Below are 114,644 nucleotides of genomic sequence, written 5' to 3' on the forward strand. Positions count from 1 at the left end.
CGTCCTTGGCCCCCTCCCGGCCACCGGCCGCATAGCCATCGGCCAGCACGGCGGCGTTCATGGCACCGGCGGAGGTGCCGGAAACGCCCTCGATCTCGAGCCAGGTTTCCTCCAGGAGGCGGTCGAGCACGCCCCAGGTGAACGCTCCGTGAGAGCCGCCGCCCTGCAAGGCAAAGTCGACCAGAACCGGTTCCCGTTCCATTTGCGATCCCCTCTTCGCAATCGGCGCGCCACCATCCCGGTCGGCGCGCGCTGGCTCTTCATTGCAGGGGCCGGCGTCCGGCCCCGTCCCTCCCCGTTTTCATTATCGTGGGCGAACGGCCCGAAGGCAGCCCGCTTGCATTGTTCTCAGGCCGCCAAGGTGTGGCCTGCTTCGGCGGGCCCATCCTCGGCCGGCGCGTGCTCGGGCGGCGTGTCAGGACCGAACCACAGCACATAGAGCGCCGGCAGGAAAATGAGGGTGAGCACCGTGCCCACCAGCAGCCCGCCCATGATGGCGAACGCCATGGGCCCCCAGAACACGGTGGGCGCGATGGGGATCATGCCCAGCACGGTGGACACCGCCGTGAGCATGATGGGCCGGAAGCGCGCCGAGGAGGCCGCAACCACCGCATCCCACACCTTTTTGCCCGCAGCGCGGTCCGCCTCGATCTGGCCGATGAGAATGACCGCGTTCTTGGTGATCATGCCGATGAGCGCCAGCACGCCCAGGATGGCCACGAAGCCCAGCGGCCGGCCGGAAACCAGCAGCGCCGCCACCACGCCGATGAGGCCGAGCGGCGCCACCGACAGCACGATGACGAGACGCTGGAAGCTCTTCAGCTCGAACATGAGCACGGTGAACATGATGAGCAGCATCACCGGCACCACCGCCATGACCGAGGCGAGGGAGGCCGCGCTTTCCTCCACCGTGCCGCCCACCGCGATGTCGTAGCCCGCCGGCAGGGTCTTGCGCAGGGCCTCAATCTTCGGCCCCAGCTCATCCACCACCGTTTCCGGCAGCACGCCCGCCTTCACATCGGCCTGGACGGTGAGCGTGGGCACCCGGTCGCGCCGCCAGATGACCGGGTATTCCTGGTCGAACTGGAAGGTGGCGATCTGGCTCAGGGGCACCGTGCGGCCATTGGGCAGCGGCACCTGGAGATTGGCCAGGGTGTCGAGGGAGACGCGCTCCTCGTCGGTGGCGCGAGCCACCACGTTGACGAGGTAGATGTCGTCGCGCACCTGGGTGATCGGTGCGCCGGAGAGCACGGTATTGAGCACCCCGGCCAGTTGCTGGGTGGAGAGGCCGAGAAGGCGCGCCTCGTCCTGGTCCACCTCGATGCGCACCTGTCGGGCCGGCTCGATCCAGTCGTAATTGACCTTCACCGCGTCCGGATTGGAAGCGACCGTCGCCGCCAGATCGAACGCGATGGCGCGCACCTTCTCGATGTTCGGTCCCGACACGCGATACTGCACCGGCCAGCCCACGGGCGGGCCCAGTTCCAGCGGCGAGATCCGGGAGACGAGCTGCGGGAAGTCTTCCGCCAGCGCCTTTTCCAGCTTCTTGCGCAGCCGGTCGCGGGCGGCCACGTTTTGGGCCACGATGACGGTCTGGGCGAAGAAGTCGTTGGGCAGCTGCACGTCCAGGGGCAGGTAGAAGCGGATGGCGCCACGGCCCACATAAGTGGACCAGCGCTTCACGTCCGGATCACCGGTGAGGATCTTGTCGAACGCCTCGGCCACCGTTTCGCTGGCATAGATGGAGGCATTCTGCGGCGAGGCGAGATCCACCAGCAGCTCGGGCCGGTCCGACGAGGGGAAGAACTGGCGCGGGATCAAAGGCAGCGCCAGCACCGAGAGCACGAACAGGCCGATGGTCACCGCCACCGTCACCCAGCGCATCTTCAGGCACAGGGTGAGGAAGCGGTGATACATGCCGAGCACGCCCTTCGGCGGCGCGTCCGGGTCGGGAATGCTCTCCTTCGGCGGCGCCTTCAGGATCAGCACCTGCATCAGCGGCGTGAACAGCACCGCCACGATCCACGACACCAGCAGCGCGATGGTGACCACCGCGAACAGGGTGAAGGTGTATTCACCCGCCGAGGAGGCGGCGAAGCCCACCGGCACGAAGCCCGCGACCGTCACGAAAGTGCCCGCCAGCATGGCCGCCGCATAGGCCTTGAAGGCGTAGGACGCGGCCGTCACCTTGTCATCGCCGGCGGCGAGGCGCGTCAGCGTCGCGTCGGTGGTGGTCATGGCGTCGTCCACCATCAGCGCCAGCGCGATGATGAGGGCGCCCAGCGAGATGCGCTGCATGTCAATGTGCGCCATCTGCATGAGCGCGAACACGATGGCGAGGGTCAGCGGAATGGCGAGCGCCACGATGGCCCCCGCCCGCACGCCCAGCGCGATGAACGACACCACGAGGATGATGGCCACCGCCTGCCACAGGCTTTCCATGAACTCGGCGATGGCGATGTTCACCGTCACCGCCTGGTCGGCCACCAGATGCGCCTCGATGCCGATGGGCAGGTTGGCGATGAGCCGGTTCATGGTGGCGTCGATGGCCTTGCCCATGGCCAGGATGTCGCCGCCATCCTGCATGGCGATGGCAAGGCCGATGGCGGGCTGGCCATTCACCCGGAACATGGGCTGGGGCGGGTCCGCATAGGCGCGGCGGATGGTGGCGATGTCCGCGAGGCGGATCAGCCGGCCATTCACCACGAAGTTCACATTGGCGATGTCTGCTTCCGAGTTGAACGCGCCGGAGACGCGCACCGACATATTCTCCGCACTGGTGCGGATCTCGCCCGCCGGCTGCACGATGTTCTGCCGCTGCAGCGCCGCCAGCACCGCCGTGCGGTCGATGCCCAGGCTCGCCAGCTCGCGCATGGAGAATTCGAGGAAGATGCGCTCATCCTGCGCGCCCAGGATCTCGATCTTCGAGACATCCTGCACATGCAGCAGCTCGGAGCGAATGTCCTCCACATAGTCGCGCAGTTCGCGCTGGGTGAAGCCGTCCGATGTAAAGCCGTAGATGATGCCGAAGGTGTCGCCGAACTCGTCATTGAAGAACGGCCCCACAATGCCCTGCGGCAGGGTGTGGCGAATGTCGCCCACACTCTTGCGCACGTGGTACCAGATGTCCGGCACCTCGGCGGCGGTGGCCGAGCCCTTCAGATGCACGAAAATGGTGGTGGAGCCCGCCTTCGTGTAGCTCTCCAGATAATCGAGCTTGGGCACTTCCTGCAGCTTGCGCTCCAGCCGCTCGGCCACCTGCTTGAAGGTTTCCTCGATGGTGGCGCCGGGCCAGTTGGCCTGCACCACCATGGTCTTGATAACGAAGGTGGGATCCTCGGCGCGGCCGAGATTCCTGAAGGCCATCACCCCCGCCACCACCGCGATGGCCATGAGGTAGATGATGACCGAGCGATGCTTCAGCGCCCAGGCGGAGAGATTGAAGCCCTTCACAGCCCCGCCCCCGAGCCGGCGGCACCCAGCAGGCGCACCTTCTGCCCGGGATGCAGGGCCTGCACGCCGGCGGTGACCACGATCTCGTCCGGCTTCAGCCCCTCGGCCACGGCCACGGCGGCGGGCGTGAAGCGCAGCACTTCCACATTGCGCAGGCTCACCGTGTGGGCCTTGGGGTCCACCACCCACACCGCCGGCTTGTCGTTCACCCGGGTGAGGGCGCTGGCCGGCACCTCGATCACCGGGCCCGTATCAGCCACCACCCGTCCGGTGACGGTGGTGCCGAGCCGCATGGCCGCGGGCGGATTGATGAGGCCCACGCGCACGCGGAAGGTGCGCGTCACCGGGTCCGCCTGGGGCGCGATCTCACGCACGCGACCCAAGGTGGTCACCGCCGGGTCGCTGGTGAGGCTCACCTCAACCTCGCGGTCGCCGGACGCCGAACCCAGGAACTGCGCCGGCACCTCGAACACCGCATCGCGGCCATCCTGGCGCGCCACCTGGATCACCACCTGGCCCGCCTGCACCACCTCGCCCGGCTCGGCCCGGCGCTGGGTGACGACGCCCGCGCTGTCGGCCTTCAGTTCGGTATAGCTGAGGCGGTCCTCGGCGATCTTGAGCTGGGCTTCCGCGTCATCCACCTGGGAACGGGCGGCGAGGAAGGCCTGCTCAGCCTGCTCATACTGGGCGCGCGGGGTGAAGCCGCGGGCCAGCAGCTGGCGCTGGCGCTCATATTGGTTGCGGGTCTGCGACAGGCTGGCATTGGCCGCCGCCAGCGCGGCCTGGGCCGAGCGCACCGCATTCTGCTCATTCTGCGGGTCGAGCCGCGCCATCACCTGGCCCGGCTGCACCTGATCGCCCACATTCACCAGGCGGTCGATGACGCGCCCCCCGATGCGGAAGCCGTAGGAGGCCTCGTTCTCCGCCTCCACATGGCCGGTGAGGGACAGGGACTCGCTCGCAATGCGATTGGTGGTGACGATGGTGCGCACCGGCCGGACCTCGGTCGCGGCCTCCTTCTTCTCCTCGCCGCAAGCGGACAAGGCGAGCGCCACCACGCCGAGCGCGGCCACGCGCGCGAGCCACGGCGCAAGAACGCTCCCCCCGCCCGAAGACATCGACAGCCCGCCATCGCGCGCGCCCACCATCCGCCGTCTCGTCATCAGCGCAGCCACGAACGTTTCCTTTCCGAGCGCACGCGCCGCTACCCCGAAAGCCCGGAGCCGGATACCCGCGCAGCGCACACACCAACCATATTCAATGCTGACCAGGAACAGGTCTGCGAAGTGAAATTCGCCCCATCAATAGCCGCGTTCCCGCGACGCAGCAAGGCATTCACCCGGAACCGCGGAGTTGACGACAATCAAAACGGCGGTCAAAATTGATGTACTTGCGAAATAATGCTAACAATACATTGAACTATTCAGATGGACTTGAGTGGTTTATCAGAACACCACCAAACCGAGGGCAAAATAAGAGGACCCCATCGCCACCATCAAGCCACGCGGCATCAAGCTTAAGCTCGCGCGCCCGCTGAACCGATGGCATCTTCCGAGCCGCCTATGGGTGGGCAAGTGTGCGCCCGAGCCACCATCACGCGGCTGCACACTTTATTCAGATGATTACGGTGCAGGCCCGTGCGCCCATTGGGCGCATCAATACAGAACGCCCTTCACAGAGCTGCACTTTCTACGTCACCACCTCTTCGCCTGCTGAAGCCCAGTGGCGGAAAGAACTTCCCGCGATCCTGCAAGGCAGGCCGACCACGACACGCCTCAGGGATGCTCAAGGCGTCCTTCCACCCGCCAGCGATGGCGGGAACAACGGAATTCGCCATGGTCATGATACCGATCCGGCAGCCAGAGGCTAGACAGTACCTCCACCCGCTTTATAACCTGAAGATGCCACAAATGGCGGCCTCAACACGGCCGCGTGCTTGCGGTTAAGATTGCCGGCCGGTACCGCTCGACACGTCCCTCGCCGTCGAAGCACCTTTACACAAAGCGGATACCGGTCCGCATGGAGCGAGACGTCAGCCTCGAAATCTCGACCGCTTGGCGCGTCCCAGTGGCGCGCGTTGCAACCGCGGGCCCGAATGCAGCTTGCGGCCGGACGCCGGGTGGAAACGAAAGGGCAGGAGAATGGATCGGATCAAGGTCGGGGATGTCGAGCTTGCCTGGAGACAATGGGGAGAAGGCGATGTCACGGTCCTGTTCATCCACGGCAATCTCGCCAGCAAGGAGTGGATCGAGCTGGCGGCGCCGCATTTCCCGCGCGGCGTACGCACCATCGGCATCGACTGGCGCGGCTGCGGCGACAGCGACAAGCCCACGCCCCTGCCCTGCTTCTCAAATTACTCGGTCAGCCAGCATGCGGACGACATGCTGGGCGCGCTCGACGCGCTGGGCGTCTCCTTCTGCCACCTGGCCACCCATTCGGCAGGCGGCATCATCGCCACGCGCATGCTGCTGAAGCAGCCGGACCGCTTCGGCCGCATCTTTTCCCTCTCCCCCGTGGGTCCGCAGAGTGTCGACTTCCCGCCGGAAAAGGCGGCCTATTTCGACCAGATGAAGAAGAGCAAGCCGCTCACCCGGCAGATCATGGCCGCCACCTGCATGACGCTGTTCGAGCCGGACAGCTTCGCCAAGGGTCCGGTGCGCTTCAAGCCGGATGTGGGCGCCCGCGGCGACCTGTTCGACCGCATCGTGGACCAGACCTTCGCCGTTTCGGACGGCATCTGGTACGGCACGCCCGTCACCCTCACCAAGGAGGCCCAGAGCGGCGAGCTGAAGGCGCAGATGAACGCCATCAGCCACCCCCATCTGGTGGCCTGGGGCACGCTGGATACGGTGATCCGGGAAGCGGACCTGAAGCTGATGGCCGATGCCATGCCCGATTGCCGCTTCGTGGCGGTGCCGGGCGTCAGCCATTCCATGAATGTGGAAGCGCCCGAGCTTTATGCCGGCTTCTTCGGTGCCTGGTTCGGCGGCCTGTCCTGCTGAGCGAGCCTATGGCGTGATGGGCGGGGAGAAGGCCGCCCCGGCCATCACATAGGCCAGCACGAACGCCAGCATCACCACCGCCAGCGCCGCCGTGGACCAGCGGCGCAGCACCATGTCCAGCAGCACGGCGCTGTCGCGCACGCGGGCATAGAGCGCGCCCAAGGGCGCCGCCGCCGCCAGGATGTCGCCCGGCGGCACCTCCGAGAATCTGGGGGGCTTCTGGTAGATCAGCGCGCCCACTGCAAGGCCCAGCGCCACCGGCCACAGCCCCTTGATGAGCGTATCGAGGCTGAAGAGCGTGCCGAGGGAGAGCCCCGTCACCGGCGTGAACAGGCCGAACGGCAGCAGCACCGCCACCAGGCTGAGCGCGGCCCAGGGCACCAGCAGCCCGCGGGGAGCGAGCGCCTCGCCCCCCTCCTGCGCCACATCCAGCAGCAACAGCACGTAGCGCGCCATGAGCAGCGTGGTGCCGCCGGCGGACAAAGCGAGCAGGAAGGCGGCAAGCCCATCGCCCATGGGCGCCTTCACCGCATATTTCGCCAGCGCGCCCCCGGTGAAGGGCAGCCCGGCGAGGCTGAGGCCCAGCAGCGCCGCCACCGCCAGCACCGGCAGCAGCCGCCCGCGCGGGGTTGACGCCACGACGCCGACCGTGAGGAACATGGCGCCCTTCAGCAGCATGTGGTTGACCGCATAGAAGGCGGCCAGGGCGGGCACCGCACCGTCGCCCGCCTTCAGCCCCATGCCGAGCACCGCCGCCACCACGCCCATCTGGCTGACGGTGGAATAGGCCAGAGCGCGCTTGGGATGGCGCTGGGTGAGACCGATGGCGACGCCATAGAAGGCCGTGAACAGGCCCACCGCCAGCAGGCCCGCGCCCCAATCGGGCCAGCCCTCCCCCCAGGGCAGGAAGCGGATGAGGCCGATCACCCCCGCCTTCACCACGATGCCGGACAGCACCGCCGAGCCCGGCACCGGGGCCACCGCATGGGCCAGCGGCATCCACACATGGAGCGGGAACAGGCCCATCTTCATGGTGAAGCCCACCAGCAGCAACAGCAGGATCGCCTCCTTCCAGGGCGAGGCGGAAAGGCCGGCCACCGCGTCGCGGATCAGCGGATTGGCGTCGGTGACGCTGGAGGCAAGCATCACGAAGGCGGCGATCAGCAGCGCCTCGCCCAGCACAGTCAGGGCGAGATAGACCCGGCCGGCCCGCCGGGCCTCGGGCGTGTCGTCATGGGTGGCGAGGCCGTAGGCGGAAAAGCTCACCAGCGCATAGGCGAGATAGAAACTCGCCACGTCCGCCACCAGGAACACCGCGAACGAGCCCGCCAGCGTCAGCAGCCACCACACGCAGAAGGTGCCGCGCGCCGGATCGTCCTTCAGGTAGAAGACGGCATAAAGACCCGCCGCGAGCCACAGCAGCGCGGCGCCGCCCAGCAGCACCGCGCCCGGCATGTCCAGCGCGAAGGTCAGGCGGAAGGGCGGCGGCACCACCAGCAGAGACTGGCCCACCGGCACCGCCAGCGCCGCCACCAGCCCCGGCAGCGGGGCCAGCAACAGCAGCACATCGGCCCGCCGCCGAACCCACGGCTTGATGGCGGCAAGCGCCAGCAGCAGCGGCAGAGCCACGGCGGCGAGAAGCAGCAGGTCGCTCGTGCTCATGTTCCCCATCACGGCACCAACCCGGCCCAGCTCGCCGGCCGGCCGATGAACAGGAAGGACGAGGGCTCCAGCGGCACGAAGCCGAAGCCCACCGCCACCAAGGCCAGCGCAAGCGCCACCCATTCGCGCCAGCGCGCCACCGGGCGAACCGCCAGCGGCTCCGCCGGCCGCTGCAGCGCCAGCCCCACCACCTTCAGCACATAGCCGCCCGCCAGCAGGCCGCCCGCCAGGATCACCGCCGCGATCCACCACGCATCGAGGTGGATGGCCGCGCTCAGCAGCATCACCTTGGCGATGAAGCCGCCCGCCGGCGGCAGGCCCATGAGGGAGAGGCCCCCGAGCCCGAAGGCGACGAGCGCCACCGGCACCGCCCGCCCGACGCCGGAAAGGCCCGAAATGCGGTCATGCCCCAGCGCTTCCGCCATCAGCCCCGCCGCCATGAACATGGCCGCCTTCGAGAAAGCATGGGAGGCCAGATGCAGCGCCCCGCCGGTCCAGGCGAGCGCGCTCCAGGGGCTCGCCACCACCGCCAGGGGGAACATGAGGAAGAGGTAGCCGATCTGCGCCGCCGTGGAATAGGCGATCAGCAGCTTCAGCCGCGGTTGAGCGAGGGCGACGAGGCTGCCCACCAGGATGGCCGCCGCCCCGAGCCCGGCCAGAACCGGCGCCACCGCCACCGCGAGCCCGGTCGGGGCCAGATCCAGCCAGAACCGCACCAGCAGGAAGATGGGCGCCTTGATGACCACCGCCGAGAGCATGGCGCTCGCCGCCGGTGGGGCGCCGGAATGGGCCGGCGGCAGCCACAGATGCAGGGGAAACAGCGCCGCCTTCGCCATCATGCCCACGCTCATGGCCGCCAGCGCCAGCACGAAGCCGGGGCTCGCGCTCGCCGCCCGCGCCACCAGGATGATGTCCAGCGTGCCATAGAGGCCGTAGATGATGACCGCGCCCAGCAGGTAGAGCACCGAGCCGAACAGCGCGAACAGCAGGTAGCGCAGCGCCGCTTCCACCTGAGCCAGCTTGCCGTCCAGGCACACCAGCGGCACCGCCGCGAAGGTGAGCAGCTCCAGCGCCACGTAAAGGGTGAAGAGGTCTTCCGCCAGGAATACTAGGTTCAGGGCGCTGAACACGCTTGCCAGCAGCATCCAAAAGGCCGGCGGCATGCGCCCGCGCGCGACCCGCCCCGGCGCGGCCCCCGGGGTCGTCATGGCGAACAGGCCGGTGGCGAACAGCACCACCGCCGTCATCACCAGCATGAAGGCGGAAAAGCCATCGGCCCGCAGCCCCACGCCCAAAGGCGGACGCCAGCCGCCGATGAAGGTGGCGAGCGCTGCCCCATCCGCCCCCACCCGCGCCGCGAGCGCGAGCGCCACCAAAAGGCTCGCCAGCAGAACCAGCACCGAGAGCCGCTCCGCCAGCCGTGGCGGCGCCAGCAGCAGCGGCGGCAGCGCGAACAGGGGCAGGATGACCGCCCCGACCAGCAGCATGTCGCCCGCCAGGGCCGACCCGAGAATGCCGCTCACGCCTCGCCCTCCGGAGCCGGACGGGGCGCGCGCGCCTTCTCCCGCAGCTCGGCGAGGCGCCGCAGCAGGGCCACAGCCAGCGCCGTGGCGGAAAAGGCCACCACGATGCCGGTGATGACGAGGGCCTGCGGCACCGGATCCGCGCCGAAGCCGGCCCCCGCCCCGCGCCGCGCCACCACGCCGAACACCAGGAACACGCCGCCCCCCAGCAGGTTGAAGGCGAGCAGACGCGCCAGCGCATCACGCCCCACCATCAGCCCATAGATGCCGATGGCGGACAGGGCGGCGCCGAGAAGGCCCATGACGGTGGGCGTGCTCATGCCTTCCTCCCGGCCGGCGGCCCCAGCACCAAAAGCGCCAGGGCGACCGCGATGGATGCCGTGATGGCCACCTCGACGGCGATGATGAGCGGCTTGGTGATCCCGTCGGGATAGTCGAGGAAGGCATCGGCCACGAACCAGCCGGCGATGCCAACGCCCAGGAAGGCGAACGGCCCAGCGAGCAAGGCCAGCCGCAGGCGGCGCCCGCCAAGGGCCGGCGCGGGCATCAGCCCCGCCATGATGGCCAGCAGCGCCATGGCGGCCAGCACCGCCCCGCCCTGAAAGGCCCCGCCGGGCACATCCGCCCCCGCCCAGAACAGATAGATGCCCACCAGAACACCCACCGGCACCACCACCCGCGCGAGGAAATCCAGCGCGCCGGACGGCGGCGCCGGCCATAGGGGCGCCGGCCGACCGCGCCACAGCGGATCAGGCGAGAGCGACCACACGCCGATGAGCGCCACCAGCAGCACCACCGTTTCCAGCAGGGTATCGAGCGCGCGGAACACGATGAGCACGCCGGTGACGGGATTGCCGAGATCGGTGGCCGGCAGGTTGGTGGCCACCTGGGGCGCCAGGCTCGGCGCCGGTTCCGGCAGCAGCAGCACCACGGCCGCCAGCGCCGCGAACACGCCCAGCGCCAGGATGGCGGCGCACACATGATAGAGCAGCCCGACGCCCCGCTCGCGGCTGAAGCGCGCATCGCCTGCGGCCTGCAGCAGGACCAGCCCGGTGATGCCGCCGCCGACCGCGATTTCCGTCAGCGCCACATCCGGTGCCGCCAGCCGCACCCAGATGAACCCCAGCACCAGCCCGTAGGCCATGAAGGCGGCCACGCGGGCGAACGCATCGCCCCCCGCCACGGCGCGGATGGCGACAGCGATGGCGACGAGGGCCAGGGGGGCATCCAGCAGCAGGCTCACGGCGCCGCGCCCCCCTCGCTGTCCTTCCGCTGCGCGGCCCGGTAGGCCACCTCCGCCATCAATTGCGAAACCGCCCCGGACGACACCTGCAGCAGCAGCCAGATGCCCACCATCTTGGCCGCGGCCAGGACGCCCCACAGCGCGACCGCCTGCGGCAGCAGGCCCAACACCACCAGGCCAAGGCCGATATTGTCAGCCTTGGTGAGGGCATGCAGCCGCGCCAGCGCGTCCGGCAGGCGCAGCAACCCCACCGTGCCGACGATGAAGAAGAGAAGGCCCGCCGCAACCACCAGCAGGGTGAAGATGTTGAGCGCCAGGGTCACGGCGCCCCCCCGGGTCCGGGGCCGCCGCCGGCATGCTCGCGCAGCGACACGGCGCGAAAGGCGGCGATGGCGCACGCGGCCAGCAGCGCCAGCAGCAGCGCCGCATCCAGCACCGCCGCATCCTCCTGCGCCACGGCGAGGAGAAGCAGCACCGCGATGCCGCAGGTGCCGAACAATTGCAGCGCCATCATCCGGCCCGCGCCGCCGCTGCGCCACACGCCCAGAAGACCGGTCGCGCCGATGAGCACCAGCAGGCCGGCGGCCGCGACGAGAAAATCAACCACGCGGCTCCTCCTGTTCCGGCGCCACGCCGGGCCCGAGGACATTCAGGAACACGGTGAGATCGGTCTCCAGCTCTTCAAGGACCGGGCCGTCCATGTCGAGCACATGGAACAGCAGCGCATCCGGCTCCTCCCCCAAGGGCAGCGTCCCGGGTTGAAGGCTGGCGGTGGCGGCGAACGCCTGGCGGGCAAGCCCCGGCGCGAGGCCGCAATCCGCCGCCAGCACCCCAGGGGCGATGGGCAGCGAGGGCCGCAGCACCCTGAGCCCGACATCAACGCCCGCAGCCACCGACCGGCCCAGGAAATGAAGCATGAACACGGCGAGAGCCCGAGGGTCGGTCCAGCGCGCTGCCGGCGGCAGAAGCCGCAGGCTCAGTTCGCCACACAGCACGCTCACCATCGCGCCGGCCATGAGATCGGCGATGCCCACCCGGCCAAGAGCGACCCAGGCCAGGAAAAACCAAAGGCTGCGCACGGCACGCTGCGTTGGCGTGGCGCGGGCCGTCTCGCCTTCCACGGGATTGCGGATGAAGCTCATGCCCCACGCCCGCCGATGGCCGGGCTGAGGGCGGAAGGATTGCGCCCGTGCGCCATCATGCCAGCCCGCACATGCTGGCGGCACGGCCGCTCGCACCCGATGGAGCGCCGGCCCCCAGGCTTCGCAGTGTTCACCATCCGCCGGCTCCGCAAGGTCAGCACCGTCCGATCGACCCCTTCGTGTGCCCGGTGGCCGTCAGGCGGCCAGCGCGGCAGCTCGCCACGCATATTCCGAGCACATCTGCGGGGCGAGAGCCACCCCATCTTCGATGAAGACGCCTGTGATACCTCCCGCAAGCGTGGACAACGCCGCGACGATATCTCCAGCTGGCAATCGCTCCCGACCGGCCGTTTCACGCGACCCACAGTCCAGCAAACTCAGCGCCGAACGGGGTCCTGTAGCCGTCAGGTGGTACGCACCGTGATTTCCTCCTTTACCGCCATCGATTGACGGTGGCAACGTGTGCACGTCACCACCCACCGCGCATTGGCGGGCCTTCCAACCCGCTGCCAAGCCACGGGTCCGCGGCGGCGGGCCATGGCGGGCAACACCGGCCGTCCCGTCTTGCCAGCGTCGCGAATTCAGACGAAGGTCCGCGCTGCCCCATGGTGGAACTCCCGGGCAGGCCAAGCGAATCAGGCCATTCCACCCAACCCAAGAGGCGTTTCATGAGCGATCTCGTCGTTTTCGGCTTCAGCGGTCTCCACCAGGCGGACGAAGTGCTCAACAAGCTGCGCTCCCTGCAGAAGGCGCACCTGATCGATCTTGAGGACGCCTGCGTCGTGGAGCGCGAGAGCGACGGCAAGGTGCATGTGAAGCAGGCCGTGAACCTCACCGCTCTGGGCGCGGCGCAGGGCGGCACCATGGGCGCGCTGTGGGGCGGGCTCGTCGGCCTTTTGTTCCTCAATCCGCTGGCGGGCATGGCCCTGGGTGCGGCCGCCGGCGCGGGCGCGGGCGCGCTTTCCGGCTCGCTGTCCGACTACGGCATCAACGACGACTTCGTGAAGCAGCTGGGCGAGACCATTCCCGCCAGTTCCTCCGCCTTGTTCGTGCTGGTGAAGAGCGTGACCTTCGACAAGGTGCTGCCGGAGATCGAGCCCTACAATCCCCGCGTGCTGAAGACCTCCCTCTCCAATGAGGACGAGGCCAAGCTGAAGTCCGCCATCGCCGCCGGCTCCGCGCCCGCGGCCTGAGCGTCCGCGCCGCCCCTCACCTGCGCTCGCCGCCGGCCCGCCGCCGGCGGCGCAGCTTCGCGCGGCGGCCACCATCCCATGGATCAATGCTATAGGTGGTGCCTCGCGTATTGCGGCTCCCAGCCGCCGATCCGCCACCCGGGGCCGACATGACCGACATCGCCACGCGCGTCTACAACCACACCTGGAAGATCGACCCCATCGTTCGCTCGGTGCTCGACACCGACTTCTACAAGCTGCTGATGGGGCAGACCATTTTCCACCGCCACCGGGATACGCGCGTCACTTTCGGCATCCATAACCGCTCGTCCCACATCCGCATCGCCGACATCATCGACATCGGCGCCCTGCGCGAGCAGCTCGACCATGTGCGCGGCCTCTCCCTCACCCGGGGCGAAAGCACCTGGCTGCGCGGCAACATGTTCTATGGCAAGCGGCAGATGTTCTCGCCCGATTACATTGCCTGGCTCGAGGCCTTCCGCTTTCCCGCCTATCACCTGGAAAAATGGGACGGGCAATACGAGCTGACCTTCGAGGGGCCCTGGGTGGAAACCACCATGTGGGAGATCCCCGCCCTCGCCATCATCAACGAGCTGCGCTCGCGCGCCGTGCTGAAGGACATGGGCAAATTCGAGCTGCAGATCCTCTATGCCCGCGCCATGGCCCGCGTGTGGGAAAAAGTGGAGTTCCTGCGCACCCTCGGCCCCATCAACATCGCCGATTTCGGCACCCGCCGCCGCCACGGCTTCCTGTGGCAGGACTGGTGCGTGCAGGCGCTGATCGAAGGTCTCGGCGAAGGCTTCCTCGGCACCTCCAACTGCCTCATCGCCATGCGCCGGGAAGTGGAAGCCACGGGCACCAACGCCCATGAGCTGCCCATGGTCTATGCCGCCCTCGCCACCACCGACGAGGAGCTCGCCTGGTCGCCCTACCAGGTCCTCGCCGATTGGCAGGACGACTACGACGGCAATCTCCGGATCATCCTGCCGGACACCTACGGCACCTCCGGCTTCCTGGCGCACGCGCCCGACTGGGTGGCCCGCTGGACCGGCATCCGCATCGACAGCAAGGACCCGGTGCAGGGTGGCGAGGAGGCCATCCGCTGGTGGATCGAGCGCGGGCAGGCCCCCACCGAGAAGCTCGCCATCTTCTCCGACGCTCTCGACGTGGCCGAGGTGGCGCGCATCCACAACGCCTTCAAGGGCCGCCTGCGCATGGGCTTCGGCTGGGGCACCCTGCTCACCAACGACTTCCGGGGGCTCGTGCCCGACGGCGCATTGGACCCCATCTCCGTCGTCTGCAAGGTGGTCTCGGCCAATGGCCGACCCGCAGTGAAGCTCTCCGACAATCCCACCAAGGCCATGGGCCCCGCCGGCGAGCTGGAGCGCTATCGCCGCGTCTTCGAGGTGGGCGCCCAACAGGCGCGGCCGGTCCTGGTCTGAACCAGCGCCGGCGCCGCTATCCGCAACGCCGCGCTCGTCCGCGAGGAGGGCGGACAGGGAACTCCCCTTGGGCCCAGCCGGACCGGAGCCGCTGGGGAGCTGACACTTCAGCGTCGGCCCGCCGGCACGTTTTCCGTCCGCATCGGTTCGCGGCTATGGCTTCTGGCTTTCGTGGTCTCGCGTGTCTTGGTGCGGGCGCCATCTCCTGCATTCCGAAGCGCTCCGGATGCCGCGCCGTGCTACACGCTCAAAGCGCCCTGGGCAGAGCCGGCGGCGCGCACGGTCGCCGGGTTGGGACGGGCGACAAACATCGACGCCACCGGGAATGACCCAGCGGTCGCATGCCCGCCCGCGCCTGCTGGGTCAATGACCCGGGAAAGAGACGAGCGAGCGCACCGGCACGCCCAGCGCTTCCAGCTTGGCGACGCCGCCAAGGTCCGGCAGGTCGACCACGAAGCAGGCGGCCACCACCTCCGCGCCGCACTCGCGCAGCAGGTGCACCGCGCCGACCGCCGTTCCGCCGGTGGCCACGAGATCGTCCACGAGCAGCACCTGCTGTCCCGGCTCCACCGCATCCACATGCATCTCGATTTCGTCCTGGCCGTATTCCAGGGCATAGGCCATGCGCACGGTCTGGTGCGGCAGCTTGCCCTTCTTGCGGATCGGCACAAAGCCCGCGGACAGCTGATGGGCCACGGCGCCACCGAGAATGAAGCCGCGCGCCTCGATGCCGGCGACCTTCGCGACCTTGCCGCCAGCGAAGGGCTGCACCAGCTCATCCACCGCGCGGCGGAAGGCCCGCGGATTGCCCAGGAGCGTGGTGATGTCGCGAAACAGGATGCCCGGCTTGGGATAATCCGGGATCGTGCGGATCGAGGCGGCGAATTCGTTCAGCGTCATGGAAGGCTCCTGATGCCGCGGACGCGGGCGCCCGGTGGGCAAACCAGCGACCTAGCGCAAGCCGCGGCGGGCACACAGAATGAAGGGGGCGCGCAAAAAGAAAAAGGGCCCTTGCGGGCCCTTTCTCGGTGCGATTCCTGCGCTCAGTGCGCGACGTTCTTCCACACCTTCTTCTTCGTGAAGTAGAGCAGCCCGCTCAGCACGATGAGGAAGATGACGACCTGGAAGCCGATGCGCTTGCGCGCATCGAGGTGCGGCTCCGCCACCCACATCAGGAAGGCCGCCACGTCCGAGGCATACTGGTCCACGGTCTGCGGAGAGCCGTCCGTGTATTCCACCAGACCATCGCTCAGCGGGTTGGGCATGGCGATCTGGTTGCCGGGGAAATACTTGTTGTAGTGCAGGCCGGACTGGACGTGGACGTCCTCGGGCGCTTCCCCGTAACCGGTGAGGACGGCGTGGATGTAGTCGACGCCATGCTCCTGGTACTGGATGAAGGCATCCGTGATGAAGCCCGGGAAGCCCACATGGTAGGAGCGGGCCTTGGCCAGCACCGACATGTCCGGCGGCAGGGCGCCGCCATTGGAGGCGCGGGCGGCCTGCTCGTTCGGGAACGGCGCCGGCCAGTGATCGGACGGACGGCCGGGACGCTCGAACATGTCGCCGGAGTCATTCGGCCCGTCGGTGATCTGGTAGCCGCTCGCGATCTGCTTGACCTGCGCCTCGCTGAAGCTCGGGCCACCCGGCTGCCCCAGGTTGCGGAAGTACAGGAAGTTCGCGGAGTGGCAGGAGCTGCACACTTCCTTGAACACCTTGAAACCGCGCTGAAGCTGCGCCGTGTCATAGGTGCCGAAGGGACCCGCGAACGACCAGGACAGGCGCGGGGGACGGCCATCATGGCCGCCACCCTCGGAAGCCGTGGCGGGCGCCACGAACAGGAGCGCCGCAGCGGCAGCGCCGAAGAGAATGCTACGGATGGTCATGGCTGTTCTCTCCGCGCCCCGTCACTTGGTCTCGGGGGCGGACGCGCCGGCCATGACCGTCGCGCCACCCGCCGCATGCTTGGCGAGCACGGCATCCGCGATGGAGGCCGGCAGGGGCTTCGGCTTCTCGATGAAGCCGAGCAGGGGCAGGATGATGAGGAAGTGGACGAAGTAATAGACCGTGAAGATGCGCGACACGATCACGTACCAGCCCTCGGACGGCTGCGAGCCGAGATAGCCCAGGCCCACCGCCACCACCACGAAGATCCAGAAGAAGATCCGGAACAGCGGGCGGTACCGGGCCGAACGCACCTTGGAGGTGTCGAGCCAGGGCAGGAAGGCCAGCACCGCGATGGCCGCGAACATGGCCAGGACGCCGCCGAGCTTGTCCGGGATGGACCGCAGGATGGCGTAGAAGGGCAGGAAGTACCACTCAGGCACGATATGGGCCGGCGTCGACATGGGATTGGCCGGAATATAGTTGTCCGAGTGCCCGAGATAGTTCGGGGTGTAGAAGATGAACCACGAGAAGAAGATCATGAACACCGCGATGGCGAACACGTCCTTCAGGGTCGCGTAGGGGGTGAAGGGCACCGTGTCCTTGCTCACGCTCTTCACATCGATGCCGTCGGGGTTGTTCTGGCCCACATGGTGCAGAGCCCAAATGTGGAGACCGACCACGCCGGCGATCATGAACGGCAGCAGGTAATGCAGCGCGAAGAAGCGGTTGAGGGTGGGGTCACCCACCGAGTAGCCGCCCCACAGCCACTGCACGATCACCTCGCCCACCACCGGGATGGCAGAGAAGAGGTTGGTGATGACGGTGGCGCCCCAGTAGGACATCTGGCCCCAGGGCAGCACGTAACCCATGAAGGCGGTGGCCATCATGAGGAGGTAGATGATGACGCCAAGGATCCACAGCACCTCGCGCGGCGCCTTGTAGGAGCCGTAATAGAGGCCGCGGAAAATATGGATGTACACGGCAATGAAGAACATCGACGCGCCGTTGGCGTGGATGTAGCGCAGGAGCCAGCCGAAGCTCACATCCCGCATGATGTGCTCGACCCGGGCGAAGGCCACCGGAGCGTAAGCCACATAATGCATGGCCAGCACGATGCCGGAGACGATCTGCACCACGAGCATGAAGCTCAGGATCGCGCCGAAAGTCCAAAAGTAATTGAGGTTCTTCGGCACCGGATAGGCGATGGCCGAAGAATGCACCAGCCCCACGATGGGCAGACGGCTTTCAAACCACTGCGCCACCTTGTTCTTGGGCTGATAGGTGGAATGTCCTTCCATGGCGTCCAACCTTTATTGCGCCGGCGACGAACCAGCGTCAGCCGATCACGATCTTCGTATCGGAAGTGAAAGCATAGGGCGGAAGGGCAAGGTTGAGCGGCGCCGGTCCCTGCCGGATGCGGCCGGAGGTGTCGTACACCGAACCGTGGCACGGGCAGAACCAGCCGTCATAGGCCCCCTGATGACCCAGCGGCACGCAACCGAGATGGGTGCAGATGCCGATCACCACCAGCCACTGGTCCTTGCCGGCCTTCACGCGGTCTGCGTCGGGCTGGGGGTCGCGCATGGAGGCGAGGTCGGCCTTCTGCGCCTCTTCGATCTCCTTCTTGGTGCGATGGGAGATGAAGATGGGCTTGCCGCGCCACTGCACGGTCACGATCTGCCCCTCGGCGATGGGGGAGAGGTCCACCTCGGTGGTGGAAAGCGCCAGCACGGAAGCGTCGGGCTGGAGCTGCGACACGAACGGCCACACCATGCCGGCAACGCCCACCGCGCCCACGGCGCCGGTTGCGATATAGAGAAAGTCTCGACGCGTCGCCTTCTGCGACGTCTCCGCATGTGCCACGGCGCTGATCCCCCTTCTGTCGTCCGCCGCTGTCCGCATGGGGGGCTGGACCTTCCCGGTCAGGCCCCTGCGCACGAATATGGCAGAGCGATGAAGCCACAATTATCCATCTTCGAGCGCCTCTAATTGCACCCTCGCCTCATCTTGTCCAGATCATGGCCATGCGGCACGCGGTCTTTTCCCGCGGTGCGACAACGGGGCAATGGCAGCGGGCGTAAGGTCAACACCGCCGCGCAGAGCCCCCGTCATGTATGCAATCGCCGGCTAAGCACACGAAAGCAAAGAATTGCAACCGTATAGGGCGGTTAATCCCTTGTGCGCGCGGGATTCGCCACGGTAACATGCTCATGTAACCTTCCGCCGGTGCAGGCGCCCTGCATTGAACTACCTCATTCCCTATAGGCAGCGTCACATGCGCGCGTGGTGTATCCCAGCAATCGCTTCCCTTGCCGTGGCGATCTCAGGCTTCAGTACCCCGAAGGCCGAGGCCGCCTCCACGCTTCCGGTCACCATCACCAACCTCACCGGCTATACGGGCAAGATCTACGTGACCGTGTACGGGTCCACGAACCCGAACAAGAACGACACTTGGTATTATGTCGCCCAGAGCGGCAAGGCCACCAAGTTCAAGGCATCCACTGCGGCGAAGAATTACGGCTTCTCGTTCTCCGGAAAAAGCACCACCCTGCGCGTGCCCATGCTGCAGTCGGCCCGGGTCTATTTCTCCTTCTGCGAGCCGATCACCCTCAGCGTCAACAGCAAGGGCAACCCCTCCACGCCCGACGGCTGGACCCCGGGTGAGGGGAATTTCGAGACCCCGTTTGACTTCATGGAATATACCTGGGTGACGAATTCCGGCGTGGGCGGCGGCACGCAGATCTGGGCAGACACCACCCAGGTGGATGCCTTCGGCCTTCCCATTCGAATGACCCTTTCCGGCAAGCCCGGCGGCGTTGCCACCACCCTGGTCGGCGGTTTTGACAGCGCCACCGCCGGCACCAACATCATCACCGCCATGACCAAGGCGGGCGCGCCCTGGTCGAACCTCATCGTCAAGGACGCACAGAAACGGCCGATCCGCATCATCTCGCCGGTCCATGCGATGGCGCTGAGCACGAAGGATCCGAACTACTTCGATAATACCCACTGGAACAAATATATCGATCAGGTCTTCACCTATTACGCCAACGCAAAGAATACCTTTTCGATCGATACCGGCGCCACCACCTATACCGGCACGGTGACCAATAACCAGATGGTGCTCACCCCCAAGGGCGGCGGCACGCCCACGATCTTCGGCAAGCCTGACACCCCATATCTTTGGGCCAATGGCGCGCCACCGGTCAGCGGCGGCAACGTGGCGCTGTTGCAGACCTATATCCAGGCGGCCTTCCTGCGCTCCACCTTCCTGACCAACAAGACCCTGTCGAACTGCAGCGGCGCTGCGCCCTACACGGCTTCGCCGGTGAATCAGTATTCCAAGCTCATTCACCAGTATGCCTACAACAAGGGGGCCTATACCTTCCCCTATGACGATGTCTGCTCGCAGAGCAGCACCATCTCACTGCTTCAGCCGACGGCGCTCAACCTGACGCTGTACCCGCTGAACGGATCCATGGCGAAGGTCACCTGCCCCGCCTCCAGGAACTGATGATGGCCCGAAGGTGCCCGCCAGCGCCGGCGGGCACCCTCCCAGGGCTCCCATGATGCTTCTCGCCCTTTATTGTCCTGACATCGCACAAAACGCCGGCACCTGCCTGCGCACCGGGGCCTGCTTCGGTGTTCCGGTCCACATCATTGAGCCGGCGGGCTTTCCCGTGGGCTCGGTCGCCTTCCGGCGGGCCGGCATGGACTATATCGACGCCGTGGACTGGCACCGCCACGCCAGCTTCGACGTCTTCCGCGACATGGTGCGGACACAGGGCCGCCGCCTGGTGCTGTTCACCACCGGAGCCGAACATGCGTTCACGGATTTCCGCTTTGCACCCACGGACGCGCTGCTGTTCGGGCGCGAGTCGGCCGGCGTGCCGGAGGCCGTCCATCACGCAGCCGATGCGCGCGTCACCATCCCCATGCGCGCGGGGCTGCGCTCCCTCAATGTCGCGGTGAGCGCGGGCATCGGGCTTGCCGAGGCCCTGCGCCAGACATCGGGCTTTCCCCGGTCCTGAAGCCTGTCCGGGCGAAGCGGGAGTGGCTCACGTAAGGGAAGTGTGTCACATCAGTCCCGGACGAAGGCGGAGGATCAGTGCCGCAAGCGGACCCGAGCGCGGGCCTGCGGGGGAAGGCGGGCCCCAATGTCCGCCGTGGCGGTTTGTCCAAACGCCCATGAGGCACACGCGCGCGCCTTTGGTATAAGAACTCCTTTTCCGCCGACAGCAACGAAAGCCCCATGTCCGCCGCTCCTCCAACATCCGCCCCGCCCCCAAATCCCATCCTGAGCGAGCGTCAGGCGCGCGCCCGTGCCTGGTTCGAGGAGCTGCAGGGCCGCATCATCGCGGCGTTCGAGACATTGGAGCAGGAAGCGGCGGCGGAGCTCTACGGTCCCACGGCGGGCCGCTTCGAACGCACGCCATGGGCGCGGACGGACCACAGCGGCGCGCCCGGCGGCGGCGGCACCATGGCACTCATGCGCGGGCGGCTGTTCGAGAAGGTGGGCGTGCACACCTCCACCGTGTTCGGCGAGTTCGCGCCCGAGTTCCGCGCGCAGATTCCCGGCGCCGCAGAAGATCCGCGCTTCTGGGCCTCCGGCATCTCCCTCATCGCCCACATGGCGAGCCCGCACGTGCCCGCCGTGCACATGAACACGCGCTTCGTGGTGACGACCAAGGCATGGTTCGGCGGCGGCGCGGACCTCACCCCGGTCCTGGCGCGCCGGCGCACGCAGGACGACCCGGACACCATGGCCTTTCACGCGGCCATGCAAGCGGCCTGCACGCCCCACAAGGTGGCCGACTATGGCCGCTACAAAGCGTGGTGCGACGAGTATTTCTTCCTGAAGCACCGGAGCGAAATGCGCGGCGTTGGCGGCATCTTCTATGATTATCTCGACAGCGCGGCCAAGGGCACCGGCAGCTTCGAGGAGGACTTCGCCTTCACCCGCGATGTGGGCCTGTCCTTCCTCGACATCTACCCCAGGCTGGTGCGCGCCAACATGGCCGCGCCCTGGACCGCCGAGGAGCGCGAGGAACAGCTGATCCGCCGCGGACGCTATGTGGAATTCAACCTGCTCTACGACCGCGGCACCATCTTCGGCCTGAAGACCGGAGGCAATGTGGATTCCATCCTCTCGTCCATGCCACCAGTTGTAAAGTGGCCGTGATAGGCCTGTCATGATGCCCCGATAATGATGCAGGCGGCGCGCATCGCGCCGCAATCGGGGAGAGGGACATGGCGTTCGAGCCGGGAGAGATCGTTCAGCTCAAGTCGGGAAGCCCGGCCTTGACCGTGGTCGAGGTGCAGGAGCAGGACGTCAAGGTGGTGTGGTATGCCGAGGAAGTGGGCGAGTTCCGCTCCCAGAGCCTGCCGGCCGTGTCCCTCGAGACCCTTGATCTGACTGAGTTCGAGATCGAGGAAGACGGGGACGAAGGGGAAGAGGACGAGGACTGATCCTCACCCCACACGCATTCGCCCTACACCATCGGCGCCGGTCTTCGACCGGTGCCAACGGGGTGCGCCCATGAACCCGCTGGCGCGACCGAGGGCCGATGAGCCAGGCTCGCGGGCCCTTGGCGTGCAGCTCCGGCCGCCCAGCCCGGCCTTTGGCGGGGCTTTGGGCGCTGGGATCTTTGGCGACGCGTTACGCAACATCCTCAGCGGAAAAATGTCGTGGCGCGCGAGCCCCGGGCGGCACCAAGCCGCTCCCCCCGCACAGACGCGCCGAGAGCGCCGCAGGGCGAGGCGGAATGGCGTGAGCGCGAACAATTCAGCTCAGCACCGGCGGGAGAAGCGCTCTTCTTCGTCATCGACGGGCGAAGGTTCACGCCAGCTCAGCCGCCGACTCCCTCCGTGCCCAGCGCGGCCTGGATGAGCGCGTCGCGGGCCTCATTCCCCCCCGGAAAATCGGCATCCACCCAGGCATTCTCCGCATAGGCCAAAGCGCGGCCCAGTCCCGGGCCCGGCTTCAGGCCGCCGGCCAGCAGATCGGCGGCGGCCACCGGCAGGCGCGGCGGCGCCCAACTGGTGGCCAGCGCCACGAGGGGCGCCATGTCCGCACGCCCGCGTGCGGCCGCCAGCAGCGCCCGATCCAGAGCCGCCTCGGCACCCGCGCGGTAAACAAAGGCGCGCTGCGCCTGGAACGGGGCGCCCTGCGCCGGCAGGGCCGGGCGCGACGAGGCCATGGCGAAGAGGCGCTGCATTTCCACGTTCGACAGGCGCAATTTCTCGCGCAGGCGCGGCACATCATCCGCCACGCGCAGCGCCAAGGCGGCGAGCCGGCGGATGGCGTCCGGCGCCACGCCGAAGTCCGCCTCGCGCGCGACCAGCCGGCTGAAAGCCCCCACGTCGGCCAGCCCCGCCAGAAGCGGCTGGATGAGCCCACAATCGCTCATCACGTGCAGCGTATGCGCCGCCCCCGGCGCCAGCAGCAGCTTGAGAAGCTCGGCCCGCACCCGCTCGTGGGAAAGACCGCGCAGCCCCTCGCGGCAGCGGATCGCGGCGTGCAGGGCCAGCACGTCCACCGGTCCCTCGCCATAGGCGGCATGGAAGCGGAACAGGCGCAGAATGCGCAGATAATCCTCGCGGATGCGGTTCTCCGCGTCGCCGATGAAGCGCACGCGCCGGGCCGCGAGATCGGCCAGCCCGCCCACCAGATCCACCACCATGCCATCGGGCGAGGCGTAAAGGGCGTTGATGGTGAAGTCGCGCCGGGCGGCGTCATGCGCCCAGCTGCGGCCGAAGCGCACCACGGCGCGGCGGCCGTCGGTCTCCATGTCCTCGCGCAGGGTGGTGACCTCATAGGCCTCGTGGTCCACCACCACGGTCACCGTGCCATGGTCGATACCGGTGGGCACGGGCTTCATGCCGGCGCCGCGCACCCGTTCGCTCACCACCTGGGGCAAGGCGGTTGTGGCAATGTCCACGTCGGTCACCGGCCGGCCCAGCAATGTATTTCGCACCGCGCCGCCCACCACGCGCGCTTCCTCGCCGCCGCCATTGAGCACGGCCAGCAGGTCGCGCAGGCCATGGCGGCTCCAGAAATCGGCCCCTGCGAGAGATGTTCCGCTCATTCGTAATGCCCCGGCACGAAGTGGCCATCGCGGGTTTCAGCCGGAATGTAATGGCTGCCCGGCGGCGCGCTGCGTCCGCCCTCGAACAGCAGCAGCCCCACGATCATCAGCGCCAAGGCGGCCACCACGAGGCCGGCCAGAGCGCGCGGCGACCAATGCTCCGGCACCACCGAGCCCTTGGTGGCAATGAGCAGCGCGCCATAGAGCACGAAGGGGGTGAGGAACAGGGCCAGTTCCACCAGCACGGTGCGCAGCATCAGGCATAGACCCGTTCATAAAGGTTCCGCAGCATGCCGGCGGTGGCGCCCCAGATGAAGCGCCCCTCATACGGCATCGCATAATAATGGCGCAGGGTGCCCTTCCAGTTCCGCGACTGGCGCTGGTGGTTGGCCGGTGTCATGAGGAATTTCAGCGGCACCTCGAAGGCCTCGTCCACCTCGGCGGGGTTGAGGGTCAGGCCATAGGCCGGATCCACCAGGCCCACCACCGGCACAATCCAGAATCCGGTGCCGGAGAGATAGCCGTCGAGATAGCCCAGATGCCGCACCAGGGCGCCATTCAGCCCCACTTCCTCCCACGCCTCGCGCAAAGCGGCGGCCTGCTCATCGGCATCCTCCGGATCCACGCGACCGCCGGGAAAGGCGATCTGGCCCGCATGGTTGGAGAGCTGCGCCGACCTCTGGGTCAGCAGCACGCCGGGCTCGGGACGGGCGATGATGGGCACCAGCACCGCCGCGTGCCGGGGCGGGGCGGTGGGCGCAAGGCCCTCAAGGCTGGGCTGCAAGGCGTGGTCGCCATTCACCCGGCCGAAGGCGGTGTCCGTATAGAAAGGCGGCGGCTCCCGGGAGAGGCCGCGGGCCGCCCGGTCCAGGAAATCGGCAAGGCCGGAGCCCGGCGCGGCGGTTATGGCAGGCGCGTCGCTCATGAGGTGAGCCGCTCCAGGTCGGCCGCCGGCATGATGGGGAAGAACGCCCCGCCGGAGGCGATGCCGAACATCTCCCGCCCGTCCACCACGCGCACCTCGCCCGCCGCGACGAGATCGAAATAGACCGCCCGGGTGAGCCGTGCCTCAAGCCCGTTGCGCACATGCACATAGGGCACGAACTCGCCGGGCGCGGCCCCGGGCGCGAAGCGCAAAGCGTGGCCGGGACCGCAGCGCACGAGATCATCAAGATTGGTGCGGAACACCAGGATGCGGCCGCTCGCGCCCTCCTCCTCCGCCATCTCCACCGCCAGGAACGGGGCGTCGTCCACCTTGATGCCGATCTTCTCCACCGGCGTCTTCAACACATAGCGCGCGCCCTCGCGGGTGAGCACGGAGGCGAACAGGCGCACCAAAGCCGGCCGGCCGATGGGCGTGCCCATGTAGAACCAGGTGCCGTCGGCGGCGATTCGCATATCCATGTCGCCGCAATCGGGCGGATTCCACTTATCCACCGGCGCCGGGCCCGAGCCGCCGGCCGCGCGCGCGGCTGCCAGCAGCGCCTCCAGCCGGCCGCCCCGATCGGCTGCCGCGCCTGCTGGCGCCTCGGTCTGCGCGAGGGTTTGCGTGCCCTGCCCGCCCGCCATGATCTCGTCCTCGCGGTGAGTTGAGAAGATCCCGCCCTCTCCCGGGGAAGAGGGATTAGACGGAACACAATCTTATCGTAAGCTCTCTATCCGGGTGGCGCGACCTTTGCACGGCGAAATCCGGTCGAAGCCCGCAGCGCGGGCGGAACGGGAGCCGTCGCCGGGCGTTTTGTTGCCGCTTTTTGCGGCAAGCCTCGTGCGATGCAGGCCCGATGTTTTGGTGCACGGAGAGTGGTGATGGCGGCTGCCGGCGAGACCTTCGACCTCGATCAGATGATCGTCCGCAATGCGGAAACCGCCGCCGGCCACGTGAAGGCGGCCAAGACCGCCATTTCCGGCGTCATTTTCGGCCAGGACGCGGTGGTGGAGCGGGCGCTCATCACTATTCTCGCCGGCGGCCATGCGCTGCTGGTGGGCGTGCCGGGCCTCGCCAAGACCAAGCTGGTGGAGACGCTGGGCACCGTGCTCGGCCTTGACGCCCGGCGCGTGCAGTTCACGCCCGACCTCATGCCCTCCGACATCCTCGGCGCCGAGGTGCTGGAAGAGACGCCCGGCGGCCAGCGCGCCTTCCGCTTCATCCGCGGGCCCATCTTCGCCCAGCTGCTGATGGCGGACGAGATCAACCGCGCCTCGCCGCGCACCCAATCGGCCCTGCTCCAGGCCATGCAGGAATATCACGTGACGGTGGCCGGCGAGCGCCATGACCTGCCCAAGCCCTTCCACGTGCTCGCCACCCAGAATCCACTGGAGCAGGAGGGCACCTATCCCCTGCCCGAGGCGCAGCTCGACCGCTTCCTGATGCAGATCGACGTGGACTATCCCGACCGGGAGGCCGAGCGGCGCATTCTGTTCGAGACCACCGGCGCCGAGGAAACCAAGCCCCGCGCCGCCATGAGCGTGGAGGACCTCGTTTCGGCCCAGCATCTGGTGCGGCGCCTGCCGGTGGGGGAATCCGTGGTCGAGGCCATCCTCACCCTGGTGCGTTCCGCCCGCCCCGGCTCCGAGGGCGCGGAGCAGCGCTTCATTGCCTGGGGCCCCGGCCCGCGCGCCTCCCAGGCGCTGATGCTGGCGGTACGCGCCCGTGCCCTGCTGGACGGTCGCTTCGCGCCCTCCGTGGACGATGTGGTGGCCCTGGCCGAACCGGTATTGAAGCACCGCATGGCACTCACCTTCGCCGCGCGGGCGGAAGGCGAGAGCGTGCCCCACATCATCCGCCGGCTGGTGGAGCGGCTCGGCTGACGCGGGCAGGATCGAACGCAGTGGAAGAGACCTCCCCCGCCTCCCGCACCGTGGCCGAGGCCGCCCTTCAGGCCGCCGGTCTGGTTGCGGCCATGCCGCGCCTGGTGCTGGAGGCGCGCCGCATCGCCTCTTCCGTCGCCCATGGCCTGCACGGGCGGCGGCGCGCGGGCGCGGGCGAGAACTTCTGGCAGTATCGCCGCTTCCTGGGCGGGGAGCCGGCCGCGCGGGTGGACTGGCGCCGCTCGGCCCGGGACGACCATCTTTACGTGCGCGAACGCGAATGGGAGGCCGCCCACACCGTCTGGCTCTGGCCCGACCTTTCCGCTTCCATGGACTATGCCACCGCGAACCACCCGCGAAAGCGGGAACGGGCGCTGGTGATCGCCTTCGCCTTGGCGGACCTGCTGGTGCGCGGCGGCGAGCGGGTGGGCATGCCCGGCCTGATGCCGCCCAGCGCCAACCGCAACATCGTGGAGCGCATGGCGGAAAACCTGGTGCTCGCCCCCGCGCTGCCGGCGAGCCTGCCGCCCCTCTTCACCCCCGCGCCCACCTCCGAGCTGGTGCTTTTGGGCGATTTCTGGAGCCCGGCGGACGAGGTGGCGGCGCGCATCGCCGCCCTCGGCTCCAGCGGCGCCCATGGCCACGTGGTGCAGATCGTGGACCCGGCGGAGGAGACCTTTCCCTTCTCCGGCCGCATCGAATTCGCCGATCCGGAAGGGGGCGAAAAGCTCACCGTGGGCCGCGCGGAAAGCTGGCGATCGGATTATGAGATGAAGCTCGAGGCCCATCGCGCCCGCCTGCGCGCCGCTGCCGAGCGGCATGGCTGGAGCTTCATCGTGCACCGCACCGACCAGCCCGCCAGCGCGCTTCTGCTGAACCTGCACATGCGCATGGGTGTCGGCGGCCCGGCACTGGCGATGGGGGGACGTGCCTGATGTTCGGCCTGCCCCTCGCTTTCTCCGCGCCGCTGCTGCTGTCCGCCTTCCTGGCCCTGCCGCTGCTCTGGTACGTGCTGCGGGTGGTGCCGCCCAAGCCGCGCACCCTCGCCTTTCCGCCCACGCGGCTGCTGTTCGACATCAAGCCCAAGGAGGAGAGCGCGGCGCGCACGCCCTGGTGGCTCACCGCCTTGCGCATGCTGCTGGCGGCCCTTGTGATCCTGGCCGCCGCCGGCCCCATCTGGAACCCGCCGGCGGCGGGCCCGGCAAGCGAGGGGCCGCTGCTTCTGGTCATCGACCAGGGCTGGCCCGCGGCGGGCCAGTGGGAGGCGCGCATGTCCGCTGCCGGCGCGCTCATCGACGAGGCGGCCAATGCCGGGCGCGGCATCGCCCTCATCCCCACCGGCGACGTGCCGCGCGACGCCACCCTTCTCACCCCCGCAGCCGCCCGCGACCGGCTGCGCTCGCTGCAGCCGGTGCCCTATGCGCCGGCCCGCGCCGAGGCTTTCGCCCTGGCGGCGAAGATGCGCGCCGGAGAGCCCCAGGCCGGCATCGTCTTCCTCTCCGACGGCGTGGACATGGCTGCCGATGGCGACCTTGCCGCCGCCCTCGCGCCCCTGAAGGAGGGCTCTTCGCTGGTGGTGAGCGGCGGCGCCGCCGCGCCGCTCGCCCTCGCCAACCCGGAAAATGGCGCCGACGCCCTCACCGTGAAGGTGCTGCGTCCCGCCGGCGGGGCACCCCGCGCCGGGCGGGTGGAAGCCAAGGACATGCGCGGCCTCACCTTGGCCGACGCCCCCTTCACCCTGCCCGAGGGCGCCAACGCCAGCGAGGCCCGGTTCACGCTGCCGGTGGAAATCCGCAACGAGATCGCCCGGCTCGACATCGTGGGCGAGACCTCGGCCGGCGCGGTGCAGCTCATCGACAAGAGCTGGCGGCGGCGCACCGTCGGCATCGTCTCCGGCACCAGCACGGACACCGGGCAGCCGCTGCTTGCCCCCACCTATTACCTCACCCGCGCCCTCGCCCCCTATGCGGACCTGCGCGTGGCGGAGACCGGCTCGGCCATCGAGAACATCAACCACTTCCTGGAGCAGCGCGTGCCCGTTCTGCTGCTGCCGGACGTGGGCACCATTCCCCCCGCCACGCGGGCGCGGCTGGCCCAGTTCGTGGAGAATGGCGGCGTGCTGGTGCGCTTCGCCGGCCCCCGCCTCGCCAATGCGCAGGACGATCTTTTGCCGGTGAAGCTGCGGCGCGGCGGGCGCGTGCTGGGCGGCTCCCTCTCCTGGGAAACGCCCCAGCCGCTGGGCGCGCTGACCCCGGAAGGCCCGTTCCGCGACATGAAGGTGCCCACCGACGTGAGCGTGAACCGGCAAGTGCTGGCCGAGCCCGACAGCGCCCTGGGCGAGCACACCTGGGCGGCGCTGAGCGACGGCACGCCCCTCGTCACCGGCACCCGCATGGGCAAGGGGGCACTGGTGCTGTTCCATGTCACCGCCGACACGTCCTGGTCCAATTTGCCCCTTTCCGGCACCTTCGTGGACATGCTGCGCCGCGTGATCGCCCTTTCCGATGCCCCGCCCGCTCTCGAGGCCGGCGCTGCCGACGCGCCGCGCGGCCTGGAACGGCCGGAGATCGCCACCCTCGCGCCCTCCCGCGTGCTGGATGGCTTCGGCGCCTTCCACCCGCCCGGCCCCATGGCGCGGGCCATTCCCGCCGATTTCACCGGCCGCGCCGGGGCCGACCATCCCCCCGGCTTCTATGGCCCGCCCGACGGGCTGGTGGCCGTAAACGTGCTTCTGCCCTCCGATGCGCCCAAGGCCATCGACTTTTCCGCCCTCGGCCTGCGCACCGAGCCGCTGCAGGAGAGCACGCCGCGAGACCTTGCGGGCCTCGCCCTCATCGCCGCCATGGTGCTCCTGCTGCTGGACACGCTGGCGGTGTTCTATCTGGCGGGCGGCCTCACCCGTCTCGGCGGGAAGCGGGCCACAGCCGCCGCGCTGATGGCCCTTGCCCTGCTGGCGGCCGCGGCACCGCCCACACCGGCCAGGGCCAGCGACGATGCCTTCGCGCTCCAGGCCACGGGGCAGACGCGCTTCGCCTTCGTCGTGACCGGTGACCCCGAGGTGGACGACATTTCCCGCGCGGGGCTCAGCGGGCTTGCCACCTTCGTGGGCCAGCGCACCGCCCTGCAGGCAGGGGAGGCCATGGGGGTGGATCTGGCGAAGGACGAGCTCACCTTCTTCCCCTTTATCTATTGGCCCATCCTGCCGAACACGCCGGTGCCCCCGCCCGCCGTGCTCGCCAAGCTCGATGCCTATATGAAGCAGGGCGGCACCGTGATCTTCGACACCCGCGACGCCATCGAGGCGTCCAACGTGCCCGGCGCGCCGCTGACGCCCGCCGCCGCGAAGCTGCGCCAGATCCTCTCCGGCCTCGACATTCCCGAGCTCGCCCCGGTGCCGCGCGACCATGTGCTGACCAAGGCCTTCTATCTCCTGAAGGACTTCCCCGGCCGCTATACCGGCGGCACCACCTGGGTGGAGGCCCTGCCCCCCGGCGACGACACCGACCGGCCGGCCCGCGCTGGCGACGGCGTCTCGCCCGTCATCATCACATCCAACGATCTGGCGGGAGCCTGGGCGGTGACGCGATCGGGCGAGCCCATGCTGCCCCTCACCCCCGGGGAGCCGCGCCAGCGCGAGCTCGCCTTCCGCGCCGGGGCCAACATGGCCATGTATGTGCTGACCGGAAACTACAAGGCCGACCAGGTGCACGTGCCCGCCCTCCTGGAAAGGCTCGGCCAATGATCCGCGCCGCATACAAGGGGGCCTGACATGAGCTACGGCCTTTCCTTCGCCCCCTTCGTCTCCTGGCAGGTGCTGATCGCCTTCGCGGCGGCGGCGGCCGTGCTGGCGCTGCTGCTCCTGGCCACCCGCACGCGCGGCGCTGCCTTTCGCGCCCTGGCCCTGCTGGTGGGCCTGGCCGCCCTCGCCAACCCCTCGCTCACCCGGGAGGAGCGCGAGCCCCTGCCCTCCGTGGTGGCCGTGGTGGTGGACAAGAGCGCGAGCCAGTCCTTCGGCGAGCGCACCGCCCAGACCGAGGCCGCCCGCGCCACCCTGGAAGGCCGCCTCAAGGCCCTGCCGGGGGTGGAGGTGCGCACCATCACCGCCGATGCCAATGCCAGCGATGGCGACGGCACCCGCCTGTTCTCCGCCCTATCCGCCGGCCTTGCGGACGTGCCGCCGGAACGGGTGGCGGGCGCCGTGCTCATCACCGACGGGCGGGTGCATGACGTGCCGTCCAATGCCCAGTCCCTGGGCTTCTCGGCGCCCATCCACGCCCTCGTTTCCGGCCAGGACGGCGAGCGCGACCGGCGCATCGCGCTGGAAAAGACGCCGCGCTTCGGCATCGTGGGGCAGAAGCAGTCCATCACCTTCCGCGTGACCGACGAGGGCGTGCCCCCCGGCGCGCGCGTGGGCGTGACCGTGCGGCGCGACGGCGAGGTGATCGCCCGCCCCATCGTCACCGCCGGGCGGAGCGAGAGCATCGACGTGGACATCACCCACGCCGGCCCCAACATCGTCGAGTTCGAGGTGCCCCCCCTCGAAAACGAGCTGACCACGGTGAACAACCGCACCGCCGTGGCCATTGACGGCGTGCGCGACAAATTGAAGGTGCTGCTGGTTTCCGGCGAGCCCAACGCCGGCGAGCGCACCTGGCGTAACCTCTTGAAGAGCGACGCGAATGTGGACCTCGTCCACTTCACCATCCTGCGCCCGCCGGAGAAGCAGGACGGAACGCCCATCAACGAACTTTCGCTGATCGCGTTCCCCACGCGCGAGCTGTTCCAGACCAAGATCAAGGATTTCGACCTGATCATCTTCGACCGCTACGCCCAGCAAGGCGTGCTGCCGCAGGTGTATCTGGACAATATCGTGCGCTATGTGCGCGGCGGCGGCGCCGTGCTGGTAGCCTCGGGCCTCGATTATGTGGAGCCCGGCTCGCTCTACAACACGCCGCTGGACGAAATCCTGCCGGCCGTGCCCACCGGCGCGGTGACCGAAGCGCCCTTCCACCCCCGCCTCACCGACAAGGGCAAGCGCCACCCGGTGACCCGCGATCTGCCCGGCGCCAATGCCGAGCCGCCCAATTGGAGCCGCTTCTTCCGCGTGATCGACACCGTTCCGCGCTCAGGCACGGAGCTGATGGCGGCTCCCGGCGACAAGCCCATTCTGCTGGTGGACAAGGCCGGCGAGGGGCGCGTGGCCCAGCTGCTGTCCGACCATATCTGGCTGTGGGCGCGCGGCTATGAGGGTGGCGGGCCGCACATCGACCTGCTGCGGCGCCTCTCCCACTGGCTCATGAAGGAGCCGGACCTGGAAGAGGAGCGCCTGAAGCTCACCGTCGCCGGGCGCGAGCTGACGGTGGAACGCCAAACCATGGGCGACAGTGTTCCGCCGGCCGTGGTCACCACCCCATCCGGCGCCACCCGCACGCTGACCCTCAAGGAAGCCAAGCCCGGCCTGTGGCGCGCCACCACCCCCGCCGACGAGCTGGGCCTGTGGCGGGCCACCAATGGCGAGCTGACGGCGCTGGCCAATATCGGCCCGCTCAACCCCAAGGAATTCGCCGAGGTCACCAGCACCCGCGAGGTTCTTGCCCCCATCGCCGCCGCCACTGGCGGGCGGGTGTGGCGGATCGCCGATCTCCCCGGCGGAGTGCCACGGGTGGTGCAGGTTTCCTCCGCGGACCGGCTGGCGGGCGACGACTGGATGGGCCTGCGCACCCGCGACGTGTCGGTGGTACGCGGCATCGGCCTGTTCCCGGTGTTCGCGGGGCTCAGCGGCCTTCTGCTGCTGCTCGGCATGCTCACCGCCACCTGGGTGCGGGAGGGACGCTGACGGCCCGATCCGCGCCGCGCCCGGGATTGCCGCACTGTCCGGGGAACCGGAGGCGCTCGCCGCGCGCGTCGCCTTTCGCGCCGGGAACGCGCCCTTCGCACCCCGGCGAGCCGGTCTCCTGCACTGTGTGGGACTGCTGGGCTGAGCAGGACCCCTTTCACGCGGGGCGAGCGCGCAGCGAAGGTCTCAAGCCCGGCGGATGCGCGCGCACGTCGAGTGACACGAGCCAGCCAGCATCTCGTCCATCGACAAAAGAGGGGCCGCGGCAGTCGCTCAGCGGCAAGGCGGGGCCCCGGAATCGTGGCTTCGCGCTCACCTCGTCCATGATTGGCGTCGAGATCACCGGGATCACCGGCTTGCGCGCCAGGCTCTCCGCCTCCGGGCGTCCGTTGAATGGACGGGCGGAAGATAGCAGTGGGCAGGCCAAGGCCGCACCGGCACGCCCGCGAACGCGGTGCAAGCTCCGGCGTGGCCGCGACAAACGCGCTCGCAACACCATCGCGGCGGGTCTGGCGTGCCGTTGGCCGGCCGCGTGCGCTCCTCCCCGCGTTCAGTCGCCCGTCATTCCGCGCCTGAACCGTTGCCGTGACACCAGTCCTTCACACCAACCGGGGGTCGCTTCATTGGGAAATGGCTTCGTCACACGTGTCGCGCACGGCGACACCGCTGCCGCGATCTCCCCCGACAGGCCGACGGAAACGACCACCGCATCCTACGCGCGGTCACAAAAGCTCTTCGGCCGGCAACCAAAGGGAAGCGAGTCGTATGAGGGAGGTGTATTGCGCAGCAGAAAATGCAGGCGGCTCAACTGCGGGAACGCAGGAGCATGGGCGGATGGAATGAGGGCGTTCGCCGGGGGTCGACGAACGCCCTTTATCCAGACCGATGACGCTGACACCTGACGATCGGCCTACACCCTCCAAAGCAAGACGCAGGCCAACTTCAGAAAATCCAGATATATGATGCGCTCTCGGCGCATACACTAGATATAGATATGCGCCAATGGCGGAGACGCGCGCGCTGCAATTTGGTTTTGCATTTTGCGAAACCTGCATAAGCATTTTGCAAAATGCAAAACAGTTCCCGCCGGCGATGCCCTACCAAAGCACCGGGAGGCCGCGCCGTCTACGGCGCGCCCCCTCGAACGCTCACTCGTGCCATCCGGCAGAGGCCCCGCGACTGTGGCCTGGGCTTGTTGTGCCATGCCGAGCTTGCGCGGAGGTGGCGGGTCACCACACTTCGCAGGCTGCCCTCAGCCGCGAGGCTTCGCGCGCCCGCTTTCGGCCACCAGCCACATGTCGAGGAAGCCATCGAGCCAGCGGCACACGGCGGCGTCATAGCGGCTCCAGCCGGCCAGATGCGCCTCGCCCGGCTGGGCGCCACGCTTGGTGAGGTTGTGCGCCCCCCGGACGGTCCACAGGCACATCATTTCCCGCGTCACTTCGGGGTGGAACTGAAGGGCGTACGCACTCTCGCCATAGCGAAACGCCTGATTGGGAAAAACCTCCCCCGTGGCCAGCAATTCCGCCCCGGGCGGCAGCTCGAAACCTTCCGAATGCCAGTGGTAGACGTGGCTCGGCCAGTTCAGCAGCGCGGCTCCAGTATCGGTGGCGGCGAGGGGATAATAGCCGATCTCGCAAGCCCCCTCCTGATGGGGGGACACCTGGGCCCCCAGGGCCTTGGCCATCATCTGTGCACCCAGGCAGATGCCCAGAAGCGGCGTTTCCGCCTCCAGCGCCTTGGCGATGAAATCGATCTCGGCACGCACGAAGGGCAGATCGTCATTGGCGCTCATGGGCCCGCCGAACACCACCGCCCCCGCATAGGATGACAGCGTATCGGGCAGCGGATCACCCAGAGCGGGACGCCGCACATCCAGCCGATAGCCGCGCCGCTCCAGCCGCTCGCCCACGCGGCCGGGCGTGGAATGAGCCTGATGCACGATGATCAGAATGTCGGTGCAATCCACGCTCTCGCGCTCAGGCGCATCGGCGCGCGCGCACGGCGGGCGGGTCCCGTTCTCCTGAAGCGCATCAATGCCGCCGGCAGATGCGGCGGACCGCGGCGCTGCCATGGCCCCAGCCGCGGGACCGGCTCCGCGCGTTTCATCGCGCGCGCCTTGTTCCCGCGCCGCGCCGCAAAACCCACCTGTCCAAGCGCTAGTCCTGTCGTTCACCGCCGTTTTCCGCCTCCTCACGGATCTCGCGACGGATCTCGACCCGGTCGCGCGTGTCCACATTCAGCAGCTCCGCCGCGCGCCACACGAGATTGTCCTCAAACTCGGTCAAGGTGCCGTCCGCGAAGGCCACCTGGAACATCATCTCCACGATGCGCCGGCGCCCCTCATCGTCCAGCGCCCGGTTCAGCACGCTGGTGAAAGCATAAAGATCAACGGCTTCCGCATCCTTGGCAATGGCCAATTCCACCAGGGCGTCACTTTCGGTGCCGCTCAGCGCGAAACGATCCTCCAGGACACGCTTCAGCACCGCGCGTTCCGAATCGGTGACCACGCCGTCGACGGTGATGACATGCACCAGCAAGGCGGCGGCAGCGAGGCGGTAATCATCGGCGCCGAACGCCGTCAGCTCCCGGCGGCCACCGGTGATGTCCGAGATGAAGTCTGCAAGGCTGCGGAACATGCTTTGGGGCATCCTGTGGCTCGAAACGGCGTCGCGGAACCCTGAGGGCCCGTCGTCGCACCGGTGAACAAAACGGAACTCGATGCTACATGGGCGCGAGGCGCCGGCACGCAAGGGCCGTGGCCCTTCACCCTGCCCCGCCCCTTGCCATGATGCCGCCACCGAGGCAACCGCCGCAACCGGGAACCGCGGGCCGGCCCACCCCTGCGGCGAAGCCCGCGATGTGCCATGATGGGCGATCGGGAATCGAACCGCGCCGGGCCGGAGCCGGCAGAGCAGGAGGCCATCCAGTGCTCGATCAGCCCGCCGGCCGCGGCACCATCCTGCTGGTGGAGGACGAGCCGTTCGTGGCGCTCGTGGCCCAGCAGGTGCTGGAGGACCACGGCTTCACGGTGACAGTGGCCGCCCATGGCCGCGCTGCCCTGGAGCATGCGGGCAATTCCGCCGGCCAAGCGCTGCTGCTCGCCGTGGTGGACATGGGCCTTCCAGACATGAGCGGGGGCGATGTGGTGCGCGCACTGCGCGGGCTCCTCCCCCATCTGCCCGTCATCGTCGCCACGGGCTATGCCGCGGAGGAGGTCGAGGGCGAGCTCGCGGGGTTGGACAAGGTGGTGGTGATCCGCAAGCCCTATGACGTGCGAACCCTGCGAGCCACCCTGCGCGGCTTCGACATCGACATGCCCGAGGACTAGAAGCACCACCGCCGCCGCGTCGACATCAGCCAGGATGATCTGCCACCACGCGGAAGGCGCGATGGAAGGCTGGCGCGCGGACATGGCTGGCGCGGCCTGCCCGCACGCAAGCCTTGCCCCGCCCCGCCGGGCCTGCGAAAAGGCGCGGCCATGATCGTTCTCGACGATATTTCCCTGCGCCTCGCCGGCCGCCTGCTCATCGACCACGCCTCTGTCGCCATTCCGGAGAATGCGCGGGTGGGCGTGGTGGGTGGCAACGGCTCGGGCAAGACCACTTTGTTCAAGGCCCTGGTGGGCGAGTTGGAGCTGGAGAGCGGCGCCATCCGCCTGCCCAACCGCACCCGCATCGGCCGCGTCGCCCAGGAGGCCCCCGCCGGCCCCGACAGCCTCATTGAGCGCGTGCTCGCCGCCGATACCGAGCGCGCGGCCCTGCTGAAGGAGCGCGAGACCACCGCCGATCCCATGCGCATGGGCGAGATCGAGGCGCGGCTGATCGACATCAACGCCCATTCGGCTCCGGCGCGGGCGGCCACCATCCTGGCCGGCCTCGGCTTCGACGAAAGCGCCCAGAGCCGGCCCTGTTCGGAGTTCTCCGGCGGCTGGCGCATGCGCGTGGCGCTCGCGGCCCTGCTCTTCACCGAGCCGGACCTGCTGCTGCTGGACGAACCCACCAATTATCTCGACCTCGAAGGCACGCTGTGGCTCCAGGATTACCTGGCCCATTATCCGCGCACGGTCATCCTCATCAGCCATGACCGCGATTTGCTTGATTCGTCGGTGGACCACATCCTGCACCTCACCGGGCAGAAGCTGACCCTCTACAAAGGCGGCTTCACCTCCTTCGACCGTCAGCGCCGGGAGCGGCTGCTTCTGGACCAGAAGGCCCGCAAGAAGCAGGAAGCGCAGCGGGCGCACATGGAGTCCTTCGTGGCCCGCTTCCGCGCCAAGGCCACCAAGGCGAAGCAGGCCCAATCGCGCCTGAAGGCCCTGGCGCGACTGGAGCCGCTGGCCGCGCAGGTGAGCGAGGAGGCGGCGTCCATCTCCATCCGCCATCCCGAGCGGCTGCTGTCCCCGCCCATCGTGGTGCTGGAGAAGGCGGCGGTGGGCTATGTTCCCGGCAAGCCCATCCTGCGCAATCTCGACCTGCGCATCGACGAGGATGACCGCATCGCTTTGCTCGGCCCCAACGGCAACGGCAAGTCCACCTTCGCCAAGCTGCTGGCGGGCCGGCTTTCCACCGATAGCGGGCGCATGGTGCGCGCCGACAAGCTGGAAGTGGCCTATCTCGCCCAACACCAGCTCGACGAACTGCGCCCCAATGACAGCCCAGCCGAGCATGTGCGCCGCCTGATGCCCGACGCCCCGGAAGCGCGGGTGCGCGCGCGGGCGGCCGAAATGGGCTTTTCCGGCGGCGCGGCCGACACCAAGGTGTCGTCCCTCTCGGGCGGCGAGAAGGCCCGCCTGCTCCTGGGGCTGGCCACCTTCCACGGGCCGCACCTGCTCATCCTCGACGAGCCGACCAACCATCTGGACATTGAGGCGCGCGCCGCGTTGATCGAGGCGCTGAACGATTTTCCCGGTGCGGTCATCCTCATTTCCCATGATCGCTATTTGCTGGAAGCCTGCGCCGAGCGGCTGTGGCGCGTCTCCGGCGGCACCGTGAAGCCCTATGAGGGCGATCTCGACCAGTATCGCACCGAGGTGCTCTCCAAGGCCGACGGCGACCGCATGACCAGCGAGGGCCGCAAGGAGAAGGCCGCCACCAAGGAGGAGAGCGCGCCGGAGCCCAAGCGCCGCATCGCCACGGGTCCGCTCAAGAAGCGCATCCGCGAGCTGGAAAGCCAGGTGGAGAAGCTGGAGCGGCTCATTTCCCTGCTCGACACCCGGCTGGCGGACCCAGCCTTGCACGCCAAGGCGCCGCTGGACGCCGCCCGCTATGGCCAGGAGCGCACCACCGCGGCGGCGGCCCTCGCCAAGGTGGAAGAGGAGTGGCTCACGGTGAGCGCGGAGCTGGAGGAAGCGGGGGGCTGACAGCCCATTGCCGCGGAAACGCACGGCCGGAATGCGGCCAAGGGAGCGACGTTCCCCTCGACATTCGCCGCGACACCGCCGCGCGGCCTGTCCGAGCGCGCGGGGGCGCTCAGCTTGTGGGCACGCGCCCCAAAGCGGGTTCCAGGCCCGGTTCCATCACCGGCGCGAGGCGGGTGCGGCGGATCATGACCGGCCGATAGAGCTGCTTGGTGGCTTCCACCACCAGCACGCCGGAAAAGGGCAGCGACAGGCGCGAGCCCACCCGCTCAAAGGCGACCGCCGTGCGCAAAAACCAGCGGCTGGGCGGGGCGTAGAGCGCCTCGCTCCACCCCACGGGCGTGAACAGCGCCTCGCGCAGCAGTCCCACCACCTGGCCACGCGAGAAGGGCCGGCCATTGCCGAAGGGCGTGGTATCGAGCCGCGCCCACACGCCGCGCCGGTTGGGCACCACCGCCAGCAGACGCCCGCCGGGGGCCAGCACGCGCCACACCTCGCGCAGCATTTCGGCGGGGTTGCTGGTCATTTCCAAAGCGTGCACCGCCACCACCCGGTCCATGCTGGCGGTGGGCAAGGGCAATAGCAGCTCATCGGAAAGGGCGGCGAGGGCGGGGCCGGTGGACGGCCAGCGCACCACGCCCTGAGCCGCGGGCATCACCGCGATGCAGCGCTCCGCCTCCTCCCGGAACACGCCGAGAAAGGGGATGGCATAGCCCAGGCCGAGCACGGAAAGGCCGGTGACGTCCTCGAAGCGGGCGCGGATGGCGCGTCCGAGCAGCCGCCGGGTAATGACGCCCAGCGGCTGGGCATAGAAGTTGCGCAGGTCGACCACGTCGAGATTCATGCCGCTGCCCGCGATCCCCTGGCTGCCGAGATCCCACATGCTGCGAAAGTCCGGATCCACGCGCGCGCCCGCGCCCGTTGTTCAAAGGCCATGAATAGAGCATCGTCGCGGCCGGGTCGCCAGGCTTCTCGCGGCGACGGTGCAAAAGGCGGGACAGGCGCAAGCGCCACGCCTCTGCTATCATCGCCGCGGGCCACTGCCCCGGAGGACCCTTTCGTGCCGGCGGAGATCCGTCTCGTTCCCTGCCTCAGCGACAATTATGCGGTGCTGCTGCATGATTGCGTGACCGAAGCCACCGCCGTCGTGGACGCACCCGACGGGGAAGCCATCATCGCCGCCGCCGATGCAGCCGGCTGGGCCATCACCGAGGTGCTGGTCACCCACCATCACGCCGACCATGTGCAGGGCATCCCCGCGCTCAAGGCGCGCTATGGCGCCACCGTCGTTGGCCCGCGCAAGGAGGCGGATGCCATTCCCGACATCGACGTGGTGGTGGAGGATGGAGACCCCGTCGCCGTCGGCGGCCTGGTCGGCCGGGTGCTGGAAACGCCCGGGCACACGCTCGGCCATGTGGTCTATCTGTTCGAGGGGGAGCGGCTGCTGTTCAGCGGCGACACCCTGTTCTCCCTGGGCTGCGGGCGCGCGTTCGAGTGCGAGCCGGCCGTGCTGTGGCACTCCCTGGCCCGCCTGCGCGCTTTGCCGGGCGACCTTTCCGTCTATTGCGGGCACGAATACACCCTGGCCAATGCCCGCTTCGCCCTCTCGGTGGATCCGGATAATGGGGACCTGAAGGCGTTGGCCGCGCAGGTGGAACAGGCCCGCGCCGAAGGCCGCCCCACCGTGCCCTCGCGCCTCCAGGACGAGTTGAAGGCCAACCCCTTCCTGCGGGCGGACGATCCCGCCCTGGCCGAGCGGCTGGGGCTCGCCGGGGCGGAGCCGGCGGCGGTGTTCACCGAACTGCGCGCCCGCAAGAACGACTTCAAGGGCTGAGCCATGGACCGTGCCGATACCCTGGACCCCAGCCTTGCCGCGGCGGACATCATCGCGCTGCTTGGCCTCCAGCCCCACCCGGAAGGCGGCCATTTTCGCGAAACCTTCCGCGACGTGGCACCGGACGGCGGGCGCGGAAGCTCCACCGCCATCTATTTCCTGCTGGCGGCGGGAGAGCGCTCCCACTGGCATCGTGTGGATGCGGTGGAGATCTGGCATTGGCATGCCGGCGCGCCGCTCACCCTTTCGGTGGCCGATGACAAAGGCCGCAGCGACCTGCTGCTGGGGCCGAAGCTCCATCTGGGGGAACGCCCGCAAGGCATCGTGCCCGCCTTCGCGTGGCAGGCGGCCGTGAGCACTGGGGCCTGGACCCTCGTCGGCTGCACCGTCGCCCCCGCCTTCGACTTCGCCGGCTTCGAGCTGGCCCCACCCGGCTGGTCGCCGGGCTGAGGGTTTCTGGCGTTTTTCGAAATCGGCCAAGGGCTTCAGCTTTTTGAGCCGGGCTGTCTCTCCGCGAGACGCGGCCCCGTCCGTTGCCCCTCATGGGGCAAGCGGAGCGTCCCTGAGCGCACGCGTGGAAATCAGCGAAGGCCTGCTGCCCGCAGCCAGAGACCAAATGGCCGGCCGATACGGGTGTGCCGGGTGAGAACAGCGGAGAGGCCAGCCCGGGGCGCCTTTGCCCCTCGGACCCATGACAAACCTCATGGCCCGCACACCGGACCATTTCCGCGTGCCGCGAAGCTGGAGGGCATTCAACAATTCCTTGATTTATTTTATTTATCGGCGCCCCGGTATCCACTTCACTCGATACCGTTCCACACGGTCGAGGCGAGCACCGGACGCTCTCCGGCCACGGCTGGAAGGACGCACGCCGAGTTCCGGACAGGCCTGCAGGCCGCCGACGTCGGCGCGCCCCAGGCTCCGGTCACCCGGCCCCGCACCGGGCGGCGCCGTCAGCTCTCGCCGCCCCGGCCGCCATGGGCGGCGGACAGGGCGATGGCGTCGCCCTCCACCACGTCGGCGGTATCGCTGGCGCCCATCAGCACCAGCAGCTTGGCGCGGGCCCGGTTGACGCGGCTCTTGATGGTGCCGAGGGCGCAGCCGCACACCTCCGCCGCCTCCTCATAGGAGAGGCCCGCGGCACCCACCAGCACCAGCGCCTCGCGCTGGTCGTCGGGCAGGTGGGTCAGCGCCTCTTCCAGGGATTGCAGGGTCATGGACCAGTCCTGGCTGGGGCCCACATTGCTGTCCTGCTGGGCCAGCACCGACAGGCCCTCATTCTCGCGCCGTCGCTTGCGCATGTCGGTGTAGTAGGTGTTGCGCAGGATCGTGAACAGCCAAGCCCGCAGATTGGTGCCCGGATCGAACCGATCGATATTGGCGAGCGCCTTCAGCAGCGTTTCCTGAACCAGATCGTCCGCCTCGGTGCGGTTGCGGGTCAGGGAACGCGCGAAGGCACGCAGCGCCGGCAGGAACTCCAGCACCTGCATGCGCAGGGGCGGTTCACTGTCGGGGCTGCTCGCGTGCGGGCGTGGCGTCACGTCCATGGCGAACCCTCGCATACGAAAATGCCGGGTGCGCCTGCGATCCGCCAATGGCGGGCCTTCGGCGCGATCCGCACGCGCCTTGCTTCACCACGAAGGGGGTGATGGCACTTTCGCCATCGGTTGAAACGCCCACCCTCGCGGCCTGCGCTGCGCATCTGCCTCATCTTAAGCCAGTGTGGACGTTTGCGGAAGGCGCACGCTGAACGCGCGTGCGGCTTCACATTCGCGTGAAGCGACATGGTCCCACGCGGCGGGGGCCGCGCCGCGCCCATGCTCTCATGCGCTGCGGCTGCCGGAGCCCTGGCCGCCGTGCTTCTGGCCGCCCTTCTGCCCCGCCTGCGAGGCGAGCGTGCGGTTACGCGAGAAACTGCGCTGGTCATCCGAAACGCTCTGCCCACCCTTACGGCCGGCGGCGGCGGCCAGCGCCCGGTTCTGGAAGAAGCTGCGCTTCTCGGCGGGCACGCTCTCCCCACCCTTGCGGGCAATGGCGCGCTGCTTTTCCGCATCCATGGCCGCGAAGCCACGGTGGGATGGGGCCTTTGATTGAACCTTTTCCATCACTGCTGCTCCTGGTCCCTTGCTGCTGGCGTCCGGCCTGAGGCCGGCTTGGCGACCGGGGGCCGGCTCCCCTGAATGGCCTTGGGCCGGGTTTGGAGAGGGCCTGAACGATCCGGAATGGGCGTCGGCTCAAAATCCGGTCGCATAACCATGAACGTTGCAGAACGGCAGAGGTTCCCGGCCCATCGTCCGGGAATGAGCAAGACGGCTCAGCGGCAGGGAAAGGCGCCGGTGACGACCATGCGTGCCCCATCGGCCACATGCACCAGGCTGCCGCCCAGCTGCGCGGCAAAGCCGTGGGCGAGGTCGCCGGTGGTTGCCGCCTCCGGCACATTCGCGCTCACGCGGATGGAGAGCATGCCATCCGCCAGGCCGCCGGTCAGCGTCAACGCGGCGGGCTTGTCGGCCCGCAGCGTGCTCTCGCTGCCACCGGTCAGGCCGAGCACGATCTCCACCACCATCAGCGCGAGCGGCACCGCCATGTCGGTGGGCAGCGCGGCATCCTGGGCTTCCACGGTGATCCGCGCCGGCCGCTCGCAGGCGCCCTCGAGCAACGCCGCCAGCTCCCCCAGCAGCTCCCGCAGGCGCACCTGCGAGCCGTCGGCCGCCTCGTAGAGGATGCGATGCACCAAAGCCAGCGTGTTGACGCGGGTGCGCAGCTGGTCGAACCGGCGCCGGTCATCACCGCGCATTCCCGCGCCATAGAGGCTGATGAGGCTGACCACGATCTGCAGGCTGTTCTTGATGCGGTGGTGGATCTCGCGCACCAGCGCGGTCTTTTCCGCCAGCGCCTGGCGCAGCTGGCCATCACGCTCGCGCACCGCCAGCGCCATGTTCTCCACCGCATGGCCGAGGGCGCGGAACTCGCTGGGCGCGGCATCGATGCGGGTGGGGCGGAAGGCGTAGTGGCCCTGGGCATAGACCGCCGTCACCCGCCGCAGATACAGCAGCCATTGCAGCACGATGCGGTCCACCGCCAGCCACAGGCCGATAATGCTCGCCACCACGATCACCGTGGGCAAAGCGAAGCTGGCGGCGACCGTGAGCAGGGTCCAGCGGAACAGTCGGCTGGTGGGCATGGCGAAGGCGGCCACCAGCCCGTCGCGGCCCAGGGGGGCGGTGGCGAAGGTGTAGTCGCGGCCATCGGCGGTGCCCACGTCGCGCAGGCCACCCGCATCGGCGGTCATCTCCTTGCCGGCGAACAGAACGGCGGAGACCTGCCGGGCGTTGGAGAGCAGTTCCTTGCCCTCGGCGGAGAACAGCGCCACCACCCCCTGGCTGGCGGGAGTCTCGCGGCGCAGCCGGGCTTCCAGCCAGGACACGTCGATGGACAGGCCGATGGCGCCGGAAAAGGTGCCGTCCCGCTCGCGAAGGGGCAGCACCCCCACCAGGACCTCGGTCTGGGCGGCCCGGCTGAACACCCGCTCCGACAGCAGGAATCGCGTCTCGCGCGTCGCCTGTCGCCACCAGCCTTGGCCCGATACATCGCGCGCCTCCAGCGGCAGGGCCGAGCATTCCACCGCGCCGTTGCGGTTCATCACGCCGATATTGCTGGCGAAAGGCAGGCTCAGCACCGCGCCGTGCAGAATGGCCTGGCAGGAGGGGCCAGCCTCGCGCACATCGGCGACATTCTGCAGGGCCCGCAGCACGTTCTCCGCGGAGGCGAACACTTTTTCCAGGGTCGAGGCATCGGTCAGCACATGCTGGAGCAGGCGCTGGCGGGCCTCCTGCTGGGCTGCCTGGAGCTGGAGGGCGCCCTGGACAAAATTGAGCCCCGCAATGGGGGCGAGGGCGAACAGCACCATGACGATGAGACGGCGGCGGACGCTGTCCAGAAGGCTGCGCGGATGGCCGGCCGCCGCCTCGAAGATCGCGCCGCGCTCCTTATGGCGCGCGCGCACCGCCTGCGCCTTCACCCACTCCATCGACAGCTCCGACGTGACCTGCCATCGTTCCCTGCCCGCATCCGCGCGACGCGGCGGGTGAAGCCAGATTTCATCCGGTTTACAATGCAAGGGGTTGCCAGCAGGTTCCGATCACGCGGGAACTTTCCGACGGAGGGGCGTCGATCACGTCCCTTTTATTGCCCGGTTCGTGGTCAAGACTGCTGCTTCGGCGAACACGACACGCCCAAAAAACGATGCACGAGAACGATGCACGAGACATCTGGGGGAGGGGCCATGTCCATGAAGGGGTCATCCATCAGGGGGGCGAGTATCAGGGAGCAGCGAATGCCGCATTCCTCGATCATGAAGCAGCTTCCCGCGCTTCGGCGCTATGCCCGCGCGCTGCTGGGCTCCCAGCAAGCCGGCGACGGCGCCGTCAGGGACACACTCCAGGCCCTGGTCGAAGGCCGGGTGGCTCTGGATGAAGGGATTTCGCCCCGCGTCGCCTATTATCGGGCCTTCCACCGGGTGTGGAACCGCAAGGCCGCCGGGGCACCGGACCTGCGCGCCGATCAGCGGCTACAGTCCATGGACCTGTCTTCCCGGGTGGCGTTCCTCCTGACCGCCATGGAAGGCTTCTCCTATACCGAGGCCGCGAGCATTCTCGGCATCTCCATCGAGGAGGTGGAAGCCCAGGTGATCGCCGCCCAGCGGGACATCGACCGCCAGACCGCCACCCGCGTGCTCATCATCGAGGACGAATGGGTGATCGCCCTCGACCTCCGGAGCATGGTGAGCGACCTCGGGCATGAGGTGATCGGCGTCGCGCCCACCCATTCCAAGGCCGTGGAACTGGCCGAAAGCTGCGATTTCGGCCTGGTTCTGGCGGATATCCAGCTGGCCGACGGCTCGTCCGGGGTGGATGCGGTGAACGACATTCTGGGCTCGCGCGACGTGCCGGTGATCTTCATCACCGCTTTCCCGGACCGCCTGCTGACCGGCGAGCGGCCGGAGCCCACTTATCTCATCACCAAGCCATTCCTTTCGGAAACGGTGAAGGCCACCATCGCCCAGGCCCTGTTCTTCCATCAGGCCCGCGGCGCGCCCGAACCCGTCGCCCGCATCGCCTGAGCGGAACGCTCCGCCCGTCCCTTGTCCTTCCCTTGCCGTTCCCTTGCCGTTTCCTTGGGTTCTGGCGCATCCTCCGCGCCGCACCCGCAGCAGGAGCTTTGCCATGGTTGAGAAGTCCGCAGCCGCCAAGAGCGCGTCCACTGAGAGCGAAGCCGCCAAAACCGATGCCGCGAAGACCGACGCCGGCCTCGACATGGACGCCATGCGCGCGGAACTGGAACATCTGCGCGGCGAGCTTTCGCGCCTGCTGGACGCAGTGGGCGAAAGCGCCCGGCAGGCCGCCGACGATGTGGCCATTGCCGCCGAGGCGCAGGCGGAAACCGCCGGCATCTGGGCCGAGGGGCAGTGCGAATCGCTGCGCTCCAGCATCCGCGAGCGGCCGCTCACCGCGTGCGCCATCGCCGCCGGCGCCGGCCTCATCCTGGGGCAGATCCTGCTCCGCCGCTGAGGCGCCTTGTCGCCCGACGATGCCGCGCCGGGCCTTGATTTCGCGACCGCGCAGCCGCGGCGGATTTTCTGGCGGGGACCGGCGGCGCCCCGGCCGGCCCATCGCTGCGGCCGAAGGCCGGCTGATGGGCGGATGGCTCCACGGGAGAGCTCACCGCCCGCACGCCCCGGCGCATGATCCCGGCTCCCGCTTGGCGGCGGGCGCCGACACGGGCGACATCACCCTGAATGCGGGCGGGCTCAATCATGCTTCCGGCTCGCGGAGCGGGGAGAATGCTTTCGGCCCATCGAGCTGAGGCGCCTTCCAGCCGGCGACCCGCCCGACGCTTCACGCGCCAACGCCCGAGAGGCGCCTTTGTGAGCCTGGTCCGCTGCGACAGAGATCGGCGCTGTCGATCCGCCTCGACGCGGGCTCCCGCCACGCCGCCAACCCGCCGTGCGAGCGGGAGAAAGCCGTTTCGCCCACCTCCCCTTCCCACAGGCCTTTGCGCCAGCCCAATGGGCTCGCTTTAGCGCCGGATGGCAGAAGGCCCGTGAGTAGTGCGCACGGGCCTTCGGTCTCAGTTGTTGTTGCGCCGGTTGGTCTGCGGCCGGGCGCGCTGCTGGGGATTTGCCCTCTGCTGGGGTCTGGCGTGCTGCTTCGGCCGGGCGTGATGAGGCGCATTGGCACGAGGCTGCTGGCGCTGCGCGTTCGGACGGTTGGCGGGACGGTTCTGCCCGGCATTGGGACGGTTGGCGTTCGGACGATTCACGTTCGGACGGTTTGCCGCGGGCCGGCTCTCCGGACGATTCGCGCTGGGGCGATTGACGTTCGGGCGGTTCACATTCGGCGTGTTGCCGGGACGGCTCTCCGGCCGGTTCACGTTCGGACGATTAATCTCCGGCCGCGTGCCCGGGCGACCCTCCGGACGGTTGATGTTCGGCCGGTTGATCTCCGGCCGCGTGCCGGGGCGGTTGTCCGGACGATTGATCTCCGGCCGCGTGCCCGGGCGACCCTCCGGACGGTTGATGTTCGGCCGGTTGATCTCCGGGCGCGTGCCCGGGCGGCCGTCCGGACGGTTGCCGGGGCGGTTCACATCCGGGCGGTTGATTTCGGGGCGCGTACCGGGGCGGTTGTCCGGGCGGTTGATGATAATGCCGCTATTGCCGGGCTGATTGATGTTGATTTCGGGCCGGTTGATGATCGGGCGATTGCCCGGCCGGTTGCCTTGCCACGTGCCGCCACCGGGACGGGACGGCGGACGCATGGCCGGCCGGTCGGGCCGCCCCGGGCGGCCGGCGTCAGGCCGGCTGTGCGGCGGGCGGGGGTGCCACGGGCCAGGCCCCCAGGCCGGCGGGCGCGGACGCGGCCCCGGGCCCCAGCCCCAATGGGGCGGCTGATGCCAGGCGGGCGGGGCCACCCAGATGGTGTTCCAACCCCGGTTGTTCCAGCCCCAGCGATTGTTCCAGCTCGAGCCCACCAGCACCCCTGCCCCGAAGCCCAGGGCCCCGGCGGCAAAGGTGTTGAACGCGGTATTGGGATTGTAGACCGGCACGTAGACGCGCTCCGGATTGGCCGGCTGGATATAGATGGTGCGCTGGCCGGCATCCTCGCGGGTGGTCACCACCTGCTGCGGCGTGGTGGCGAGGTTGCCCACCTGCTCGGCCTGCGCGCGCAGCATCTGAATGGCGTTGGACACGTCCTGCGGCTGCTTGATGAAGGCGAAGCCGAGGGATTCCGTCCATTCCATGTGCTTGTAGAGGTTCTTCAGCACATCCGGGAAGCGCGTGAGCGCCTTCACGGAGGAATCCCAAGGCTTGCCGTCCAGGGCCGACAGGTCGCCGTGGCGCGCCGTATTGGGATTGCGCTCCACCCAGCGATAGGCGGCAACGATCTGGTCCGGGAACGCGGCGGCGGGCAGCAGGATGGCCAGCAGCGGATCCGGATAAAGGGCGATGGGCGCCAGCAGGAATTCCAGCTCGGCCAGGGTGTAGAGCTCGGGCGCGAGCTCCGGCGCCGCGGCCGGCACCTGCGCCGGAAGGGGCGGTGCCTGGGTGGGCGCGGGCGAAGCCTCCGCAGCGGGCGCCGGAGTGGCCGCCGCGGGCGCCTCGGGGCTCTGCGCCAAAGCGGGCCCGACCGCGGCCGACCAGCCGAACACCGCAGCAACCGCCATGCGCGACCAGTTGCCGGCCCAGGCCGGCGGCCCCTTTTTGCGAACGCAGCTCGTCATCCCTGTCTCCAGCGTCACCACGGCGCAGATCCAACGCTGATTGAGGGCGCGCCGCAAGGCGCTGGATCAATCTTGGGACGGGCCGCACAGGGCTGGGACACGCCGCGCAGCCAGCTGCTGCCCAGCGCGCCCCCGGGCGATCCCGGAGCCAGCCTCAGCGCCCCGCGCGGCGGGCGCGCACGGCGGCGCCGAAGGCGGCGAGCAGGCGCGCATTGGGCGCCGACAAAGCGGGCTTGTATTCGGGATGCCACTGCACCCCCACCGCGAAGGGATGATCGCGCAGCGACACGGCCTCCACGGTGCCGTCGGGCGCGAGAGCTTCCACCGAGAGCCCCTCCCCCACCGTGTCGAGCCCCTGATAATGCAGGGAATTCACCGAAAACCGCGCCGCCCCGAAGGTCGCCTCCAGGGGCGAGGACGGTGTCAGTTCCACCTCGTGCAGGGGCCCATATTGCAGGTCGAGCGGCCCTTCCTCGGGCGAATGGTGGTTCATGCGCCCGGGCTGGTCGGCAAGGCGGGCATGCAGGGTGCCGCCCAGGGCCACGTTGAATTCCTGAAAGCCGCGACAGATGAAGAGCGACGGCATGCCGCGCGCCACCGCCGCCCGAATCAGCCCCAGCGCGAAGCGGTCACGGGTGGGGTCGAACGGCCCCGGCGCATCTTCCGGCCCGTTCCAGTGGCTCGGATGCACATTGGAAGGGCTGCCGGTGAAGAAGAATCCATCCACATGGCCGAGCAGGGCGTCAATGTCCGCCTCGAATGCGCCCGGCGCCATCACCGGCAGCGCCATGACGGGCAGGCAGCCGGCGAAGTCATAGACCGCCCGCGCATATTTCTCGCCCACCATGAAATAGGGCAGCTCGGTCTCGTCCTTCAGGTCGCCGACCACGGCCACCAGCGGCTTGCCTTCAGCCATTTTCGCAAAGCTCCCGGAACCCGCTCACTCGCCCAGGCTGTAGCGCACGCCGAGGCGCAACTGATGGCCGCCCAGCTCGTCGATGCCGACGCCCGTGATGCCCGGCAGGTCCGGGGCGCCAAGGCTCACATAGCGGTATCCGAGGTCGATGGTCCAGGTGTTCGACACAGCGTAGGACACGCCGGCCCCCAGGCTCCAGGCAAAGCGCCAGTCGTCGCCGAAGCTGGGCAGGCCCGCCGGCGGCGTGATCTGGTCGATAGCAAAGCCCACCCCGCCGCTGAGATAGGGCGTGAAGCCGGCCAAGGTGATGACATCCCAGTACAGGCTGGCGAGCGCCACCGTTGAATCGGCCTCGAAGCGCCCCAGCACCGTGTCGACGCCGCCAAGGTTGAGATAATCGATGCCCACTTCCGCCCGCAGCCAGGGCGTGAAGCGATAACCAAGACCGGCGCCGATGGACCAGCCCGAGGAATGCCCCGAGCCGCCCGTGGGCAGGGCGCCGGTGAACAGCGTGTCGAAGGAGCCGTCCACATAGCCGGCCACATAGCCCGCGTCGGCGCGCAGGTACCAGCCGGCCGCGCCCTCTTCCGCCACGTCCGGCGGGGCGAGGGAGAAGTCACCGGCCTTGCCCAGCAGCGGCATGTCGTCATCCGCCCGCGCGGCGACAACCGGAGCAAGAAGAAGAGTCGCCGCCAGTACGGAAACCGAACGCCACATCACGCACCCACCGCATCACTGTCTCGATGGGGAAAGGCTCGCACGGGAAGGCTTAAAGTCGAATTAACCCTGATGGGAAGTTAAAGCCGGAGTGGCGCCTGCGGAATCCGGCATCCGGGGAGGTCTATGCTTGGCCGTCCCTGGGGCGCGGCACGAAGGCAGCCCTCAAGAACGCCGAAGGCCGGGACAAGCCCGGCCTTCGCGTTATCGCGGGATCTGTCGGCGCTTCGCCGCGCGGCTTCAGGCCGCCACGCGCTTCAGGGCGTCAATGACCTCGTCCACCACTTCCTCGATCAGGTCGCGGTCATCACCCTCGCCCATCACGCGGATCACCGGCTCGGTGCCGGAGCGGCGGATCAGCAGGCGGCCGCGATTGGACAGGCGCCGCTCGGCATCGGCGATGGTGGTCTGCACATTGGCATCCTCCAGCGGCATGCCGTTGCCATAGCGCACATTCTTCAGCACCTGCGGCAGCGGGTCGAAACGGTGGCACACCTCGGATACCGGCCGGCCCTGCCGCGCCACCACCGCAAGCACCTGCAGCGCCGCCACGAGGCCGTCGCCTGTGGTCGAGAAGTCGGTGAGGATGATGTGGCCGGACTGCTCGCCACCCACATTATAGCCCTCGGCGCGCATGCGCTCGAGCACGTAGCGGTCGCCCACGGCGGCGCGGGCGAGGCCGATGCCCTGCGCGTTGAGGTGCCGCTCCAGGCCCAGATTGGACATGACCGTGGCGACGATGCCGTTGCCGGAGAGCCGACCATCGGCCTTGAAGCTCTCGGCCACCACGGCCATGAGCTGGTCGCCATCCACCAGATGGCCCTTCTCGTCCACCAGGATGACCCGGTCGGCGTCCCCGTCGAGGGCGATGCCGATATCGGCGCGCACCTCCCGCACCTTGGCGCTGAGCGCCTCGGGCGAGGTGGAGCCCACATCGCGGTTGATGTTGAGCCCGTCCGGATCGACGCCGATGGAAACCACCTCCGCGCCCAGTTCCCACAAGGCTTCCGGCGCGACGCGATAGGCCGCGCCATTGGCGCAGTCCACCACCACCCGCAGGCCGTCGAACTTCTGATCGCGCGGCAGCGTGCCCTTGGCATATTCGATGTAGCGGGCGTGCACGCCCTCCAGCCGGCGGGCGCGGCCGATCTCGGCCGGCCTGGCCAGGTGGCGGGAGAGATCCTGGTCGATCAGCGCCTCGATCTCCCGCTCCGTCTCGTCGGAGAGCTTGAAGCCATCGGGCCCGAACAGCTTGATGCCGTTGTCGTCGAACGGGTTGTGGGAGGCGGAGATCATCACCCCGAGATCAGCCCGCATGGAGCGGGTGAGCAGGCCCACGGCCGGGGTCGGCATGGGGCCAAGCAGCAGCACCTCCATGCCCACGGAGGTGAAGCCAGCCACCAGCGCATTCTCGATCATGTAGCCCGAGAGGCGGGTGTCCTTGCCGATCACGACCCGGTGGCGGTGATCGCCGCGACGGAAGGTGAGGCCCGCGGCCATCCCGACCCGCAGCGCGATATCGGCGGTGAGCGTCGTATTGGCACGTCCACGCACCCCATCGGTGCCGAAATACTTGCGCGACATGTCCCCTCATACATGCTGGGGCCAGCCTGAGGCCCGCCTCCCGGTATCGTGATGGCTTAGCATCCCTTCGCCCGCCGCGCGATCACATCTCGTGACTGCATTTCACAGGGTTTGCGCGGGGCGGAGCGGATCAGAGCTTCGCCATCATGTCGTTTTCGTGGTCACTGCCCGATGGGCGTCGGCGCCGGCGTGGCGGCGAGGGGGAACAGGCCCGGCTCCTTGCCGTCCAGCTTCACCTTGGCCATGTCGATCGCCTGCAAGGCGGGATTACCGTAAGTGGTGAAGGTGTAGCGCATGTTCTTCAGGTCCGCATAAACCGTCCACTCGGTCAGCTCGTTGCCGGAAACGCCACCGCCGGCGGCGGAATCCGACTGCGTCACCACCGAGCCGGGAGCGATGTCGAACGAGCTCATGATGTGGCGCACGGTGGTCAGCCCCTCATCCACGGTCGCCGGCTGGGGCGCGAAGCGCGAGAAGAAGAAGGCGCGCACGAAGCGCGAGGGCGAGAGCACATCTCCGGGCAGGCCGTGCAGCCCCGCGCCCGTGGACGGCGGCGAGATGGTGAGCGGACCCACGCTCATGGAATCCGGCTCGGCCGCGCCAAGATTCACATATTGGCCGAGATTGGCCAGGTGCCAGTCGAAGCCGGGGGCGTTGGTGAGCACGCCGGTGGGGTTGTCGTACATGTGCAGCTCGCCGCCCACATATTCCACCACCAGGCTGGCGCCGCTGGCATCGTGCAGCGTCATGTGCACCGGCACCGGGCCCTTGAAGGTTTCCTGTGGCGCCGCGCTCACCTTGATCTTCGGCATGGCCGCCTTCACCTCCGCCACCGTGGCGAAGGAGGTGAGCACGTAGGTGAGCATCTCAAACGAGGCGATGGAGTTCTTGGCCTCCGCCGGCGTCACGTCCTGGAACTTGGCGAGGCCGGGCAGGTAGAGCAGCCCGCCGGCGAGGCCCTTCTCGTTCATGCCGTCCACGAAGATCTTCATGCCCACGCCATTGAGGCCGACGGCGGCATATTTGCCGGTCCAGCTCAGGCCGGTGCCGGCCTGCCCGGTGGGGCCGGTGCCGGTGAGCGCGACATTGCGCGGCATCACCATGGCCTGCGACTGCAGCGGCAGGCTGAACTCCATGGTGCGGCCATAGACCACGCCGCCATCCTTCGCCTTCAGGATCAGCGAGGTGCAGGCCGAGGCGGCCATGCCCTGCACCAGCAGCGCCGTGCCGGCGAGGAGGGCGGTGGCCGTGTGCTTCATCTTCCGCATGGGGTCATCCTTCCTGCAGTCATCAAGGTGTGGATCAGGCCCGGACGCACGACGTAAAGGGACCAAACGCGACGCTGCCCCCTGCCGCCCGCCTCTTGATGGCGAATGGGCGGTCGTAATTGCGCCCGTCACCATAAAGGGTGCGCCCCTTGCCGACACCCCCGGAGGCTCCCTTGAAGGCCGTCGCGCTGGCAAGAGGGTTAACGCTCCGCATTGCGCATCACCCCGCGCCGATGCTACCGCTCCGCGACGCTTTTCCGGAGATTGCCGACCGTGTCTGCTTCCAAGCTCGATGTTCTCGCCATCGGTAACGCCATCGTCGACGTGCTCGCGCGGGCAGAGGATGACTTCCTGGCCACCCACGACATGAACAAGGGCGGCATGGCGCTGATCGACGAGCCGCGGGCGGAGGCGATCTACGGCGCCATGGGGCCCGGCACCGAGATTTCTGGTGGCTCGGCCGCCAACACCGCCGTGGGTGTTGCGGCGCTGGGCGCCCGCGCCGGCTTCATCGGCAAGGTGAAGGATGATGGGCTGGGCACCGTGTTCGGCCACGACATCCGCGCCGCCGGCGTCGCCTATGCCACGCCCGCCGCCGCCAATGGCGCCGCCACCGCCCGCTGCCTCATCCTGGTGACGCCCGACGGCGAGCGCACCATGAACACCTTCCTGGGCGCCGCCCAGGACCTCACCCCCGCCGACATCCAGAAGGAGATGGTGGAAAGCGCCGCCGTCACCTATCTGGAAGGCTATCTGTGGGATCCGCCGGCGGCCAAGGAGGCCTTCCTCGCCGCCGCGAAAATCGCCCATGGCGCCGGCCGCAAGGTCGCCCTCACCCTCTCCGACTCCTTCTGCGTGGACCGCTACCGGGCAGAGTTCCTGGAGCTGATCCGCTCCGGCACGGTGGACCTCACCTTCTGCAACGAGGCAGAGCTGAAGTCGCTCTACGAAACCGCCGATTTCGATACCGCCCTCGTCGCCCTGCGCAAGGACGCCAAGGAAGCGGTGGTGACCCGCTCGGAGAAGGGCGCCTCCTTCGTCACCGCCGGGGCGGTGGTGAGCGTGCCCGCCGTGCCCGTGGAACGGGTGGTGGACACCACCGGCGCCGGCGACCTGTTCGCCGCCGGCTTCCTGGCCGGCGACACGCGCGGGCTCGACCCGGCCACCAGCCTGCGCATCGGCGCCCTGGCGGCGGGCGAGATCATCACCCAGCTCGGCGCCCGGCCGCAGCGCAACCTCATCGACCTCGCCCGCGAGGCCGGCCTCATCTCGTGAGCGAGGCCGGACAAGGCGGCCCCCCGCCCACGATACGGCCAGCGCCCCCGCCAGCGCCCCTTGCCGATCCCGGCGGACAGTCGGGGCGGGCGCTGGCCGCCATCACTGCGCGCGCGCCCACCCTCATGGTGCTGGGCGGCGCCGGCACGGGCAAGACCACCTTCCTGCATGAGCTGCGCAAGGCGCCCATGGGGCGTTCCTTGGGGCGGCAGGTGTTCCTCGCCCCCACCGGCGTGGCGGCGCTGCAGGTGGGTGGGCAGACCATCCATTCCTTCTTCGGCATTCCCCCGCGCCTGCTCAATCCCGACGAGGTGAAGCCGCGCGTGCAGGTGCGCCGCCTCCTGAAGAAGCTCGACCGCGTCATCATCGACGAGATCTCCATGGTGCGGGCCGATTTGCTCGACGCGGTGGACATCTCCCTGCGCATCGCCCGCGACAATTCCGAGCCCTTCGGCGGCGTGCAGATGGTGCTGGTGGGCGACTTTCTGCAGCTTCCGCCCGTGGTGCCCATGGCCGAGCAGGAGATGCTGGAGCGCATGGGCTATGAAGGCCCCTTCGCCTTCCATGCCAAGGCTTTGGCGGACCTCGCCACGACCGGCGTGCCGTTCACCCATGTGCACCGGCAGACCGACCGCGCCTTCATCTCCATGCTGGATGCGCTCCGGCGCGGGCGCGGCGCGCGGGAGGCGGCGGAGGCGCTCAACGAAGCCTGCGTGCGGCCTCATCGCGAGGGCGCGCTGCCGGTTCTTTTGACCCCCACCAATGCCCGCGCCGATGCCTATAACGCGCGCGGCCTCGCCGCCCTGCAGGACAGCGGGCGGGAATTCTCCGGCTTGCTGAAGGGCGAGTTCGGCCTGGAGGGTGATCGCCTGCCCGTGGCGGAAAAGCTGGTGCTGAAGCGCGGCGCCCGGGTGATGGCGCTGCGCAACGATCCGGCCCGGCGCTGGGTCAATGGCTCGGTGGGCACGGTGGTGGGCCTCGGCCTTTCCAGCGCCCTGGTGAAGCTGGATACCGGCCCCACCGTGGAGGTGGACGCCTTCACCTGGGAGCGCATCCGCTATGGGTGGGACGAGCGCACCGGTCGCATCGAGGCGCAGGTGGTGGGCACCTATACCCAGCTTCCCCTCGCCCCTGCCTGGGCGCTGACCATGCACAAGGCCCAGGGCCTGACCCTGGACGACGTGCGCATCGATTTCGGCGAAGGCGCCTTCGCGCCCGGCCAGGCCTATGTGGCCCTTTCCCGCGCCCGCTCCATCGAGGGCCTGTCCTTGGTGCGCCCCATTCGCGGTTCCGACGTGCGGGTGGACCGGCGCGTGGCCGCCTTCATGGAGCATTTCGAGGCGGAGGAGGAATAAGGCACCCGCCCCCTCTCCCGGCGCTCAGCCCCGGGCGCGGGCGGCGCGGGTGGGCAGCACCAGGCGCTCGACCCAGTTGCGGATTTCGACCGTCCGCTTGTCCTTGGAGATCACCGCCCCATCGATGCCGCAGCGCCACGCCAGGGCCTTGTTGCCGGGCTCGCGCTCAAAATGCTCCAGGTCGGCGATGAAGGCGGCCTCCTCCTCCTCATCGGAAAAGAAGCCTTCCGCCACCAGGGAGGGCCGCAGGCGGCGGAAGATGGCCGCCATCTCGCGGAAGGGATATTCGGGGTGGTACTGCACCGCCCAGCAGGTGGACAGGCCGGCCGTGAACTCCGCCGCCTGCACCTGGGAATGGTCGTTGGTGGCCAGCAGCCGCGCCCCTTCGGGCAGGGCTTCCACCTCGTCCAGGTGCACGGTCATGGCCTCGAACACCAGGGGCTTGTCGGCGAACATGGCGTGGCCCTGGCCATGGGTGGTCTGGCGGATGCGGCGGCCGAAGCCCACCTCCCGCCCGCGCGGATTGAGCCGCACGCTGCCACCCGCCGCCGCCGTGAGCAATTGCAGGCCCCAGCAGCTGCCGAACAGCGGCACTCCGGTGGCAAACGCGGCCCGGATGAGGTCGAGCTGCTGCTCCACCTCCGGCCCGCCATGATAGATGTTGAGCGACGAGCCGGTGATGGCGATGCCGTCATACCCCTCCAGCCCCGCGCTGTCGGGCAGGTTGGCGCCGGGATCGGCCGGATAGCAGATGTCCACGGTGGCGCCGGGGGCCAGCTCGCGCAGCAGCTGGGCATAGCCTTCGCTCGCGGCCTGACCACCGAAATGGATCTGGCGGGCGCGGGCTTCGGCGGTGTTTCCTTCGACGACGAGCAGGCGTGGGGCAGGCATGATGGCGTCGGATCCTGGAGGCATGTTCGGACGAACTGGATACCGGCTTGCGTCCGGAAAATGCGTTAACGTCAGGGCTTGCGGCATTCCCCGGCCGCAAGCGGGCCACCCCGCGCGACGGGAACGCAAGCTCTCGCGGCCCCCGAGGTGTCGCGGCCCTTTCACCACGGCCTTCGAGGAAGGCGATGGCGGCAGCATACGGCCCATTTTGACCAAAGCGAGGATACGCTGCATTGCGAAGGCGAATGCGACGCGGGCTCAGCCCCAAGGCCGCCCCAGCCATTGACGCGTCCCGCGCCGTCTTCCTTCACGGCGGATGACGTCGCCCCACCCCGGCGCAGGCCGGACCCAAGCGCCGCGCGAGCCCTGCTCGAGTGCTGAGCAGGCTGCCCCGAGTGCTGCTCTTGCCGGCGCGCGTCATCGCTTGCGCGATGAGGTAATGCCGGCACTCGGCGACGGCCCGCGAGGGGGCTCGAAGAGGGGGCTACAGGACAAGGCTCCATAGTCTTAGGTTCCGCCCGATGCCAGCCGGGCCCTCCGCACCTCCGGCCGGGCCTCAAGAGCGGGCGGGCGCGGCAGTGGCCTTGGGTCGCGCCCCCGTGAAGCCCACAACGGCCCGCCCTGATGCCGCCCGGGAACCAGGGCCGATGGTCTCAGACGTCGTCGTCATCGTCGGCGGCGTCCTGCTCGTCATCGGCGCCGCCATCGGTGCCGAGCTTCTCGGCGAGGTTCTTTTCCACCTTGCGCAGCAGCTTGCGCAGGCGCTTGCGCTCCTTGCCGTCGAGCCCGGCCACCATCTCGTTTTCCAGCGTCTCCCACACACCATCGATGGCCGAGGCCCGCTCCAGCCCGGTCTCGGTGAGAAACACCCGCACCAGGCGGCCGTCACCGTCGGTGGTGCGGCGCTCCACCAGACCCTGGCTGGTGAGGCGGGCGATGGTCTTGGAGGCGGTGGGCGGGCGCACGCGCAAGGCGGCGGCGAGATCGCCCATGGTCCGGCCATCCTGCTCCGACAACAGCTTCAGCACCGATTCCTGGCCCGGAAACAGGCCGAGGTCGCTGAGCAGCCGCGCGGAAAAAGCGCGTTGCAGCCGCGCCGTATGGTTGAGCCGATAGCCGATGGTCTTCGTGAACGGGTCCTTCATGGTCTCCCCCACCGCACGCAGAGCCCCTGGCCTCCCGCGCCCGGCCGCCCTCGCGTGCTGCCAAGGGAAACGTCCGGAAAAACGGAGGTCGTGCGAACCGTCGCGCCGCGCGCGATCACCACGGGCCTCATTATCCGCGCCGGCTTACATTTTTACGAAGGTTTAAAAATCATCGGGCCACCGCAGGGTCCGCGCCGCTTGACAGCGGGGCCCGGGCATCGCTTGGTTCGCTCATGACATCGTTCTCCCCCCCGGATGCCTCTGCCCCGCAGGCTGAAGACGCGGTCGAGACCAGGGCCCGGCAGGAGGCGGATGATCCGCACTCCCCGGTGGCGCGCTTCGGCCCCTCCAAGCCCCTGCGGCTCGATGCCGGCGTGCTGCTGCCCGATCTGCAGATCGCCTACCAGACCTATGGCGAGCCCAATGCCGCCCGCACCAATGCGGTGCTGGTGTGCCACGCGCTGACCGGCGACCAGCACGCCGCGAGCCTCAACCCGGTAACCGGCAAGCCGGGCTGGTGGGAAACCATGGTGGGGCCGGGCCGGCCCATCGACACCGATCGTTTCTACGTCATCTGCGCCAATGTGCTCGGCGGCTGCATGGGCACCACCGGGCCGTCCTCCACCAATCCCGCCACCGGCGCGCCCTATGGGCTCGACATGCCGCTCGTCACCATCCGCGACATGGTGAACGCCCAGGCCATGCTGCTGGACCATCTGGGCATCGAGAAGCTGCTATGCGTGGCCGGCGGCTCCATGGGCGGCATGCAGGTGCTGCAATGGGCCGCGAGCTATCCGGAGCGGGTGTTCTCGGCCCTGCCCGTCGCCACGGCGGCGCGCCATTCGGCCCAGAACATCGCCTTCCACGAGGTGGGCCGCCAAGCGGTGATGGCCGACCCGGACTGGCGCGGAGGCCACTATCTGGCGGAAGGGGTGATGCCTTATCGGGGCCTTGCCGTGGCGCGCATGGCCGCGCACATCACCTACATGTCGGACCAGGCGCTGCACCGTAAGTTCGGCCGCCGGCTGCAGGACCGCGCCATGCCCACCTTCGGCTTCGATGCCGACTTCCAGGTGGAAAGCTATCTGCGCCACCAGGGCGAATCCTTCGTGCAGCGCTTCGACGCCAACTCCTATCTCTATGTCACCCGGGCCATGGACTATTTCGACCTCGCCGCCGACTATGACGGCGTGCTGGCGAACGCCTTCAAGGGCTCGAAGACCCGCTTCTGCCTGGCCTCCTTCACCTCCGACTGGCTATTCCCCACCGACGAGACGCGCACCATCGTGCATGCGCTGAACGCCTCCGGCGCCAGCGTCTCGTTCGCGGAGATCGAGAGCGACAAGGGCCATGACGCCTTCCTGCTGGATGAGCCCGAACTGTTCGCCATCGCCCATGGCTTCCTCGACAGCGCCGCGCGCGCCTTCGGGCTGCCGCCGGCGCGCGGGAGATGAGCATGGCCCTGCCTGAAGAAACACCGTACGCCGGCGCGCCGCGCCGCGGGGGCGTGCGCGTCGACCTTGTGGTCGTTTCGGAGATGGTGAAGCCCGGCTCCCGCGTTCTGGACGTTGGCGCGGGGGACGGCGCGCTGCTGGAGCTTTTGGCCACCACACGCGACTGCGACGCGCGCGGCATCGAGCTTTCGCGCGAGGGGGTGAATGGCGCCGTGGCGCGCGGGCTCGCCGTGATCCAGGGCGACGCAGACGTGGACCTGGCCCACTACCCCGATGATTCGTTCGACTATGTCATCCTCTCGCAGACCCTCCAGGCCACCCGGCGCCCGCGCTGGGTGCTGGAACAGATGCTGCGCATCGGCCGGCGGGCCATCGTCTCCTTCCCCAATTTCGGCCATTGGCGCTCACGTCTCGACCTGCTGGTGAACGGCCGCATGCCGGTGACGGAGAACATGCCCTTCCGCTGGTACGAGACCCCCAACATCCATTTCTGCACCATCCGCGACTTCGTGGCCCTGGTGGAGGAGCTGGACGCCAAGATGGAACGGGCCGTGGCCCTGGATTCCTCGGGCCACCGAGTGCGCTTCAACATGCCCTGGTGGGTTTGGAACCTGCTGGGCGAACAGGCCGTGTTCCTGCTCTCCCGCAAGGGCTAGGCGGGAGCGGGAACAGCGCGGGCGCGGGAACAGCGCGGGCGCGGCGCCGTCCCGAGCGTTCCGCTCCACGCGGGCCCTCGCCCAAGGGTGGGCGGAGCGGCGCGGCCTCACACCGCCGGCGCGCGGGCCAGCTCCAGCAGAGCGGCGGCGGCGCGCGAGTGGTAGCGATCGGCATGCCGCAGCGCGTAGAAGCTGCGGGGCGGCAGCGCCAGGGGCAGCCGCGCCAGGGTGCCCGCGGCCAGCTCCGAGCGCGCGACCAGATCGGAAATCACCGTCGCGCCCGCCCCGGCGATCACCGCACTCAGCACCGCCTCGTTGGATGGGAGCTCAAGCGTCACCCTGAGCCGGTCCGGTGCCACCCCCGCCCGCAGCAAGGCGCTTTCAAACACCTGCCGCGTGCCCGAGCCCGGCTCGCGCAACACGAACGGCAGCTCCAGCAATTCTTCCGGGGTGATTCGCGCCCGCCCCACCCAGCGATGGGACGACGGCACCACCAGCACCAGTCTGTCGCCGGGAATGACGCTCTTGGCCAGCAGCACCTCATTGACCTCGCCTTCCACAAAGCCGAGATCCGCCTCCCCCTGCAGCACCGCCGCCGACACCTGCGCCGTATTCCCCACGGATAGCGAAAGCTCGATTTCCGGATAGAGGCTGTGGAAGCGGTAGAGCAGCGGGCCAAGCCAGTAATTGGCAATGGTCTGGCTGGCCATGAGGCCGAGGCGGCCGCGCTTCAGGCCCGACAGATCGGCAAGCACCGTCTGCGCCGCCTCCACGCGCGCGAGAATGGCGCGGGCCTCCGTCAGGAAGCCCGCGCCCGCATCCGTCAGCTCGATGCGCCGGCCCACCCGGTGGAACAGCGCCACCCCGCAGGAGGCCTCCAGCGCCGCCACCGAGGCGCTCACCGCCGATTGCGTCATGTGCAGGCGCTCGGCGGCCCGCGTCATGTGCAGGTGCTCGGCCACCATGGTGAACACCCGCAGCTGTTCCAGCGTCATCGTCCCATCGCATCAGCTCATGAAAGTCGCGATGAGGATAAAGCTCAGCGTGGAGATGAAAAGCCAGGCGGCGGCGCCGAGCATCAAAGGCCGCAGCCCTTTCATGCGCAGCTTTCGGATGTCCGTCTCCAGCCCCATCGCGCCCAGCGCCACCGCCAGCAGGAAGGTGGTGAGAGTAATGAGCGGGCTCTTCACCTCTAGGGGAATCACCCCCGTGCTGTTCACCATCACCATCGCGATGAAGCCGAACACGAACCACGGCACCGGCGGCTTGGCGTGATGAGCATTGGCATCGCCCCGCGCCTTCCACAGCGCGACCGCGCCCAGGCCCAGCACCAGCGGCGCCAGCAACATCACCCGCGACAGCTTCGCCACCGTTCCGAACTCACCCGCCTGCTGCCCCCCCTGGAACGCGGCCGCCACCACCTGTGCGACCTCGTGGATCGAAGCACCGGTCCACAGCCCATAGGCGTGAGCATCAAACCCCGTATAGGGCAGCAGCGCCGGCATCAGCACCATCGACAGCGAGCCGAAGACCGTGACGCACGCCACGGCATAGGCCACATCCTCGTCCGACCCACGGGTGACGGTGTTGGTCGCGATCACCGCCGAAGCGCCGCAGATCGACGTTCCCGCCGCAATCAGCTCAGCCAGCTTGGCTTCCACACCCATCACCCGGCCAAGCCACCGCGTGATGAAGAAAGTGCTCGCCAACGTGATGGCGACGATGGCGAAGCCCGCCACACCCACGGTCCGCACCTGGGCAAAGGTCAACTGAAGGCCGAGCAGCACGATGGCGAAACGCAGCACCCGCCGGAGCGCGAATTTCACGCCTGCGGTCGCCGCCCGGGGCGTGCCCACCAGATTGTGGTACGCCATGCCGATGAGGATCGAGATGACCAGCGGGCTAAGCATTCCCAGCCCGGGAAGCAGCCGCACCGCATACGCCGCCGCAGCGATGACGCAGGTGACCGCGAGGCCCGGAACGATGCCTTCGTGAAGATGCCGCAGGGCCCGCACATGGCGCCGCGATGGCTGCTCCATCGGGCTGGGGGCGGCGGATGTGTGCTCGACCATGATGATGTCCTCGGTAGGTGCGCGGACCATCACAGATCGGCATCAATCGCTCCAACACGTTATATTTCTACATTCAATTATTATTTTCGATTGATTGGCGCGCACCGCCCGCGAGTCCGCCCTCTCCGGGTGCCTCTCGGCCCCAGGCGGGGGAACGCCGCCGCGGAGCACGTTGCGGTCACGGCAAATCCGTACCGCAAAAGCCTGCAAAGACGCCTCTCGCTCCGGCCCGCGCCCGGCATCCCCTTGCTTTTGCCCACCGGCAGAAGATAAACGGCAGTCACTTCCCGGCTCCCCACCCGCCACCGCCACAAGGCGAGACAGGCAAAGCGCCGGTCAGATCCAGCCACCAGATCACTCGTTGCATGACGCGAAGGACGTCTCGCGTGTTACACGCGTGGGCCAACACCTTGAAGCTCGTCCCTGCTTTCCGAGTTTCGGAACAAGCCGTGTCGGCTCGGCCACCGGAAGGGCCCGAGCGACAAGCTGCACTAACCGAGGAACCCGCCACGCGCTTCCACCGCGGCCCGTGCTTCCCGCGCATCGCGCCAAGCTGCGCCCGAGCCGCAGAAGGCCACGGCGCCCCTCTGGCCCGCCAAATAAAAAAGGCCGGGCACAAGGGGGCCCGGCCTTTCAAAATACACCCACCTTCGCCCAACTCAGTGAGCAGGAGTGGCCTTAAACCCGCGCTCCAGCGCCTCAGCGACCTGCTCCAGATCCGCAAGCTGGCGCTCGGCCCGCTGGCGCTCCGCGTCGCCCTTCGCGTCTGAGACGTCTTCCTTCGCATCCCGAATCTGCTGCCGCAGATGTGCGGGATCGATCTCTTCCACGGGCTTGGCCTCTTCGGCCAGCACGGTCAGACCCGCCTGATTCACCTCGGCGAAGCCGCCGCGGACGAAGTAGCGCTTGGGCTCTCCCTCCGACTTGATGGTCAGAATGCCGGCCTTCAGCGTGCCGATGAAGGGCGCATGGCCGGCCAGAACACCGAACTCGCCCTCCGCACCGGGCACAATCACTTCGCTCACCGCGCCGGAGAACACCAGGCGCTCGGGCGAAACCAGTTCAAAGGGTAAGCTCGCCATCTTCGTCTCCGGTTCCTTCATCTCCGGTCGCTCTGGAGGTCGCGCATCCCTGGCGGGCCGCTCCCCACACCCGCGTGGCACGCGCGCCGTTCGGCGCCCTGCCCCGGATCAATCTCCGCGCTGTTCCAGTCCTGCTGAAACGCCGCGCCAACCCGCTTGGCGGACCAAGCCCGACACAAGAAAAGGCCGTCACCCGGATAGGCCCAGCCCCTCGTGCGCCTTCGCCCGCACCGCAGTTCCGGAGCGGCACCGCCGACCGGTCCCGCTCCTGCGCATCTTGCATCGGCACTCCGCCCTCGCGAGCGGAGCGCCGCGCACATCACGCCGCTTCGGCAGCCAGCTTCTTGCCCTTCTCGATGGCTTCTTCCATCGAGCCGACCATGTAGAAAGCCTGCTCCGGCAGGTAGTCGTACTTGCCTTCCACCAGGCCCTTGAAGCCCGCGATGGTGTCCTTGAGGTCGACGAGCTTGCCCGGAGAACCGGTGAACACCTCGGCCACGTGGAACGGCTGAGACAGGAAGCGCTCGATCTTGCGGGCGCGCGCCACGGTGAGCTTGTCCTCTTCGGAAAGCTCGTCCATGCCCAGGATCGCGATGATGTCCTGAAGCGACTTGTAGCGCTGCAGGGTCTGCTGCACCTGGCGGGCGGTGTTGTAGTGCTCTTCGCCGAGGATGGTCGGCGACAGCATGCGCGAGGTCGAGTCGAGCGGATCCACCGCCGGGTAGATGCCCTTCTCCGCGATGGAGCGCGACAGAACGGTGGTCGCGTCCAGATGGGTGAAGGAGGTCGCCGGCGCCGGGTCGGTCAGGTCGTCGGCCGGCACGTAAATGGCCTGCACCGAGGTGATCGAACCCTTGGTGGTGGTGGTGATACGCTCCTGCAGGGCGCCCATGTCGGTGGCCAGGGTCGGCTGGTAACCCACCGCCGAAGGAATACGGCCGAGAAGGGCCGACACTTCCGAACCCGCCTGCGTGAAGCGGAAGATGTTGTCCACGAAGAACAGCACGTCCTGACCCTGGTCACGGAAGTGCTCTGCGACGGTCAGGCCGGTGAGCGCGACGCGGGCGCGGGCACCCGGAGGCTCGTTCATCTGGCCATACACCAGCGCGCACTTGGAGCCGGCCGCGGAGCCACCATGCTCCTTGGGGTCCTTGTTCACGTTGGACTCGATCATCTCATGGTAGAGATCGTTGCCCTCGCGGGTACGCTCACCGACGCCGGCGAACACGGAGTAACCGCCGTGCGCCTTCGCAACGTTGTTGATGAGCTCCATGATGAGCACGGTCTTGCCCACGCCGGCGCCGCCGAACAGGCCGATCTTGCCGCCCTTCGCGTAAGGCGCCAGCAGGTCGACGACCTTGATGCCGGTGACCAGGATCTCCGCTTCGGTGGCCTGCTCCGCATAAGAAGGAGCCGGCTGGTGGATGCCGCGCTTCTGCTCGAAGGAGATGGGCCCCACCTCGTCCACCGGCTCGCCGATGACGTTCATGATACGACCCAGCGTGCCATCGCCCACCGGAACCTGGATCGGTTCCCCGGTGTCTTCCACCGCGGCGCCGCGCACGAGACCCTCGGTGGCGTCCATGGCGATGGTGCGCACGGTGTTCTCGCCGAGGTGCTGGGCAACCTCAAGAACCAGGCGGTTGCCCTGATTGGTGGTCTCCAGCGCGTTGAGAATCGCCGGCAGATGGTCGTCGAACTGCACGTCGACGACGGCGCCGATGACCTGGGTGATGCGTCCGACCTTGTTCGCCATATTCGTCGTCCTTCGTATCTTCGGTCGCGAGGCGTCAGACGGCCTCGGCGCCAGAGATGATCTCGATGAGTTCCTTCGTGATCATGGCCTGGCGGGTGCGGTTGTAGGTGAGCGTCTGCTTCTTGATCATTTCGCCCGCATTGCGGGTGGCGTTGTCCATGGCGCTCATCTGCGCGCCATAGAAGGACGCCTGATTCTCCAGCAGCGCGCGGAAGATCTGCACGGCGATATTGCGCGGCAGGAGATCGGCGAGGATCTCTTCTTCCGTGGGCTCGTATTCATAGACCGGCCCCGCCTCGGTGGTGTCACGCTCGGGGAAGGTCGCGGGGATCAGCTGCTGGGCCGTCGGCACCTGCTGGATCACGCTCTTGAAGTTGGAATAGAAGAGCGTGCAGACGTCGAACGAGCCGGCGTACAGCATCTTCAGCACCTTGGAGGCGATGTCATTCGCTTCCTTGAAGCCGATGTTGCGCACGGCGCGCAGGTCGACCACATCGATGATGTGGTCGGGATAGACCCGGCGAAGCTGGTCGGCGCCCTTGCGGCCGACGCAGAGGATTTTCACATCCTTGCCTTCCGCCAGCAGCAGCTGCGCCCGTTCGCGCGCCAGGCGCACGATCGAGCTGTTGAAGGCGCCGCACAAGCCGCGTTCGCCAGTGCACACCAGCAGCAGATGCGTCTGGGTGTGCCCCGTGCCGGCCAGCAGCACCGGCGCCTGGGAGTTACCGACGATGCCGGCGGCAAGGTTGCCCAGCACCGTTTCCATGCGCTCGGCGTAAGGCCGCGCGGCTTCCGCCGCCTGCTGAGCGCGACGCAGCTTCGCCGCGGCGACCATTTGCATCGCCTTGGTGATCTTCTGCGTCGCCTTCACCGAGGCGATGCGGTTTTTAAGGTCCTTCAGACTCGCCATCGCGCCCGTCCGTCAGGTTCGAGGAACTATCGAGAGCCGATCAGGCGAAGCTCTTGGCAAAGGCGTCGAGCGCCTTCGTCAGCTTCTCTGCGGTGTCCTTGGACAGTTCCTTGGAAGTGCGGATGGCCTCGAGGATCTCGGGATGCTCGGAGCGCAGGGCCAAAAGCAGCCCCTGCTCGAACTCGCGGACCTTGGAGACCGGCAGCGGGTCGAGGTAGCCGTTGGTGCCGGCGAAGATCACCGCCACCTGCTCTTCCACCTTGAGGGGCGAGAACTGGCTCTGCTTCAGGAGCTCGGTGAGGCGCGCGCCGCGATTCAGCAGCTTCTGGGTCGAGGCGTCCAGGTCCGAGCCGAACTGGGCGAAGGCCGCCAGCTCGCGATACTGGGCGAGGTCGCCCTTGATCTTGCCCGCCACCTGCTTCATCGCCTTGATCTGGGCAGAGGAGCCCACGCGCGACACCGACAGGCCGACGTTCACCGCCGGGCGAATGCCCTGGTAGAACAGGTCGGACTCGAGGAAGATCTGACCGTCGGTGATCGAGATCACGTTGGTCGGAATGTAGGCCGACACGTCGTTGGCCTGGGTCTCGATGACCGGCAGTGCGGTGAGAGAGCCGGAGCCGTTGGCGTCGTTGAGCTTCGCGGCGCGCTCAAGCAGGCGGGAGTGCAGGTAGAACACGTCGCCGGGATACGCTTCGCGGCCCGGGGGACGACGCAGCAGCAGCGACATCTGACGATACGCCACGGCCTGCTTGGACAGGTCGTCGTGGATGATCAGAGCATGCATGCCGTTGTCGCGGAAGAACTCGCCCATGGCGGTGCCGGTGAACGGCGCCAGGAACTGCATGGGAGCCGCGTCGGAAGCGGTGGCGGCGACGACGATGGAGTATTCCAGCGCGCCCTGCTCTTCCAGCACCTTCACGAACTGCGCGACGGTGGAACGCTTCTGGCCCACCGCGACATACACGCAGTAGAGCTTGGCCTTCTCGTCGTTGCCCTGGTTGATCGGCTTCTGATTCAGGATCGAGTCGAGCGCCACGGCGGTCTTGCCGGTCTGGCGGTCGCCGATGATGAGCTCGCGCTGGCCACGGCCGATCGGGATCAGGGCGTCAATGGCCTTGAGGCCGGTCTGCATGGGCTCATGCACGGACTTGCGCGGAATGATGCCAGGGGCCTTCACGTCGACGCGGCGACGCTCGGTGTATTCGATGGGGCCCTTGCCGTCGATCGGGTTGCCGAGGGCGTCCACGACGCGACCCAGCAGACCCTTACCGACGGGAGCGTCGACGATGGCGCCGGTGCGCTTGACGGTCTGGCCTTCCTTGATCTCACGGTCGGAACCGAAGATCACGATACCGACATTGTCGAGCTCGAGGTTCAGCGCCATGCCGCGCGTGCCGTTCTCGAACTCGACCATCTCGCCGGCCTGGACATTGTCGAGGCCATAGACGCGGGCGATGCCGTCGCCAACGGAGAGAACCTGCCCGACCTCGGAGACCTCAGCCTCCTGGCCGAAGTTCTGGATCTGCTCCTTGAGGATGGCGGAGATTTCAGCGGCTCGAATGTCCATCAGCGGACCTCTTTCATCGCATGCCGGATAGAATTGAGTTTGGTCTTCAGCGAAGCATCGACCATGCGAGAGCCGAGCTTCACGACGAGACCACCGAGGATGGACGGGTCGACGGTGACGTCGAGCTGCACGTCCTTGCCGGTCTTCTTGGCCAGCGCATCCTTCAGCTCGGCGAGATGCGCGTCGCTCAAGGGCTGCGCCACCGTCACCTGCGCCGTGGTCTCGCCGCGCTTCACGGCGACCAGGGCACTGAAGGCGGCAATCATCTGCTGAAGCGCAAACAGCCGGCGATTCTGCACCACGAGCTTCACAAAGTTGCCCGCGAGGCCGCCGATTTCGGCCTTTTGCAAAACCGCGGTCATGGCGGAAAGCTGCACGTCGGCCGTGAAGACAGGACTCTTCACCAGCCGCGCCAGATCCGCACTTTCGGCAATGAGGGCCGACAGGCGATCGAGATCCGTTTTCACGGAATCAATGGCGCCGGCTTCATCCGCCAGTTCGAACAGCGCGGTCGCGTAGCGCCCCGCCATGCCTGACACGATCGTATCCGCCACCCGCACCTCTCTCGGACTTGCGGCCGCCCCTGGGCAGAATGCCCCGGCTTCGACCCAAACCCTTGATCTGTTGGGAATATTGATAGTGCGATCTCGCCAGCGGGCGAAACCCCACCCTCGAAATCCCGGGTTGCCTAACACAGGCAGATCAAGGCGGCAACATGACCGGAGGATGGCGCATAGGCCGCATTGCCGCACCGGGAGCATCACGGTGCCCGAGCAGGGGCACCGCAGGCTGTAGCGGACACCCACCACAGGGCGCAGGACGCCTCGGAGCGAGTGCGCCGCAGCACCTCTGGAAGCCGCATGAATGAAAGAAAATCGGGAAGGCGGCTCAGAATTTTCCGCAGGGCCTTCGGCGCGGGCGGCGCGCAACCGTTGCACGAATGCAGCGCTGGGCCGATTACGAAAACGTCCCCGCGCAAAGATTGAGCGGGGACGCTGTTCTGCACCATTTTTCGGCAGGGGAAAGTGTGCCCTTCGGGCTCAGTTCGCCTGCGTGGTCTTGTTCGGCGTCGCCGGGAAGGCGGCGTTCTTCACCGTGCCCTGCATGAGCTCGACAGCAAGCTTCAGCTGGGTGTCGTCCTTCGGGTCCGGCGGCACGTAGGAAGGCGAACCGGCCTGCTCGTCCTCGCCATTCTTGAGGTGCCCCTTCAGCGAAGCCTCGCCGCGCGTGGGGTCGCCGGAAGCGCCCAGCTTGGCCTTCACGTCATCGGGCATGTCCTGCACCAGGACGATATCGGGCTCGATGCCCTTGGCCTGGATGGAGCGGCCCGACGGCGTGTAGTAGCGCGCGGTGGTCAGCCGCAGTGCGCCATTCTGCCCCAGGGGAATGATGGTCTGCACCGAACCCTTGCCGAAGCTGCGCGAGCCGAGCACCGTGGCCCGCTTCTGGTCCTGCAGGGCGCCGGCCACGATTTCCGAGGCCGAGGCCGAGCCGCCATTCACCAGCACGATCACCGGCTTGCCCTTGGTGAGGTCGCCGCCGCGCGCGTTGAAGCGCTGGGTTTCCTCGGGATTGCGGCCGCGGGTGGAGACGATCTCGCCACGATCCAGGAAGGCGTCGGACACGGCGATGGCCTGATCCAGCAGGCCGCCGGGATTGTTCCGCAGATCCAGGATATAGCCCTTGATCTTGTCGGGACCGATCTCGGCCGTGAGGTCGTCGATGGCCTTCTTCAGGCCGTCATAGGTCTGCTCGTTGAACGAGTTGACGCGGATATAGGCGATGTCGCCGGACTCCACCCGCGAGCGGACCACCTTGATCTTGATGGTGTCGCGCGTGACCTTGACGTCGATGGGCTTATCCGCGCCCTTGCGGACGATGGTGAGGGTGATGGGCGTGCCCACGGCGCCGCGCATCTTGTCCACCGCCTCGTTCAGGGTCAGGCCCTGCACCTGCTCGCCATTGAGCTTGGTGATGAGGTCGCCCGCGAGCACGCCAGCCTTGGCGGCGGGGGTGTCCTCCATAGGGGCGACGACCTTCACCAGGCCGTCTTCCATGGTCACCTCGATGCCGAGGCCGCCAAACTCACCCTTGGTCTGCACCTGCATGTCGCGGTGATTCTTCGCGTCCATGTAGGAGGAATGGGGGTCGAGCGACTGGAGCATGCCATTGATGGCCGACTCGATCAGCTTCGAGTCCTCCGGCTTCTCCACATAGTCGGAGCGCACGCGCTCGAACACGTCGCCGAACAGGTTCAGCTGGCGATACGTATCCGAGGAGGCTGCTTCCGCCGCCGTGCCGAGGATCGCGCGCGGCTGAACCGCGGCGACAGCCACCAGCGCGCCGGCCGCCACGCCGAAGAGAAATAGGGATGTCCGACGCATTATCCGCGCACCTTCTGACTGTCCGTTGCCGCCCACCACGGGGCAGGATCGATGGAGACTCCGTCCTTGCGGAATTCAACATACAATTGGGGCTGTCCCGAGGCTGTGCCAAGGGAGGAACCTGAAGTCGCATCCGCCGCGCTTGCGCGCGCAAGGCCGCCCATGACCGCTACCGGCTCGCCCGCGAGGACGAACTGGCCGAGATCCACTGTGATCTTCTCCATACCTGCCATCAAGATATGGTATCCGCCGCCCGCGTTGATGATCAAGAGTTGGCCGTAGCTGCGAAAGGGCCCGGCATAGACCACCCAGCCGTCCGCCGGCGCGGTCACCGGGGCACCGGCGCGGGTGGCGATGCTGATGCCCTTGGCGGCCGCGCCCACGTCGTCAGCCGCTCCGAAATCACGCATCCTTACCCCGGCCACCGGCAACGGCAGCAAGCCTTTGGCATCCGCGAAAGGAATGGCGGGCGCGATGCGCGCCGGGTTCTGCAAGGCGGCAAGGTCCGCCTTGGTGGTGGTGGCGGGCTCCGGCAAGGCGCGCGCGGCATCCGCGGCTCGGGCGGCCGGCGGCGCCTCCGTCTCCATGCGGGTCACGAGATCGTGCACATCCGTGGAGCCGCGGGCCAGCGAATCAACCTGCGTCTTTTCCCCCGGCGGCACCGGGCTGGCTTCCGCCTGGCGGCGCTGGCGCTCCCCCACCAGGGCTGCGAGGCGCTTGCGGTCCTGGTCCAGGGCCACCTTGAGCTTGGCGAGACTTTCCCGGGCGGTGCCGAGCTCGCCGCGCACCCGCACCAGCTCCGAGAGATCGGCGGCCAGGGTTTCCGCCTCCACACGCATTTCGGGCAAAAGCGAGCCCAGCAGAATGGCGGAGCGCACCGCATCAAGGGCATCGTCGGGGCGCATCAGCAATGCGGGCGGCGGGTTGCGGCCCATGCGCAGCAGCGCCGCCAGCACTTCCGCCAGCACGTCGCGCTGCTTGGCGAGGGAGGCGGAAAGCTCCGTCGCAGTCTTGTCGAGGGCGCCAATGCGGCCTTCCACGTCAATGAGCTGCTGCTCCACGGCGCGCGATCGGTTGGCGGTCTCGATCAGCAATGCGTTGAGCTTGGCGCGGTCGCCCTTGGCGGCTTCCAGCTCGGCGGCAAGGCGCTTCTGGAACTCTTCATTGCCCTTCACGTCGGCCTTGAGCGCCTCCGTGTCCAGCCCCTGCCGCACGGGCGAGGCCGGGGGCAGCGGCACCCCGGCGGATGGGCGCGCGCCGGACGGCCGCAGCGGCGCGGGCGCCACCGGCGGCGACGGCTCCTGCCCATGGGCCGGCCCCACCGGCCCGGCAAGGCCGATGACCAGGGCGCACAGGAGCGGGCCGGTTCGCTGCTTCATGAATCAAGGCTTAAGGCGACAGGGTTGAGGAGTTGTAAAGGTCTGTGGCGCGGCGCCACCTTTGCCCCCGAATCGCCATCGCGCCGCCCGGGCGGAGCCCCCGCCCGCCCCCGGCGCGCGGCCGGCGGAAGAGGCAGGGGACAGGCCGGGGCGGAGGGCCGCCGGTTCCGGCCGCGATCAGGCGGCCTCCATGCCCTCGAGCTCGGTGATCATCCGGTCGATGAGCGAAAGGCCGGTCTGCCAGAAGGCCGGGTCGCGCGCATCGAGCCCGAACGGGGCCAGAAGCTCCGAATGGTGCTTGGTGCCGCCCGCCGACAGCATCTGCAGGTAGCGCTCGGCAAAGCCATCCGACGCCTTCTCGTAGACCGCATAGAGCGAGTTCACGAGGCAATCGCCGAAGGCATAGGCGTAGACGTAGAAGGGCGAGTGGATGAAGTGGGGGATGTAGGTCCAGAAGGTCTCGTAGCCGGCGCCCAGATTGATGGCCGGGCCCAGGCTTTCGCTCTGCACCTTCATCCACAATTCGCCGATGGCGTCGGAGGTCAATTCGCCCTTGCGGCGCTCGGTGTGGACGTGGCGCTCGAACGTGTAGAAGGCGGTCTGGCGGACCACCGTATTGATCATGTCCTCCACCTTCTGGGCCAGCATGATCCTGCGGGCCTGGGGCGTCTCCGCCTTGTCCAGCAGCCGGCGGAAGGTGAGCATCTCGCCGAACACCGAGGCGGTTTCCGCAAGGGTCAGCGGGGTCGGCGCCATCAGCGCGCCCTGGCGGGCGGCCAGCACCTGGTGCACGCCATGGCCCAGCTCATGGGCCAGCGTCATCACATCGCGCGGCTTGCCTTGGTAGTTGAGCAGCACGAACGGATGCGCGGACGGCACGGTGGGATGGGCGAAGGCGCCCGGCGACTTGCCCGGCCGCACCGGCGCGTCGATCCAGCTCTTCTCGAAGAACACCCCGGCGATCTCGGCCATCTTCGGCGAGAAGGCGCCATAAGCGGACAGCACCGTGTCCTTGGCCTCGTGCCAGCCGATGTCGCGGGTTTCCACCTTGGGCAGTGGCGCGTTGCGGTCCCAGAACTCCAGCTTGTCCTTGCCGAACCAGCGGGCCTTCAGCGCGTAATAGCGGTGCGACAGGCGCGGATAGGCGGCGCGGATGGCCTCCACCATTGCGTCCACCACCTCCTTTTCCACCCGGTTGGCCAGGTGGCGGGAGGAGGCGACATCGGGGAAGCCGCGCCAGCGGTCGGAAATTTCCTTGTCCTTGGCCAGCGTGTTGGTGATGAGGCTGAACAGGCGCAGATTCTTGGAGAAGGTCTCGGCCAGCCCCTGTCCGGCGGCGCGGCGCACCTCCTCCTTGGAATCCTGCATCAGGTTCAAGGCCGGCTCGATGGCCAGCTCCTGCCCGTTCACGGAGAAGCGCAGGGAGGCCATGGTCTCGTCGAACAGCCGGCTCCAGGAGGAGCGGGAGGGGTTCGACTTCTCGTGGAACAGCTGCTCGATCTTGTCGTCGAGCTGGTAGGGCTTGTCCTTGCGCAGGTCCTCGACCCACGGCCGGTAGTGGCCCAGCGCCGGGTCGGCCATGGCGGCTTCCAGCGCCTTGTCGTCCAGCCGGTTCAGCTCCAGCGTGAAGAACAGGAGGTGGGTGGAGGCGTCGGTCAGCCGCTCCTGGATGTCGCCATAGAACTTGGCGCGGGCGGGATCGGAGGTGTCGCCCGCATAAATCAGGCTGCCATAGGAGGCGATTCGGCCGATGAGATCGTCGATCTCCTCATAACGCTTCACCGCGGCGCCCAGGGCGGGGCCGGCATCGGCGGCCGCGAGCAGAGTGGCGAGCTTGCCCTTGTAGGCCTCCTCGAATGCCTTGCACTCGATGTCCGCCTTGATGAGGTCCCCCTCCAGCTCCGGCGCGTCCATGGCCGGGTAGAGATCGGCGAGGTTCCATTCGGGCAGCGATTCGGAAACGGCGGCGGCGGCGCCGGCGGTCACCCCATGGACCATCCCGAAGCCGGCCCCGGCGGGCGCGGAAAGGAACGGCAGGTCGGCGGGGCGGGAATGAAGCAACATGGAACCTCCGGGAAAATCGGGGCGGGTGCAATCGGCACCGTCATAGCTCGCCTCCCACGATCGCCTCAATGGCGGGGCGCCGCAAGCGGGCCGCGCCGCCCCACCCGCGCCACCGGCAGGCGCCGCAGCGGCACACGAATGCGTGAAGCTCAGACTTGCTTAACCATCACCGACCAAGCTGGCCGATGTTCGCACCACGCCGGAATCCCATGAAACCCTTGCTGCTGCTGGTCGAAGACGACCCCGTGGAAGCCCGCCGCCTCGAATCGGCCGTGGCTCTGATGGGGTATGAGGCCACCCACGCCCGCGACGGAGACGAGGCCCTGGCCCTCATGGAGCGCGTGGCGTTCGATGTGGTGCTCCTGGATCTCGTGCTGCCCGAACTCGACGGAATGGGCCTGCTCGGCGCCATGAAGGCGCGCGGCCTGTGCGTGCCGGTGGTGGCGGCGGTGACGGCGGAAAGCATCGACATGGCAGCCTCCGCCATCCGCGCCGGGGCGCGCGACTTCGTGGTGAAGCCGGCCGGGGCGCTGCGCCTGCAGGTCGCCCTCGCAAATGCCATTGCCCTCGGCGGCGCTCGCAAGACGGTGGAGCGCGACACGGCGGAGCACCTGCCAGTGGAGCGCCTGCCAGTGGAGCGCCTGCCAGTGGCGCCCGCCCCCGCGGCGCCTGCGCGTCTGGCGATGGTGGGTGAATGGCCGGTTCCGGCGGGCTTCGGCGCCCGTCCGGGCACGCTGGCTTCGGCAGCCCAATCCTCGGCGCCCCAATCCTCGACACCCCCCTGGGTCGACCATGGCGGCCATGTGCGCCCGCTGGAGGAGATCGAGGAAAAGGCCATCCGCTACGCCTGCGCCCATTACGGCGGACGGCTCACGGAAGTGGCGCGCCGGCTCGGCATCGGCCGCTCCACCCTTTACCGCAAGCTTTCGCGGCTCGGCCTTGCCGTTCCTGAGGGACGCGAGCCGCCGCACCATTCGGAACCAATTGCAGCCCAGATTGTTGCGGCCGAGTGACAAGCTCACGAAAAGGCCCGGCAGCTCGCGCTTGTGAGTTGATTGGAAACCTTCGGCACGGCACCAAGCAGGGGTATAGCGGCGAGGAGAGGACCATGGGGGTCAGGGCCATCGGGCATTCAATGCCCAGCACGGGACGCAGCGGCGTCATGAAGGCCTCAGCGATGGATCGGTCTTTCGCCCGTGTGCTTGGGGTCAGCGTGCTCAGCCTCGCTCTGACCCTGTCCTGGCTGCCGGCGGCCGAAGCCGGTCCCGCCGACACCGCGCCGGGCCTGTCGCCGGCGGCGGCATCCGCCCGCGCCCTGCTGAACGGTCCGCGTCCCTCTGCTCCCGTCACCACCCATGCCGGCATGGGCACCGCCGATCCCCCACTCCCCGCCCCCATCGCGGGCGGGGTCGACGCGGCGGGCAATGGTGAGGCGGCGACCCGTCCCGCGAGCCAGACGCAAGCCAGCGGCATCGATGCCGCCGGCAATGGAGAAGCTCGCGCCGCACCAGCTCCCACAAACCCGGCGGCCGCCTCGAACGGGCGACCGGAAGTGGCTCCCGCGACCATGTCCGCCGCCAGCGATGCGGCCCGCGCTGTTCCCGAGGGCCAGGCGCAGGCGGCGCCCGCGCACGTAAACACAGTGCAGGCGAACACGGGGCAAGCGAACACGGGGCAGCCGAATCCCGTTCAGGCGGTTCCGGCACAGGCCGCGGCTCGGCCGGCCACAGCGGTGCAGCCCGCGTCGACGCAGGGCGCCACTGCGCAGGCTGCTCCAACCCAAGGGACTCCGGGCCAAGCAGCTCGGGAGCAGGCGGCTCCGGCACAGCCTGGCGCCGCGCAAGCCGTCGCTGCGCCTGCCAGCTCAACGACGCCCGCTTCAGCGCAACCCGCCCAGGCGGCGGCTCGCGGCCCGGTGCCTCCCGCCTCATCCGCGCAGCAGGCCCCCATCCAGGCGCAAGCCCCCTCCACCGTCGCCGCACCTGTGCCCCCGGCGCCGGCGGCCGCTTCCCCGGCGGCCCGCGCCAACGCCGCGCCCGTGACGGCTCCGGCTTCCACCGCCGCGACAAGCCCGGCCGCTGGGACCATGCCGACTGAGGGCCCCGCTGCGGCTCCCGTGGCCGCCGCGCCCATCCAGGGGCCGCTGGCTCCCGTGGCGGAGGCGGTCGCCATGCAGATCGCCCAGCCGGGCGGCCTCGGCTCCACCAAGAAGGAGGCGGAGGCACTCTCCGCTTTCTATGGCGCCCGCCAGGGCCTGCCCGTGTTCGTGGACGAGCGTGGGGTGAACGCGCGTGGCGCGGCGGTGCTGGCGCGGCTGCATGCCGCCGCCGAGGATGGCCTTGACCCCGCCGACTATGCCGTTGCCCTTCCGCCGCGCGGCGCCGATGCGGCGGCCCTCGCCCAGGCGGAGCTGCGCCTTGCCGTGGCGGCCCTGACCTATGCCCGCCATGCCCAGTCCGGCCGCTTCGAGCCCAGCCGCATTTCGGACCTGGTGACGCCCAGCCGCGAAATTCCCGATCCCGCAGCCATTCTCGCCACCCTGGCGGAGGCCCGCGACGCCAACGCCACCCTGGCCGCCTTCAACCCGCCCCATACGGGCTACAAGGCACTGAAGGCGCGGCTTGCGGTGGTGGATCGCCCGCGTGACGCCAGCCAGGTCATGATCCCCGCCGGCGGCCTGATGAAGCCGGGCGACAGCGATCCCCGCGTACCGGCCTTGCGCGCGCGCCTGGGGCTTTCCGGCGCGCCGGGAAACCTCAGCTATGACCCCGCCCTCGTGGACGCTGTGAAGGCGTTCCAGGTGAGCGCGCGGCTGAAGCCCACGGGCGTGGTGGGAGCTGGCACGCTGACCGCCCTCAACCGTGCCGTGGTCGCCACCCCCAGCGCCGACATGAAGGCCGAGCTGATCGCCAATATGGAGCGCTGGCGCTGGCTGCCGCGTGATCTGGGCGCCTATTACGTCTGGGTCAACATCCCCGAATACCTTGCCCGCATCCATGAGGGCGACAAGGTGATTCACGAGACGCGCATCGTGGTGGGCAAGAAGGAAACGCCCACGCCCCTGCTCACCCAGGACATGCGCTATGCGGTGGTGAACCCGGCCTGGAACATCCCGCCCTCCATCGCCCGCAAGGAGATGATGCCGTTGCTGCGCTCCGACCCCGACGCACTGTCACGGCGCGGAATCGAGGTGGTGCGCAATGGCTCTGGCGGCTACACCTTCCGCCAGTCGCCCGGCGAGCGGAATGCCCTTGGCCGCATCAAGTTCATGTTCCCGAACGACCACTCGGTGTACCTGCACGACACCCCCTCCAAGTCCCTGTTCTCGCGGGACGAGCGTGCCTTCAGCCACGGCTGCATGCGGGTGCAGGACCCGCTGGAGTTCGGCGAGGTGCTGTTCAATATTGGCCTGCCGGGTGAGAACTGGAGCGCCCAACGCATCGGCAAGATGTTCGGCGGCAAGGAGCGCTATGTCACGCTCAAGCAGCGCATTCCGGTGCACGTCGTCTATTTCACCACGTTCGTGAACGACGCCGGACGCATCGAAACCCGCGACGACATCTACGGCATCAATGCGGAAGTGAAGTCGCGCCTTGGCCTCGACAGCGCACGGCGCCGCCTCGCCGAGGGCAACGCCTCCTCCGCCCGTCGCTGATTCGTGCTGCACAGGCCCATCCGCGCGGCTAGCCCGCGCGGATGGGCCTGCCACCGGCCTTTATTTTTCCAGACACACCCACCGCCCCACCGGGCGGCGGCGCCGCATTTACCGCTATCCGATTGTCAGGGATGCGCTTTCTCCAGCGGTACGCGACTGCTGGAATATCGGACGCAACCGACCAGAGAGCCAAATTGCCGCACTGCGGCAGGCCATTGAATCATCAGCGTTACTTGCCTATGGCTTTTTCGCCACAGCCCCGTGCCAGCTTCCAGCACGTTTTCGCCATACTCCCCCGCTAGTCACGGTTGTGTGAGCGGTCACGAGAGTGTGACCAACTCGTGTGCCATGCGTTGGGGGGAGCGGGTGTCAATTCACCCTTAACCGAACCCGGCAAGACTCCGTTAGCTTCGCGTCGCGGTCATCCGCGGCGTCACTGAAACCAGAGCCTCGGGTTCGCGACATTGGCCAGGAACTTCGCATCGACCGCCGCGTCGATCCTCCCCCGTCCCTTCCGGCGCGGCGCGCGCGTCCTGCGCGCCTCCGCCATCGGTGTGACGCTCCTGGTGTGCGGGTCGACCTCGCTCCAGAACGCCGTCGCCAATGGCGACACCCGCACCCTCACCCTCCATCACACCCATCGCGGAGATACCGGCACCTTCACCTTCAAGAAGGATGGCCGCTACGACCCCGCGGTGCTGGAAAAGATGAACGTGTTCTTGCGCGACTGGCGCAATGACAAGGCCACCAAGATGGACCCCCACCTCTTCGACGTGGTCTGGGAGGTCTATCGGGAAACGGACGCGAGCGCGCCCATCCAGATCGTCAGCGCCTTCCGCTCGCCGGAGACCAACGCCATGCTGCGCTCGCGCAGCCGGGGCGTCGCCAAATTCTCCCAGCACATGCTGGGCAAGGCCATGGACTTCTACATTCCCGGCGTGAAGCTGGTGGACCTGCGCGTGGCCGGCCTGCGGCTCCAGCGCGGCGGCGTGGGCTTTTATCCCACCTCCGGCTCGCCCTTCGTGCACATGGACACCGGCAACGTCCGCCACTGGCCGCGCATGACCCGCGACCAGCTCGCCCGCGTCTTCCCCGATGGCAAGACCGTCCATGTGCCCACCGACGGGCGGCCCATGGCCCATTATGCCGAGGCGCTGGCGGAAATCCGCTCGCGCGGCTCCAATGCGGGCGTCGCCGTCGCTTCCGCCGATTCCGGCAAGGGCATGAAGAATTTCTTCTCCGGCTTCTTCGGCAGGAAGGATGCGGAGGACGAGGAGAACGCGCCTGAAACCGCCGTGGCCGATGCCTCCGGCAGCCGCGACGAGGAGAGCGCGCCCGCCCAGCGTTCCGCCCCCGCGCGCGTAGCCCAGGCGACGCCGCTGCCCGTGGCGCGGCCGGCCGAGGTCGCGGCCGGCGTCATCGCCACCCAGCAGGTGGCCGCCGCCGCGCTGGTCGCCCCCCTGCCCCAGCGCCGGCCCAGCGAGGCGCAGGCGCGCACCCAGATGGCCGCCGCACCCCTGCCCGCCATCATCACCCGCGGCAGCGAAGGCGGCTCGCGCGAGCTTCTCGGCTATGCGGCCACGAGCGATGTGTTTGGCCCCGCACCCCTGGCCGGACGCGGCGCCGCAAGCCTTCAGGCCAGCCCGCAGGCGACGGCCCACGCCACCGGCGCCCGGCGCCCGCGCGATCGCGCCCGCGCGCCCCAGGCCATCGCCTTCGGCCGCCTGTTCCTGTCGCCGAGCCTGTCCACCGAGCTTTATCTGCGGCCGCCGGAGCTTCGGGTCTTCACGTCCTTCATGTCAGCGCCCAATGCGGTGGTGGCCATGGCCTTCTCGCGCGATGCCAGCTTTGGCCTGAAGTCCAGCTTCAGCGGGACCGCCGTGGCCGACGTGCCCACCTTCACCTTCCGCACGCCCGCCTACGCCCTCAACCAGCGCATGTGAGGGCGTGCGCCCGGCGCATGCCCCTGTGGCGGGTAGCGCACTGTCGTCGGGCCAAAGCGTGAGGCATTTCCGGCCGGGGCCATCATTCCGCCCCGCCTCTATCGCCACGCCGGCCCGCCGCGACGGTCCCGCGCCGGGATGCGTGCACGGCGGCACGGACTGGCGTCGCAAGCCAGGATTGGGCAGCCTGAGGATCCGGTGAACGCCACTCGGATGCAAAGCCTCACGGGCCTTTGAGAAGAAAGCTCCCCGGCCGAGAGCAACGCAGCCGCACGAGTACCGTGCGCCCGCCCATACAAAAAAAGCCCGCCCCTGGACAGAGGCGAGCCTTTGGTGGCGAGCTGCTGTTGGAGCGGGCCTTTTGAGATGGGGAACGACCGCAGGACGGGTTCCCGGGCAGCCACCCGGCAGGCCGAAGCCGACCGGCGGCGCACGCTCACATGAAGATGCCGAGCGCCTGGCAGTAGAGCTCGACGATGGCGTCGTGCTCCTTGCGCTCGTCCTCATCCTCCTTGCGGAGCTTCAGGATGGTGCGCAGGGCCTTCACGTCGAAACCGTTCGCCTTCGCTTCGGCGAACACGTCCTTGATGTCGTCGGAAATGGCCTTCTTCTCCTCCTCGAGGCGCTCGATGCGCTCGATGAAGGACTTGAGCTGTTCCTTGGCGAAGCCCGCGGGGGCATCCGACATGTCTTCTTCCGCCACCTGGCAGGTCTCCTCAATCTGATGTGCGACGATAGAGGCCCCCAGCCCGCCCCGCGTCAAGGAACCATCCCCATTATCCACGCGGCAGGGGCACGACCGGCGCCACTGCCTCAAGTTTGCCTCCTTGCTGCCCCGATCGGAGGCGAGAAACACCGGCCGGCCCGCCCTTGACCCCCACATGAGCCCCCTTGGGTCTCCTTGAGCCCCCCATGAGCCCCCCTTGGGCCGCCGGCCATTGACGGATCGCGCGGTGAAAGGCACACAGCCCTCGACATGCTCCGTTGTCCCGCCCCACCGACAGCGCGCAAGCGCATCACTCGGACATCATTTTTTCGCAGCCGGCGCGCGAAGCTGACGGCGCGTCTGGCCCTTGTCTGCGGCCTGGCGCTCGCCCCCAGCCTCGCGCACGCCGACTTCCGCCTGTGCAACCGCACCCAGAGCCGGGTGGGCGTGGCCGTTGGCTACAAGGACGGCGACACCTGGAGCACCGAAGGCTGGTGGAACGTCGCCGCCAACAGCTGCGAAACCCTGCTGCGCGGCGACCTGGTCGCGCGCTTCTACTATCTCTATGCGGTGGATTACGACCAGGGCGGCGAGTGGGCCGGCAAAGCCCATATGTGCACCCGGGAAAAGGAGTTCACCATTCGCGGCGCCGAGGACTGCCTGGCCCGCGGCTTCGAGCGCACCGGCTTCTTCGAGGTGGATACCCAGGAGCAGAAATCCTGGACCGTGCAGCTCACCGAAGGCATGCAGACCCGCACGCCCACGGGCCATGCGCCGCTGCCGCCGCCCCCGCCGCCGAACTTCCGGCCGAAGCCCAACTGAAGCGGCACCCGCCCCGTTAGAGTGTTATCGGTGACATGGACACCGCTCACGGGGGGAGAACGCGTCTCCTCGATCAGCTCGAGCATTTCCCCGACATCCGTAAGGGCGCCTAGATGTCCCGCCCCTCAACGGTCAGCGTCAGCTGTCCTTCGAGCTCCTTGGCGCCATCGAGCCGTGGATTGACCGCCAGCGCCTTGCGGGCGGCTTCCAGCGCGCGCTTGTCGTCGCCAATGTCGTGCAGGATCAAAGCGAGGGCGTAGAGCATGGCGAAATGGCGCGGCTCGCGGGCAATGACCTCGCGGATGTCGGCCAGCGCCGCTCCATAATCGTCGCGCATATAATAGATGGTCGCGCGCTTGGAGAGCGCGCCGATGTCGTCGGGATCGATCTCGATGGCCTGCCCCAGGATCTTCAAGGCGAGATCATATTGCTTGGCCTCGAACGCCACGCTGGCGCGGATCATCAGCAGATCCACGCTGGCGCTGTCGGTGGTGTTGAACAGCTGCTCCAGGCGATCGCCGATGATCTTGGCGCTGCGGTCGTCGGGCGCCACCTTCAGCGCCGCGAACAGGCCTTCAAGCTGGGTGCGCTTGTCTTTCGGGACCTTGCGGGGCGCATGAGGGGCCGCCCCTTCGGGAGAAGGCGCGGCAGCAGCGTCCGGCGCCGGACCGGCCAATCCGCCAGCGGAATCATTGGTGAGAGCGAATGCGGGGGCTACAGCGAGCAGCAGGCCCAGAACGAGCGCCGGCAGCACAGCCAGCCCCACGAGTGTCCTCAACCGCACGCGCAGCCGCACGAAAAGGCGGGGAGAAACGGAAGGCAGCTGAAGGAGGGGCTTGGTTTCTGCGCTCATGGTCTCGGCACTCATGAGGGGAGTGTCGGACGGCGCGCGGTGTTCGTCAACGACGGCGCGGCACCTTGGCCGCGTCCGCCCTTTCACGTTGCGGCGACGAATCGTCGGCGCGCTGGCGCCTCAGCCCTGGCGGGCCTTGTAGCGCTTCTGGGTCTTGTTGATGATGTAGACGCGGCCCTTGCGGCGCACCAGACGGTTGTCCCGGTGACGACCGAGCAGCGACTTGAGGGAATTGCGGATCTTCATGACACTCGCCTTCGGGCCGACCGCGGCGCGCGTGCCGCGCGGCTCGTCGACACTCTCTTGATGGATTGAGCGGGCGTGATAAGCGGCGGCGGCGCCGATGTCAATCCACCGGCCGCCGCGTCTTCGCCTCAGGCCCTGTGGTACGGGTGGCCGGCGAGGATGGTGACCGCGCGATAGAGCTGCTCCGCCAGCATGACCCGCACCAATTGGTGGGGAAAGGTGGCCGCGCCATAGGCCAGCAGCAGCTCGGCCCGGGCGCGCACCGCGTCCGAAAGCCCGTCGGCCCCGCCGATGACAAGGGCGAGCGCAGGCATTCCGCCGTCACGCAGGGCGCCAAGGCGGCGGGAAAAATCCTCGCTGGAGACGTTTTTGCCGCGCGGATCGAGCACCATCAGCCCCGCTCCGGGCGGCACGGCGCCAAGAATCGCCGCCCCCTCCTCCGCCATGCGGTCTTCGGCGCGGCGGGCAGCGGATTCGGAAATCTCCACCATATCCACAGCGGAGAATCCCTGCGCGCGCCCAGCGGCGCGGGCGCGCTCAAGATAACGGGCGACGAGGTCGCGCTCGGCCCCGGCTTTCAGCCGGCCGACACAGACGAGGAGCAGGCGCACGCGCGTTCAGCCTTGAAGCCGCCGCATCCCCATCAGGAACGCGGCGTGCCCGACCACATCTTCTCGATATTGTAGAAGGCGCGCACCTCGGGCTGGAAGACGTGCACGATCACGTCGTTCGCGTCGATCAGCACCCAGTCGCAGGCCGGCTGGCCTTCGACACGCACCTGCTTGATTCCCGCCGCCTTCAGCGCCTCCAGGAGGTGCTCGGCGATGGCGCCCACATGCCGCTGCGAGCGGCCGGAGGCGATCACCATGAAATCGGCGATGGAGGTCTTTCCGCGCAGGTCGATGGAGACGACGTCCTCGGACTTGTCATCTTCCAAGCGGGCCTGGACGAGGGCGAGGATCTCCTCGGGCTGCGGCGGCGCGGGGGAGATCGTGGCCGGCGGCATCATCTGGTCACTCGCCATCTGGTCATTCACCATGGAGCTGGTGACCATGCCGGCCGCCTGGACCGGGGCCTTGTGGGCCGGAGCCATTGTGGACAGGGGTCCATATCCTCTCAAGTTGAAAGCGCCGGGCCATCTGCCACGGGCGCAAGCATTAGAATGTAGGAAAATCAACGAATTTTCAAGGGTCGCCCGCATCAGTCCGTTGCCAACGCGGTCTCCCGGCGGCGCGCGGCGCGGATTCCCGTTGAAGAAACGGGAGATTTCAGCCCGTGCAGGAACAGCCAGGCGGGTGCGGCAAGCCCGGCCAGCGTGCCCGCATCGCTCTCGTCCACCCGCCAGCGCGCCAGCGCCTGGGCAGCCGGAGAGGCCGTGGCGGCAAGGCTTTGGCCCATGCGGTCCACCACCACCATGGGCAGGCGGCCGGCAATGGCCCGCCAGCGCTGCCAGCGGTGGAACTGGGCCAGATTGTCCGCCCCCATGATCCACACGAAATGCACTTTCGGCATACGCCGCGTGAGCGCGGCCACCGTCTCATAGGTGTAGCGCACGCCCAGCGCCGCCTCGCAGCCGGTGACATCGATGCGCGGATGGTTGGCCACCCGCCGCGCGAACGCGATGCGCTCCTCCAGCGTGGGCAATTCGCGATTGTCCTTCAGCGGATTGCCCGGCGTCACCAGCCACCACACCCGGTCCAGCCGCAGCCGCCGCAAGGCGAGCAGGCTCGCCGCGCGATGCGCCTCATGGGCGGGGTTGAAGCTGCCGCCGAACAAGCCGATGCGCAGACCCGGCGTCGCAAACGGAATGCGCCGGGCCTCGCGGGCGCAGGGCAGCCCCCGCTCGCCCCCGGCGCGCGACAGGCACGAACGCCCATCCCCCGCCCCGCCGCTCAGCGCAGGGGCGGAAGGCTGGGGCAGGAGGGCGCTCGCCGAAGCCGGGCTCACGGGCACATTCCGTGGGTCGCGCGGATCAGGGCCGGGTCTGGCCCGAGCCGTGGATGCGATACTTGAAGGAGGTGAGCTGCTCGGCCCCCACCGGCCCGCGTGCATGCATGCGGCCGGTGGCAATGCCGATCTCGGCGCCAAAGCCGAACTCGCCGCCATCGGCGAACTGGGTGGAGGCATTGTGCAGCACGATGGCCGAATCCACCTCCGCCAGGAAGCGATCCGCGGCCGCCTGGTCCTGGGTCACGATGCAGTCCGTGTGGTGGGAGCCGTGCTGCTCGATATGGGCGATGGCGGCATCGAGCCCGTCGACCACCTTCACCGCCAGGATGGCGTCGAGATATTCGGTGTCCCAGTCGCTGGCGGTGGCGGCCTCCACGCGCGGGTCCACCGCCTGCACGGTCTCGTCGCCGCGCACGGCGCAGCCCGCGTCGATGAGCATTTCCACCAGCGGCTTGAGATGGGTGGCCGCCACCGCCCGGTCCACCAGCAGCGTCTCGGCCGCGCCGCAGATGCCGGTGCGGCGCATCTTGGCGTTCAGCACCACGGTCTTGGCCATGTCGAGGTCGGCCGCCTTGTCGATGAAGACGTGCACGATGCCGTCGAGATGGGAGAAGACGGGCACGCGGGCATCGCTCTGCACCCGGGCCACCAGGCTCTTGCCGCCGCGCGGCACGATCACGTCCACCGTCCCGTTCAGGCCGGCCAGCATGTGGCCCACAGCGGCCCGGTCGGGCGTGTTCACGAACTGCACCACGTCCACCGGCAGCCCGGCGGCGGACAGGCCGGCCACGAACGCCTTGTGGATAGCGCCCGAGGAGGCGAGGCTGTCCGAACCGCCCCGCAGGATCACCGCATTGCCCGAGCGCACGCACAGCGCCGCAGCATCGGCCGTCACGTTCGGCCGGCTCTCATAGATGACGCCGATGACGCCGAGGGGGGTGCGCACCCGCTCGATGATCATGCCGTTGGGCCGGGTCCAGCGCTCGGTCACCTTGCCCACGGGATCGGGCAGGCCGGCCACGGATTCGATACCCTCGGCCATGGCCTCCACCCGTTCGGGCGTGAGGGTGAGGCGATCAAGGAACGACCCGGTCATGCCCTCCGCCTTGGCACGGGCCAGGTCAGAGGCGTTGGCAGCCAGGATGTCGGCGCAGGCGGCCCGCACGGCGGCGGCGGCCGCGTTCAAGGCGCGGGTCTTGGTGTCGGCATCGGCCAAAGCGAGGATGCGGGCGGCCGCGCGGGCGCGCTTGCCCATGCCCAGCATGGCGGCTTCCAGCTCGGCCGGCGGCAACGCCTGCTGCGTGGCAGCGGGGGCGATCATGCTGGCGGCAGAGGCGGTGGCCATGGCATCACTCTCTAAAATAAGGGGTTGCGGCCCTTCCAGGGGCCGCCGGGCATTCTGTATCACGTCCGCCGGAGAAATCGACACCCGGAAACCGGCGCCGGTACGAGCGCGACATTAAACATGGCGCCGGCGCTTCCCCGCGCAAGACCGGCGCATGCAACCCAGCTTTGCCCCCAGGGGAGCTATGCCAGGGGCGCTGTGCCAGGGGCGCTGTGCCAGGGGCGCTGTGCCCTCACTCCACCCCCAAGGCCATGTCGTCCCGGTGCACCATCTCCGAGCGGCCGGAGACACCGAGCAACTCCTCGATCTCCGCGGTGGAACGCCCCATGATGCGTTGGGCGGTCTCGGAATCATAGGCGACGAGGCCCCGACCCACTTCCGCCCCATCGGGTCCGCGCAGCAGCACGGCGTCACCCCGGTCGAACACGCCTTCGATGCGCTTCACGCCCGCCGGCAGCAGGCTGGCGCCGCGCCGCAGGGCGGCCACCGCCCCGTCGTCCAGGTGCAGCGTGCCGTGGGGTTCCAGGGCGCCGGCGATCCAACTCTTGCGCGCCCGCACCGGATTGGCGGAGGTGAGGAACCAAGTGCAGCGCCCGCCTTCGCGAATGCGCCGGAGGGGATTTTTCACGTGGCCGGTCGCGATCACCATGTGAGTCCCGGCGGAAGTGGCGATCTTGCCGGCCTCGATCTTGGTGCGCATGCCCCCGCGCGAAAGCTCGGAACCGGCCGCGCCGGCCATGGCCTCGATCTCGGCGGTAATGCGCGGCACCACGGGAATGTGCTGGGCATCCGGATCCTTGGCCGGCGGGGCGGTGTAGAGCCCGTCAATGTCGGAGAGCAGCACCAGCAGGTCCGCGCTCGCCATGGTCGCGACCCGCGCCGCCAGGCGGTCATTGTCGCCGTAGCGGATCTCGGAGGTGGCGACGGTGTCGTTCTCGTTGATGATGGGCACGGCGCGCAGGTCCATCAGCCTGCCCAGGGTGGAACGGGCGTTCAGGTAGCGCCGCCGCTCCTCGGTATCACCCAGGGTCAGCAGCACCTGGCCGGCATTGATGTCCTCGTGAGAGAGCGCCTCCGCCCAGGTGCGGGCCAGGGCGATCTGGCCCACGGCGGCGGCGGCCTGGCTGTCCTCCAGCTTCAGCGGGCCCGGCGGCAGGTGCAGCACCGTGCGCCCCAAGGCGATGGCGCCGGACGACACCACCATCACGTCACAGCCACGGCGGTGCAGGGTGCCGATATCCTCCACCAGGGAGACGAGCCACGGCAGGCGCACCCGGCCCCGGTCGCGGTCCACCAGCAAAGCGGAGCCCACCTTGATGACGATGCGGCGGAAATCGGTGAGGGCGGGCGGCGTGGCGGGGACCAGGGAGGCCATGGATGAAGACCGAAAAGGCGCCGGGGCGGGCGGAAGCATCCGTCGACGGCGGAAGAGAGCCCCGGGGCGAACCCGGAGGCGGGCGCGCCATGCGCCACCGCGACGGCATAGGCCATGCGGTTGGAGGAATTCAAGCCCGCCCCGGCGACGAGCGGGTCCGCGCGGCTTCGGTGCAGCAGCGGCCACCTCCGCCGCCACGACGGGTGACAAGGCGACAGAACCGCCTTGCCCCTGCCCTTTCGCCGGGCACAATCGCCGCCATGCACGCCTGTGCCGATTCGGCCGCCCTCCTCCTCACAAGCATCGGCATCGCCGGCGCCGAGCTTCTGCTCGACCCCTCGGGGGCGGCGTTTTGGGTGGAAGAGCGGCTGCTGGTGGTGGCCGACATGCACCTGGAAAAGGGCTCCGCCTTCGCCCGGCGCGGGCAGATGCTGCCGCCCTTCGACACCCGCGACACCCTCGACCGGCTGGAGCGCCTCGTCGCCCGCCACCAGCCGCGCACGCTCCTCGCCCTCGGCGACAGCCTGCACGACCGCTGGGCCGCCGAACGCCTGGACGATGATGCGCGCATGCGCATCCGCGCCCTTGCGGCAAAGGTGGATCTCGTCTGGATCGCCGGCAATCACGACCCCGCCCCCCACGATCTCGGCGGCACCTGCATCGAGACGCTCGCCCTCGGCCCCCTGCGCTTTCGCCACGAGCCGGAGGCGGAAAGCTGCAACGAGCCGGAGGCGGAAAGGTGCAACGAGCCGGAGGCGGAAAAGTGCCACGAGCCGGAGGCGGGGGAGCGCAACAAGCCGGACGCAGAAAAACGCGACCAGCCGGAGGCGGGGGAATGCAATCTGTCGCAGACGGGGGCGTTCTATGTGCCGCCGGCTGAGACGTGCGGTGCCTCTGAGGCGGGGAGGATGATCCTGCCCCATGCGGCGAGCGACCAGCCGGACATGATGACGGGCGAAGTGTGCGGCCACCTTCATCCGGCGGCGCGGGTGGTGGTGCGGGGACGCAGCCTGCGGCGGCGCTGTTTCGTGTCCGATGGCACGCGCCTGATTCTGCCGGCCTTCGGCGCTTTCACTGGCGGACTGGACGTGACCGCGCCCGCCATAGCCGGGCTGTTTGCCCGCGGCCGGTTCGAGGTGCACCTGCTGGGCGACGGGCGCACCTTCCGCCTGCCCGCCCCCCGCCTCGGCGTCGCGTGACGCCAGCCGCGGTCCGGAGGAAATCCCCCTCCGCCCGCATTCGCCAGCCACCGGCGCAGGCGCCGAAGCCTTCCGCCGCGCTGCCCACTGACCACCACTCTGCAGGCGTCACGGGCGTCCGCGACGCTGGAATCCCGCCGCAGCGGACTTCACATGATGTCCGGGCCGTGGGCCGACGGCGCATGGGCCGGCAGAGCACCGTGTGCAGCCGGCAATTGCGCGCGCCCCTGACGCCTCCCGGCTCCACTCAAGGACCGGGATCGATCGGCATTCCCGAAGGAGATGGCGGGCAAAAGACCCGCTTCCTCCCCTTCTGCGGGTGAAGGAAGCCGCCGGCGTCGGCTCGGCGGCGCGGACGACGGCATGCAAGGCCTGGCGGCGCTCCGAAGCGTTGCCCTCTGCCTCGCTGTGGGGGCCACATTTCCAACGCCTTGCCCCGCCCCGGGCCTTCCGGCAAGCGGCCGAGGAGCCGCGGCATGAGGAATACCGTGATGGCAGGCTACAAACGTCGCCGCGCGGGCTGAATGAGGACCGATTGCAGCTCACGGTAACAGGAGCCGCACAACCCGACCGTCTCCCTCAGGCCGCGTGCGGACAAAGGCGTCGGAAGGGATCGTCGGGTGTGCCACCTTCGCAACCCGTTGGCCTCCGAGGCGGCGGCGGAGCGCACAGCGGCGGCCAGGAAAGAGGTCTCCGGTTGATCCGTCCACCGAAGCCGCCCCACGGGCAACGCGCGCCTCCAGGGGCGCGTTGGAGGGCTCGCAGGCTCCCCGGAAAGTAATACCCCTAGCCTCACGACGATGGTGGACCCTCACGCCCACCGCCAGCGTAAGCCGCGCCCACGGCGCGCCAGTCTGCCGGCCATAGCCCCGGGAGAGCGGGCGATGGGGCGCCTACCCGCGCCGGCGGCGGATGCGCACATAAAGGGCGCCCTCCCCGCCATGGCGCCGGCCTGCCGATTCAAAGCCGAGGACGACGCCGCGCAGATCCGGCTCGGCGAGCCATAGCGGCACGGAGCGTCGCAGCACGCCCCTCCCCTCGCCGAAATGGACACCCGTAAGCCGCTCCGGATCACCCTTGCCGGTAATCACCAGCACCACCGCGTGGCCCAGCGCCTGCGCTTCCAGCAGGAACAGGCGCAGCCGGTGATGGGCGACGGCTTGGGTGAGGCCGTGCAGGTCGATGCGGGCATCCACCTCCGCGCCACGCGTGAGGCGGCGGCGGGCCTTCGGCTCCAGCGGCGCCAGGGGAAGCGTGGGGCTGGCCTTGGCGGCCGCCGGACGCGGCGCCGGATTCGGCGATGGGGCGGAGGGGGGAGCAGGTATGGGCTCGGGCAGCGACGCCGCAGTGGGAGCTTCCCCCTCCGGCTGCGGCTTCAGGGGCTTCACCTCCCGCACCACATGGGCCCAGAGCGCCCGCTCCTCCGCGCTCAGCAGCCGGCGACGGCCGCGACGGCTCATGCCACCCGCGCCTTCATGGTACCCGCGCCCGCGACGCCTTGACGGCCGGGAAGGCCACGGCCAGGGCCTCCGGGCCGGAGAAGCGCGGCACCAGCAGGGTGAAGCGCCCGCGATGGCGGATGCGCCCCGCCACCGAGCCGGCATTGGCACCCGTGCCAAAGAACAGGTCCGCCCGGCCGGGCCCGACGATGGCCGAGCCGGTATCCTGCGCGATCATCAGCCTCTGGAACGGATCGGCTCGCCGCGGGGCAGACAGAGGCAGCACCGCTTCCACGAACACCGGCGAACCATAGGTGTAAAGCTTGCGGTCCACCGCGAGGGAGCGTTCGCTCGTCAGGGGAACGCCCTGCGCGCCCATGACACCGTCATTGTCGGTCAGGGGCAACGCCTTGAAGAAGACGAAGGAATGGTTCTCGCGCCGCAGCTCGCGACCGGCCTCCGGATTCTGCTCCATGAAGGCGCGGATCCGATCCATGGACATCTCGTCCCGCGGCACCAGCCCCCGCTCGATCAGAAGCTTGCCCACGGGCGTATAGGAGCGCCCGTTATAGCCGTCATAATTCAGGCGCAGCACGCGCCCGTCCCGCAGGCGCACGCGGGCCGAGCCCTGGATCTGCATGAAGAACAGGTCCACCGGATCCTTGAGATAGGCGATCTCCAGCCCCCGCCCCTTCAGGGCGCCATCCTCGATCTCGGCCCGGTCGTAATAGGGCACCTCGCGCCCGTTCTCCATCCGCACCGCGCCTCCGCCATTGGCGGCGACGCCGACGCGCATGACGAGATCCGAGGGACGCGCATAAATGGGGATGTCGAAGCCGTCGCCGGGAACCAGGGAACCTTCCACCTCGGGCTCGTAATAGCCGGTGAAGAAGGCGTCGGGATGCCGCTCGGGCACCACCCGGTAAGGGCGGAAATTGAGCTCGAAGAACAGCCGCGCCACGGCATTGGAGGGCTCACCGGTGGCCAGGGAATCGGCTGCGGCGCAGGCCCGCAGGAGCCCTTCGCGCAGCGTGTCCGCCGAACTCGCCCCGCTGTCGCTGGAAGGCTGCCTCAGCGCCTCGCAGCTGGCGCGAAAAACCCTGAAGGCGGCCGCGTGGTCATCCTCCCGCCAGCCCGTCAGCTCCGGGAACGACACCGGCATGAGCCGCGCACCCGCAATCTCCGGCGCCGTCATCGGCTCCATCCCCCAGGAGGACACCTCGCAGGCGGCCACCCGCCGCGAGCCTTCCCCCGGCGCGGTGCCGATCAGCGTCCGCGCGCCGCTCTCCGCTCGCACGGGGGCCGCAGAGGCCAGCACCAGCCCCATGAGGACCAGCCCCATGAGCACCACCCCCGTGAGGACCAGGGCCCAGGTCATCGTCCTCGGGCGCGGCGCGCCGGGACGCGCCTTGCCGCCGTGCTCGCCGAATGCCACCACGATACCAGCCTCACTCCGCCGCTTCGGTGGCCACGAGCTTCCAGTTGGGATTGCGTGAGCCGAGGTCGCGGGCGAAGGTCCACACATCGGTCACATCCGCCACGGTCTCAGGGTCTCCATCGACCACGGCGCCGTCGCGCCCCCGCGTCGCGGTGATGAGCTGGGACACGAAGCGCACCGTGAGGCTCGCCGTCGACCCCTGCACCACCGCCTGCACCAGATCGGCCCGCGAAATGGCCACGAAACGCGATTCCATGGTTTCGCCGCGGCTCTCCCGGTCGGCGATGGAAGCGGCGAATTCGTCGTAGACCTCCTTGGACAGGAGATCCTTCAGGCTGCGCCGGTCGCCATTGGCGAAGGCGGTCACGATCATCTCATAGGCGGCCTTGGCGCCGGTGAGGAAGTGCTTGGCGTCGAAATCAGGTTCCCGGCGCGCGACCTCGTCCAGTGCCGCGGCCTGGGGGCTGCCCTCGGCGGCGACGCCGTCCCAGCGATATTTCGGCGGCTCGTCGGCGTCCGCGTCCGTGTCGACGGGCTGCGGCATGCCGGGATTCGCGGTATTGCGCTCGGGCAGCTGCACCACATTGTCGGGCGCCGGCTGGGGCGGGCGAGCGGTGTCGCGGGAATAGGGATCATAAGGCGGCCGCTCGCGCCCCGTGCGCTGACCCAGCACGCTGCGCAGCCGTATGAAGATGAATACGGCCAGAGCCAGGAAGATGATCGTGTAGATATCGATCACTGCGTTTCGCCATGCCTGCGGCGTACCGGCCATTGCCGACACGCCTGGTTTAGCCCGATCTCGAAGCCCGCGCGCCGGATGCCGCCGCACCGCATGCGCTGCCTCGCCGCTTTATGTACGCTGCACCGCCCGTCACGCCACCCCCCATCGGTCGATGGCGCACATATTTGCTGCACCTTACGGCAGGCGGGGCAGCCGCGCCACCTTACAGCACGGGGGGATGGAACTCCGGCGGTGCCGGTGTCCGGGTCCTTCTCGCGAAGATTGAAGGCGGAAAAGAGACGGGCCGGCGCTAGGGGCGGCGGAATTCTCCACACGCGGCGTTCCCGGCGAAAAGAAATTGAGCCGGCGCATCTTCTCCACAGGCTGTGCTGCCCACTTTTCCGGAAAATGCTCTAGATTGCGCGCCCCTCTTTCTTCCACCCCAGCCGGATCGCGCCCATGGCCCCCAACGTCCTCATCGCAGACATCGGCGGCACCACAACCCGCATCGCCCGCAGCGGCGCGGATGGCGTGCCCTTCGACGTGCGGGTGGAGACGAATGATTCCTATGTCTCCGCCGAGGAGCTGATCGGCGCCTATCTGGACGACCTCACCGGCGAGGCGCCCCGGGCGGCGGTGCTGGCGGTGGCCGGGCCGGTGGAGGGCGACGACATCCGCCTCACCAATCGCGACTGGCACTTTTCCCGCTCGGCCTTGGGCGCGGCCTTCGACCTCAAGCGGGTGGAGGTCATCAATGATTTCGCCGCCTTCGCCCATGGCGTGCCGCAGCTTGGCCGCGAGGATCTGCTCGCGGTCGGCGTGGGGCGCGCCGCGGCCGGGCGCCCGCGACTGGTGTGCGGGCCCGGCACCGGCTTCGGCACGGCGCTGATTCTCACCCGCGAGAGCGGCTATGACGTGCTGCCCAGCGAGGCCGGCCACATGCGCTTCGGCGCCGTGGCCACGGACGAGGCCCGCATTATCGCCCACATGGTGCGGGACCTGGGCCCGGTGGTGGTGGAGCATGTCCTGTCCGGTAGCGGTCTGGTGCGGATGCACCGCATCCTCACCGGCGAGCAGCTCTCCTCCCACGCCATCATCAAGGCGGCGGCGAACGGGCAGCAGAGCGAAAAGGAAAGCTGCGCCGTGTTCCTGCGGGTGCTCGGCCGGGTGCTGGGGGACCTCACCTTGGCCTTTGAGGCGCTGGGCGGGGTGTATGTGGGCGGCGGGCTCGGCCGCGCCTTGGCGCCGCTGTTCACCGAAAGCCCCTTCCGCGCTGCCTTCGAGGATCACCCGCCCTATGGCGAGCGCCTCGCCCAGGTGCCGGTTCATGTGGTGACCCATGCCGCGCCTGGCCTACTGGGCACGGCGCGCCTGGGCCGCCGGCTGCTCCAGGAAGATTGACCGCCGCGCGACGGCCGCCCTTCAGAACCGGTAGAGCGCGCTCAGCACCAGTCCGTTTTCCTGCGGAGCTTTGCGGGCCAGCCAGGTGCTCACCACCGCGGCCTGAAGGGTCATGGCCTGGCTCCAGTCATAGGCCACGCCGAGCTGCAGCTTGTAATACTCATAGGAGACATCGAAATAGGGCCCCTCTCCCGCCCCCTCGGAGAGCACGTTGAAGGACTGCACCAGCCCCTGCCAGCGCTCCGCGAAGCGCACGCCCAGGGTGAGGTCCGCATGCAGCTCGTCGGGCGGATCGCCGAAGCGCATGCGTTGGGCCAGCTGCAGGTCCACATAGGCCGGCATGTCCCACAGGGTGAACGAGAAGCCCGCCAGCAGCCGCAGGTCCAGCTCCCCATCCTCATATCCCACCGCGGCCGCGCTGGAGGAATCGCCGGTGCCGGACAGGCGCCCGACCACCTGGGCGGAAACCACAAGCCCGTGCTCTCGCCCCTGCTCCTGCCACAGGCGCACCCGCACCCCGGCATCCGTGTAGCCGAGGCCCGAATAGGAGGCGGGGTCAGGGTCCCCAAGGTTCACCGACAGATATTGGGGCGCGACAATCAGCGTCAGCCAATCGGCGATGCCGTATTCAAAGACGAGCGTCACCTCCACCTTGTCATAGGGGCGGCTGTCATAAAGGCGGGAGGAGGGACCGAACTCGGAGGACGACGACACGGCGGAGCTCTGCAGGATCACCTGGCCCGAGCCGGCCGCGAACGTCCAGGCCCCCGCCCGCGCCTCGCTGGGCGCAAGGCCCAATCCCGCCGCCACAAGGCAGGCGATTGCTGTCGATGAAATTACTCTTATTGGTTGAGACGGGGAGGAGGGCGAGCGATCATGCGAACGCCCCGCCGCTCGCAGGCCTGGACCACTGCCCCTGCCCTGCCCCTGCTCCATGCCCGATTGTCCCGGCCTTCCTGCAACTATAGCGGAAGTTGCCCGGCGCCTGTCAGCGGCAATACGTCTCCATGGCACCTGACCTAGAGTGACCTTGCGTAAATTTCATCTTCCATCGTCTTGCCGCCCTATGCGGAACCAACCATATTGACGCACGAACCCGCAGGTGCGCTTTGGCGCCGGCAAAGGGTTTTAAGAGTTTCTTGAAGGGGAACGACGATGTCCGATTATGATCGCAACGTCGCCGGGCGTTGGAACCCGTCGGTGGCACGCTCGCAGGCCGCGATCGACCAGGGGCTGCGTTCGTACATGCTCAGCGTGTACAATTACATGACGCTGGGCCTCGCCATTACGGGCGCCGCCGCGCTCGGCATCTACATGCTGTCCGTCACCACCGACCCGAGCCTTGCCGTGGGCCAGGTGAAGGGCGGCATCATGCTCACCCAGCTCGGCTACGCTTTGTTCGTGAGCCCGCTGAAGTGGGTGGTGATGCTGGCGCCGCTGGCAGCGGTATTCTTCCTGAGCTTCCGTGTGGAGCGGATGAGCGTGGCGGCCGCGCAGATCACCTTCTGGGTCTATGCGGGCCTGGTGGGCGTGTCGCTGGCCACCATCTTCCTCGTCTACACCCATGAGAGCATCGTCCGGGTGTTCTTCATCACCGCGGCTTCCTTCGGCGCGCTGAGCCTTTACGGCTACACCACGCAGAAGGACCTCTCCGGCATGGGCACGTTCCTGATGATGGGCCTGTTCGGCATCATCATCGCCTCGCTGGTGAACATCTTCCTCGGCTCCTCGATGCTTCAGTTCATCGTGTCCGTGGTGGGCGTGCTGGTGTTCGCGGGCCTCACCGCCTACGACACCCAGCGCATCAAGGAGATGTATTTCGAGGGCGACGACGTGGCGGTGATGGGCAAGAAGGCCATCATGGGCGCGCTCACCCTCTATCTGGACTTCATCAACCTGTTCATGATGCTGCTCCAGCTCTTCGGGAACCGCGGCAACGACTGACGCATTCCAGGATCGCACGATTTGGAAACCCCGGCTTCGGCCGGGGTTTTTTTTTGCCTGGACGGTGCGGCGGCACCCGCCCCCACGCCCCGGCGGGAGGCCGGTAGCCAATGGCGCTTTCGCGCTACGCTCAAGGAGCATAAGAGGGTTGTGCGTGCTGTCCGTGCGAGGCCGAATCGGCGGACCGGCGCCAGAGGCGGGCGCGTCTATCGCCACAGGCGCGCTTTAGCGCCTCTGCATCCCTCGCAGCTTTGTGGAAGACAGGTCCATGCCGATCCGCCCAGCCACTCCCGAAGACAGCCCCGCCATCGCTGCCATCTATGACGCCGCCGTGCTGGCCGGCACCGCCTCCTTCGAGATCGACCCGCCCGGGCCGGAGGAGATGGCGCGCCGCCAGCAGGCCATCATCGCCGCAGGCTATCCCTTCCTGGTGATGGAAGAGAACGGACAGGTGGTGGGCTATGCCTATGCCAGCGCCTTCCGCCCCCGCGTCGCCTATCTGAACACGGTGGAGAACTCGGTCTATGTGGACGAGACCATGCACGGCCGTGGCATCGGCAAGGCCCTGCTGGAGGCCCTGATCATCGAGTGCGAGGCGCGCGACTTCCGGCAGATGGTGGCCGTCATCGGCGATAGTGGCAATGAAGGCTCCATCGCCCTGCACCGCGCCTGCGGCTTCGCGCCCATCGGCACCCTGCCCGCCACCGGTTTCAAGCTGGGGCGCTGGATCGACACCGTTCTGATGCAGCGCGCCCTCGGCCCCGGCGCCAGCGCCCTGCCGAGCCGCTGAGGCGCGGCGCCGGCGGCGCTTCGGCGCGGCAGGCTTCCGCAGTGGAGTTCGCGCGCGAAACATGAAAGGCCCGGAAGCACCGCTTCCGGGCCTTTGTCGTCAGCGGGTGATGAGGGTGCCGGCGCCGTGGTCGGTGAGAAGCTCCACCAGCACGGCGTGGGGCACCTTGCCGTCGAGGATGACCACGCCTTCCACGCCCTTTTCCAGGGCATAGATGCAGGTTTCCACCTTGGGGATCATGCCGCCGGAAATGGTGCCGTCGGCGATCAGCGCGTGCGCCTCGGCGATGGTGAGCTTGGGGATGAGCTGCTTGTTCTTGTCCAGCACGCCGGGCACGTCGGTCAGCATAAGCAGGCGCTTGGCGCCGAGCGCGCCGGCAATGGCGCCGGCGAAGGTGTCGGCATTCACATTATAGGTGCCGCCATCCACGGCCGCCGCCACCGGCGCCAGCACCGGCACCAGGTCGCGGCCGAGGATCTGGTCCAGCACCATGGTGTCCACGGTGTCGGGCTCGCCCACGAAGCCGAGGTCCACCACCTGCTCGATCTTGCTGCCGGGATCGACCACGGTGCGGCTAGCCTTGCGGGCGCGCACCATGTTGCCATCCTTGCCGCACAGGCCGATGGCCTTGCCGCCGGCCTCATTGATGAAGCCCACGATCTGCTTGTTGATGGAGCCCGCAAGCACCATCTCCACGATCTCGACGGTGGCTTTGTCGGTCACGCGCAGGCCGGCCGCGAACTCGGACTTGATGCCGAGCTTCGTCAGCATGGCGCCGATCTGCGGGCCGCCGCCGTGCACCACGACCGGGTTCACCCCGGCCTGCTCCAGAAGCACGATGTCGCGCGCGAAGTGGCGGGCCACTTCCTCGTCGCCCATGGCGTGGCCGCCGTACTTCACCACGATGATGGTGTCGTCATAGCGCTGCATGTGAGGCAGCGCCTTGGCCAGGACTTCAGCCTGGAGCTGCGCTTCCGCGATGGGGGACAGGACGGTCTCGGTCATGGAGATCTCGCTCAAGCGGGTCAGCCCGAGGGGCTTTTGAGGGACCTGCGGGCGGGTGCCGGCGCCGGTCCCTGGAACGGCGCCCTCATAGCCCGTTCGTCGCCGCCGGGGAAGGGCGCGTGCCGCTGTTGACAGGTGACGGGAGGGTCATTCCACCGCTCGCGAAAACGTGATGATAAGGAGCCTCCGGCGCACCACAATCGAGGTGCGAAGAGCACGCCGCACGGCGTGTCCACCGGGTGCCGAGACCGCCGCTGTTCGAGACCATCACCGCTCCCGCATTCAACCCAAGCATGCACGCTTCAGGGCGGGCATCCTCAGGCAGAACCCCTCCATGTCCGCCCAGACCCAGTCTCCGACCCCGAAGGCACCTTCTGCCGGCCTGCGCCTGCCGCCCCGGCGCCCCCATGACCTGTCGCGCGGCCTCATCGCGGTGCTGTTCGTGGTGTGCCTGGCGATCGCCGCCATCCCGATCCTCACGCACCCCATTCCACCCCTGTCGGACTATGTGAACCACCTGGCGCGCATGCACATCATCGCCGCGCTGCCCCTCGACAAGGATTTGGCCCGCTTCTATTTCCTGGATTGGTCCATCCTGCCGAACCTGATGATGGACATGGTCGTTCCCATCATCGACCGGTTCACGAACATCTATCTGGCGGGCGAGATCTACACGCTCATGTGCTTCGCCCTCATCACGGGCGGCACGCTGACCTTGCACCGGGCCCTGTTCGGCAGCTGGTCGGCCATTCCCCTGCTCGCCTTCCCGCTGCTCTACAACGCCATCTTCCTCGTTGGCGTGATGAACTATTATTTCGGCATCGGGCTTGCGCTGTTCGCCCTCGCCTTCTGGAGCCTGCTGCGCGACAGGCCCTGGCCGGCGCGCTACGCGGTGTCCACGGCGTTCGTTGTGGCCCTGTTCTTCTGCCACCTGTTCGCCGCCGGCGTTTACGGCATCGGCATTCTCTCGTTCGAGCTGGGGCGCCTGTTCACGCGGCGCAACACGCCGCTGGTGCCGCGTCTGGTGGATTTCGTCGCCTCGGGCCTGCCGTTCCTGGTGATGGTGCCCATGCTCATCGCCAGCCCCACCTGGGGCCTGTCGACCCAGAATATCTGGGAGCCCCAGGGCAAGCTCCAGGGCGTCGAGTTTGTCATCAACGTCTATTACGACATCGTCGCCTTCGTGCTCACCGGGGTGGTGGTGCTGGCGGCGGCCTGGGCCATTCAGCACCGGCTGCTGCGCACCAGCCCGCTGCTGGTGCCGCTGCTGGTGGTGTCGGGCGCGGTCTATCTCGCCATGCCGCGCGTGGTGTTCGCTTCCTATCTCGCGGACCAGCGCCTGCCCATCGCCATCGCCTTCATGGTGCTGGCCACCATCCAGGTGGATCTGCGCCACCGTCTGGCCCAGCGCGGTTTCATGGTGGTGCTCATCATGCTGTTGGCCGTGCGCGTGGGCGAGGTGCAGATGGTGTGGAACCGCCTCACCCAGTGGACGACGAATTTCGACAAGTCCATCAGCCTCATCCACCCCGGCTCGCGGGTGCTGGTGGCCTATGCGGACGCGCAGGGCGGCAACGACCCGCGGGACCTTGGCCTGGTGCATGCCGCCTGTCTCGCCATTATCGAGCGCTCAAGCCTCGTCACCACCGCATTTGCGGTGAAGGGCAAGCAGATCCTGCGCGTGCACACCCCCTATCGCGACCATGTGGACACCGAGGACGGCACCCCGCCTTTGGTGGAACAGCTGCTGCTGACCGAGGAGGAATCCACCCCCGACGGCCCCCGCTACTGGGACCTGTGGCCCCAGCATTTCGATTATGTCTACCTGCTGTTCACCGAGCGCGGCGCGCCCAATCCCGATCCCGACCGGCTGAAGATGGTCTATGAGGGCGAGCGCTTCCAGCTCTACCAGGTCATCGCGCCCAAGCCGGCCACGCCGCCCGCCGCCGCCAGCAACTAGGGTGTTTTCGGGCACGCCGTTCCGTGTGAGGAAAGCGCGCCTGCTCCATGAATGGGAGCCCCCGCCCATTTCATAAAGCGGGGAAATGCGCCAAGAGAGGCCCCCGGCGTCATGGCGCTGTCACCCATTTCTGTCAGGGCGGGACATTCCCTGCCCCGACAGCACGCATCCGGAGTCGTGATGGAATCCGTCCTCACCCATGCCCGCCTTGTCCTGGACGACCGCGTCGTCGAGGGTACGCTGGTGGTGCGCGACGGCCTCATCACAGCCGTGGAGGAAGGCCGCAGCCACATCGCCGCGGCGGTGGACTGCGCGGGCGACTTCATCTGCCCCGGCCTCATCGATCTGCACACGGACGCGCTGGAAAGCCACTTCGTGCCGCGCCCCAAGGTGTTCTGGCCTGACGCCCGGGCCGCCGCCCTGGCCCATGACGGGCAGGTGGTGGCCAGCGGCATCACCACCGTGTTCGACGCCATCTGCGCCGGCGGCTTTGACCAGGCCAAGATGGAGCGGCGCGAGCTGTTCACCGTCATGCTCGACGCGGTGGAGGACGGGGCGGACCTGTTCCGCGCCGATCATCGCATTCATCTGCGCTGCGAGATGACGGATCCGGACCTGATGAGCCTGGCCGCCCCGGCCCTGGAACGGCCGAAAGTGGGCCTGGCCTCCCTCATGGACCACACGCCCGGTGCGCGGCAGTGGCGCAATGTGGAGAGCCTGCGCAGCTTCCTTTTGGGCATCGGCAAGACCGCCGCCGAGGCGGAGGCGGAGATCGAAACCCGCGCTGCCCGCGGCCGCGCCTCGGTGGCGCTCAATTTCGGCCCGCTCTCGGACCTGCTGCGCGGCACCTCCATCATCCGCGCCAGCCATGACGACACCACGCCGGAGCATGTGGAGCTGGCGCAGGACGCGGGCTGCACCATCAGCGAGTTTCCCACCACCGTGGTGGCGGCGCGCTCCGCCCATGCCGCCGGCCTCACCACCATTGGCGGCGCGCCCAACGTGGTGCGCGGCGGCTCCCACTCCAACGGCGTGGCCATGAAGGATCTGGTGGCCGAGGACCTACTCGACGCGCTGGCTTCCGATTACGTGCCCGCCAGCCTGCTGCAGGCGGCGACCGCGCTCCACTTCCGGCAGGGTGTGCCGCTGTGGGATGCGCTGGCACTGGTGACATGCGCGCCGGCGCGCATGGCCGGCCTTGCCGATCGCGGCCGCCTCGCCCCCGGTCTGCGCGCCGACATCACGCGTTTCCACATGGTGGAGGGCACGCCTGTGGTCCGGCAGGTGCTGGTGAGGGGCGAGCGCGTCTTCTAGCCGTCCGGCCAGCCCCGTAACACGCCGCGCGCAGCTCACCGGTGCAGGACCGCGACCGTTCTGCGGCCGCCCCGCGCTCAAGCCAAGAGAAAGACCGACAAGCGGAGAGCGCTCAGCCTCAGAAGGCCGGCGGCAGGTTGCCCACCGGGAAGCCCCCAAGCCTGAGGCTACCGGACTTGAAGGTTACCGCGAAGGTGACGCCCTTGCGCCCCTCCACCTCGGCAGGCTTGCCGACCATGGCGAGGGCCCCCACCACGGGCGAGAGCTCCGGCGGCACCATTCCGGCCTGGTCGAGCTGCTTCATCAGGTCATTGAGCCCAGCAAAGCCGAGATCCAGATTGCCATTAAGCCGCCCCGCGGGATCCAGCGACAACGCCCCCTTCGCGGAGGCCACCACCTGCGGCGTGGTGATGGCGAAGCGGTCGAGCCGCGCCACGCCGCCGGCCGCAGCCCACGCCTTCAGGCGCTGCGCCACCGGCATGGGCCGCAGGTCCGCCGCCGCCGACACGAGGCCTTGCAGGGATACATCCACCGGGCCAGGGCTGCCCGCCTCCGACAAAATGGCGCTTTCCCCACCGGTGACGCCGGCTGCATATTCCAACCCGTCCGGCCCGGAGGCCGCCGGCACGCGGCGGACGTGGAATTCCAGCAGACGCGCGGAAAGCAGGGAGCGACCCGACGTGTCCGCCGGTTCCTCGATCCGCGGATCATGCACGGAAAGGGAGAAGCGTTCCGGCTGGCCGCTGAGATCGCCGACGCCGCTCATCTGCAGCAGGCTCCAGGTGGCGGCGTACGACTGCCCGGTGGTCCGGTTCTCCACCCGCGCGGGCGGCGTGAATTCGGAAACGATGTGGTTGGGCGCCCAGATCTGCGCCACCGCATGGGCTGCCACCGCCGTCACCCGCATGGGCTCTCCGCCGCGGGTTTCCAGGCTCGGCTCCATGCACACCAGCTCGAAGCGGAAGGGGAAGCCCGCGAGGCGACGATCCGCGCAATTCCAGATGCGCCCGAGCCGGGCCTCGCGATCCACCCAAGCGTCAATCTCATGTTCGGCGCGATTGGCCGCGTAGACCCAGACGCCGCTCCAGATCACCGCCAGCAGCAGCAGGAGCACCACGGGCACGATGACGAAGCGTGAGGTCAGGTGCTTGGCGGGGGCGTCTGCGGCGGGCATGCGCATCCTTCTCCGTGGGCGGCAGGGCGGGTGCAGTGCGAATCGGCATCGCCGCGCTTGCGGCGGACGCCGGGCGCTGTTAGGCGACGGCGGAAGGGATCTGTCAACGCCAAGGATATCCGCGCCGATCATGACGGAAGATGACGGAGCTGGCCACGACCGCTGGGTGTTTGCCTACGGGTCGCTGATGTGGAACCCGGGCTTTGCCTTCGCCGAGCGCTGCGAGGCCCGGCTGATCGGGGCCCACCGCTCGCTCTGCGTCTATTCCTTCCACCATCGCGGCACCCCGGAGGCGCCCGGGCTGGTGCTGGGGCTGGAACTGGGTGGGTCGTGCCGTGGCATCGCCTACCGGGTCAGCGCCGAACGGTGGGCCGAGACCCACGCGTATCTGACGGCCCGCGAGCAGATTTCAGGCGTCTATCGCGAATGCGTGCGCCGGGTGCAGCTGTTGGACGGGACGCGGCGCGCGGCGCCGGCCACGGCCTATCTGGTCAATCGCGGCCACGCGCAATATGCGGGCGCGCTCACGCGGGAACAGCAACTCGCACTGGTGAAGCGCTCCCACGGCAAGTCCGGCCCCAATGCGGATTACGTGTTCTCGACCGTCAGCTCCCTTGAGGAGCTGGGGCTGGCCGATCCGGATCTGGCGTGGATCGCCCATCATCTGCGCCATGAGCACGGATTGCCCCACGCGGCGTCGCAGGCGGACGGCGATTCGGAACGCGACTGACACGCGCCGCTGCGGCGAAGCACCGCCTACAGCCACGCCCGAAGCGTGCGTGTAGGCGAAGGCGCAGATGCCGTTTCCCCCGCGAAGAATGAGAAGGTCCGCTCAGGCGGCGTGGCGGCTTGCGAGTTCCGCGCCGCGCACCACCATGGGCAGGCGCGGGGCCCGAGCTTCCAGCGCGCGGCAGGCGGGTAGAGGACCGGTCAGCAGCCGAACGAGCCCAGGAGGGGCATTCTCCCCGAGCACATGGATGTGGATTTCGTCGGCCTCGAGCCGCTGCGCCATGCGCCGCGCATCCTCGCCGCTGCGTCCCACCCACATGGCCATGGAGCCGGCGGGCGTGCGGCGGGCGACGATGGCAAGGGCATCCGGATAATCGGGCGCCTCGTCAGCCGGATAGACCGAAAACACATGCCGCACGCCGTCTCCATCGCGCCAGAAGCGGTAGCGCGCTCCGAGCGCGCCGTGCTTCAAACCGGTGAGGCAGCCGGCGTCGGTCAAGGGAATGAGGAGCGAATCAGTCGCGTTCATGGGAACGAAACTAGAACACCCAAGAATCCCGATCAAGAGTTTTCCACAGTAGTGGACAACGGGGATGACGCGGCCTCCCGCAGGAGTTCCGGAGGCGCCCTCTCGCCCAGCTCCCTCAGGCCCTCTTCGAGCAGGCGAGTGCTGGCGGTTTCGATATCGCTTTCGAGCCGCGCCATGAAGGCGGCGCGGCCGAGCCCCGGCGCGATCGGCGGCAGGATATCGACCCGGATGGTGCCCGCCCGCTTGATGAACGCGCGGCGCGGCCAATAGAGGCCGGAATTGAGCGCCACCGGCAGGCAGGGCACGCCCAGCGCGCCATAGAGGTGCGCAACGCCGAACTTGTAATCCGGCGGCGCACCCGGCGGCCGGCGGGTTCCCTCCGGGAAGATCAGGATCTGGCGGCCATCCTCCACCTCGGCGCGAGCGATGCGGGTCATGGCCTTCAGCGCGCTCATGCCGGCGCTACGGTCCACCGGGATCATCCGCGCCTTCTTCAGGTGCCAGCCCAGCAGGGGAATGAGGGTCAGTTCCTTCTTGAGCACGAAGGCGGCGTCGGAGAACAGCGGCAACAGGGCCAGCGTTTCCCAGGCGGATTGGTGCTTGGCGGCGATCAGCAGGGGGCCGGCCGGAATGTTCTCGCGGCCAGCGATCTCCACCCGGACGCCGCAGATGAGCCGCAGCAGGGCGCTGTTGGTCTTCGACCAGCCCAGCACCGCATATTTCCAGTGCACCTTGCGGGGTAGCAGCAGCAGCGGCAGGAAAGCCACCACATAGATGGTCGTCACCGCATAGAATGCGGCCAGGAATACCAGCGAACGCAGCGCCGTCACCACTTCGGAAAGCTCCCTCTCGCCCCTTGTATCAGGGGTGGCATGCATCAGGGGGTGGCAAGGGCCTCGGCGCGGATGCGCGGGTGCTGGGGGTCGGCCTGGGCCACCGCCTGCACCGGGCGGATCTGCGCCTTCGCCATCATGTACTTTAGATATTCCTTGAACAGCAGCTTCACCGTCGCCGGATCGCGCCACCACTGTTCCGTCTCCATGCGGGAGGTCACCACCGGATAGGCCACCAGCTCCACATCGGGCAGGGAGTGGTTGAGCTCCACCAGGGCCCGCGGCATGTGCCAGGCCGAAGTGACCACCACCAGCGAGCGGAAATTCTGGCTGCGGGTCCACTCCGCCGCCTCGATGGCGTTGCCGCGCGTGTTCAGCGCCTTGTGGCCAAGGTCCACGCAGCAGGAAATGAGGGCCTGCCCGCCGGGCAGGGTGCGACCGAGCTCGCCCGGTGAGGTCACCGGATTGACGCCGGTGATGAGCAGGCGCTTGCCCCGCCCCTCGGCCAGCAGGCTCACCGCATCGGCGATGCGGGAAGCCCCGCCGGTCAGCACCACGATGGCATCGGCCGACTTCACCTGCACCGGCTCGCGGGCGGCGATCTGGGTGAGGAAGCCGAGGAAACCGGCCAGAACCGCGAGCACCGCCAGCCCCACCAGCAGCACCGTGCCCTTCACCAACCGCCGCAACAGCGTGCGACGCCACGTGGGCGCGCGGTGCGGCAGGGCGTTGACGGGCGCGTCGGGCCGATCGGCGGCGTCCCCCGGCCGCTCGCGGCGCGGGGCGCGGGCCACGGAGCCCGCCAGCAAAGGCGGCATTTCAGTCGTCGTGCTCATACTCGCAACCTTGCGGGCCGAATGCGGCAGACCCGAGGTGCCTCCGCCACGGCCCTGAACGGCCATGGATTTCACTGTATCGTCCTCAAGGTTCGGTAAACGGTGACGCGCGAGGTGAGGGCGGTGGCGAATGCCACCACCGCCACTGCGCAGGCAATGCCCACGAAGCCCCAGATGCCGGGATTGAGCCAGGCGAGGAAGGTCGGGTCCTCCGGATCCCCCACCACGGAAAAGCGCGGCAGGGCAATGATGGCCCCGAACACCGCCGCCGCGGCACAGCCGCCCAGCAGCCCGCCCTCGGCGCCGATCTTCAAAAAGTGGCGCTGGAACTGAGCGGCGATGAAACCGTCGCGGGCGCCCACGAAGTGCAGCACCTCCACCACCGCCCGGTTGGTGGCTACCGCCGCGCGGGTGGCGAACACCACCGACAGTACCGTGGCGAGCCCCACCAGGGCCAGCAGCACCACGCCGGCGATCATCACCCCTTCCGCCATGGCACCCAGGCGCTGCGACCACAGGCGGTGATCGTCCAGCGAGGCGGTGGGGATGCGGTCGCTCAGGGTGCGCCGCAGCTTGGCGAAATCCACCGGTGTCGAGCCGTCGAGCTTCAGCACCACCACGCGCGGCACCGGCAGGTCGCCCAGGTCCAGCCCCGAGCCCAGCCAGGGCTCCAGCAGCCGCCCGGTTTCCTCGGCCGAGAGAATGTGGGTTTCGGCGATGCCGGGAGTGGCGCGGGCGATCTCGGCCGCCAGCTGCACCTGGGCATCGGTGGCGGCCGGCTCGCCGGCGCGGATCTGAATGGTCACCTCGCGCGTCACGTCGGCGCGCCACTGGCCGGCGGTGGTGCGCACCGCCATCACCGCCCCCACCGTGAGGGACGCGAGGAAGGTCATGATGGCCACCACCGCCACCAGAGTGTGCCCGGCGATGGTGGAGCGCGGAACGATGGAGGTCTGGGCGCGCGCCTTCGCGGGGCGCGCGGCCTCTTCCGGGGCGGCCGCGCCCTTTGTGGCGAGGGGGGCGGTTTCAGTCGTAGACATAGAGGCGACCGTCCGCGATCACGAGGCGCCGGGCATCATACTGGTCCATGAGCGCGATGTCGTGGGTAGCCAGCAGGACCGAGGTCCCGGTGCGGTTGAGCTCGATGAACAGGCGCAGCAGGCGTCGCGCCAGAGTGGGGTCCACATTGCCGGTGGGCTCGTCCGCCAGCAGGAATTCCGGCCGGCCGATGAGGGCGCGGGCGATGGCGGCGCGCTGCTTCTCACCGCCCGAGAGCACGGGGGGCAGCACGTCCATGCGGTCGCCCAGGCCCACCCAGCCCAGCAGCTCGGTGACCTCGCCGCGATAGCTCGCCTCGTCGCGCCCCAGCACGCGCAGCGGCAGCGCCACGTTCTCATAGGTGGTGAGGTGGTCGAGCAGGCGGAAATCCTGGAACACGATGCCGATGCGCCGGCGCAGCACCGCCACCTCGTCCGGATCGAGGGACGACACGTCCCGCCCGAACAGGGTGATGAGCCCGCGCGTGGGCTTCAGCGACAGGAAGAGCAGGCGCATAAGGGTGGTCTTGCCCGCGCCCGAGGGGCCGGTGAGGAACTGGAACGAACTGGGCGCGATGCCGAAGGACACGTCCTTCAGCACTTCCTGCCCCATTCCATATCGCAGACCGACATTCTCGAATCGGACCAGATGTTCCACCCTTCCTCCGAATCGTCCGTTGTGTTGATCCGCCAACATAAACGAAGCCGGCCGCCCCGCCCACCTCGCCGCGGGCCCGGCCGCGCTCTGGACGCCCGCCGCCATCCGGTCCATGCTCGACCAAGTTGAGCGAGGACCCATGCCCCTGCCGAATATTTCCATTCTGTTCGACGAGAACCGCATCGCCGCCCGCGTCCGCGGCGTGGCGGACGAAATCGTGGCGGCGGAACCCCACAACATGCTGGCCGTCGTCGTGATGAACGGCGCCTTCATGTTCTCTGCCGATCTCCTGCGCGCCCTGCATGCCTCGGGGCTGACGCCGGAGGTGGAGTTCATGCAGCTCTCGTCCTATCGCGAGGCCACCGTCTCCTGTGGCCAGGTGGACATCCTGTCCGACGTGCACTCCGACGTGCGCGGGCGGGACGTGCTGCTCATCGACGACATCCTGGAATCCGGCCGCACCCTGGCCTTTGCCAAGGACCTGCTGATGGCGCGTGGCGCCCGGCGGGTGCTGGTGTGCGTGCTGCTGGAGAAGCCGGGGAAGCGGGCGGTGCAGGTGCATCCCGATTTCGTCGGCTTCGTGTGCCCGGACCTGTTCGTGGTCGGCTACGGCATGGATGTCGCCCATGCCTTCCGCCAGCTCCCCTTCATCGGACACATCGTCGGCCTCGCCTGAGGCCGACGACGCTCCGCCGTCAGCCTGAATTGCGCAGGCCGGCGGAGATGCCGTTGATGGAGAGCTGGATGCCGTGCAGCACTTCCTCCCGCGCGGCCGCCTCCACCCCCTCGGCGGGGGCCGCGCCCTGCTGGCGGTGCAGCTTCAGGAACTCGATCTGCAGGTGATTGAGCGGATCGAGATAGGGAAAGCGCGCGCGAATGGAGCGGTCGAGGGCGGGATTGCCCTCCAGCGGCCGCGACTGCTCCATGATGATGTTGAGATGGGCGACGGTGCGCTCATGCTCGGCGCGGATGCGGCCGAAGATCTCCGCCCGCAGGCTCTCGTCCGGCACCAGCTCCGCATAGCGCGAGGCCACCGCCAGCGAGCTTTTCGCCAGCACCATGTCCATGTTGGAAAGCTGGGTGCGGAAGAAGGGCCATTCCCGGTACATGGCCTGGAGCAGCGACATGCCGTAGTCGGAGCGCCGCCCGATAAAGGCTTCCACCGCCGTGCCGAAGCCGTACCAGCCCGGCAGCATCAGCCGGCACTGGGCCCAGGAGAACACCCACGGGATGGCCCGGAGCGAGGCGATGGACCGCGTCTTTGCCCGCGAGGCCGGGCGCGAACCGATGTTCAGGGTGGCGATCTCGGAAATCACCGTGGACGACCAGAAGTAATCCTCGAAGCCCTCGGTCTCGTAGACCAGGTTTCGATAGGCCTTGAAGGCATCGCTGGAGATCGCCTCCATGGCGCTCAGGAATTCAGGGCGCGGGGCGCTCTCCTGCGGCTGCAGCAGCGAAGCTTCCAGGGTGCCCGCCACCAGGATTTCCAGGTTGCGCCGGCCCACGTCGGGATTTGAATATTTGGAGGAGATGATCTCCCCCTGCTCGGTGATGCGGATCTGACCGTTCACCGCCCCACCCGGCTGGGCGAGGATGGCGTCATAGCTCGGCCCGCCGCCGCGGCCCACCGAGCCACCGCGGCCATGGAACAGGCGCAGCCGCACCGAATGGGCGCGCGCCACCTCGATGAGGCCGATCTCCGCCTTGTAGAGCTCCCAGCCGGAGGTGACGAAGCCGCCATCCTTGTTGCTGTCGGAATAGCCCAGCATCACCTCCTGCTCGCCGCTGCGGCTCGCCACCAAGCGGGCATAAGCGGGCAGCGAGAAGGCGCGCTCCATGACGGCACCGCAGGCCTTCAGGTCGTCGATGGTCTCGAACAGGGGGATGATGTTGACCGCGCTCGTGCCCTCGGCGGAAACGAGCCCCACCTCCTTCAGCAGCAGCGCCACCTCCAGCAGGTCGGAAACGCTCTCGGCCTTGGAGATGATGGAATTGGGGATGGAGAGCGGCCCCAGCTCCCGATGGGCGGCCGCCGCCTCCCGGAAGATGGCCAGCTCCGAGCGGGTCTCGTCCGAATAGGCCACAAACGGCGAGGACAGAAGCCGCGCCGTGCCCAGCTCGCGCACCAGCAGATCGACCCGCGCCTCCTCGCTCAAGGCGGCGTAGGAGGTGCCCGGCACCACCTTCTCGAACAATTCCGCCACGGTGCGCTCGTGCACGTCGGAATTCTGCCGAAGGTCCAGGCAGGCGAGGTGGAAGCCGAAGCAGTCCACCGCCCGCCGCAGGCGCCGCAGCCGGCCGCGCGCCAGGATGCGTGAGCCGTTGGCGCACAGAGAGAGATGGATGGTATCGAGATCCGCCTTCAGCCCCTCGGCGCCGGCATAGGGCTCCACCTCCGCCGGCCCGCCGGCGAGATGGCTCGCCGTGGCCTCCACCCGCGCCAGGATATAGGCCACCGCCAGCCGGTAGGGCTCGCCCCGATGGCCCGGCACCGGGTCCGTGGAGCGGGCGACCAGGGCTTGCAGCTCCGGCGAGGTGCGCACCTGCCGTCCCGACAGGGACAATTCCAGCCCGAGGGCGGCCAGCTCGGCGGCATAATGGGCAAAAATGCGCGCGCGGTGCAGGCGCATCGTGTTTCGCAGCACATCGGCGGTGACGAAAGGGTTGCCGTCGCGATCGCCGCCGATCCAGCTGCCCACCCTCAGGAAGGGCGGTAGCTCGAGCTCGGGCGCGTCCGATCCCTCGGCCTCCGGCCCCTTGGTCAAGGCATCCTCGATGGCGCAGTGCAGGCGGGGGAGCTGATCAAGGAAGGTGTAATCGTAATAAGAGAGGCCGTTCGTCACCTCGTCCAGGACGGTGAGCTTGATGCGCCGCAGCAGCGCCGTCTGCCACAGGGTCAGCACGGCCCGGCGCAGCGCCTCCTCGCCCTCGACCCGCTCCTGGGGGGTAAGGGCCATGCGCTCGCCCCGGTCCAGCAGCTCGGCAATCTCCATCTCCCGGTTCAGGGTGCTCTTGCGCCGCACCTCCGTGGGATGGGCGGTGAGCACGGGGCTGATCTTGGCGCCCCGGAAGAAGGCCGCCAGCGCCGCCGTGTCCACCCCCTGCTCGCGCGCCAGGGCGAACGAGCGCGCCAGGCTGCCGCTGGCCGGCGGCGCCGCGGTCATGGCCGCCTCGCGGCCGCGGCGAATGTGGTGCTGGTCCTCGGCGATATTTGCGAGATGGGAGAAATAAGAGAAGGCGCGGATGATCTCCACGGCCCGCTCGGGTGACAGGCGCGGCAGCAGGGCCGCCAGTTCCTGGCGCGCCTCCTCCTCGCCGCCGCGATGGAAGCGCAGGGAGGTCTGGCGGATGCGCTCCACCAGGTCGAACACCTCCTCACCCTCCTGGATGCGGACCGTGTCGCCGAGAATGCGTCCCAGCCGCCGGATATCCGCCTTCAGCGGCAGATCCTCCAGGGTGTCCGGCCCCTCCGCGCTCTCCAGTCCCAGATCCACCGGCATCATCCCGCGCGTCATGCTGCGCCCCGTCCCGAGCCCGGAGGAATCGCGCTTCGTGGCGGCGCAAACCCATTCCCGGCCTTGATTGGTGCTTTTCCGACTCGCCCCCGCGAGGTTCGGAAACGCTTGAGAGCCCGACCCTAGTGTTTCGGAAATTTCGCGTCAGCGAAAGAGCCGGCCTGCTCAGCCGGCGATGCCGGCTGCCGCTTTGGCCGCCGCCGTCCTCTCCAACGCCAGATGGGCGCTGCCGCGCAGAAAGGCGAAGGAGCTGGCAAAGAAATCGGCGAGCGCCTCCTGCCCACGCTCGGTCAGCCGCCCCGCCCCGGCTTCCGCATCGCGGGACAAAAGCCCGCCGGCCTGCGCGTCCTTCAGCAGTTGCAGCACATGGGCGCGGGAGACATGAAAGCGCCGCGCCAGCTCGGCGATCGAGGGGGAAGCCTCGCCGGCCACGGCAGCCACATGCAGCGCCATCAGGATCATGATCCCGCTGTCCCGGTCGGCCAGCTCGGCGATCGAGGGAGCATCGTCCAGAACCCGGTAGCCGGCGCGAAAGCCGTCGCCCAGCGCAATGGCCACCGCATCGAACACCGCGCGATCCGTAAGGGCGGTCTCCAGTTCCCCAAGCTTCGGGTCAAGGGTGGAGAGCAAGCGATATTGGATCTGCCAGCGCTGGAGCTGCAGGCTCACCATGCGCGGCGTGGGCTCCAGGGGCTTCACGCGCCGGTCTCCGCCATGTTCGGCGGGGGCCAGATAGCCGCCCCACCGCAGCAGCGCCAGCATGGCCTTGGCCCGGCCCCGGCTGCACACGCCGGTTTCGGCCGCCAGCGCCGCCATGTGGCTCACCGTCAGGCCGCCACCGCGCGCCTCGGGCAGCGCATGCAGGTACAGCGCAAGAAAACCGAAGAGAAGGCGGCCCCGATCATTCAACACCCGGTTGAGCAGGCGGTTGCCGCTATAGAGGCCGACCATGGAGGCGGCACTTTCATCCATCGCGGCGGGAAAGGCCGGGTGGGTCCGCACCCATTGCCGCGCCTCCACGCCCACCGCATCGGCAAGCCATTCGCAGACCCCACGGGCCTGCGCCGCCGTATCGTACGCCCCACTCACACTCGCCCCCGAACGGTAGACCCTGACCGCCTCGCGAACGGGAGCCTATCGGCTTTTGCCGCCGCGCGGGAGATACGGGAAGTAGAAAGAGGCCAACTTTCGGCATTGAGCGGGGCAAAAAGCCGTCCTAGCCCTTAGCTCGGCCGGACCCTCCGTGAGGTAAATCATGTCCCGCTTCGCCTTGATCGCCATGGCGGCCGCCACCCTGAGCGCCGCCGCCTTCGTCTCCCCGGCCTCTGCAGTGGTCTACTGCAAATCTGTTGGTGTTCCAAAAGGTTGCGTGGCTCGCCCGACGGCTCCCGCCGCCCGCGCGGCTGTGCACTGCACCCGACCCGGCTACCCCGTCGGCTGCGTTCCCGGCGCGGGCGCGCCCGGTGTCGGCGTCACGCCTGGCGTCGGTGTCGGCGCGCCGGGCGTCGGAGTTGCTCCGGGACCGGGCGTTGCTCCGGCCAATGCCGGCGGCCCCGTGAACCGCATTGGCGTGCGCTGACCACGAACACGTGTGATCTCAGTCGCGCATTCGTCCCTCGCCCTGCCGCGCGGCTCCACAGCCTTCACAAACCCGGCCTTCGCAAGACTGTCGCAGGCCGCGCGGAAGCTTGCGCGCACCGGCCGCCGGCGTGCGACACCCGCCTTTCTGATTCTTGAACCTTCACTGCCGTGATGGAGACCCCCTGACATGAAGAAGCTGCTTCTCGCCTGCGCCGCCCTTGGTGCCCTTTCCACCCCCGCTCTGGCCGATCAGGCTTCCGCGGACAAGTGCGCCGCCGGCCTCGATGCCAACGGCCAGGCCATCTACGCGGCGGCCGCGCCGCAGGCGGCTTCCACCTCCGACCTGCGCGGGCTCGTGACCACTGTCACCAAGTCGCTGGTGGGCAGCGGCGCCGTCCCCATGGGCTCCGCCCGTGGCGCGGCCGAGGCCGCCGGCGCCTGCCTCGCCAAGCTGCGCTGACAACGCAGACGCTGCACGGGGCGGCCCAAGGCTTCCCGTGCAGCGTCCGCCCGAAACTCCCGCCGGCCCACGGGGCCCTGCGCCGATCCCGCACGCGGCCGACGTCCCCACCCGCAAGGGGCATGATCTCGCGCCGGAGGGGCGAAGGCAGCGGATCCTCGCGGACGGCGCGAAGGACAAGCCAGCCCCCGCCGCGCAACAACCGGCGTTCGGCACGAATCCTGTTGCCGTGTGTCGCGCCGCCGTCGCGCGGCCGGCCCCGCGCCTCAACTCCCAGTCGCCGGCCGATCCTGATTGTACTAAGCATGGGCGGAACAACCTTCCTGCGCCCCACGCGCGACGGAAACCGCCTTATGCCATTAACGCCCGACGCCTTGCTGGCGCTGCTCGACGCCCAGGCCATTCCGGCTGAGACCTTCTCCCATCCCCCGCTGCGCACGGTGGCGGAATCCAAGGCGCTGCGCGGCAGCGTGCCCGGCGCCCACACCAAGAATCTGTTCCTGCGCGATGCCAAGAAGAACTATTTCCTGGTCACCGCCGCCGCCGATGCCGAGGTGAACCTGAAGAGCCTGCGGGCGCCGTTGGGCGCGCGGGGCTCGCTCTCCTTCGGCACGCCCGAAGCGCTGTTCGAATATCTGGGCGTGCTGCCGGGATCCGTGACCCTGCTGGCGCTGGCGAACGATCCGGACCACCGCGTGACATTCGCCATCGACAGCGCCTTGCTGCGCGCCGAGGCGGTCGGCTGCCATCCGCTCACCAATACCCGCACCACCGTCCTCACCCCGCAGGCGCTGCGCAGCTTTTTCGCGCTGACCGGCCACCAGCCGGTGCTGCTGGACCTCCCCTCCCTGGCCCATGACGCATTGCAGCCTGTCGCCGGCTGAGGGCGGGGCCATCACGGCGCCCCCCTGCCCTGACGCCGCTGCACGCCCCTCCCCCAAAGGCCCGGCAATGCGCTGACTACCGACATAAAAGCGGCCCGCGAGCCTGGCTCGCGGGCCGTTTTCACTTTGTGACATCCCAGGACGCGGCCCCGGCCGGAGCCGGGGCCGGCAAGATCAATTGCCGCCGTCGAGCACGCGGCGGGCGATAACCTGAGCCTGGATCTCGGCCGCGCCCTCGAAGATGTTGAGAATGCGCGCGTCGCACAGAATGCGAGACACCGGATATTCCAGCGCGAAGCCGTTGCCGCCGTGGATCTGCAGCGCATTGTCCGCCGCCGCCCAGGCGACGCGGGCGCCCAGGAGCTTGGCCATGCCGGCTTCCAGGTCCGTGCGGCGCCCCTCATCCTTGGCGCGCGCGGCGAAATAGGTGATCTGGCGGGCGATCATGGTTTCCACCGCCATCATCACGATCTTGTCGGCCACACGCGGGAAGGCGAACAGGGGCTTGCCGAACTGAATGCGCTCCTCGGCGTATTTGAGACCCACTTCCATGGCCGCCTGGGCCACGCCCACGGCGCGGGCGGCGGTCTGGATGCGGGCGCTCTCAAAGGTGGTCATCAGCTGCTTGAAGCCCTGGCCCTCTTCCCCGCCCAGCAGGTTCTTGGCCGGCACCTCGAACCCGTCGAAGCCGATCTCGTATTCCTTCATGCCGCGATAGCCGAGCACCTCGATCTCGCCGCCGGTCATGCCCTCGGCGGGGAAGGGGTTCTCGTCATTGCCGCGCGGCTTCTCGCCGATGAGGATGGACAGGCCCTTATAGCCCGGCTCGTTGGGATTGGTGCGCACCAGCAGCGTCATGATGTCGGCGCGGACCGGATGGGTGATCCAGGTCTTGTTGCCGGACACCTTGTAGACGTCCCCCTCTTTCACCGCGCGGGTGCGCAGGGAAGCGAGGTCGGAACCGGTATTGGGCTCGGTGAACACGGCGGTCGGCAGGATCTCGCCCGAAGCGATCTTGGGCAGGTAATGGCCCTTCTGCTCGTCGGTGCCGCCAGCCAGGATCAGCTCGGCCGCGATCTCGGAGCGGGTGCCCAGCGAGCCGACGCCAATATAGCCGCGCGAGAGCTCCTCGGTGACCACGCACATGGCCTCCTTGGGCAGGCCCAGGCCGCCGAACTCCTCCGGAATAGTGAGGCCGAACACGCCCATTTCCGAGAGCTGGCCGATGATTTCCAGCGGAATGTATTCGTTCTTCAGGTGCCATTCGTGGGCGTGGGGCGCCACTTCCGCCTCGACGAAGCGGTGCATCTCCGTGCGCATGGCCTCCAGCGTCTCGTCGAGGCCGGCCTCGCCGATGGTGCCGGTGGGATGGGCAATGCGGATGATGTCGGCCAGGGCCGCGCGGCTGGCGGCGGTGTTGCCCTTGGCGACCAGGGTAGCCACGGCCTCCTCGGCGGCGAGGGCCAGAATGCTCTCGACCGGCACATACAGGTCCGTGAGGCGGACCACCTCGCCCTGGCTCATGGGAATGCCGCCCAGGATCTGGGCGATGTATTCGCCAAGGCCGATCTGCACGATCAGCTTCTCGGTCTCGCCGAACTTGCCCATCTCGGTGAGCCGGTCGGCATAGTGCACGAGCTCGCGCACGGAGAAGACATAAGTGGCGAGCCAGGCGAGGCCGTGGGTGGCGCGCTGCTCCTTCTCCAGCAAAGCGGAAGAGATCTTCGGGCCGTCGATCACCTTGGCGCGCACCGCGGAGGCGGCCTCCGCCAGCAGCTTCTCAAGGCTCGCCGTCGCGATTCGGCCGAGGGCGACCGCGTCGATGGGGTTCTGATCGACGGGACGGAGGGCTGCGCTGGCGGACATGGACGATGATCTCCCTTTGTGCATCGCGAAAACGTATCTTGCCCCGGAATGCTTCCAAAGCAACGACAGACTTAAGCCGCCACAGCCATGGACGCAGACGCGCGCAACGGCAACCCCGCCGCGCTCACGCCCCGCCCTCCTCCATTTCCGAGAGGCGGGCGACCAGCTCGTCCAGATTCTCCATCATGTGGCCGCAGGCGGAGATGGCCGAAAACACCGCCCGAAGGTCGGTTCCGCTGGCATCGTCGAAGGTGCCGGCGGCGTTGAGCCGCTCCACCTCCCCGTCGAGCGCCACCACCGCCGCCCGGGCGGCTTCCGCGGCGGCGGAGAGGTCCACGCCTTTCTCGCCGTCCAGAAGGAGGGCCACCGCCTCCATGTAGCCGGTGAGCCCCGCCACCGCCCCGTCCAGCCCCGGGCCCAGCAGCATCACGATTCGCTCGGACAAAGGGGTGTCGGTGCCGCGCAGCAGGATGATGACCGAGTGCCACAGCCGCCGGCAGGAGCGCACCACCGGATTGGGGTCCGACTGCCCCGAAAGGGCCCGCTCGGCCTGGGCCTCGGCAATGCGGGCATCGGCGGCGCGCAACGCCTTGCGGGCCTTGGCGTTGAGGGCATCCATCCGGCCCGCGTCGAGGCCGCGCCCCAGCAGCCCGTCGCGCCCCAGGCTGAGCAGCTCGGCGCACAGGCGCACCGCCGTGGCGCAATGGGGAAACAGGAAGGCCACCGCCCGCGCCGGCAGGATCAGGAGCGCGCACAGCACGCCCACCACGCCACCGATGCCGATCTCGAACACCCGGTGCAGGCCCGAGATCCACGGGTCCACATGGGTGGGGTCGGACAGCAGCACGATCACCGCCGTCACGGGTGCCAGCTTGAAGCTGGTGAAACGCGCGGCCAGGGTGCTGGTGAGCAGGATGGACATGCCCAGCATCACGAAGGTGAGGAGCGCCGACGGCCCGGCCACCATGGCCGCCCCGACGCCCACGACACCCCCAACCACCGTGCCGAGGGCGCGATCAATGGCCACCGAAAGGCTCGCGCCGATGGTGGATTGCACCACCAGCACCGCCGTGAGCACCGCCCAATAGCCATTCGGCAGCTTGAGGCCATAGGCCAGGCCGTAGGACACGAGCGCCGCCACCGCGGCCTTCAGGCCGAGCGTGTAATGACCGCCGGAGAAAACTTCGCCGAGGCGCTTGAGCGAGAACGAAGGCATCGCGAGGAACTCTCCGCGGAAAAGCGTGCGGCCATGACCCGCCCGGCGCACCGAAGGCGGCATTGCCCCTGCTGATCAACGAAAGCGCGCCTGAACTCAAGGGGGTAGGCGAGCCCCTGTCCACCCGGCGCCCTGCTGCGGTGCGGCAGGCTTGAACGCGCGCTTGCCAACCATAAGGGAAAGCCCGATGTCTCGGAGGGATCAGCGGGGACATTCATGCTGCGACGCATCATCCATATCAGCCTCGACGCGGTGTGGACCTTCAGCACCGATGATGGCTGGGCCATTTCCAGCCACATCGCGCTGTCCGCCCTCATGTCGCTATTCCCGTTCCTCATCTTCGTGACGGCTCTGGCCGGCTTCCTGGACCTGCGCCCGCTGGCGGCGGAGACCATTCCCCTGCTGCTGGAGAGCTGGCCCCGGCAGGTGGCCGACCCCATCTCCCGCGAGATCTACAATGTGGTCGATCAGGTGCGCACGGACGTGCTCACCTATGGTGTGCTGCTCGCCATCTACTTCTCGTCCAACGGCATTGAGAGCCTGCGCATTGGCCTCAACCGCGCCTATGGGGTGAAGGAGGCGCGGGCCTGGTACTGGCTGCGCCTGGAATCCATCGGCTATGTGCTGCTCTCCGCCGCCGCCATCCTGGCCCTGTCCTTCCTGGTGGTGCTGGGCCCGCTGCTGTGGCAGGCGGCCGTGGCCCATCTTCCGGCGCTGAAGCCCTTCTCCCACATCGTGACGCTGGCGCGCTTCGCGGCCACCTCCATCATCCTGGTGGTGACGCTGGTGGTCGCCCATCTGTGGCTGCCGGCGGGCCGGCGGAGCCTGGCGGAAGTGGCGCCGGGCATCCTGGTCACGCTGGTGCTGTGGCTGGTGGCAGCCTCCGCCTTCGGCATGTATCTGGCCGAGTTTCCCGCCAACTACGTCACCACCTATGCCGGCCTCGCCTCGGTGATGATCGCCCTGGTGTTTTTGTACCTCACCGCCTCCATCTTCGTGTTCGGGGGCGAGCTCAATGCCGCCATCTCGCGGGACTACAAGGCCCGCATGGCCCAAAGGGACGAAAACGTGGTCCGCGAGAAGCTGACGGCGGAGGCGGAAAGCTGATGGAACACCCGCCCCAGCCCCGGGAGGATGGGCGCCAGTCGCCCACCGCGCGCACGGTGCAGCGGGGCGTGCTGCGGCATCTGGCGGCGCGCGGCGTGGTGGGGGTGACCGAATTTTCGCTGGTGAGCGGCCGGCGCGCGGACATCCTGGCCCTCGACGGCAAGGGCGAGATTTCCATCATCGAGATCAAGTCGTCGGTCCAGGACTTCCGCACTGACGGCAAGTGGCCGGAATATCGCGCCTTCTGCGATCGCCTGCTGTTCGCCGTGCCGCTCGATTTCCCCACCGAGATCCTGCCCGGGGAGGCAGGCCTGCTGGTGGCCGATGCCTTCGGCGCCGAGCTGCTGCGCGAGGCCCCGCGCCATCCCCTGCCGGCCGCCACCCGCA

Annotated in this window: 102 protein-coding genes (2 of these 102 only partly in view); 38 read left to right on the forward strand and 64 right to left on the reverse strand. The window is 68.5% G+C overall.

From position 1 onward, the window contains the following. From L0966_RS06365 to L0966_RS06375, 3 genes are all read right to left on the reverse strand, one after another. Positions 1-202, reverse strand: partial view of a patatin-like phospholipase family protein gene (locus L0966_RS06365; RefSeq protein ID WP_234051027.1) — the start only. The gene continues 824 nt to the left of window position 1, outside the view; only the first 202 of its 1,026 coding nucleotides appear in the window; its start codon is at positions 200-202; the stop codon falls past the left edge of the window. 146 nt (positions 203-348) lie between these two features. Continuing rightward, on the reverse strand, positions 349-3,453 hold the full coding sequence (locus L0966_RS06370; RefSeq protein WP_370640658.1) for an efflux RND transporter permease subunit: 3,105 nt from the start codon (positions 3,451-3,453) through the stop codon (positions 349-351). Then, positions 3,450-4,571: an efflux RND transporter periplasmic adaptor subunit gene (locus L0966_RS06375; protein ID WP_370640668.1), complete on the reverse strand. Its 1,122-nt coding sequence runs from the start codon at positions 4,569-4,571 to the stop codon at positions 3,450-3,452. The genes L0966_RS06370 and L0966_RS06375 overlap by 4 nt, the downstream gene beginning before the upstream one ends. 1,023 nt (positions 4,572-5,594) lie before the next feature. Here L0966_RS06375 and L0966_RS06380 point away from each other — a divergent pair. After that, on the forward strand, positions 5,595-6,455 hold the full coding sequence (locus L0966_RS06380) for an alpha/beta fold hydrolase (RefSeq protein WP_234051029.1): 861 nt from the start codon (positions 5,595-5,597) through the stop codon (positions 6,453-6,455). A 6-nt stretch (positions 6,456-6,461) separates the two neighbouring features. Here the strand turns inward: L0966_RS06380 and L0966_RS06385 are convergent, their stop codons facing one another. The 7 genes from L0966_RS06385 to L0966_RS06415 are packed head-to-tail and all read right to left on the reverse strand — an operon-like array spanning position 6,462 to position 12,025. Further along, positions 6,462-8,117: a complex I subunit 5 family protein gene (locus L0966_RS06385; RefSeq protein WP_234051030.1), complete on the reverse strand. Its 1,656-nt coding sequence runs from the start codon at positions 8,115-8,117 to the stop codon at positions 6,462-6,464. A gap of 8 nt (positions 8,118-8,125) precedes the next feature. Next, positions 8,126-9,640, reverse strand: coding sequence for a proton-conducting transporter membrane subunit (locus L0966_RS06390; protein ID WP_234051031.1), 1,515 nt, complete (start codon positions 9,638-9,640; stop codon positions 8,126-8,128). Further along, entirely contained in the window at positions 9,637-9,960 is a 324-nt protein-coding gene (locus tag L0966_RS06395) for an NADH-quinone oxidoreductase subunit K (RefSeq protein WP_234051032.1), read from the reverse strand. The genes L0966_RS06390 and L0966_RS06395 overlap by 4 nt, the downstream gene beginning before the upstream one ends. Then, positions 9,957-10,883, reverse strand: coding sequence for an MnhB domain-containing protein (locus tag L0966_RS06400; RefSeq protein WP_234051033.1), 927 nt, complete (start codon positions 10,881-10,883; stop codon positions 9,957-9,959). The genes L0966_RS06395 and L0966_RS06400 overlap by 4 nt, the downstream gene beginning before the upstream one ends. Beyond that, a complete protein-coding gene (locus L0966_RS06405) occupies positions 10,880-11,206 on the reverse strand; it encodes a monovalent cation/H(+) antiporter subunit G (RefSeq protein ID WP_234051034.1) in 327 nt (108 codons plus the stop codon). Before L0966_RS06405 ends, L0966_RS06400 begins: the two co-directional genes overlap by 4 nt. Then, positions 11,203-11,490, reverse strand: a complete 288-nt coding sequence (locus tag L0966_RS06410; protein ID WP_234051035.1) for a monovalent cation/H+ antiporter complex subunit F — start codon at positions 11,488-11,490, stop codon at positions 11,203-11,205. Before L0966_RS06410 ends, L0966_RS06405 begins: the two co-directional genes overlap by 4 nt. Continuing rightward, positions 11,483-12,025: a Na+/H+ antiporter subunit E gene (locus tag L0966_RS06415; protein WP_234051036.1), complete on the reverse strand. Its 543-nt coding sequence runs from the start codon at positions 12,023-12,025 to the stop codon at positions 11,483-11,485. The genes L0966_RS06410 and L0966_RS06415 overlap by 8 nt, the downstream gene beginning before the upstream one ends. Before the next feature lie 668 nt (positions 12,026-12,693). Between L0966_RS06415 and L0966_RS06420 the strand changes: the two genes are divergently transcribed. Beyond that, a complete protein-coding gene (locus L0966_RS06420) occupies positions 12,694-13,218 on the forward strand; it encodes a DUF1269 domain-containing protein (RefSeq protein ID WP_234051037.1) in 525 nt (174 codons plus the stop codon). Positions 13,219-13,367: 149 nt separating this feature from the next. Next, entirely contained in the window at positions 13,368-14,660 is a 1,293-nt protein-coding gene (pncB, locus tag L0966_RS06425) for a nicotinate phosphoribosyltransferase (protein ID WP_234051038.1), read from the forward strand. Positions 14,661-15,023: 363 nt separating this feature from the next. Here pncB and L0966_RS06430 read toward each other — a convergent pair whose 3' ends face one another. The 4 genes from L0966_RS06430 to petA all read right to left on the reverse strand — a co-directional run bounded on the left by L0966_RS06430 (position 15,024) and on the right by petA (position 18,407). Then, complete coding sequence (locus tag L0966_RS06430; RefSeq protein WP_234051039.1) at positions 15,024-15,560, reverse strand: adenine phosphoribosyltransferase; 537 nt, start codon at positions 15,558-15,560, stop codon at positions 15,024-15,026. 143 nt (positions 15,561-15,703) lie between these two features. Then, positions 15,704-16,543: a cytochrome c1 gene (locus tag L0966_RS06435; protein ID WP_234051040.1), complete on the reverse strand. Its 840-nt coding sequence runs from the start codon at positions 16,541-16,543 to the stop codon at positions 15,704-15,706. A 21-nt stretch (positions 16,544-16,564) separates the two neighbouring features. After that, the gene (locus L0966_RS06440; protein WP_234051041.1) at positions 16,565-17,842 is read right to left on the reverse strand and encodes a cytochrome b/b6; all 1,278 of its coding nucleotides are present in this window, start codon (positions 17,840-17,842) and stop codon (positions 16,565-16,567) included. A 37-nt stretch (positions 17,843-17,879) separates the two neighbouring features. Beyond that, entirely contained in the window at positions 17,880-18,407 is a 528-nt protein-coding gene (gene petA / locus L0966_RS06445; RefSeq protein WP_234051042.1) for a ubiquinol-cytochrome c reductase iron-sulfur subunit, read from the reverse strand. A gap of 451 nt (positions 18,408-18,858) precedes the next feature. Between petA and L0966_RS06450 the strand changes: the two genes are divergently transcribed. The 4 genes from L0966_RS06450 (at position 18,859) to L0966_RS06465 (ending at position 22,013) form a co-directional block, all read left to right on the forward strand. Further along, positions 18,859-20,058 (forward strand): beta-1,3-glucanase family protein, encoded by a 1,200-nt coding sequence (locus L0966_RS06450; RefSeq protein WP_234051043.1) that lies wholly within the window; start codon positions 18,859-18,861, stop codon positions 20,056-20,058. A gap of 55 nt (positions 20,059-20,113) precedes the next feature. After that, positions 20,114-20,575 carry a tRNA (cytidine(34)-2'-O)-methyltransferase gene (locus L0966_RS06455; protein ID WP_234051301.1) on the forward strand — a complete coding sequence of 154 codons (462 nt, stop codon included), beginning with the start codon at positions 20,114-20,116 and terminating at the stop codon, positions 20,573-20,575. A gap of 221 nt (positions 20,576-20,796) precedes the next feature. Then, on the forward strand, positions 20,797-21,726 hold the full coding sequence (hemF, locus tag L0966_RS06460) for an oxygen-dependent coproporphyrinogen oxidase (RefSeq protein ID WP_234051044.1): 930 nt from the start codon (positions 20,797-20,799) through the stop codon (positions 21,724-21,726). Between the two features lie 68 nt (positions 21,727-21,794). After that, entirely contained in the window at positions 21,795-22,013 is a 219-nt protein-coding gene (locus tag L0966_RS06465) for a YodC family protein (RefSeq protein WP_234051045.1), read from the forward strand. A gap of 380 nt (positions 22,014-22,393) precedes the next feature. Here the strand turns inward: L0966_RS06465 and L0966_RS06470 are convergent, their stop codons facing one another. Genes L0966_RS06470 through L0966_RS06485 form a run of 4 tightly spaced genes read right to left on the reverse strand, consistent with a single transcriptional unit; the run spans position 22,394 to position 25,201 of the window. Beyond that, the gene (locus L0966_RS06470; protein ID WP_234051046.1) at positions 22,394-23,632 is read right to left on the reverse strand and encodes a CCA tRNA nucleotidyltransferase; all 1,239 of its coding nucleotides are present in this window, start codon (positions 23,630-23,632) and stop codon (positions 22,394-22,396) included. Further along, positions 23,629-23,889, reverse strand: a complete 261-nt coding sequence (locus L0966_RS06475) for a DUF6111 family protein (RefSeq protein ID WP_234051047.1) — start codon at positions 23,887-23,889, stop codon at positions 23,629-23,631. Before L0966_RS06475 ends, L0966_RS06470 begins: the two co-directional genes overlap by 4 nt. Beyond that, on the reverse strand, positions 23,889-24,557 hold the full coding sequence (locus L0966_RS06480) for a CoA pyrophosphatase (RefSeq protein WP_234051048.1): 669 nt from the start codon (positions 24,555-24,557) through the stop codon (positions 23,889-23,891). Before L0966_RS06480 ends, L0966_RS06475 begins: the two co-directional genes overlap by 1 nt. After that, positions 24,554-25,201, reverse strand: a complete 648-nt coding sequence (locus L0966_RS06485) for a DUF1285 domain-containing protein (protein ID WP_234051049.1) — start codon at positions 25,199-25,201, stop codon at positions 24,554-24,556. Before L0966_RS06485 ends, L0966_RS06480 begins: the two co-directional genes overlap by 4 nt. A gap of 237 nt (positions 25,202-25,438) precedes the next feature. On the opposite strand from L0966_RS06485, the gene L0966_RS06490 reads away from it, so the two are divergent. Genes L0966_RS06490 through L0966_RS06505 form a run of 4 tightly spaced genes read left to right on the forward strand, consistent with a single transcriptional unit; the run spans position 25,439 to position 32,276 of the window. Further along, entirely contained in the window at positions 25,439-26,440 is a 1,002-nt protein-coding gene (locus tag L0966_RS06490) for a MoxR family ATPase (RefSeq protein ID WP_234051050.1), read from the forward strand. Positions 26,441-26,460: 20 nt separating this feature from the next. Continuing rightward, positions 26,461-27,375, forward strand: coding sequence for a DUF58 domain-containing protein (locus L0966_RS06495; RefSeq protein ID WP_370640657.1), 915 nt, complete (start codon positions 26,461-26,463; stop codon positions 27,373-27,375). Further along, complete coding sequence (locus L0966_RS06500) at positions 27,375-30,182, forward strand: DUF4159 domain-containing protein (RefSeq protein ID WP_234051051.1); 2,808 nt, start codon at positions 27,375-27,377, stop codon at positions 30,180-30,182. The genes L0966_RS06495 and L0966_RS06500 overlap by 1 nt, the downstream gene beginning before the upstream one ends. A 27-nt stretch (positions 30,183-30,209) precedes the next feature. After that, a complete protein-coding gene (locus L0966_RS06505) occupies positions 30,210-32,276 on the forward strand; it encodes a hypothetical protein (RefSeq protein ID WP_234051052.1) in 2,067 nt (688 codons plus the stop codon). Positions 32,277-33,528: 1,252 nt separating this feature from the next. Here L0966_RS06505 and L0966_RS06510 read toward each other — a convergent pair. Together L0966_RS06510 and L0966_RS06515 are read right to left on the reverse strand one after the other, a co-directional pair. Further along, positions 33,529-34,350, reverse strand: coding sequence for a glutamine amidotransferase (locus L0966_RS06510; RefSeq protein ID WP_234051053.1), 822 nt, complete (start codon positions 34,348-34,350; stop codon positions 33,529-33,531). Between the two features lie 85 nt (positions 34,351-34,435). Continuing rightward, on the reverse strand, positions 34,436-34,915 hold the full coding sequence (locus tag L0966_RS06515; RefSeq protein WP_234051054.1) for a TerB family tellurite resistance protein: 480 nt from the start codon (positions 34,913-34,915) through the stop codon (positions 34,436-34,438). A gap of 290 nt (positions 34,916-35,205) precedes the next feature. On the opposite strand from L0966_RS06515, the gene L0966_RS06520 reads away from it, so the two are divergent. Beyond that, entirely contained in the window at positions 35,206-35,607 is a 402-nt protein-coding gene (locus tag L0966_RS06520; protein ID WP_234051055.1) for a response regulator, read from the forward strand. Positions 35,608-35,757: 150 nt separating this feature from the next. Continuing rightward, positions 35,758-37,638 carry an ABC-F family ATP-binding cassette domain-containing protein gene (locus L0966_RS06525; protein WP_234051056.1) on the forward strand — a complete coding sequence of 627 codons (1,881 nt, stop codon included), beginning with the start codon at positions 35,758-35,760 and terminating at the stop codon, positions 37,636-37,638. 109 nt (positions 37,639-37,747) lie between these two features. Here L0966_RS06525 and L0966_RS06530 read toward each other — a convergent pair whose 3' ends face one another. Continuing rightward, a complete protein-coding gene (locus L0966_RS06530; RefSeq protein ID WP_234051303.1) occupies positions 37,748-38,479 on the reverse strand; it encodes a methyltransferase domain-containing protein in 732 nt (243 codons plus the stop codon). A 216-nt stretch (positions 38,480-38,695) separates the two neighbouring features. Here L0966_RS06530 and gloB point away from each other — a divergent pair, with 216 nt between their 5' ends. Both gloB and L0966_RS06540 read left to right on the forward strand, forming a co-directional pair. Beyond that, the gene (gene gloB / locus L0966_RS06535) at positions 38,696-39,469 is read left to right on the forward strand and encodes a hydroxyacylglutathione hydrolase (RefSeq protein WP_234051057.1); all 774 of its coding nucleotides are present in this window, start codon (positions 38,696-38,698) and stop codon (positions 39,467-39,469) included. A gap of 3 nt (positions 39,470-39,472) precedes the next feature. Continuing rightward, complete coding sequence (locus L0966_RS06540; protein ID WP_234051058.1) at positions 39,473-39,919, forward strand: cupin domain-containing protein; 447 nt, start codon at positions 39,473-39,475, stop codon at positions 39,917-39,919. A gap of 503 nt (positions 39,920-40,422) precedes the next feature. On the opposite strand, the gene L0966_RS06545 is transcribed toward L0966_RS06540, so the two are convergent. From L0966_RS06545 to L0966_RS06555, 3 genes are all read right to left on the reverse strand, one after another. Continuing rightward, the gene (locus L0966_RS06545) at positions 40,423-41,016 is read right to left on the reverse strand and encodes a sigma-70 family RNA polymerase sigma factor (protein ID WP_234051059.1); all 594 of its coding nucleotides are present in this window, start codon (positions 41,014-41,016) and stop codon (positions 40,423-40,425) included. A gap of 276 nt (positions 41,017-41,292) precedes the next feature. Next, positions 41,293-41,574, reverse strand: a complete 282-nt coding sequence (locus tag L0966_RS06550) for a general stress protein (protein ID WP_234051060.1) — start codon at positions 41,572-41,574, stop codon at positions 41,293-41,295. Positions 41,575-41,783: 209 nt separating this feature from the next. Further along, complete coding sequence (locus tag L0966_RS06555; RefSeq protein ID WP_234051061.1) at positions 41,784-43,499, reverse strand: sensor histidine kinase; 1,716 nt, start codon at positions 43,497-43,499, stop codon at positions 41,784-41,786. A 306-nt stretch (positions 43,500-43,805) separates the two neighbouring features. Here L0966_RS06555 and L0966_RS06560 point away from each other — a divergent pair, with 306 nt between their 5' ends. Both L0966_RS06560 and L0966_RS06565 read left to right on the forward strand, forming a co-directional pair. Then, positions 43,806-44,591 carry a response regulator gene (locus tag L0966_RS06560; protein ID WP_234051062.1) on the forward strand — a complete coding sequence of 262 codons (786 nt, stop codon included), beginning with the start codon at positions 43,806-43,808 and terminating at the stop codon, positions 44,589-44,591. A 103-nt stretch (positions 44,592-44,694) separates the two neighbouring features. Continuing rightward, complete coding sequence (locus L0966_RS06565; protein WP_234051063.1) at positions 44,695-45,039, forward strand: hypothetical protein; 345 nt, start codon at positions 44,695-44,697, stop codon at positions 45,037-45,039. Positions 45,040-45,598: 559 nt separating this feature from the next. Here L0966_RS06565 and L0966_RS06570 read toward each other — a convergent pair. The 5 genes from L0966_RS06570 to L0966_RS06590 form a co-directional block, all read right to left on the reverse strand. Further along, positions 45,599-47,248: a DUF3300 domain-containing protein gene (locus L0966_RS06570; protein ID WP_234051064.1), complete on the reverse strand. Its 1,650-nt coding sequence runs from the start codon at positions 47,246-47,248 to the stop codon at positions 45,599-45,601. Between the two features lie 154 nt (positions 47,249-47,402). After that, positions 47,403-48,164, reverse strand: a complete 762-nt coding sequence (locus L0966_RS06575; protein ID WP_234051065.1) for a gamma-glutamyl-gamma-aminobutyrate hydrolase family protein — start codon at positions 48,162-48,164, stop codon at positions 47,403-47,405. Positions 48,165-48,188: 24 nt separating this feature from the next. Further along, the gene (locus L0966_RS06580; RefSeq protein WP_234051066.1) at positions 48,189-48,881 is read right to left on the reverse strand and encodes an outer membrane protein; all 693 of its coding nucleotides are present in this window, start codon (positions 48,879-48,881) and stop codon (positions 48,189-48,191) included. 240 nt (positions 48,882-49,121) lie between these two features. Continuing rightward, entirely contained in the window at positions 49,122-50,465 is a 1,344-nt protein-coding gene (gene glmM / locus L0966_RS06585; protein WP_234051067.1) for a phosphoglucosamine mutase, read from the reverse strand. Between the two features lie 161 nt (positions 50,466-50,626). Next, a complete protein-coding gene (locus L0966_RS06590) occupies positions 50,627-51,733 on the reverse strand; it encodes a linear amide C-N hydrolase (RefSeq protein WP_234051068.1) in 1,107 nt (368 codons plus the stop codon). A 273-nt stretch (positions 51,734-52,006) separates the two neighbouring features. On the opposite strand from L0966_RS06590, the gene L0966_RS06595 reads away from it, so the two are divergent. Both L0966_RS06595 and L0966_RS06600 read left to right on the forward strand, forming a co-directional pair. Next, positions 52,007-53,008: an adenosine kinase gene (locus tag L0966_RS06595; protein WP_234051069.1), complete on the forward strand. Its 1,002-nt coding sequence runs from the start codon at positions 52,007-52,009 to the stop codon at positions 53,006-53,008. Beyond that, a complete protein-coding gene (locus L0966_RS06600; RefSeq protein ID WP_234051070.1) occupies positions 53,005-54,363 on the forward strand; it encodes a DEAD/DEAH box helicase in 1,359 nt (452 codons plus the stop codon). The genes L0966_RS06595 and L0966_RS06600 overlap by 4 nt, the downstream gene beginning before the upstream one ends. A gap of 24 nt (positions 54,364-54,387) precedes the next feature. On the opposite strand, the gene L0966_RS06605 is transcribed toward L0966_RS06600, so the two are convergent. Together L0966_RS06605 and L0966_RS06610 are read right to left on the reverse strand one after the other, a co-directional pair. Then, complete coding sequence (locus tag L0966_RS06605) at positions 54,388-55,254, reverse strand: type 1 glutamine amidotransferase (RefSeq protein WP_234051071.1); 867 nt, start codon at positions 55,252-55,254, stop codon at positions 54,388-54,390. A 653-nt stretch (positions 55,255-55,907) separates the two neighbouring features. Continuing rightward, positions 55,908-56,399 carry a MarR family winged helix-turn-helix transcriptional regulator gene (locus tag L0966_RS06610; RefSeq protein ID WP_234051072.1) on the reverse strand — a complete coding sequence of 164 codons (492 nt, stop codon included), beginning with the start codon at positions 56,397-56,399 and terminating at the stop codon, positions 55,908-55,910. Positions 56,400-56,632: 233 nt separating this feature from the next. On the opposite strand from L0966_RS06610, the gene L0966_RS06615 reads away from it, so the two are divergent. Next, positions 56,633-57,853 carry a homoserine O-acetyltransferase gene (locus L0966_RS06615; protein ID WP_234051073.1) on the forward strand — a complete coding sequence of 407 codons (1,221 nt, stop codon included), beginning with the start codon at positions 56,633-56,635 and terminating at the stop codon, positions 57,851-57,853. A gap of 2 nt (positions 57,854-57,855) precedes the next feature. Then, on the forward strand, positions 57,856-58,509 hold the full coding sequence (gene metW / locus L0966_RS06620) for a methionine biosynthesis protein MetW (RefSeq protein ID WP_234051074.1): 654 nt from the start codon (positions 57,856-57,858) through the stop codon (positions 58,507-58,509). A gap of 107 nt (positions 58,510-58,616) precedes the next feature. Here metW and L0966_RS06625 read toward each other — a convergent pair whose 3' ends face one another. The 10 genes from L0966_RS06625 to L0966_RS06670 all read right to left on the reverse strand — a co-directional run bounded on the left by L0966_RS06625 (position 58,617) and on the right by L0966_RS06670 (position 71,660). After that, positions 58,617-59,504 (reverse strand): LysR family transcriptional regulator, encoded by an 888-nt coding sequence (locus L0966_RS06625; RefSeq protein ID WP_234051075.1) that lies wholly within the window; start codon positions 59,502-59,504, stop codon positions 58,617-58,619. A gap of 12 nt (positions 59,505-59,516) precedes the next feature. Beyond that, positions 59,517-60,581: a YeiH family protein gene (locus tag L0966_RS06630; RefSeq protein WP_370640655.1), complete on the reverse strand. Its 1,065-nt coding sequence runs from the start codon at positions 60,579-60,581 to the stop codon at positions 59,517-59,519. Positions 60,582-61,240: 659 nt separating this feature from the next. Beyond that, the gene (locus tag L0966_RS06635) at positions 61,241-61,663 is read right to left on the reverse strand and encodes a F0F1 ATP synthase subunit epsilon (protein ID WP_234051076.1); all 423 of its coding nucleotides are present in this window, start codon (positions 61,661-61,663) and stop codon (positions 61,241-61,243) included. Between the two features lie 319 nt (positions 61,664-61,982). Next, positions 61,983-63,419: a F0F1 ATP synthase subunit beta gene (gene atpD, locus L0966_RS06640; RefSeq protein WP_234051077.1), complete on the reverse strand. Its 1,437-nt coding sequence runs from the start codon at positions 63,417-63,419 to the stop codon at positions 61,983-61,985. Between the two features lie 34 nt (positions 63,420-63,453). Further along, a complete protein-coding gene (locus tag L0966_RS06645; protein WP_234051078.1) occupies positions 63,454-64,329 on the reverse strand; it encodes a F0F1 ATP synthase subunit gamma in 876 nt (291 codons plus the stop codon). Between the two features lie 40 nt (positions 64,330-64,369). Continuing rightward, positions 64,370-65,899, reverse strand: coding sequence for a F0F1 ATP synthase subunit alpha (gene atpA / locus L0966_RS06650; RefSeq protein ID WP_234051079.1), 1,530 nt, complete (start codon positions 65,897-65,899; stop codon positions 64,370-64,372). Further along, on the reverse strand, positions 65,899-66,459 hold the full coding sequence (locus tag L0966_RS06655; RefSeq protein ID WP_370640654.1) for a F0F1 ATP synthase subunit delta: 561 nt from the start codon (positions 66,457-66,459) through the stop codon (positions 65,899-65,901). Before L0966_RS06655 ends, atpA begins: the two co-directional genes overlap by 1 nt. Before the next feature lie 480 nt (positions 66,460-66,939). Beyond that, positions 66,940-68,286 carry a S41 family peptidase gene (locus L0966_RS06660; RefSeq protein ID WP_234051307.1) on the reverse strand — a complete coding sequence of 449 codons (1,347 nt, stop codon included), beginning with the start codon at positions 68,284-68,286 and terminating at the stop codon, positions 66,940-66,942. Further along, positions 68,283-69,662: a murein hydrolase activator EnvC gene (locus tag L0966_RS06665; RefSeq protein ID WP_234051080.1), complete on the reverse strand. Its 1,380-nt coding sequence runs from the start codon at positions 69,660-69,662 to the stop codon at positions 68,283-68,285. The genes L0966_RS06660 and L0966_RS06665 overlap by 4 nt, the downstream gene beginning before the upstream one ends. 177 nt (positions 69,663-69,839) lie before the next feature. Further along, complete coding sequence (locus L0966_RS06670; RefSeq protein WP_234051309.1) at positions 69,840-71,660, reverse strand: M3 family oligoendopeptidase; 1,821 nt, start codon at positions 71,658-71,660, stop codon at positions 69,840-69,842. 275 nt (positions 71,661-71,935) lie between these two features. Here L0966_RS06670 and L0966_RS06675 point away from each other — a divergent pair, with 275 nt between their 5' ends. The 3 genes from L0966_RS06675 to L0966_RS06685 all read left to right on the forward strand — a co-directional run bounded on the left by L0966_RS06675 (position 71,936) and on the right by L0966_RS06685 (position 77,324). After that, positions 71,936-72,739: a response regulator gene (locus tag L0966_RS06675; protein WP_234051081.1), complete on the forward strand. Its 804-nt coding sequence runs from the start codon at positions 71,936-71,938 to the stop codon at positions 72,737-72,739. A 1,073-nt stretch (positions 72,740-73,812) separates the two neighbouring features. After that, a complete protein-coding gene (locus tag L0966_RS06680) occupies positions 73,813-75,381 on the forward strand; it encodes a murein L,D-transpeptidase (RefSeq protein WP_234051082.1) in 1,569 nt (522 codons plus the stop codon). 464 nt (positions 75,382-75,845) lie between these two features. Further along, positions 75,846-77,324, forward strand: a complete 1,479-nt coding sequence (locus L0966_RS06685; RefSeq protein ID WP_234051083.1) for a DUF882 domain-containing protein — start codon at positions 75,846-75,848, stop codon at positions 77,322-77,324. Positions 77,325-77,760: 436 nt separating this feature from the next. On the opposite strand, the gene L0966_RS06690 is transcribed toward L0966_RS06685, so the two are convergent. Beyond that, the gene (locus tag L0966_RS06690) at positions 77,761-78,012 is read right to left on the reverse strand and encodes a DUF2312 domain-containing protein (RefSeq protein WP_234051084.1); all 252 of its coding nucleotides are present in this window, start codon (positions 78,010-78,012) and stop codon (positions 77,761-77,763) included. Between the two features lie 288 nt (positions 78,013-78,300). On the opposite strand from L0966_RS06690, the gene L0966_RS06695 reads away from it, so the two are divergent. Beyond that, the gene (locus L0966_RS06695) at positions 78,301-78,852 is read left to right on the forward strand and encodes a DUF1036 domain-containing protein (protein WP_234051085.1); all 552 of its coding nucleotides are present in this window, start codon (positions 78,301-78,303) and stop codon (positions 78,850-78,852) included. Between the two features lie 109 nt (positions 78,853-78,961). On the opposite strand, the gene L0966_RS06700 is transcribed toward L0966_RS06695, so the two are convergent. From L0966_RS06700 to proB, 7 genes are all read right to left on the reverse strand, one after another. Further along, the gene (locus L0966_RS06700; protein ID WP_234051086.1) at positions 78,962-79,705 is read right to left on the reverse strand and encodes a tetratricopeptide repeat protein; all 744 of its coding nucleotides are present in this window, start codon (positions 79,703-79,705) and stop codon (positions 78,962-78,964) included. Between the two features lie 120 nt (positions 79,706-79,825). Beyond that, complete coding sequence (gene ykgO, locus L0966_RS06705) at positions 79,826-79,951, reverse strand: type B 50S ribosomal protein L36 (protein WP_012114086.1); 126 nt, start codon at positions 79,949-79,951, stop codon at positions 79,826-79,828. A gap of 128 nt (positions 79,952-80,079) precedes the next feature. Further along, complete coding sequence (gene rlmH / locus L0966_RS06710; RefSeq protein ID WP_234051087.1) at positions 80,080-80,562, reverse strand: 23S rRNA (pseudouridine(1915)-N(3))-methyltransferase RlmH; 483 nt, start codon at positions 80,560-80,562, stop codon at positions 80,080-80,082. Between the two features lie 32 nt (positions 80,563-80,594). Next, positions 80,595-80,960 (reverse strand): ribosome silencing factor, encoded by a 366-nt coding sequence (gene rsfS, locus L0966_RS06715; protein ID WP_370640667.1) that lies wholly within the window; start codon positions 80,958-80,960, stop codon positions 80,595-80,597. A 191-nt stretch (positions 80,961-81,151) separates the two neighbouring features. Continuing rightward, entirely contained in the window at positions 81,152-81,787 is a 636-nt protein-coding gene (locus L0966_RS06720) for a nicotinate-nucleotide adenylyltransferase (RefSeq protein ID WP_234051311.1), read from the reverse strand. A gap of 136 nt (positions 81,788-81,923) precedes the next feature. Then, on the reverse strand, positions 81,924-83,222 hold the full coding sequence (locus L0966_RS06725; RefSeq protein ID WP_234051312.1) for a glutamate-5-semialdehyde dehydrogenase: 1,299 nt from the start codon (positions 83,220-83,222) through the stop codon (positions 81,924-81,926). A gap of 256 nt (positions 83,223-83,478) precedes the next feature. After that, positions 83,479-84,621, reverse strand: coding sequence for a glutamate 5-kinase (proB, locus tag L0966_RS06730; protein WP_234051088.1), 1,143 nt, complete (start codon positions 84,619-84,621; stop codon positions 83,479-83,481). 260 nt (positions 84,622-84,881) lie between these two features. Between proB and pdeM the strand changes: the two genes are divergently transcribed. After that, a complete protein-coding gene (gene pdeM / locus L0966_RS06735) occupies positions 84,882-85,820 on the forward strand; it encodes a ligase-associated DNA damage response endonuclease PdeM (protein WP_234051089.1) in 939 nt (312 codons plus the stop codon). 893 nt (positions 85,821-86,713) lie between these two features. Here the strand turns inward: pdeM and L0966_RS06740 are convergent. Genes L0966_RS06740 through L0966_RS06750 form a run of 3 tightly spaced genes read right to left on the reverse strand, consistent with a single transcriptional unit; the run spans position 86,714 to position 89,433 of the window. Beyond that, on the reverse strand, positions 86,714-87,280 hold the full coding sequence (locus L0966_RS06740; RefSeq protein ID WP_234051090.1) for a Smr/MutS family protein: 567 nt from the start codon (positions 87,278-87,280) through the stop codon (positions 86,714-86,716). Positions 87,281-87,293: 13 nt separating this feature from the next. Next, positions 87,294-88,697 carry a murein transglycosylase A gene (locus tag L0966_RS06745; RefSeq protein ID WP_234051091.1) on the reverse strand — a complete coding sequence of 468 codons (1,404 nt, stop codon included), beginning with the start codon at positions 88,695-88,697 and terminating at the stop codon, positions 87,294-87,296. 10 nt (positions 88,698-88,707) lie between these two features. Beyond that, positions 88,708-89,433: a Tim44/TimA family putative adaptor protein gene (locus L0966_RS06750; RefSeq protein ID WP_234051313.1), complete on the reverse strand. Its 726-nt coding sequence runs from the start codon at positions 89,431-89,433 to the stop codon at positions 88,708-88,710. 444 nt (positions 89,434-89,877) lie between these two features. On the opposite strand from L0966_RS06750, the gene L0966_RS06755 reads away from it, so the two are divergent. Continuing rightward, entirely contained in the window at positions 89,878-90,819 is a 942-nt protein-coding gene (locus L0966_RS06755; protein WP_234051092.1) for a glucokinase, read from the forward strand. 21 nt (positions 90,820-90,840) lie between these two features. On the opposite strand, the gene L0966_RS06760 is transcribed toward L0966_RS06755, so the two are convergent. Next, positions 90,841-91,617, reverse strand: a complete 777-nt coding sequence (locus L0966_RS06760) for a hypothetical protein (RefSeq protein WP_234051093.1) — start codon at positions 91,615-91,617, stop codon at positions 90,841-90,843. 357 nt (positions 91,618-91,974) lie between these two features. Here L0966_RS06760 and L0966_RS06765 point away from each other — a divergent pair, with 357 nt between their 5' ends. Further along, positions 91,975-92,763 (forward strand): Bax inhibitor-1/YccA family protein, encoded by a 789-nt coding sequence (locus L0966_RS06765; RefSeq protein ID WP_234051094.1) that lies wholly within the window; start codon positions 91,975-91,977, stop codon positions 92,761-92,763. 268 nt (positions 92,764-93,031) lie between these two features. Continuing rightward, complete coding sequence (locus L0966_RS06770; protein WP_234051095.1) at positions 93,032-93,553, forward strand: GNAT family N-acetyltransferase; 522 nt, start codon at positions 93,032-93,034, stop codon at positions 93,551-93,553. Positions 93,554-93,652: 99 nt separating this feature from the next. On the opposite strand, the gene argB is transcribed toward L0966_RS06770, so the two are convergent. Next, a complete protein-coding gene (gene argB, locus L0966_RS06775; protein ID WP_234051096.1) occupies positions 93,653-94,558 on the reverse strand; it encodes an acetylglutamate kinase in 906 nt (301 codons plus the stop codon). A gap of 334 nt (positions 94,559-94,892) precedes the next feature. On the opposite strand from argB, the gene L0966_RS06780 reads away from it, so the two are divergent. Then, positions 94,893-96,518 carry a hypothetical protein gene (locus L0966_RS06780; protein ID WP_234051097.1) on the forward strand — a complete coding sequence of 542 codons (1,626 nt, stop codon included), beginning with the start codon at positions 94,893-94,895 and terminating at the stop codon, positions 96,516-96,518. A gap of 180 nt (positions 96,519-96,698) precedes the next feature. Continuing rightward, positions 96,699-97,832 carry an alpha-D-ribose 1-methylphosphonate 5-triphosphate diphosphatase gene (locus tag L0966_RS06785; RefSeq protein WP_234051098.1) on the forward strand — a complete coding sequence of 378 codons (1,134 nt, stop codon included), beginning with the start codon at positions 96,699-96,701 and terminating at the stop codon, positions 97,830-97,832. A 118-nt stretch (positions 97,833-97,950) separates the two neighbouring features. Here the strand turns inward: L0966_RS06785 and L0966_RS06790 are convergent, their stop codons facing one another. Next, positions 97,951-99,006 carry a DUF2125 domain-containing protein gene (locus L0966_RS06790; RefSeq protein ID WP_234051099.1) on the reverse strand — a complete coding sequence of 352 codons (1,056 nt, stop codon included), beginning with the start codon at positions 99,004-99,006 and terminating at the stop codon, positions 97,951-97,953. Positions 99,007-99,136: 130 nt separating this feature from the next. On the opposite strand from L0966_RS06790, the gene L0966_RS06795 reads away from it, so the two are divergent. Then, positions 99,137-99,736, forward strand: coding sequence for a gamma-glutamylcyclotransferase (locus tag L0966_RS06795; RefSeq protein WP_234051100.1), 600 nt, complete (start codon positions 99,137-99,139; stop codon positions 99,734-99,736). Positions 99,737-99,838: 102 nt separating this feature from the next. On the opposite strand, the gene L0966_RS06800 is transcribed toward L0966_RS06795, so the two are convergent. The 5 genes from L0966_RS06800 to ftsE form a co-directional block, all read right to left on the reverse strand. Further along, positions 99,839-100,264, reverse strand: coding sequence for a hypothetical protein (locus L0966_RS06800; protein WP_234051101.1), 426 nt, complete (start codon positions 100,262-100,264; stop codon positions 99,839-99,841). A 32-nt stretch (positions 100,265-100,296) separates the two neighbouring features. Next, the gene (locus L0966_RS06805) at positions 100,297-101,094 is read right to left on the reverse strand and encodes a lysophospholipid acyltransferase family protein (RefSeq protein ID WP_234051314.1); all 798 of its coding nucleotides are present in this window, start codon (positions 101,092-101,094) and stop codon (positions 100,297-100,299) included. A gap of 47 nt (positions 101,095-101,141) precedes the next feature. After that, entirely contained in the window at positions 101,142-101,933 is a 792-nt protein-coding gene (locus L0966_RS06810) for a YdcF family protein (RefSeq protein WP_234051102.1), read from the reverse strand. A gap of 71 nt (positions 101,934-102,004) precedes the next feature. Continuing rightward, positions 102,005-102,973, reverse strand: a complete 969-nt coding sequence (locus L0966_RS06815; protein WP_234051103.1) for an ABC transporter permease — start codon at positions 102,971-102,973, stop codon at positions 102,005-102,007. After that, complete coding sequence (gene ftsE, locus L0966_RS06820) at positions 102,960-103,619, reverse strand: cell division ATP-binding protein FtsE (protein WP_234051315.1); 660 nt, start codon at positions 103,617-103,619, stop codon at positions 102,960-102,962. The genes L0966_RS06815 and ftsE overlap by 14 nt, the downstream gene beginning before the upstream one ends. A gap of 148 nt (positions 103,620-103,767) precedes the next feature. Here ftsE and hpt point away from each other — a divergent pair, with 148 nt between their 5' ends. Further along, entirely contained in the window at positions 103,768-104,304 is a 537-nt protein-coding gene (gene hpt, locus L0966_RS06825) for a hypoxanthine phosphoribosyltransferase (protein ID WP_234051104.1), read from the forward strand. Positions 104,305-104,323: 19 nt separating this feature from the next. Here hpt and ppc read toward each other — a convergent pair whose 3' ends face one another. Both ppc and L0966_RS06835 read right to left on the reverse strand, forming a co-directional pair. Next, entirely contained in the window at positions 104,324-107,143 is a 2,820-nt protein-coding gene (ppc, locus tag L0966_RS06830) for a phosphoenolpyruvate carboxylase (RefSeq protein WP_370640653.1), read from the reverse strand. A gap of 165 nt (positions 107,144-107,308) precedes the next feature. Further along, positions 107,309-108,232: a hypothetical protein gene (locus L0966_RS06835; protein ID WP_234051105.1), complete on the reverse strand. Its 924-nt coding sequence runs from the start codon at positions 108,230-108,232 to the stop codon at positions 107,309-107,311. A 166-nt stretch (positions 108,233-108,398) separates the two neighbouring features. Here L0966_RS06835 and L0966_RS06840 point away from each other — a divergent pair, with 166 nt between their 5' ends. The 3 genes from L0966_RS06840 to L0966_RS06850 all read left to right on the forward strand — a co-directional run bounded on the left by L0966_RS06840 (position 108,399) and on the right by L0966_RS06850 (position 110,068). Continuing rightward, positions 108,399-108,722 (forward strand): hypothetical protein, encoded by a 324-nt coding sequence (locus L0966_RS06840; protein ID WP_234055150.1) that lies wholly within the window; start codon positions 108,399-108,401, stop codon positions 108,720-108,722. Positions 108,723-108,911: 189 nt separating this feature from the next. Then, on the forward strand, positions 108,912-109,184 hold the full coding sequence (locus L0966_RS06845; protein ID WP_234051106.1) for a hypothetical protein: 273 nt from the start codon (positions 108,912-108,914) through the stop codon (positions 109,182-109,184). 353 nt (positions 109,185-109,537) lie between these two features. Beyond that, entirely contained in the window at positions 109,538-110,068 is a 531-nt protein-coding gene (locus tag L0966_RS06850) for a prolyl-tRNA synthetase associated domain-containing protein (RefSeq protein ID WP_234051107.1), read from the forward strand. Between the two features lie 174 nt (positions 110,069-110,242). On the opposite strand, the gene L0966_RS06855 is transcribed toward L0966_RS06850, so the two are convergent. Both L0966_RS06855 and L0966_RS06860 read right to left on the reverse strand, forming a co-directional pair. Next, on the reverse strand, positions 110,243-111,934 hold the full coding sequence (locus tag L0966_RS06855) for an acyl-CoA dehydrogenase family protein (protein ID WP_234051108.1): 1,692 nt from the start codon (positions 111,932-111,934) through the stop codon (positions 110,243-110,245). 124 nt (positions 111,935-112,058) lie between these two features. Further along, the gene (locus tag L0966_RS06860) at positions 112,059-113,150 is read right to left on the reverse strand and encodes an FUSC family protein (RefSeq protein WP_234051109.1); all 1,092 of its coding nucleotides are present in this window, start codon (positions 113,148-113,150) and stop codon (positions 112,059-112,061) included. A 216-nt stretch (positions 113,151-113,366) separates the two neighbouring features. Between L0966_RS06860 and L0966_RS06865 the strand changes: the two genes are divergently transcribed. Continuing rightward, the gene (locus tag L0966_RS06865; protein ID WP_234051110.1) at positions 113,367-114,257 is read left to right on the forward strand and encodes a YihY/virulence factor BrkB family protein; all 891 of its coding nucleotides are present in this window, start codon (positions 113,367-113,369) and stop codon (positions 114,255-114,257) included. Continuing rightward, positions 114,257-114,644 carry the 5' portion of an MmcB family DNA repair protein gene (locus tag L0966_RS06870; RefSeq protein ID WP_234051111.1) on the forward strand. The gene runs 86 nt beyond the window's last position, so the window shows 388 of its 474 coding nt (coding positions 1-388); the start codon lies at positions 114,257-114,259; its stop codon lies beyond the right edge, outside the window. The genes L0966_RS06865 and L0966_RS06870 overlap by 1 nt, the downstream gene beginning before the upstream one ends.

This window comes from Xanthobacter sp. NM-59 (assembly GCF_021401125.1).
Classification (GTDB): Bacteria; Pseudomonadota; Alphaproteobacteria; order Rhizobiales; family Xanthobacteraceae; genus Xanthobacter.

Bases quoted from the DNA above. Each gene is read 5' to 3' on its own strand.
- L0966_RS06375 (WP_370640668.1), bottom strand. From the start codon at position 4,571: ATGTCTTCGGGCGGGGGGAGCGTTCTTGCGCCGTGGCTCGCGCGCGTG.
- L0966_RS06380 (WP_234051029.1), top strand. From the start codon at position 5,595: ATGGATCGGATCAAGGTCGGGGATGTCGAGCTTGCCTGGAGACAATGG.
- L0966_RS06385 (WP_234051030.1), bottom strand. From the start codon at position 8,117: ATGAGCACGAGCGACCTGCTGCTTCTCGCCGCCGTGGCTCTGCCGCTG.
- L0966_RS06395 (WP_234051032.1), bottom strand. From the start codon at position 9,960: ATGAGCACGCCCACCGTCATGGGCCTTCTCGGCGCCGCCCTGTCCGCC.
- L0966_RS06415 (WP_234051036.1), bottom strand. From the start codon at position 12,025: ATGAGCTTCATCCGCAATCCCGTGGAAGGCGAGACGGCCCGCGCCACG.
- L0966_RS06420 (WP_234051037.1), top strand. From the start codon at position 12,694: ATGAGCGATCTCGTCGTTTTCGGCTTCAGCGGTCTCCACCAGGCGGAC.
- pncB (WP_234051038.1), top strand. From the start codon at position 13,368: ATGACCGACATCGCCACGCGCGTCTACAACCACACCTGGAAGATCGAC.
- L0966_RS06430 (WP_234051039.1), bottom strand. From the start codon at position 15,560: ATGACGCTGAACGAATTCGCCGCCTCGATCCGCACGATCCCGGATTAT.
- L0966_RS06435 (WP_234051040.1), bottom strand. From the start codon at position 16,543: ATGACCATCCGTAGCATTCTCTTCGGCGCTGCCGCTGCGGCGCTCCTG.
- L0966_RS06440 (WP_234051041.1), bottom strand. From the start codon at position 17,842: ATGGAAGGACATTCCACCTATCAGCCCAAGAACAAGGTGGCGCAGTGG.
- L0966_RS06455 (WP_234051301.1), top strand. From the start codon at position 20,114: ATGCTTCTCGCCCTTTATTGTCCTGACATCGCACAAAACGCCGGCACC.
- hemF (WP_234051044.1), top strand. From the start codon at position 20,797: ATGTCCGCCGCTCCTCCAACATCCGCCCCGCCCCCAAATCCCATCCTG.
- L0966_RS06465 (WP_234051045.1), top strand. From the start codon at position 21,795: ATGGCGTTCGAGCCGGGAGAGATCGTTCAGCTCAAGTCGGGAAGCCCG.
- L0966_RS06470 (WP_234051046.1), bottom strand. From the start codon at position 23,632: ATGAGCGGAACATCTCTCGCAGGGGCCGATTTCTGGAGCCGCCATGGC.
- L0966_RS06475 (WP_234051047.1), bottom strand. From the start codon at position 23,889: ATGCTGCGCACCGTGCTGGTGGAACTGGCCCTGTTCCTCACCCCCTTC.
- L0966_RS06480 (WP_234051048.1), bottom strand. From the start codon at position 24,557: ATGAGCGACGCGCCTGCCATAACCGCCGCGCCGGGCTCCGGCCTTGCC.
- L0966_RS06485 (WP_234051049.1), bottom strand. From the start codon at position 25,201: ATGGCGGGCGGGCAGGGCACGCAAACCCTCGCGCAGACCGAGGCGCCA.
- L0966_RS06490 (WP_234051050.1), top strand. From the start codon at position 25,439: ATGGCGGCTGCCGGCGAGACCTTCGACCTCGATCAGATGATCGTCCGC.
- L0966_RS06500 (WP_234051051.1), top strand. From the start codon at position 27,375: ATGTTCGGCCTGCCCCTCGCTTTCTCCGCGCCGCTGCTGCTGTCCGCC.
- L0966_RS06505 (WP_234051052.1), top strand. From the start codon at position 30,210: ATGAGCTACGGCCTTTCCTTCGCCCCCTTCGTCTCCTGGCAGGTGCTG.
- L0966_RS06510 (WP_234051053.1), bottom strand. From the start codon at position 34,350: ATGGCAGCGCCGCGGTCCGCCGCATCTGCCGGCGGCATTGATGCGCTT.
- L0966_RS06515 (WP_234051054.1), bottom strand. From the start codon at position 34,915: ATGTTCCGCAGCCTTGCAGACTTCATCTCGGACATCACCGGTGGCCGC.
- L0966_RS06525 (WP_234051056.1), top strand. From the start codon at position 35,758: ATGATCGTTCTCGACGATATTTCCCTGCGCCTCGCCGGCCGCCTGCTC.
- L0966_RS06530 (WP_234051303.1), bottom strand. From the start codon at position 38,479: ATGAATCTCGACGTGGTCGACCTGCGCAACTTCTATGCCCAGCCGCTG.
- L0966_RS06540 (WP_234051058.1), top strand. From the start codon at position 39,473: ATGGACCGTGCCGATACCCTGGACCCCAGCCTTGCCGCGGCGGACATC.
- L0966_RS06545 (WP_234051059.1), bottom strand. From the start codon at position 41,016: ATGGACGTGACGCCACGCCCGCACGCGAGCAGCCCCGACAGTGAACCG.
- L0966_RS06550 (WP_234051060.1), bottom strand. From the start codon at position 41,574: ATGGAAAAGGTTCAATCAAAGGCCCCATCCCACCGTGGCTTCGCGGCC.
- L0966_RS06555 (WP_234051061.1), bottom strand. From the start codon at position 43,499: ATGGAGTGGGTGAAGGCGCAGGCGGTGCGCGCGCGCCATAAGGAGCGC.
- L0966_RS06560 (WP_234051062.1), top strand. From the start codon at position 43,806: ATGCCGCATTCCTCGATCATGAAGCAGCTTCCCGCGCTTCGGCGCTAT.
- L0966_RS06565 (WP_234051063.1), top strand. From the start codon at position 44,695: ATGGTTGAGAAGTCCGCAGCCGCCAAGAGCGCGTCCACTGAGAGCGAA.
- L0966_RS06570 (WP_234051064.1), bottom strand. From the start codon at position 47,248: ATGACGAGCTGCGTTCGCAAAAAGGGGCCGCCGGCCTGGGCCGGCAAC.
- L0966_RS06575 (WP_234051065.1), bottom strand. From the start codon at position 48,164: ATGGCTGAAGGCAAGCCGCTGGTGGCCGTGGTCGGCGACCTGAAGGAC.
- L0966_RS06580 (WP_234051066.1), bottom strand. From the start codon at position 48,881: ATGTGGCGTTCGGTTTCCGTACTGGCGGCGACTCTTCTTCTTGCTCCG.
- glmM (WP_234051067.1), bottom strand. From the start codon at position 50,465: ATGTCGCGCAAGTATTTCGGCACCGATGGGGTGCGTGGACGTGCCAAT.
- L0966_RS06590 (WP_234051068.1), bottom strand. From the start codon at position 51,733: ATGCGGAAGATGAAGCACACGGCCACCGCCCTCCTCGCCGGCACGGCG.
- L0966_RS06605 (WP_234051071.1), bottom strand. From the start codon at position 55,254: ATGCCTGCCCCACGCCTGCTCGTCGTCGAAGGAAACACCGCCGAAGCC.
- L0966_RS06610 (WP_234051072.1), bottom strand. From the start codon at position 56,399: ATGAAGGACCCGTTCACGAAGACCATCGGCTATCGGCTCAACCATACG.
- L0966_RS06615 (WP_234051073.1), top strand. From the start codon at position 56,633: ATGACATCGTTCTCCCCCCCGGATGCCTCTGCCCCGCAGGCTGAAGAC.
- metW (WP_234051074.1), top strand. From the start codon at position 57,856: ATGGCCCTGCCTGAAGAAACACCGTACGCCGGCGCGCCGCGCCGCGGG.
- L0966_RS06625 (WP_234051075.1), bottom strand. From the start codon at position 59,504: ATGACGCTGGAACAGCTGCGGGTGTTCACCATGGTGGCCGAGCACCTG.
- L0966_RS06630 (WP_370640655.1), bottom strand. From the start codon at position 60,581: ATGGTCGAGCACACATCCGCCGCCCCCAGCCCGATGGAGCAGCCATCG.
- L0966_RS06635 (WP_234051076.1), bottom strand. From the start codon at position 61,663: ATGGCGAGCTTACCCTTTGAACTGGTTTCGCCCGAGCGCCTGGTGTTC.
- atpD (WP_234051077.1), bottom strand. From the start codon at position 63,419: ATGGCGAACAAGGTCGGACGCATCACCCAGGTCATCGGCGCCGTCGTC.
- L0966_RS06645 (WP_234051078.1), bottom strand. From the start codon at position 64,329: ATGGCGAGTCTGAAGGACCTTAAAAACCGCATCGCCTCGGTGAAGGCG.
- atpA (WP_234051079.1), bottom strand. From the start codon at position 65,899: ATGGACATTCGAGCCGCTGAAATCTCCGCCATCCTCAAGGAGCAGATC.
- L0966_RS06665 (WP_234051080.1), bottom strand. From the start codon at position 69,662: ATGAAGCAGCGAACCGGCCCGCTCCTGTGCGCCCTGGTCATCGGCCTT.
- L0966_RS06670 (WP_234051309.1), bottom strand. From the start codon at position 71,660: ATGGTCCATGGGGTGACCGCCGGCGCCGCCGCCGCCGTTTCCGAATCG.
- L0966_RS06675 (WP_234051081.1), top strand. From the start codon at position 71,936: ATGAAACCCTTGCTGCTGCTGGTCGAAGACGACCCCGTGGAAGCCCGC.
- L0966_RS06680 (WP_234051082.1), top strand. From the start codon at position 73,813: ATGCCGACTGAGGGCCCCGCTGCGGCTCCCGTGGCCGCCGCGCCCATC.
- L0966_RS06690 (WP_234051084.1), bottom strand. From the start codon at position 78,012: ATGTCGGATGCCCCCGCGGGCTTCGCCAAGGAACAGCTCAAGTCCTTC.
- L0966_RS06695 (WP_234051085.1), top strand. From the start codon at position 78,301: ATGCTCCGTTGTCCCGCCCCACCGACAGCGCGCAAGCGCATCACTCGG.
- L0966_RS06700 (WP_234051086.1), bottom strand. From the start codon at position 79,705: ATGAGCGCAGAAACCAAGCCCCTCCTTCAGCTGCCTTCCGTTTCTCCC.
- ykgO (WP_012114086.1), bottom strand. From the start codon at position 79,951: ATGAAGATCCGCAATTCCCTCAAGTCGCTGCTCGGTCGTCACCGGGAC.
- rsfS (WP_370640667.1), bottom strand. From the start codon at position 80,960: ATGATGCCGCCGGCCACGATCTCCCCCGCGCCGCCGCAGCCCGAGGAG.
- L0966_RS06725 (WP_234051312.1), bottom strand. From the start codon at position 83,222: ATGATCGCCCCCGCTGCCACGCAGCAGGCGTTGCCGCCGGCCGAGCTG.
- proB (WP_234051088.1), bottom strand. From the start codon at position 84,621: ATGGCCTCCCTGGTCCCCGCCACGCCGCCCGCCCTCACCGATTTCCGC.
- pdeM (WP_234051089.1), top strand. From the start codon at position 84,882: ATGCACGCCTGTGCCGATTCGGCCGCCCTCCTCCTCACAAGCATCGGC.
- L0966_RS06740 (WP_234051090.1), bottom strand. From the start codon at position 87,280: ATGAGCCGTCGCGGCCGTCGCCGGCTGCTGAGCGCGGAGGAGCGGGCG.
- L0966_RS06755 (WP_234051092.1), top strand. From the start codon at position 89,878: ATGGCCCCCAACGTCCTCATCGCAGACATCGGCGGCACCACAACCCGC.
- L0966_RS06765 (WP_234051094.1), top strand. From the start codon at position 91,975: ATGTCCGATTATGATCGCAACGTCGCCGGGCGTTGGAACCCGTCGGTG.
- L0966_RS06770 (WP_234051095.1), top strand. From the start codon at position 93,032: ATGCCGATCCGCCCAGCCACTCCCGAAGACAGCCCCGCCATCGCTGCC.
- argB (WP_234051096.1), bottom strand. From the start codon at position 94,558: ATGACCGAGACCGTCCTGTCCCCCATCGCGGAAGCGCAGCTCCAGGCT.
- L0966_RS06780 (WP_234051097.1), top strand. From the start codon at position 94,893: ATGTCCGCCCAGACCCAGTCTCCGACCCCGAAGGCACCTTCTGCCGGC.
- L0966_RS06785 (WP_234051098.1), top strand. From the start codon at position 96,699: ATGGAATCCGTCCTCACCCATGCCCGCCTTGTCCTGGACGACCGCGTC.
- L0966_RS06790 (WP_234051099.1), bottom strand. From the start codon at position 99,006: ATGCCCGCCGCAGACGCCCCCGCCAAGCACCTGACCTCACGCTTCGTC.
- L0966_RS06795 (WP_234051100.1), top strand. From the start codon at position 99,137: ATGACGGAAGATGACGGAGCTGGCCACGACCGCTGGGTGTTTGCCTAC.
- L0966_RS06800 (WP_234051101.1), bottom strand. From the start codon at position 100,264: ATGAACGCGACTGATTCGCTCCTCATTCCCTTGACCGACGCCGGCTGC.
- L0966_RS06810 (WP_234051102.1), bottom strand. From the start codon at position 101,933: ATGAGCACGACGACTGAAATGCCGCCTTTGCTGGCGGGCTCCGTGGCC.
- L0966_RS06815 (WP_234051103.1), bottom strand. From the start codon at position 102,973: ATGTCTACGACTGAAACCGCCCCCCTCGCCACAAAGGGCGCGGCCGCC.
- hpt (WP_234051104.1), top strand. From the start codon at position 103,768: ATGCCCCTGCCGAATATTTCCATTCTGTTCGACGAGAACCGCATCGCC.
- ppc (WP_370640653.1), bottom strand. From the start codon at position 107,143: ATGACGCGCGGGATGATGCCGGTGGATCTGGGACTGGAGAGCGCGGAG.
- L0966_RS06840 (WP_234055150.1), top strand. From the start codon at position 108,399: ATGTCCCGCTTCGCCTTGATCGCCATGGCGGCCGCCACCCTGAGCGCC.
- L0966_RS06845 (WP_234051106.1), top strand. From the start codon at position 108,912: ATGAAGAAGCTGCTTCTCGCCTGCGCCGCCCTTGGTGCCCTTTCCACC.
- L0966_RS06850 (WP_234051107.1), top strand. From the start codon at position 109,538: ATGCCATTAACGCCCGACGCCTTGCTGGCGCTGCTCGACGCCCAGGCC.
- L0966_RS06855 (WP_234051108.1), bottom strand. From the start codon at position 111,934: ATGTCCGCCAGCGCAGCCCTCCGTCCCGTCGATCAGAACCCCATCGAC.
- L0966_RS06860 (WP_234051109.1), bottom strand. From the start codon at position 113,150: ATGCCTTCGTTCTCGCTCAAGCGCCTCGGCGAAGTTTTCTCCGGCGGT.
- L0966_RS06865 (WP_234051110.1), top strand. From the start codon at position 113,367: ATGCTGCGACGCATCATCCATATCAGCCTCGACGCGGTGTGGACCTTC.